Here is a 115,343-nt window from a genome sequence, read left to right on the forward strand (position 1 = left end):
AACGTCTTCGAGCATCGCCCAAAACCGCTAAACCTACTTAGTTTTCAATGATCGCAAACTCAAACTCAATGCCTTAACTCAAGGCGTCTCATCGTTTGTGGACGGGAATTATAGGGGAAAATGTAATAGATGTCAAGAGCAAACGTAAAGAAATTTTAACAAATTCCAAAAGAGATTTCAAAACGTATCAAAGTGTTCATTATATATAGGGATTCGGGATAGTTTAGTCTCGAGAAACGTCTACCATTACCCCTAGATGACTGGTTCCGCTTCCAAAAACAACTCCTTGCATCGGAGCAATATCCGTATAATCCCGTCCGTATCCTAATAAAATATGTTGATGTGCGGGAACAACATTATTCGTAGGATCAAAATCAAACCAACCAAACCCCGGAATAAATATCGAAAACCACGCGTGCGAAGCGTCACTTCCAAATAATTTTACTTCCCCCTCCGGTGGAGTTGTCTCAATGTATCCGCTAACATAGCGTACAGGTAGCCCTAAAGAACGTAATGCTGTAATTGCCAGATGGGCAAAATCTTGACACACCCCTTTTTTTGCTTCAAATACGTCTTGAACCGGTGTATTGACATCACTGAACCCGCTTACGAAAGAAAAATTTTCATAGATTCTCCCCATAAATTCATACACACCCTCATAGAGTGAGCGTTCCAAATGGATAGACTCTTTGACATAGGCGATCAGCGGCTCGCTCGCACCTCGGATCAAAGGGCTGTGCAATGTATATTGCCGTGCATCCAGTGTCGGCAGTGTAAGAAAGTTCATCCGTTCCATCGCTTCGGCAGTACTGAGAACTTTCGCTTTTTCTTGGCGCCCCTGTTGTGATTCGATTGCATCCTGATCAATGCTGACCGTTGATTTGGCAACCACCTTTAATAGGTGATGCGGCTCTCGGATCAAAAGATGGTGCAAACGGTTACCAAAGAAATCTTCATACGGCTCAATCTCGGTTGCAATCGGATCGATATTCAGTGAAAAGTGAAGCAGTTTTTGAATGTTCGTATCACGAGGTTTGAGTCGGATGAGATTATGACTGAAGCTAACCTGATGCTGATAGGCAAACCGGGTACTGTGATAAATGTGATACGTCATGGGTCTACTCGTCATAATGGGCAAAATAAGTTTGAGACAGCTCATTGGCAGCACGTATCAATTTATCGGTAATACCCGAAAGAAGAAGATCAAGATCGCTTCGGACATACCCTTCGGCATCGACTCGGCAGAGTTGATCGATTTTACTCAACCGCAGCATCGAAAATACTTCGAATATCGGCTCTTCGTATCGTGTTAGATAGGTAGCATTTCGAAATTTCGGCAATTTCGGCAATGCACGCATCAATCGATCAATTTCACTGATCAATGATTTAGGAAATTTGATATCTAACAACAAAAACTCGGTCACATTACGCAATTCAAAGGAAGCGCGGTAGTGGGCACGATAGGCGTTCAAGCTCTCACATGTACCCAATAGTGTTTCTAGTATCTCATATTCGCTGACCGATTCGTTGGTAACGACTAAAAGAGATCTGGCTTTGGCAATTAATAAAAGCGAACGCTCAATCCCCGCACCAATCTCATAAAGAACCAACCCCTGTTCGTCAAACAAGCTCTCTTCAATGAGTTCTTTGTAAGCCATTAATTGCATTAATGTTTTATCCAATGTACTGATAATTATTCGAGCAGAAGGTTGCTCCCCTTTACCGAATAGATTGTATTCGCGGATCATCCGATCAAAAATTCTCCATGCTTCCAAAGGAAGGAGATTTTTAGTGTCCATATTGGCACCAAAGAGCATCGTAATCGTATGTCCTAATGTACCGACCCTCTGAGTATCAACGCACACAGACCAAATTTCACGAAGCGGGTCACGAATGAGAGCATCCTCTTGACCTAAAAATCCCGGATAGGTCATTGTCAAATGGGTCAATGCCTTGGTCAATGTCTCTTGGACATGAATATTGGACCTGTGATCATAACGGTATGCATTAGCCAGATATTTGACGGTAGTGCGAATCATTCGGGCCGTGATAATGGAACGCATCAGATAGCGCCCTAACCAAAAAAGATTTTCGGCACGAAGACTTGGAATACTCTCTAAAGAGCTTTCAGCAGTCGTTTTAGCCTTAAACAGGGTTACCGGAGGCTCATCACCGGGTTCTCCGATCACCCACAAATCTTTACTGCTGCCACCGCTTTGCCCCGAAACCATTAAGGAATCATTGCTGGCTCCGACACGTACCAATGCACCGGGCATAACCTCAAATCCCTCATCGGTTGCAATAGTGTAGGCTCGGATCACCGCTTTACGAGGTTCGATCGTCTCTTTAATCAGTGCAGGAGACGTTGCAAATTGTACCTCTTCTTGGCCGACGTAGCGATAGGGTTGATCCATAATTCTTTTACGCAGATCTTTGAGCTCTGGTTTCGTCAAATTTTTTCCGACGTACGTGTGATATTCATCACTTCGATCAATACTTTTGACAATCAGTTTCTCTAAATTTTCCAACACAAAATCACGTTCAGCTTCTTGTCCGCACCACCACGTTGCGATTTGCGGAAGGATTAACTCTTCATCTAAATAATAACGGGCCAAGTGGGGCATGAAAGGGTTCAACCCCAAATTTTCTAATACACCGCACCCTAAGGGGTTGAGCATCGAAACACCGTTTTGGCGAAGAGCTTGTACAAGGCCAGCAACCCCAAGCTGCGAATCACTGCGAAGTTCCAAAGGATCGCAGTAGGTTTCATCAACCCGCCGGATTATGGCATCGACCCGTCGGAGTCCCTTGAGGCTCTTGAGCCATACGGCACCGCTTTTGGCCAATAAATCTTGCCCCTGAACCAGCGTTAATCCCAGAAAAGAACTCAAATAGGCATGTTCAAAATAGGTCTCATTGTGTGCTCCGGGAGAGAGCAGGACATTCAGCGGTTCACTTTTGGAATCGGAATTTAATCCGGCAAGAGTCGATTTGAATGTTTCAAAAAAGGGATAAAGACGGCGGATGGAGAGATCATGATACAAATCGGACATCGCGCTGTTCATGGTAAGCCGATTTTCAATCGCATATCCTAAACCGGAAGGGGCTTGGGTACGGTCATTGATAATCCACATTTTCCCGTCCGGACCACGCGCCATATCAGCACCGTATATCCTTAAAGGCTGAGAGGCAAAGCCATGTACTTCACGCATAAAACCGCTATGCGCATAGATCACCTCCATCGGAATAATCCCCTCCTGGATTAGCCGCTGTTCACCGTAAATATCGCGCAGCACTTTATCAAGAAGGGTTGCACGCTGTTTTAACCCCGCTTGAACCATTTTCCATTGCTCCTCCTCAATGAGTAACGGGATGGGATCAAGATGCCATGGGCGGTTCATTCCGCTGGGATCATTGTATACGTTATAGGTAACACCGTTATCTTCAAGACGCCAATCGATCTCTTTTTGTTTAGCAATCAACTGATCCATCCCAAGATGTTCAAGATTGTCGCCTAATGCTCTCCAATGGGGACGAATGTTTTTTTCATCGTCAAACATCTCATCGTACGATGATTCTAAAATATAGTGCTCAAACATCGACTTCAATCAATCATCCCTTGATCTCATTTGGACTCCACTTACGGCGCAAATCGAGAGTATGCGGATACTCCAAAGATCCGGGGAGTTCCTGATAATAAAATGTTTTTTTCTTCGGATGGTTCAATACTACACGCGAAAAACCCTCTTCATGTGAGACGTTTTGTCCTTTAATCAACGGTTCATGCACCTCTTCGATCTCCCCTTGAGTATGACCGAATCCCCAAAAACGGCTGATACGGCGGGATTGAGCTTCGAGCGTATTAATCGGGAACGTATCATATGAGCGGCCCCCAGGATGCGAGACATAATAGGTGAAGCCCCCCATTGAGCGACGGTTCCAGGTATCCACAATATCGAACACCAAGGGCGTGTCTACTCCGATTGTAGGGTGGAGCGCCGACCATGGCTGCCATGCACGAAAACGGACACCGGAGACGTACTCTCCCTCCACTCCGCTAGAGACGAGAGGGACGCGAACCCCGTTGCAGGTAAGAACATACCGTTCATCTACAAAGTTTGAAACTTTTACCTGTACTCGTTCAAGTGATGAGTCAACATAGCGGGCAGTCCCTTGGGAACTTGACTCTTCTCCCAATACATTCCACGGTTCGATTCCGCCTCGGAGTTCACAATGAATCCCCTCAACCGTACTCATACCCAATAAGGGGAAACGGAACTCGAAAAATGGGTTAAACCAATCATTTTCAAATGCGTACCCCTCGGAACGCAAAAATTCGACAATATCGCGAATATCTTCACGTACATAATGTTCGAGCAAAAATTTATCGTGCAGCTGTGTGCTCCAGCGTACCAGCTTGTGTTTATACGGTTTACGCCAAAACAATGCAACAAGCGTACGGACCAGCAACATCTGCATGAGCGACATCTGCGCATGTGGCGGCATTTCAAATCCGCGAAGCTCCAAAATACCCAATCGTCCGGTTGAAGAATCGGGAGAGTAAAGCTTATCGATACAAAACTCACTGCGATGGGTATTTCCCGTCAAGTCCGTCAGCATATGCCGGAATAATCGATCCGTCAGCCAAAACGGAACCTCTCCCCCCTCAGGAATCTGATTGAATGCAATTTCGAGTTCATACAGATTTTCAAGCCGCCCCTCATCCACACGCGGAGCCTGTGATGTCGGTCCGATAAACTGCCCGGAGAAGAGATAGGAAAGGCTGGGATGGTGCTGCCAAAACGTAATTAATGAACGTAAAAGCTCAGGGTTCCGAAGTAGAGGACTGTCACTCGGAGTAATCCCTCCGATAGTGACATGATTTCCCCCTCCCGTTCCGGTCTGTTTGCCGTCTTGCATGAATTTAAGGGTTCCAAGACGCGATTGATGGGCTTCTTCATATAAAGTATTAATAACACCCGTAAGTTCTTTCCAACTCGACGTCGGATGGATATTGACCTCAATGACCCCCGGATCAGGGGTGACCCGCATTCTCTCGATCCGCAAATCGTGCGGAGGCTCATACCCCTCGATCATCACCGCCATCTTCAGCGATGCTGCCGTCTCTTCGATCGAAGCGATCAGATCCAAAAAGGCTTCGGTATCCATGATCGGCGGAAGAAAAATAAAAAGTTTCCCCTCTCGTATCTCGACACTGATTGCCGTACGAACGAACAGATCATAATCGGTTGACGGTTTAGTCGTTTTTGTCACTTTGGCGGCGCGCGCTTTTACGGCACTGTGATACTCACCCAACGAAGGAAAGGCCCCGAACAAATCCGGTTCAAAACTCTGTTCCAATTCGACATGAGGTTTGTGAGTCAACGAGTCTAATGGCAGACGCAATCCCACCGGTGATGTCCCCGGTGCAAGAAATAGCTGTGCTCGTCGAAATTTCCATCGGCATGTAATCCAGCGTGTAGTCCCCCAGCCAAGCGGGAGGACAAACCCGACCGGTTTATCAATCCCTTGAGAAAGATTTTCCGCCAATGCACGACGCTCTAACGAATCTTTCAAACTCGTCTTCATCGGATCAACATCCACCGGCAATAGCGCTTCTTGCAACAATGCTACGAGCGGATCATTATAGGCATCATGGATATTTTGATCACTGATTCCCAAATTCAAGCACAGTTGTGACAAAAATTTACGGGCATCCTCACTGGTGTAATCAAATGTCTGATCCAAGCTTGCCAATAAATCGGGGTTCTTCCAAATCGGTTGGCCGTCTTTACGCCAGATAATGGTAGACATCCATCGCGGCAGCGGCTCACCGGGATACCATTTTCCTTGCGCATGGTGCAGCATCCCCCCTTTACCGAACGTGTTGAGCAATCGGCGCGAAAGGACATTTGCCAGTTCACGCTTATGGGGACCGTCTGCTTCGGTATTCCATTCCGGGGATTCCATATCATCAATAGAGACAAACGTCGGTTCTCCCCCCATCGTGAGACGGACGTCGTTGTCAAAGAGCTCTTTATCCACCTGATAACCCAGCTGATCGATTGCTTCCCATTGCTCTTCACGGTAAGGCTTGGTGACACGCGGCGACTCGAATACTCTTGTTACCGTGTTAGAGTAGGTAAACTCTACCTCGCACTTGTCCATTCCCCCCTCAACAGGAGCGGCACTCTCAGGATTCGGAGTACACGCCAGCGGTATATGCCCCTCTGCGGCAAACAATCCGCTCGTTGCATCCAGACCGATCCATCCGGCACCCGGAATATAGACCTCTGCCCATGCGTGCAAATCGGTAAAATCTTCCGCCGGACCGCTGGGACCGTCGAGCGATTTAACATCGGCAGCTAGCTGAACAAGATACCCCGATACAAAACGTGCGGCTAGCCCGATATGGCGAAGTACCTGAACAAAAAGCCATGCAAAATCTCGGCATGAACCCGTTTTCCCTTTGAGCGTCACCGCACAGGTTTGGACTCCCGGCTCCATTCTGAGGGTATAGCTTAAATACTGATGGATCTTCATATTCAATTCGACCAAAAAATCATTGATAGGGCGCGGTGTTAAATCGATTGACTTGATAAACGCATCGAGCCGCTTCCCTTTTTCACTAATTTTTAAATAGGGTGAGAGCTCTTTTTTTAACGTCTTGCTGTAAGAAAAAGGGAACTTTTCCGCACTCTCTTCCACAAAAAAGTCAAACGGGTTGATACTCACCAATTCGGCCAAAACCTCTACCTCAATAGAGAGTTCCGTTGTTTTCTCCGGAAAAACGATACGAGCGAGATAATTGCCAAACGGATCTTGCTGCCAATTGATAAAATGACTATCAGGCTTGATGTTGAGCGAATACGCTTCAATAGGAGTGCGGCTATGGGGTGCGGGACGAAGACGGATCACATGCGCAGAAAGATTGATCGGTTTATCGAATGCATAATGTGTCTTATGAGAGAGGACAACTTTAAGTGACATCATAATCCCTTTGCGATGTAGCGTATTAAATTAGAGTAAGAATAACACAACTTGCTCCAAAGTAACGACCGCTTTGTGTACATAAAACAACCACGCATCGCCAAAACGCAAATTCACGTTTTTTGTACTATAATTTATCTCCACGGTAAGGGTACATAATGGATTATATTGAATTTTTAGGAACCGGCGGGACACGAACACCCACACAAGGGACGACCTGTGTCAAAGTTTCTCCCCACTGCGTCATCGATGCCGGTAACCTCATCAATACCTTCGGAGACGATGTTTTTACGATTGAACATATTTTTCTCACCCATTCACACCTCGATCATATTATCGACATCCCGTTCCTAGCCGATCTCTTTGTCACCCAAAAAGCAATTTCTCTGAAAATTTATGGACTCAAATCAACCTTGGACGATCTGCGCCAATTTATCTTTAATCAGCGAGTATGGCCCAATTTTGAAGAGATCTCCCTTATAGGTCACGCCGAAAAAACCATTGAGCTGATTGAGATTGAGGTTGAGAAGCCTTACTATATAGATGACGTCACCCTAACCGCGTTTAAAACGAACCATACGGAAGGAAGCTGCGGCTATTGTATTGAAAAAGAGGGCTCAGGGATATTGTTCACGGCTGACACCTATCGATGCGACCGTATTTGGGAACTGTTGGATGCCAACCCTCATATCCACTCCTTGGTTATAGAAACTTCCTTTCCGTCCAGTTTTGAAAAACTGGCCTATGATAGCAAGCACCTCACCCCCGCTTTGCTAGAGGATGAACTCTCCCACGCCAAACGCCGCGATTTTAGCGTCTATGTCATGCATCTAAAAACCCTCTTCGCACCACAAATCATCCAGGAGCTTGAAACGCTCCAACTGCTCAGAAACGGCGGCCGTGTCCTCATCGACGGTGACAAAATCGATTTTAAAGTATAATACGCTTCCAAAAAAGTATTAAGGTCAAAAATGAGCATAGAACAAACATTAGTTGAACGTAGCGGCAATATCTGTGAATTGTGCGGTGCTACGGAAGGGTTGAGCGTTGTTGAAGTAACACCGAGCGACGCTTCAGCGGAACAATCCATCTACATCTGCGAGACGTGTAAAAGCCAAATTGCCAATCCCCAAACGCTTGATGCCGACCACTGGCGCTGTCTTGGAGACAGTATGTGGAGCCAAGTCCCTGCGGTACAAGTAATGGCCTATCGACTCCTCTCCGCGTTAGGAGATCAAGATCAATTGGATATGATGTACCTCGAAGACGATGTCAAAGCATGGGCACAAGCCGGTATGCTGGACACTGCGGCAAATGATGATAACGGTGCAGTCGTCCATCGCGACAGCAACGGTACGATCCTCGCAGAAGGGGATACTGTAACCCTCATCAAAGACCTTGAAGTCAAAGGGGCAGGATTTACCGCTAAGAGGGGAACCATCGTCAAAAATATTCACCTTACCGATGATGCGAAATTCATCGAAGGAAAAATTAACGGCACCCAGATCGTACTCGTCGCCGCATTTATGAAAAAATCAAACTAAATCATTCCACTCTCTTTAATCGCGCGGCGTATCGCCCCCGCGATTGACTCCCCCGTCCGCTCTACATACACATCAAGCTTCTCTTTTTCAGCTTTAGTGAGGGTTAAAAACACTTTTTCGCTCTGTTTACTCTCATCCGATTTTTTCGGTCGTCCACCCGGATGTTTAGCCGTTTGAATCGCAACATGGGTTGATCGTTCACGCTGTGTAACCCGTGACGCAAACTTATTCTCTTTGAGTATTTCTTCCATTTTAAACCCCCTTTTAAACTGTAGATAACTGTTTAATTACTCTGATACTCTCGAATTTTAGCGTGCAAGTCACGGATAATATTGGCACTTTTTTTATACGCGTACCCTTTTATCCCCCCTTGCTGCGTCAACTCAATGATCGACTTGTTCTCATTGATCGCCGTTTGGAGTGCGACGCTCATCGGGATAGGAAACAATTCCACCTCAAAACCCAACGTCTCTTCATAGACAAATTTTGCATCGTTAATATCATTCTCTTTTTGGCTCATATTCGGCACCATCAGAATCGGTTTGTTCATCTGCGCAACGCGTACCAACGTATCCACCGTCCCTTGTATCGTCTCCAGCGTCGGAATAAACGGAATGATTATCAAATCAGAATAGCTAATTGCCTGATCGAGTTTGATATCATCAAACCCTCCGAAATCAAAAATCGTCTCTTCGCCCGGTTCGGATAAATATTTTTCCTGAATTTCGATCCGACTCACTAAATCCGGCAAGCGATCCGAAAGTGAGCCGTACGGATCAATCTCACATCCGCGAAATCCGAATCCTGTTATGAGCTGATGAGCAATCATCGATTTGCCTACTCCCCCTTTAAAATTGACGATGGTAATATTCATATATTTCCTTATAGTAGTTAACTGTTAATTACAGTATTTTACCTATATTTAATTGTTTATGTCAAGTTTTATACAGTAAAAAACTATTGTTAAAATATATAAAAAGAATTAAAAAAGTGGATGGATTAGGATATATACGATAAACAAGAAGTGTACGATTTATTGATTTTCATGGTATCATATCCCAATAAAAAAACACAAAAAGAGATAATTCAGATTCAAAAAAAAGGTATTATATAAGGTGAAGCAGCTTCATTGTACATTATTTGATACTTCTATATTTGCTGTAAACAAAATCTCAATCTCAATCATCCGCGTCTGTATACTCACTTTCGTTCTTGTTACATTGCCTGTTTCCGCACAGCCAGCTCCTATACCGCAAAATACACATCCACTTTCTATCGATGAATCAACTCAATTGCACCTCACTGAAAATGAAAAAAAATGGCTCACAGAGCATCATCTCATAAAAGTAGGAATGGACCCTGACTATGCCCCTTATGAGTGGATTGACAAAGATGGCAACCATGTTGGTATGGTGGTTGATTATATGCACAGGCTTGAAAAAAAACTTGGTCTTCATTTTGAAATAGTAAAAAACAAACCATGGACTGAGCTGCTTAAAATGGCAAAAAATGGTGAGTTGGATATGATAACCAGCATTGTAAAAACACCGGAACGCTCCGAATATCTCACTTTTAGTGAACCCTATAGAGACACACCGACAATTATTATTGATAATGGCGAAGGGTCTTTCATCGGCAGTTTGAAACAACTTTCAAACAAACGGGTATCTGTCGAAAAAGGGTATTTTATGGAAGAGTTTATGAAAAACAACTATCCTAAAATTCACCTTATTACCGCACCTAGCACCATAGAGGCTCTAAAAATGGTAGTGGATGGCGTGGCAGACGCCTATGTCGGGGATGCCAATGTCGCAGACTATACAATCAAGTCAAACAATTATAATACCCTTCGTTTTTCCGGTCAAACGGAGTATATAAGCCATCAAAGTTTTGGTCTCATAAAAGCGAATGAGCCATTGGCTCTCATTTTAACGAAAGCAATGGCGACTATTCCAAAAGAGGAAACTGATGCGATGTTCAACCGTTGGTTAAATATCGAGCAAGGGATAAAGAGTGAAACACTCATAAAATATGGCTCAGCAATTGGACTCATTTTCCTTGTTATAGGCTATTGGGTTTTTAGGTTACGACGTGAAATCAGCTATCGTAAAATTGCAGAAGAGAAACTTCGAAACAGCGAGACTCTTTATCGTCAACTGACAGAGGACGTAACCGATGTAATCTGGAAAACAGACCAGAATCTTTTTATCACCTACATCAGCCCATCAGATGAACGATTACGGGGCTTCAGTGCCGACGAGGTAATCGGCCATCACGTTTTTGAAATGTTCACCGATGAAGGAATAGCCACCATTACTGAAAAAATTCGAGAACGGCAAGAGACAGAGAAGCAGGGCTTCACAACTGGCTCCATAATCTTCGAGGCACACCATCGATGCAAAGATGGTAGTTTAATATGGGGAGAAGTTCTCTCCAAGCCTGAGCGGGATAAGAGTGGAACCATTATCGGTTATCACGGTATCACCCGAGAGATTACAGAACGTAAACAGATGCAAGATGAGATACAAGCACTGGCGTTCTATGATCCCCTTACTAAACTGCCGAATCGTCGTCTTCTTCATGACCGACTAAAGCAGTCCATGTCAAATAGTAAACGGAGCCAAAAGTACTGTGCATTAATCTTTCTTGATTTGGATAACTTCAAGCCACTGAATGATATTCATGGTCATTCGGTAGGTGATTTACTGCTGATTCAGGCAGCCGAGAGAGTAAAAAGCTGTGTACGCGAGATAGACACCGTAGCGCGCTTCGGCGGGGATGAGTTTATCGTGATGCTCAACGAATTGGATGAAAGCAAGGCAGAATCGATAACACAGGCCGAACGTATAGCGGAAAAGATCCGTTCTGTATTATCTGTTTCTTACCAGCTAACCCACGAATCCGTTACAGTGGAACATCACTGTACCGCCAGCATCGGTGTATTGATCTTCAAAGGGCAAGAGAAAAGCGAAGACGAATTATTTAATCAAGCAGATGCAGCAATGTATCAAGCTAAAGAAGCGGGACGAAATAACATTCGATTTTATGATTTAGACGATTAATGAATAGGTATAAATAAGATATTATAAAAAACAAACTACATTAAAAACTACATTAATGCTATTCTCATAATATATATTTATGAGAATCAAATACTAAACATGAAGCTTTTAAGTGGCTCATAGTTGCCTTGATCCGCTTCTTTTAATGACGCGATATAAGCGAATCGTGCATCACTCACTTCGGTAATGTTCCCACCCCATGAAAGAGCTTGATATCCCATCTTTAAAAGCCATAATTCAGTAGCAAGTCGCGCCCATCTCCCGTTTCCGTTTGGAAAGGGATGAATTTTTACTAACGTATGGTGCAGACGTACCGCTTATGGAGTTTACGGAAAAAACTCAAATCAAACGTTACTTTTTTGAGAGCCGACGGGTTAAGAGTATATTTAACATAGGCTTTTAGAATATTTTGCGCTTCAGCATCGTCCAGTTCTGCACGGGTGATAATCTTTTTGAGTTTCAGTCCTGATATATCATCGAGGGGAGTTTCCCCCTCTTTATCAAATGTAATCATGCCCATACTTGCGATTTCGGCATTTTAGAAATCATCGCTTTGGCTTGGGAAAACATTTTGTTTTGCGCTTCACTTCTCGGTGATTGGTTTTCGAGGGCAGAAGTTTGAATTACTCGGTTCACAATCTCATGCGCTTTTTTCTCGATTTGCGCTTGATAGAGTGCTTTCGCCGATTGTTTCGGTTTTATTGCAATCTCACATCCCAAAGCTATCGCTATTTTGTCGAGCGTATCAAGTGATATATCATGTCCCGAAAATGCACGCTTTACTGTAGCAATACCTAATCCTGAGCGTGAAGCAATAGCCTCATAAGGGATTGACAGTGCCTCTTTTTGTTTTTTGAGTTCAGAAAGAATCAATGATTTAAACATGCTGGCTTCTTTTAGTATCAAATTTGATACTTTTAATTTTACTAAATGTATCATAAGTGATACTATTTGTCAAGTGAAAAAAAGTGAAGATTGAATACCTGAGCCTTCTTTATTTAACTGACCCCCCGTATGCTTGTATGCTAAAATACTAGCTAGGCTTATTTACACTGCTATACATCCAGTCTGGCAGGATTAAGCCCGTCTCTTTTAATTTTAGCCTCAAGCTGATTGTTGCCTCCGCATCTGGTTTCTTATTTTGTTCATCATAAACTAGTATTTTAGTATTGTCATCCGTTTTTGTTTTGTTATTAAACAGCATTCCTTCGATATAAGCATTGGTAAAATCTGCATCTCTAAGATCAGCATTGTTGAAATTACCTATGCCTCTTCCAAGATTTACATGTTTCCAGTTCTCGCAGGTCGCGTTCAGATTAGCGTAACTAAAATTGGCTCCACGAAGATCAGCATCATTGAAACCTACACCGGCGAGATTAGCATAACTAAAATTGGCTTTTCGTGATAAAGCTCGCAAAAAACTTGCGCCAGCAAGATTGGAGTAACTAAAATTGGCTTTTTGTAAATTTGCTTTTGAAAATAGTGCTCCATCAAGAGCAGCGCCATGAAAATTAGTCGTAACTAAGCTTGCTCTTGAAAAATTAACCTCAATAAGTCCTGAAAAACTTAAATCTAACCCATTAAGATTAATATCTTCTAATCGCATAAGTGCCAATATTATGTGTTGCAGATCATCTTTACATTCTCTTAATATATAACCTTTATTTGATGCCACTACTGCCGTTATAGCGTTTGCAAGCGGAGAATTCACTATTTTAGTTTTAATAGATTCCCTTTCTCTAAAAAATATGCTCATATCACCTTCAAACGGTATGCGGTATTTGTCAAGATATTCTTCAACTAAAAGTTGCCAAGTAGATTTCAATAAATGAAAAGCTGGACGCTTAAAGTGTTTCCCATAATCTCCCAATATATGGCTCTAATTGATAGATTGCGGCGATTTGCAAAGCGATTGAACCATCTCTTTTGCTTATTGTATGGAATTTTGAGTTGCTGTCAGACTTGCTTTTTTCAATAGTTTCGCTTTTTTCAACTGTAATCTTATTATCTTTATCTATTATGGTTTTTTCATTTATTGATATTTTATCTTCAACTATATTTACACCAGAAACCCATTCTGCAAGCTTCTGAAAATCTTTTAGATTTATATCTTTTCGTTGATTTTCTAATTGTTCAATATTATTCTTATCTCTATAAAGCCAGATAACAAAAGCTACAGGGGAACCCAATATGATTATTAGAAAATTCCAAAATCCCACATTTTTAATAACGTCAGGATTTAAGATTGGCGTATGTACATATATAAATAAAAAGAATATTATGCCTACAATTGCAGACAACAAAACCCAAATCCATCTCTTATTGACGGCTTTAATCCAATTATAAATTGCAGACATCTTTTTATTCATTCCACTCTCGCAGTATTTTGGTTTAGGATTTATTATATCGAATCTATGATTGTTGTCGACAAAATAAAAATAGTGGTCAGATATTCCATCTTCACTTCATTACATTTTGCATCTATTCCTATCTATGATAAAATACATAAATAATCAGTGTCACCAAAAAAGGACAGTTGTATGAGCAAACCTCCCTTTTCAGCACAAAAAGCACTTAAAGCAGTAAACGTCTCTCAAATGATTGAGGGGTACAAACCTGTAGATAAAAAAGAAGTGAAGGATCAAGTCAAAAAAATCCTTTCTCATAAATGAAATATTACCCTCCTTCTGAGCATATTTACTACAAAGACAGCAACATCCCCATCAACAAACTCGACATTCACGACTCTCAACTGATTCACGAGTTAGAGCGAGAGCTTCTTTTGCGAAGTTATGAATTTTTCCATACTACTTTAGAAGAAACCACACTCTTTGATAAAAACTATCTCACCTCTATACATCACCATTTATTTCAAAAACTCTACACGTGGGCAGGTGAGTATCGTACCGTCAATATTTCTAAGGGGACAAGTATGTTTTGCCCTTACATGAATTTGGAAAGCTTCTCACATGATATTTTCAAACAGCTTGAAGCAGAAAATTATCTGCGAGATTTTGAGTCCCTAACACTGCGTGAAGAGTTTGCAAAACGTTTGGCGTATTATATGTGTGAGCTTATCGTTCTGCACCCCTTTAATGAGGGTAACGGTCGAACATTACGGTTATTTTTTGACATGATTGTAACCTACAACGGGTACGAATACATCGATTATGCAGATACGTTAAACGATGATGCTTTTATTTCCGCATCTATTGATTGCATGGAAACGAACTGCTCTAAAATGGAAGAGATCATTTTGGCTGGATTAGCAAAATCTTAAAAATAGTTTGATAGAGAGAAAGAAAAGAGAGTTTGGTGGAGGCGTCCGGGATTGAACCGGAGTCCTAAACCAAGATTGTAAAGGCGTCTACATGCTTAGTATCGTTGTTTATGTTTCAAACGCTCTCGCACAACCGAGCAAAGCTACTGCGTCCAATTCTCTAAATTCATTCAAGTCCGAGACATTCCAAGAATATAGCTATCACAGGGGTTATACGCCAAGCCCTTCCAGTTATAGCATAGGAAGGTAGCGCAGTCCTAAATTAAATTAAACTTACGCTACAGCGTAAGCAGGACGGTAATTAGTGTTGTTTGCGTTTAAGCAAGTGTGAGCCGTATAACGGAGCTGCTCAGTCCGGCAATGCAACCTAAACCTTCTTGATCCAGTCGAAGCCATGTCGCCCCCACGTAGATAACCGAAGTTAGGATCGAATTATAGCACTATTAACTGTTAATCAGCGATTTAATCGTGCGGGTAATCTCGCAGCATTTGGTAATTTTTTGGGTGTTGTTTAAAGAGTCATCAAGAAGGACATTCACGATCGCAGAACCTACGATAACACCGTCCGCCCCCTGCACTTTTTCACGCGCGCTCTGTTCGTTAACGCCGAATCCTACATACACCGGAGTCTTCGTGTGACGTTTGATCATTTCGAGTACCGGAGCCAAATCTTCGGCTTTTCCGCTGCCGGTAATACCGGCATAAGCAACGAGATAGATAAACTTTCGCGCTTCAGCTGTGATCAAAGCAATCCGTTCTTCACCGTCCGTCGGAGCAACGAAAGTGATATTTGCCAATCCCCGGCTCTCAAACAGTGGATGATACGCTTTTGCCTCTTCGTACGGAACATCGGGGATAATCAAACCGTTCACACCGATGCTTGCAGCCTTATCAAGCAAGCTTTCCATTCCGTATTGGTAAAACGGGTTGAAATATCCCATCCACAGTGTATCAATTTTGGGTGCAATCGCCTCGGAAATCTCTAAAAGATCGGAGAAACGAAACCCCGCTTCGAGAGCGCGCTGATTTGCCGCTTCTATAACCGGTCCATCGGCTACGGGATCAGAAAACGGAACTCCAAGTTCTAAAGTATCTACACCGTTTTGTCCCAGTGCCAATGCTAAATCAATAGTAAACTGTTTGTCAGGCAATCCTGCTGTAATGTAAGCTACGAGGTGCTTCACGCTTTCTCCATATCGGGTAAAATTAAAAGGGAAAAGTGGATTTTAGAGAGCTCATTGTCCATCTTAAAATCTTCCTGCCATTGCATAAACATATCGGCGACGCTAATCAACCATGTCACGGTTTCATCATTTACTATTGCATCACGCGTTCTGAGTTGTTCCAGTGCATCTTCGACAAACGTCGCTAAACGCACCATCGGCTCCATTTGCAAATAGCCCGAAGCGGATTTTATATTATGAAAGATACGAAACAATTCTTCAATGCTCCGATGATATCGTTCAGCTATCCCAAGGTCGATAATTAGCGGTTCCATGATTTCAACCATCATTGCATAATGGTCTAAAAATTCATCGATAATTTCGAAGTCAAAATTGGCCTCTAAATCACTTCGTATGCCCATGACACTCATCTCCTGTATGTCAAGATTATAGCGCGTTTAATCTGACAAAATGACCACAAAAGAGATGCAGACGCAAATTTAGGGTAATATACCAATACTAAAATTACGGAGATTCTCACACGATGAAAAAACTCACGATTGGTACCATCAAACAGCGCAAAAATGATAAAGCGATCGTCATGATCACCGCGTATGATGCCCTCTTTGCCCGCTTGTTTCAAGAGAGTGCCGATATTTTACTCGTCGGAGACAGTCTCAATATGAGCTTCGGCGGAAATCTTGATACGCTCAGCACTACGATGGATCAAATGATCTACCATGCCAATGCCGTGTGCAAAGGGGCTCCCGATACTTTTGTTATTTGCGATATGCCCTTTGGAACCTACAACGATCAAAGCTCTGCCCTTGCCAATGCCATCCGTGTTTACCGCGAAACCCCTGCCGACGCGGTCAAAATCGAGGGAGGAGCCGATAAAGCTCTTTTAGTAAAACATCTGGTAAACAACGGGATTGCCGTATGTGGACACATCGGATTACTCCCCCAAAGTGTTCGTGCCGAGGGAGGATACAAAGTCAAAGGCAAATCCGAAGAAGAAGCTCTCTCTCTGATCGCCGACGCTCAAGCCATCGAGAATGCCGGAGCGTTTATCCTCGTCATCGAAGGGGTCAAAGCCGATGTCGCATCTCGCGTAGCGGCAAGTGTCCGTATTCCGGTAATCGGAATCGGCGCGGGCAACGGCGTGGACGGGCAGGTACTTGTCTTTTCCGATATGCTGGGATTGTATGAGCCGTTTGTCCCCAAATTTGTCAAACAATATATGAACGGTGCGGCGGCAGTCAAACACGCGGTTGCTGAGTATAAGAGCGAAGTACAAAGCAAAGTATTCCCTGATGAACATTACACTTATTAAGAAAGTCTGACGTGGAACGCATTGTCGAAATAGAGAAATTTAATGCCGAAGAGGTGGTCGAGACCTCTTTACGCCCGAGTAATTGGGATGGCTATATCGGACAAGAGCAGATCAAAAAAAATCTGGGTGTTTTTATAGAGGCGAGCAGTAAGCGGGGCGAAGCCCTCGATCACGTTCTCTTTTACGGCCCTCCCGGTCTGGGAAAAACGACTCTCGCCCTTATCATCGCCAACGAGATGGGGAGCAATATCAAAGTTACCGCCGCCCCCATGATCGAAAAAAGCGGTGATCTTGCCGCTATCCTCACCAATCTCGAAGAGGGGGATATCCTCTTTATCGATGAGATCCACCGCCTCTCCCCTGCCGTCGAGGAGATACTCTATCCCTCTATGGAAGATTTTCGTCTCGACATCATCATAGGCTCTGGCCCTGCGGCGCAAACGGTCAAAATCGATCTTCCCCGTTTTACCCTCATTGGGGCAACAACCCGTGCGGGAATGCTCTCCAATCCCCTTCGCGACCGTTTCGGGATGAATTTTCGGCTCCAGTTTTATACCCCCGAAGAGCTATGCAGCATTGTTACACAGGCGTCCCTTAAACTCGGAACGTCTATCGACAAAGAAGCCGCCGCAGAAATTGCCAAACGTTCCCGCGGCACCCCCCGTATCGCATTGCGCCTTCTAAAGCGGGTACGAGACTTTGCCGAAGTGGCCAATGAGAGCAGTATTTTGCATGAACGCTCCCGATATGCGCTCGATCAGCTAGGGATCAATGCACACGGTTTTGATGAGATGGATATCCGTCTCCTCAAACTCCTTATGGAAGCAAAAGGGAGAGCCATGGGTCTTAGCACTATAGCCGCCGCCTTGAGCGAAGATGAGGGAACCATCGAAGACGTATTGGAGCCCTATCTGCTCGCCAACGGCTATTTGGAGCGGACGGCTCGCGGACGGCTCGCAACACCGAAAACCTATGAGCTGCTCAAGTTCGGAATACCGCAGCAGGCTTTGTTTGAATAATTTTCACTAAGGATACATACTGTGAAACGTGAACATTTTACGATTGTTTTATTGTTGGTCGTCTCGTATGGGATGTATCGGCTCTATGAGCCGTTTTGGATGAGTATTATCGTCGCATCCCTCCTTGCGATCTCAACGCACCATATCCAAATGGGTTTTTTCAATCTTACCCGAAGCCGTTTTTGGGCATCAATGCTCTCTACCTTGATTCTCTCGCTCCTCTTTTTTGCCCCGCTTGGGTATTTTTTATTCCATTTTTCTGTGTTACTTCAACACCTGGATCCTGCCCTCTTAGAGAAAATCGACATAAATATGCGAGATAAAATTGCGCATCTTCCCCCTATGCTTTCCAATATCGAAGCTAAAATAGAGCTCTCTCTCAACCGCTTTAATGCAACTACTTTTGCTCAGCACTCCCTCGATTATGCATCCCAACTCGGCGGCTTTGCGGTGTCGTTCCTCTCTCATACCGTTTTTATTTTGGCCTTTTACTTTGTAGCTCTCTATTATGGGAAAGATATTCTCGAATTTTTCAAACGTTCTGCCCATTTTCCCCAACAAGAAAGTACCCTCATCATGTTCGAAATGCGCGCATCCATGAGTGTCGTTTTTTATTCAATCCTAGCTACGGCGGTGTTTGAGGGGGCATTGTTCGGCCTTGCGGTAGAGTATATGGGATATAACGGGCTACTTTTTGGAATTATGTTCGGGTTTGCCTCTCTCATCCCGATCATCGGGGGAGCTATTATGTGGCTACCGTTTGCACTGTTTGAGTTTTCTATGGGCCACACGGACAATGCTCTCTTCATCGCTTCCTATACTATTGTCGTCATCTCAATCATCGCCGATACCTTCGTAAAACCTGTTATTATTAAGATCATCAACCAAAAGTTAATACGACCTCAAGACAAGATCAACGAGCTTATTATCTTTTTTGCCATTATTGCAGGACTGGCGACATTCGGATTTTGGGGGATGATAATCGGTCCGGCGATTACGGTACTCTTTCTGACCATGCTACGCATTACCGAAGCTGCTCCCCAAGAAGAGACAACCCGTTAATACTGTTAATAGATTATTGATATGTTGTTATCTAAATTAGTTTATGATGCTAAAGTAAAATAAACGTATGGAGAAAAACATGAAAAAGATTCTAAGTATCGCACTGATTCTCGGTGCAACGGCGTTAATGGCATGTCCGATGAAAGACGGCGGAATGATGATGAGAAAATGTGAGTGTGATACCTCCAAACTTCCTAAACCTTTTGAAAAATTGGGATTGAATGATGATCAAAAAGCTCAAATCCAAAAGCTTCGTGAAGAGGGAAAAGAATTCCATAATCAACAACACGAAAAAATGATGGCGGTACTTACCCCGGAACAACGTAAAACATTCGAAGCCAATGCCCCTAAAATGTGTTCAAAAAAAGGGATGAATATGCCTAATAATAAAATGGGCGGCATGGGCTGTAAAGATTGCGACAAAAAATAAGTTATGATTAAAATCCTCCTCATTGAAGATGATCTTGAAATTTCCGATCTGCTCGGGCAATATCTCGGTCGTTATCAAATGGAGGTTATTGCATACGCTCATCCCAAAGCGGCATTGGCCTCTTTGGGAATCGAATCATATGATCTCGTCTTGCTTGATCTCACCCTTCCCGATATGGACGGTTTGGATGTATGCAAAGAGCTGCGAAATCGCAGCGATATTCCTATCATTATCTCCTCGGCTCGGAGTGATTTGGGAGACAAAGTGATCGCACTCGAACTCGGTGCCGATGACTACCTCCCAAAGCCCTATGAGCCGCGTGAACTCGTCGCCCGAATCCAAAGTCTCTTACGCCGTATTAACGGTAAAACCATTCAAGTGAGCAGTGAAATGTTTCGTGTCGATGAAACCGGTATTTACAAAGAAGGGGAACTGCTCCCTCTGACTCGTGCCGAATTTGAGTTGTTAGCACTACTAATAAAACATCGTCGGCAGATTATATCTCGTGATTTTATCGCCAATAATGTCGAATCCATCGGATGGGAAAGCTCAGAGCGGAGCATTGATGTTCTTATCAGCCGAATCCGCCAAAAAGTTGAATCCAATCCCAAGCACCCTACCCTTATTCGCTCGATTCGCGGTATGGGTTACCAATTTACTTTATGATTGCGCGTCGTCACTCCGTTTTTTTCAAGCTCCATTTCTTCTTTTTTCTCGCTTCAATAATACTCGTATTGCTCTTTTTTTCTGCATTGCATGAACAAGAACGGCAAAAATTTCATCTCCTCGTCCATCGTTCCATGGAACTGTCACAAATTGTCGAAGAAAACAAAGCCAAAAGCTGCATGGAACAAAATACAGAGCTGGAAGCGGCAGGATTCAAAATAATAGAGGGAAAATCTCCCCAATGTGAAGCGATCAATCTTCCACTCCCTTTGCAATCCAAACTCCACTCCCGTCATGTTCGCGTTACGATCTATAAAGACAATCAGGGATTTATGTATGAACTTTCCGGCGAGCATTGCACGATGTATTATCGTGATACCGTAGAGGGAAAAAGTTACTATTTTGTATGGTTTTTATTTTTTGCCTTGTTGGGTGGACTGGTCAGTATGTATATCCTTCTTTGGAAAAATCTTCGTCCTCTTAAAACCCTTGTTGAAGAGATCCGCCGTTACGGCGAAGGGGAAAATAACATCAAAATCCAAAATGATGGAAAAGATGAAATCGCCCTTATCTCGAATGAATTTCAAGCAGCCCTCGAAAAACAATCCAAACTCAAAGCTTCACGGGAACTTTTTTTACGCAATATGATGCACGAACTCAAAACACCGATCACCAAAGGGAAGCTTATTGTCGAACTCGAAGAGCCCAGCCCCAATATCACCCTTCTGGGAAAACTCTTTTCACGGATGGAGAATCTGATCACTCAGATGGCGGAAATCGAAAAAATGCACGCCTTTACCTTGGAAAAACACGCGGTACAACTGGAGAAGATGATCGATACGGCACTTAGAAATCTTTTACTTTCGGATGATGCCGTTAGGGTGCGCGGATGCGTCAGGACAATTGATGCAGATGAAGCCCTCTTTACCAGCGCTTTGCAAAACCTCATCGATAATGCTCACCGACATGCGACCAAGATACCGATAGAGATTGAATGCACCGAAGAGGGAATTTGTATCCGTAATCAAGGCGAACCTCTCAAACGTCCGATCGAAGAGGCGTTGGAAGCCTTTGTAACCGAACAAAGCACCGGAGGGCTTGGACTAGGCCTCTATATTTCCCAATCCGTATGCGATTTGCACCGCTATACCCTTACCTATCGTTACGAAGAGGGAACTCACAATTTTTGTATTGTGTTCCGTGAGCGAAAATAAACCCAAACTGTTGCCGAAACGGCTGCCATTCCTAAACTAAGCGCCATTCCAAGGGTCATCCATTGACCGATGATATAGCCGATTTGCGCATCGGGAGCACGGTAAAATTCGACAATAGCACGACATAATCCGTACGCTACCCCATACAATAAAATCAATTCACCCTCAAATGCTTTACGCTTGCGGTAAAGATAAATGATCGCAAACACCACAATCCCTTCGACAAACGCTTCATACAACTGTGAAGGGTGACGCAGAGTGTCATAGACATATATCCCCCACGGAACATCGGTGGCGCGTCCTACGAGCTCTTGGTTAAGGAAATTACCGATCCGTCCAAATACATACCCAAGCGGCACCGATACCGCTACCAAATCCATCAACCGCCCGAACGGTATTCCGTGACGACGATTATAAAGATACGATCCAATCAAAAATCCAAGTATCGCCCCGTGAAAACTCATCCCCCGAATTCCGACAAACTGCCCGTCAATAAACGGGTTGAAAATCTGCCACGGATTGGTGAGATAATACATTGTGTGGGTATCATAGAAAAGGACATATCCTAAACGTGCTCCAAGGATAACACCTATCTCTGCGTAGATAAAATAATCATCCAATTGTTCTTTTGTGATTGCTATAGCGTCTTTTTTCACGATCCATTTGGCAATCATAAGCGCTGATAAAAGGGCAAGAACGTACATGAGTCCATACCAATGAACAGGTATAGAGAAGATGTTGAAAGCTACGGGATTAAAATGTTCGTAGATATGATTCCAGTATTCCATTATTGTTCAATTCCTTTAATATCTTTTTGAAGTTCACTTAATTCATCTTCAATAAATTCCTCTATCGATTCCAAAGAAGGGAGATTAATTTTGTATTTAGAAACAAAAAGCTGATTACTAAGCCCTGCTGTAGCATACTCTACTTTGGTATGATTTTTCGTCGTACACAGTATTAAACCAATAGGTAGATTATCGCTTTCTGCAATAATTTCGTTTTTGTAGTAATTGAGATAAAAATTCATCTGCCCGACATCAGCATGAGAAAACTCTCTGATTTTCAAATCAACCAATATATGACATTTTAGCACTCGATGGTAAAAAACCAGATCGATTCGGTCGTGCTCGTTATCTATCGAAATACGCTTTTGACGTGCTTCGAAACAAAACCCATTTCCAAGTTCTAGTAAAAAATCTTGTAAATGGTTTAACAATGCCGTCTCTAAATCGTTTTCACTGTATTTCGCTTTGGTCTCCAACCCAGTAAATTCCAAGATATAGGGGTCTTTGATAATCTGTTCGGGCAGTAGTTTTTCGGCTGTAAACGTGATCGATGCAATCAGCTCTTTTTTATCGTGCGATAATCCAATACGTTCATAGGTTTGACTATTTACTTGTCGCTGGAGTTCTCGAACACTCCAATTCCCTTTAATTGTTTCTACTTCATAAAATAATCTTTTTAAAGAATCATCAATTTTGATTAGTTCAACAAAATGTGTAAAAGTACAAGAATTAAGAAGCTTAAAAATATCTATTTGATGTATTGTAGATTGGCCAGTCACTGACTGGCTTTTTGTGTAATCTAAACTGAATTGGTCAGGCACTGACTGGCTTATCTGAGGATATGTTATATAAAAAAGTCGAAAAGACTTCAAATTACTTCGAGACATCCCTTTGATATGACTAAGCTTAGTGACCAAATTCTGAATGATCTTATCCCCATAATTGGCTCTATCCGAACCATTTTGCTCATATTCGACGATGTAATATCCGATCAACCAATTACGGATCGTTAAACTTTTGCTAATGCTTCGAATCGCTTCGGTTTGAATAGTAGTGTGGACGGTAGTGATCTGAGTAATTAAGTGTTCAAAGGTATCATCTTGCATACATCTTCCTCTGCTATCGTTTCGTATTTCTACGCAAAGCGATGATGAAATGGTAGATTAAAAAGCCAGAAATCATCTTATGAAGTAACGTAATATATGCTTTGTCATCACATTTCAAATCAAGCCTAAAAGGATTTGCAAACTTAGCTAAATCATTCCAAAATTCGTGACTATTAAAAGAATAATTAGCATAATTTGTTAGTACATCTATATTGAGTTTATATCCTTGATGCCAACAAAACATAAATAAGCTAAAAAACAAAATCCAACCCAGAGCCAATAACCAATTTTGACCGTGATTAGAAACACCTTTTCCAACTAAAAATAAAAAATATTCTGCCCTTTCGTGCCAATTTTTATTCTTTTTATATTTAAGCTCTTTGGAATACGATTGCATTTCACGAGCATAAAATTGATTTGCTTCAATGTAATTAGCTTGTTTATCATAAACATTTTTTATCTGTCGAAATGTATCTCTATCACATTGAAAATTAGGTCTGTCACCCCATTTTACATTTTCAAAAAATGTATCACCTAAAACCGATGATTCAATCGATATTATTTCACAATTTACTGCATTGATATTTGCGAAAACAACTTTTCCAAAATTCATCAAATGATTTATTCCAAAATAATTTTGAATTTTACATTGCTCAAAGACGAACAAGCCACTATTATGATTATTTATTACAACTTGATCAATTAGAGAATTAGCAAACAAAAATTTACAGAAAATTTTATCACTCATTTCCCCATTAAAATCAAATGATTTAATAAATGTTTTCCCTTTGGGCAAATGCTCTTTATAACCAAAGTGTTTTAATTTTCTAGGCCAAAAATTATTAATTTCAAAAGTAAAATTTTTTGCTATTTTTATGTTAAGCATGTTCATAGAAATTTTATTTGAGAGAACTACCTTAAAAAAAGTTTTTCCTTCAAAATCAACATTTATCATTTCTAAATCGTTTGTTAAAAGGACATTATAAGCTTCTATATCACTAAATGAACAATTATAAAATTTCACTTGTCCAATAAATTTTGCATTATCGAAATCAGCCCTGCTAGTAAACTTACATGAATCGAAAATTGCTGTATCAAGAAAAACAGCATTGTTAAAAGAAATAGTAGTAAAAATTTTAGATTGATAAGAACTGAAGTAATTTTGTTCAATAAATTTTGGAAATATATATTTTGATAAATTAGGGAAATTTGGTACATTTTTCTGCTTTAGCAGTTCCCAAAATTTATCAACTTTTAATTCAGATTTCGACCAATCTTTGTTGTCCTCTTTAATGTCAAACCAATCATCTTTTGGACAGTGAAAAATACATAAATCATTTTCATAAACAGTATCAGGACAATCTGGAATATGACATTTCATATTCAATGCCTATAAAAGGTCACTAAGACTTAGCTTATTACCTGCTAATCTTTTTGTTCGATTTTTTGTTTGGTTCTTGTTAAATTCTTCTACACGTTTTTGATTTTTTTTTAAAAAAGCTTCGCGAATATATTTTTCGTTTTCAGGTTTGAGAATGATCGGTTCTATAAAAGCTCTTGTCATTACTCTTCCCTTTTTACTTTAAGTTATAACGATTATAGCCAACTATAGACTAAAACGTCACCACTTTCCAGTCATTTTTAAGTGCCTGCGTCAAAAACTCTCCCGTATGGGTCGGCTCAATCCCTAAAGAACGAAGCTGTTCGGTCACTCCGTAATCGTCACTGCATACGACACACACGGAGGCTTTTACACCTGATTCAATCACTTTAGCGACCATTGTCTGAAGTTCGGCATTTTCAGCCAAAAGCTTCGCCGAAGGGCCCCACACCATCAGATGAGCTTCATCCCAATACCCACGCTCTAATATGACACTACCATAAAGTAATACCAGTTTTTTAGCGACTTCGATTTCGCCACTGCTCCATACGATAAGAAGTTTATCCATTCCCATGACCTCTTTGATGTTGACCCATGATCTGTGTCACCACCTCTAAAGCGTGATCCAAACGGTACGCTTTCCCGAATCCCATCACCACACTGCCACTTTTAGGAGAGAGTTTAAAAAGATGAAAATCTCCCATATTAGAAAGTGAATTCACCAATTCGATATCAAAATGGGCTTTAAAGCGTTCGATTACACGTGTAAAGTGTTCATCTTCACGACTAATCTCCGATGCAATTGCTTCAATCGTCACCCGTTTACGGGCAAATGGTTGCACGCATTGAGACTCATCTTCGACAAAGAGCAATGATATCTTAGGATTAATCAGCAAATTACGCCCGTGCTGGGCTACCGTACTGATAAGGATATAAAAATCGTTATCCACACGAACATAAGGGGCAGTACTGGCATACGGTTCCCCATCAGGAGTTATGGAAGCCATAACGAGGGTTTGGAACGTTTCTAAAAACGACTCAACTTCCATCGTAGTCATTGTCTCAATGCCTCAGCAATCAATTCGATCGGATTTTTAAAGACAACATCCACATTCGCCTCGTTCATGGAATTATTAATCTGCATTCGGCATGCACTGCATTCGGCGGTTACCACTTGCGCTCCTGTTTTAGCAATCATGGCCGCTTTAGGTTTTCCGGCAGCTTGAGCAAAATGGAAATTTTCCGTCTGCATCGTCACCCCGCCAAATCCACAGCAGGCATTCGGGTCGCTCATCTCGGTGATCGTATAGTTTTGTCCGACCAATGTTCGCGGTTCTTTATAAATCCCTTGCATTTTACGGGCATGGCACGGATCGTGATAGGTGACGACAATATCACTTCGCCCTTTGGATGCCAATAAGGCACTCAACTCGGTTTTCTGCTCCAGCCACTCTGTTGCCATAAATATTTTATTTTTGAGTTTTTTGGCACGTTCCAACCATTCAGGCTGATCATGAAAAAAGTGTTCATAATCGACTTTTATCATCGCGCTGCACGTCGCTTCCGGGATAATAATCGCTTCGACCTCATCCATAAAGCTCTCAAAGTAAACGATGTTCTTTTTAGCATTATGATCAACTGTAGCGAAATCACCCGTAAAGTAGGCGGGTGCTCCGCAGCAGAGCTGCTTTTTGGGGATAAAGGCATCGATATGTAACGCTTCCAAAATTTCCAAAAGCCCTTTTCCTATTTCGGTATAGTTGTAGTTTGCCAAACACCCGATGAAAATAGCGACACGACGTTTCCCGCCATTAGAAATATTTTCAGGATGGCTGTTCATAAAAGAGGTTTTCCCCATCGACGGCAACAGTCGATCTTTTTTGATGATCGGAAGATTAAATCTCGGCTGCATCGAATTAATTTCTGCTTTGATCTTGAATCCGCAGGTCTGAAAAACGTATCCAAGTTTAAAGAGGATATCCATCGTACTGCGATGGCGCAATAGATAGAAAAAGGCTCGCTTAAACCATGCTATCCCGTATTTATCGGCAATATCCGCACGTACCTGTTCGATAATCATATCGGTCGGAAGAGCCTTGGGACACACATCGACACAGTTGGTACATAAAAAACAGCTCTCAAAAATCGCTTTAGCATTATAATCGAGTTCCAGCTGCCCTCGTTGATAAGCACCTAATAAATCAATAAATCCACGCGGCGAGGTGACTTCATCGGCATTGACATTGTGGATCGTACAGACAGGGATACATTTTCCGCATTTGATACAGGCATCAGACGTTTCGCTAAAATTAAACATTTCTCCCATCGTTACACCGTCTTACTAAACGCTTTATCGCTCGCGGCATGACGTTTCATATAGGCATCAAACGGCATTGCAATATTTCGGATAAGCAATGTCCCCGTCGGTGAACACTCAATAGAAGTCGGCGTAATGGTTAACAAATCATCGGCTTCGAACGGTTTCAAAGCATCTATCGCATCGCTAAAATAGTCGTTAAATTTCACTCCGTATAACCGTTCAAACCGTGGAATATCGAGTTTGAAATTAGACATCAGTTCCATAATGACGTATTGACGGATACGATCATCCTCATTTAGCGCCACACCCCGTTCGTACGGTAATTTGCCCGCATCGATAGCTGCCTCGTAACGTTCCATCTCTTTGAAGTTTTGTGCGTAATAGTCCGCTCCCTCACCGATAGAGGTCAACCCGATACCGATCAAATCAGCACCCCCCTTGGTGGTATACCCTTGGAAGTTACGGTGCAACTCCCCTTTGTCGATCGCCTTAAACAATTCATCCTCAGGTTTGGCGAAATGGTCCATCCCGATCATCCGGTACCCTTGTGCCGACATGTAATCGACCGTGTAACGCATAATGGCAAGTTTTTCGGCAGGATGAGGCAATGTGGTTTCATCAATTTTACGCATCGTTTTTTTAAGCCACGGTACATGGGCATAGTTAAACACGGCAAAACGGTCCGGATTTAATGAGATTGATTGTTCCAACGTCTTTTTAAACGTCTCAAGGCTCTGATACGGCAACCCATAGATAAGATCAACATTGACACTCACCATGTTGTATTTGCGCGCCAAATCCATCGCCGCTTTGGTAATATCGTACGGTTGTACACGATGAACGGCGATTTGCACCTTCTCATCAAAATCCTGTATTCCAAAACTGACCCGATTAAACCCGGCATCACTCATCACTTTCATCTGCGCATCGTTAATGTGACGCGGATCGATCTCACAACTGATTTCGGCACCTTGTACAAAATTCTTAAAATGACTTTTGATGGTATTGATAATCCGGTAAAGTTGCTCGTTATCGAAAAAAGTAGGGGTACCGCCTCCGAAATGGAGCTGAATCACAGGACGATTGACATCAATGTGTGTACTTAAAATTTGTAGCTCACGTGTCAAATAATCGATATAACGCTCTTTTTTATCTTCTTTCGAGGTAAATACCACGTTACAACCGCAAAAGTAACAGGCATTTTTGCAAAACGGCAAGTGGAAATAAAGGGATAAAGGACGCGACGAATCTTGTGCATGAAGTTTTTCAAGATATGCATCATACGTAAATGCATCACTAAATTCAAGTGCTGTCGGGTAGCTCGTATACCGAGGTCCCGGCTTGGAATATTTGGTAAATTTGTCAAAATCAAGCATTTAGTATATCCATTGCATGGTCTATTTACCGCGATTATACACTGTTGGTTTGAATATCCCCTAAAATTCTTCTGTTACGAAGAGAAATAGAGGCGTAGAAATAGTATGGATTTATCGTCAATTTATTGTTTTTAAACTCCGATGTGATAAAATAATCACAATATCATCGGAAGAAGAGGATTTTTATGGCCGTTATCAAGGTATTAGTGGTAGAAGACGATGAAGTGACTGCAATGAATTTGAAAATGTCTTTAGAAAAGCAAGGATACGAAGTCATCTCACTTGCCGATAATGCCATCACAGCCCGAAACAAAATCAAAATTTATAATCCGGATATCGCTCTGATCGATATTGGCTTGCAAAAAAGCAGCGATGGAATAGAACTCGCTCAATACATTCGAGAGAAAGGTGTTCTCCCCTTTATCTATCTAACCGCCCATTCGGACAATGATATTCTCGCAAAAGCAAAGAAAACCGAGCCTTATGGTTATATTGTCAAGCCCTTCGATCCTATCAATCTCCATACGACGATTCAAATGGCTTTGTACCGTTTTAAAGAAGAGAAAAAGCGAAATAACAATATTGATGAGCTGAAATCGGATCGGGAACATCTCGAAAAACTGGTTTACGCAAAAAAACTCTCCGACAAACCCATTGTTGAATTCGGCGATGGATACCGTCACGACATCGGACTAAGTGAAACCTACTACCAAAACCAAAAAATAAAACTCACTAAAAAAGAGAATGCCTTTATCCGTCTTCTGGTCGCCCAACTGGGGAGTGTTGTCGATTTCGAACAGGCAATCAATTACGTTTGGGAAACGAAAGGGGCGACCGATAACAGTGTCCGCACCTTAGTATGGAGATTACGAAACAAACTTCCAACCGATGTGATCAAAAATGCTTCCGGTGTCGGCTACTATCTCGAAGAGTAATTCCTCACATACAGCCTAAGCGAATTTGTGCAAAAATTCGCTTCTCATGACGGTAAATGCATCCTCAAAATCAAACTCTGCATCGCGTTGTGTTGCCGATTCTTCAATCAAAGATGCAAGTCGAAAAAGCTCCTCAAACCGAAAATTTGCACTCGATCCCTTAATGGAATGGGCAATACGTTGAATCACTTCATAATCATTTTGCTCTACCGCTGATTTTAACTCATCCAAAGAGTGTTCCATTTTCGATTTATACATCTCCAACAGTTTTTCCACCTGAGCGGTATCCAACATCAATGCCCCTTTTAAATGTTCCATATCAATATTAGAATAAGGAAAGGCATAGGTTTGCACTTGAGGTCGTAAAATCACGGTTGATTCCAAATAGCGTTCAAACAGTTGCTCAATCTCTTTTAGAATAATAGGCTTTCCCAAAAAAGCGTCATAACCGTTTTGAATAGCCCGTTCGCGTGACCCTTTGATCACATTGGCGGTTAGCGCAATAATAGGGGTAAAAATACCGTGCTCTTGCTCATAAGAACGTATTGCAGCTGTCGCACCATTACCGTTTAATCGAGGCATTTGTTCATCCATAAAGACCAAATCAAAAGGTACTGATTTATAATACGCCAGAGCTTCTAATCCATCACTCGCTATAGTACACGAAAGTCCATAACGCTCTAAAATCATTTTAATAAGCTCTTGGTTGGCCGGATTATCCTCGGCAACCAAAATAGCACCCTCAAAGCCGCGCTGTTGATTATAGGAAGATTCTATCGAAGAAGTAGCCTCTTCACGCATTCCCAAAACATCACTCAATGCCCGCTGAAGTTTTGTACAATAAATCGGGAACGTCAATGAAATAACATTCGGAGTCGTGTCATACCGGTCATCTAAAAAATCCATGATAGCAACCGAAGGAATTTTTCGTCGAATAATCATCTCTCGGCTAGCGTCATCAATTGAACTTTCTAAAAAGATAATCAAATCACAATCTTCTTCAACTCTCTCAATCTGTCGGATATTTAAATCAAAATAATCCCAATATCGATGTAAAGACTCCAATTTATAGCTCTCTTTTTCATCGTATGCAAGCAATCCAAAAGCAATATTCTGAAAAATAGAGGTATCAAATTTTGAAAAGACACACTCTTCATTCGCTTCCACCGGGATTTTAAGAGTAAAGGTGCTGCCTCCGCCCATGGTTGATGAGAGCTCAATACTTCCGTTCATATGCTCGGCCAACTGCTTGCAAATGGAAAGTCCCAGACCGCTCCCCTCGTTTATTTTATGATTTCCCTCATGCGCTTGAGAAAAAGCATCAAATATCCGTTCCAAATCGGCCTCTGCGATTCCAATCCCGCTGTCGCATACGGAAATAATTAACACACCCTCAACCCATCGCGCTTCAACATGAATGGCTCCATCAGGATGACTAAACTTAATTGCATTGCTCAAAAAATTCCCTACGATTTGCTTGATACGCAACGCATCGGTCACAATTTCATAGGGGATGGAGGGATCGATAAAACTGGTGAGGGTAATGCTTTTTGAATTGGCACTCGGAACAAACAGCTCCATCGTATGCGATATCTCGTCATGGATATTAAAAGGCTGAGGATCAATCGTAAATTCACCGCTGCGCAATTTTGAAAAGTCCAAGATATCATTGATAATATGAAGCAGATTTTCACCGCTGTTAGCAATGATGTCAAGATAGTTTTGGTGACGCGGATTGATGGCTTCGTCTTTTAACAAAGCAACAAATCCTAAAATGGCGTTCAGAGGAGTTCGTATTTCATGCGACATATTAGAGAGAAAATACTCTTTTGCTTTTCCTGCATTAATCGCTTCTTGCTCTTTTTGATAAATGGTATCGGTATAAAGTTTCAATACCCCGGCGAAATTACGGTCAAAAAGATAGCTGATAGCCGCAAATATCTCTGGATTATTAATTCCCAGACGATACGTAGCATTAATAACAGAGCGTTTAAAATGGGTACAGAGGACAAAAAGCTCATCAGCACGTAACTCTTTATCTTTCAAATAATCAATCAGGTCACCGATAACAGGGCACTCGCCCAATGTTACATACCCCGATACAACCCCCATGAAATAATCAAACACACTCCCCGCGTATTGTTCAACAAATACTTCGGTATCAATCTCATGACGCTTTAAAATCTCTTCGCACAATTCTGCTTCTACCCACTCATGAAGAATCGAATCTTTCGAGGCTACGAGTACCTCTTGTCCTCTGGATAACGGGCTAAAATCGTATTCGCTCATGTCAAGGTGCTACCCAACCGAAAACACCGGCACAGACAATCAGAAATTGCCCTCCCAAAATAGCCGTAGTCCCAATGATATTACCGGTTTGACAGCTGGTACACTGTTTGTATTTACGCGATTCGTACTGCGCATATAAAAAATACCCTATCATGAGTAACGGAACCAGAATTAAGGCATATTTATCGATCGAATAGACCAATGCGCGCACGGATTCTGAAGCAAAAAACGGTACAGCAAATGTCGCTACTATCAATCCCATCACATATCTTGCTCCGCGTCTAAAATAGTCACGATAAAAAATAACAGGACAGCTTCCGCCGCCATCTTTCACCAGTCCGAATTCGAGATAATCATGAATGCGCTGCTTCATCTCTTTGTCGACACGATCGACAAAAGTACTTCCGAAGCAATAATCGAGCTGCTGTTGAAATACTCTGGCTCTCTCCCCTTCCAAATCTCGATGGTGAGGATTTCCATGCTCATCTTCATAAATCACGGTCACCGTTTCGTAGCGATCAACATCGGCGCTGATCCCCTCATAATAGATACTCCGCTCGGTTTTCGTACTCATCCCGGCATGTTTTATGAGGCGGGCATTAATATAGGGAGTGTAGGTATCCCCTTCTTTCATAACGATCACACTGTATTGGATTCCGATCAAGATCGCACTCAGAGCGTCAAGGTTATGCTCTTTCATGGTATCGGTCATATCGGTTATCCACTGCACTAATTCGTCATTAAAGAAACGGACATTAGCAGAGATGTGGCGCACCATCGGATCAGGGTATTTTAGAAGATTTTTAATCATGATTAAACTTTGAGGAAAAAATTAAAAGGAAGAATATGACGGTCATAGACCGTCATACAAAAAGTTTTTAGTGACTTTTGCCCACTACAATGATCATTTTGATGTTGATGATCACAAAACGGATAAACTGCCAAATTTTGCATGTGCGCATAGCACGAGCAAATTTCCCTGGAATCATTGCGTTATTGAATTTATCGTTTTTAGCGAAATTAAATTCTTCCGGTTTTACTGCCATATTATTTCTCCTCTTTCTTATTCTGGAATCATTGTCCAGCCCGGGTTGAGCTTGGCTTTGTAGATAAATAGATGATGTAGGATATGCTTAATCCAGTGCCCGGCTAAACCAATCTCACCAAACGTATAGTCGGTATCACGACCCGTTCCAGGATACTTATCAAAGTCAGGAACGACAGGATATACCGTCATAGCCGCAGCTTGACCGTCTAACCAACCTTTACCGGCTGAAGCAACACACGCCGCACCCATTTCCGCCATAGAAGCCTCATGCAAATGAGCACTTGGCCCTTTTTTGATTAAGTCACAAACGCTGTGAGCAACCGCTTTTCCGATGATACCACTTGGCATACCGGTACGTGGAGGCGTTGGATTAATCATTGTGCCGTTTGGCGATTTCATCGGTTTAGAGATAATGTGCGGAGGTGCAAAAGCGATTCCTGCTGCAAAAAGATTTTTAAACGTCGGATTTTGGTATGTACGAGGCCAATCCGATGCTTTCCATTCTTGATACGGTTTAGGAGTGTAGTCTGCATCGACTTTCATAAAGCCGTTTGGTGCAAATACGGTATCCGTAATGTCTTCACCGGCTTTATTATACGCTTTAAGACCTACACCGGCAAACGGTGGAATCAACATTGAAAAGTCAAATGTCTCTTCACCCATTGAACCATCCAAAAGCTCGTAAGAAACTTTCCCTTTTTCTACTTTATTGACATGTGCACCGGTAATATAGTCTACTCCGCGTTCCGCAAAAAGAGATTCGGTAAAGATACGTGAACTGACGACATAACCGCCCACTTTCATGTGTAATCCGCCCATACCGAAATCGCCTAGGAATGACTCATTAGAGATCCATTTGATTTCAGCCATATCGCGAACGCCCGCTTTACGAAGTTCGTGCTCGATATTGAAAATGTACTCAAACGCCGCACCTTGACAGGTACACATACCGTGACCTGTCCCGATAAGGAATTTTTGGTGTTCACCTTTTTTCATTTTTTCGATGCATTTAGCCAGTTCATGCGATGCATGATCTGCGTGATCTGCTGTACAAACGGAAACGGTAAACTCACCCAAACCGTTAGCATCACCAAGACCAGGAGTTGCAGCGAAATTAAGTTTAGGCCCGGTTGCATTGATAAGGTAATCGTATGTTACGTTTTCACTTTGTCCCGCTTTACCTTGACCGGTGTATTCGATAGTGACAAACGATTTATCGCCGTTTACATCCCCTTCAGGGTTAAGACTTACCGCTTTGGCTTGTTTGTATGTAATGCCGGCTTTTGCATATACAGGAGCAAGGTCGAAAGTAACCTCTTCTTTGGACATTTGACCGACACCGACCCAAATATTTGAGGGGATCCAGTTCCATTTTGAGTTAGGGGTAACAACCACTACCTCGTGATCTTTTCCGAGCCAATCTGCTGCGAACGTCGCAGCGGTATGTCCGGCGACACCGCCACCGAGAACGACTACTCTTGCCATTGCTTCTCCTTAAAAATTAATTCCATAAAGGATGATTATAATACCATTACATCACAATTATATCACATCCTTAAAATAACCCTTGTATATCAGACTAAATTATTTGTAAAAGCGACCAATGTTACTTTTTTTCTCACCCCTGATTGACCTGTAAAATCTTTGCAATTATCTCATACACATTATTGGATAAATTTGGATGATTTTTGATTTTTTCCAATTCCGTTTGCATCATTCTTTTAGCATTGGGCGAGAGTTTTCCGTAATTTTTAAAAGCACCTGCGAGTCCTGAAGCGATTTGAGGATTAATAACATCCAGTTCGATAATCTTATCTGCAACGAATCGATACCCCGCCCCTGACACATCATAAAAGGCAGCAGGATTTCGGGCAAAACTTCCAATCAATGCACGGACAAGATTGGGGACCTTCATGTCAAATACAGGGTCTTCCTGAAGAAGACGTACTCTCTCTAATGTCCCTGATCGACGGGATGAAGCACAAATCGCAAAGTATTTATTCATCAATAACGGCTCATCCCTATGACGTGTATAAAAATCTTGTAACGCTTCCGAGGCTAGTGTCGGAGCATAATTCTCAAGCAGTTCAAGGGCACTAAGCCGATCGCTCATGGAGAGCGATGAGTCGTAATATTGTTTACACAGTTGTCCGATATTCTCCTCTTCCAAACTCATCAGAAGTGCCAATAAACGATTTTTTAAAGCCCGTTTTCCCATGCTTTCCGCATCAATCGAACAATTTGAGGGGTCATACAGAACTTCAACTTGAGAGATACATTCATCCCGATACGCCATAGCAAGTCTCTGTTTGAGTCTCTCAATCGCCGAAATAATTTTTACAACATCGATCTCTTCTTGACGCTGCATCAAAGCTCCAACACTCGGAAGCTCCAATAACTGTGCTTTAACCATTTTGTCCAGTGAGAGGTCACGGATAATTACTCCGAAACTTTCAATAAATTGAGAGGAGGGTTCTTCCCCCTCCATCATCGCTTCAAGGGTCTCCATACCAAAACGCTGAGACGCCTCGTATCGGACGTATCCATCCCTCTCATATGCCATTAAAAACGGATAATCTATCTCAGTGCATTCAATCTGTATCGGGGCACTGAAATGACGATTGAGTGATAAACGGGGAGCTGATTTAATCGATTCAAATACAATGTCACTCACCTCTTGGTCAATCCATAAAATATCATTATGCAAAAGGGTGATATCCGATGTTTCTAATGGATATTCCGATCCGTCTTGCGCTAAAAGGGCAATTTTCAAAGGCATAGCGTAAGGTAATTGCTCTTGATTTGCACTATTTTTAGGTATTTTTTGGACAATCTTCATCCGCAATTGATCTTTGCTTGCATCATAGTGCGTAGAGACTTCCAGCGTCGGTGTACGTTCCTGAGAGTACCATCGTTTAAACTGTGTCAGATCAATCGGACTCTGAGATTGCATTGATTCTAAGAACTCTTCCGTCCCAACCGCTTGTCCATCAAATTTCTCAAAATAATAATCCATTGCGGAACGAAATTTTTCACGCCCCAATAGGGTATGCATCATCCGAATTACCTCAGCCCCTTTTTCGTAGACGGTTGCTGTGTAAAAATTATTGATCTCTATATAATGATCCGGCTTTATCGGGTGGGCTGTCGGCCCTGCATCTTCGACGAATTGACGCTCCCGAAGTGCTCTGACATCATCAATGCGCTGGGTGAGTTCTGAGTTCATATCGGCACTGAAGCACTGATCTCTAAAAACCGTCAATCCCTCTTTCAAGGTGAGTTCAAACCAATTTCGGCAGGTAATACGATTGCCCGTCCAGTTATGAAAATACTCATGGGCGATAACACTCTCGATTCCCATGAAATCACCGTCTGTTGCACTTTGCTCATCGGCCAGAACATAGTGGGAGTTAAAGATATTGAGCCCTTTATTCTCCATCGCCCCCATATTAAAACTGTCCACCGCGACAATATTGTACACTTCCAGATCGTACTCTCTCCCGTACGTTTGCTCATCCCATTCCATCGACTTTTTCAGTGACCGCATCGCATGGTGGCACTTCTCTTCATTTCCGATATCGCAATAGATAGCCAAATCGACTTTTTTGCCGCTGACCGTCGTATAGGTATCGTGTATGCTTCCTAAATCACCTGCTACCAAAGCAAAGAGATAACACGGTTTTGGAAACGGATCATCCCACACAGCAATATGCTTTCCGTTTTCCAACGTAGCCGTTCCGCGAAGATTACCGTTACTGAGCAATACCGGGCACGTTGCTTTATCGGCAATAATTTTGGTGGTAAAGCGGGTCATGACATCGGGGCGATCAATAAAATAGGTGATACGGCGAAACCCTTCCGGTTCGTTTTGGGTGCACCAAATACCACCGGAGCGATAAAGCCCCTCTAATGCTGTATTTTCATCCGGATAAATCCGATTTATAACCCGTATTCGTGCACTGTCTTGATCTAAGGGGAGTATCAACGCATCGTCTGTTTTAACATACATCCCCTCATCCCACACGATATCATCAACCCATAACAGTTCTAAATCGAGAAGCTCTCCATCGAGTCGTAACTCTTTGGCATCGGGATTTGAGCGGGTTATCTCCATCACATTATCGACACGTGTTGAACTGTTTTCTATAATAAATTCGAGGGTACAGCTCTTAATGGTATAATCACTGGGTAGATAATCTTTAAAAAAGATCGTTTTAGGTTCATTATTCATTGCATTCTCTTTAATTATTTTATTTTGAAATAATACTCAAATTACGCTACACTTAAACTATTAAAACACAAAGTCACATATATGCACAATACGCTTACCCTCGCTCGTCAACCGATCATGGATCGTACTGAGCATATTATCGGATATGAATTTTTTTACCGTGATGCGAATGGTCAGTGCAGCATTGATGACCCGAGACAAGCAACCGCTTCGGTTTTGGTCAATCTTCTCAATCAACTCGGTTCGACATCGGCTTTCGGGGATTTAATCGCATTTATCAATACCGATGGGCCATTGTTGTTAACTGACATCCTCCGTACCCTTCCAAAAGAAAAATTTATTTTTGAACTCTCCGAAACGATGAAGGTAAACACCCGTATTTATGAATCCATACGCTATTTTCATGCTCAAGGCTACCGGTTTGCCCTGGACAATGCCTCTTTCCATCCGGATTATCTTGAACATTTTGGAATCCTTTTCCCCTATATCGAATACGCCAAATTTGACGTTACTCAAACCGACATAGAACAATTCAATCTCTATCCCAATCCCTATGGTCAGATGAAGCTAATCGCCCAAAAAATAGAATTTCATGAAATGGCAGAAGCATATGAAGAGATTGGATTTGAGTTTTTTCAAGGATTTTATTTTGCGAAAGCACATCTTATCACGCAACGAAGGATTGATCCGCAATACATGGATGTCATGAGACTTTTTTCACTGCTACAGCACGATGCTCCGATCGATGAAGTGTGCGACTCTTTTAAGCACCAGGATATCCTTTCACTCCAACTCATTCAATTTTTGCACTCCGTCTATCCGGAACATCTGCATGGAGTCCTTTCGGTACGCGAGATAATAGAGCGATTCGGAACCAATGCATTAATGCAGTGGCTGTTATTGATTATCTATTCCAAATCAGGGACCAAGGCAATGGATGAAAAAAATCCCCATGCCGTATTTGCCCAAGAACGGATCAATATGATGCTCTCCTTGCTGCAAAAAACAACCCCATCCCCCAATGAAAAGCTCATGGAACATGTCAGACTGATCGCTTTGCTCTCTTTACTGGAGGGGATAATGAATGTTCCGATTCAAAATATTATTGAAACACTCCATCCTGATAACGTCATAGAAGATGCGCTAATTACCCATACCGGTGTTTTAGGAAGGATTTATGCAACGGTTTTGAAGATGGAGAGCGGGGACACACACGGAGCGGCAATACTCTTAAAGTCCTTCGGGATTACTCCCGAAGAGCTTAACTCATTGCATCCATAGATAAGAGTAAGTCATCCATTTTTTGATCGACGGTTCCCACATATTGGGTTAAATCCATCATTTCATCCATATTTTTATTGAGCGATTCACTGTTATCATTAATTGCTTGGATAAGAATATTAATGGTTGCAGAGATCTCAGCAAGGCTTTTCTGTGTCCGTTCGGCCAGCTTGCGTACCTCATCGGCAACAACGGCAAATCCGCGACCGTGTTCACCGGCACGTGCCGCTTCGATCGCTGCATTGAGTGCCAGAAGATTCGTTTGATCAGCAATATCCCCGATAGTCACCAAAATGGCTTTGGTCTCTTGGGCATTACCGACAAGGGCTTGAAGATTCCCGGAAAGTTCATGCTCTTTACCGGCAACACTTTGAATCCGCTCAACCGTAGAGTTAATCATCCTATTTAGTTCTACAAATTTGGTAGAACGGAGTTCCTCTATAGTCGATTTAAGGTGTTTTGTATTGTTATCCAACACCTCTTTGGCTTCATTATTTTGATGCTCAAGTGACTGAAGGGCTAATCCAAGATCATTAATCTTTTCAAGCATTAGCCCCATCTTCCCCTCAACCTTGATATCGGCGCGGGTTGCAAATTTTCCCTCACTCAACGCTTCTAACACATGAATGGCATTATCGAGATTGGCTTCCGTTTGATCCAGCATATTGTTCATTGTTTTACGGAGCAAATGAACATGCGGAGTTTTTGAATCACTGTCTACTCGGCACTTATAATGGCCTGTTCGAACTTTATCGGCAAGCAGTACCATCTCTCCTGCGACCAAGGTATCTTGCAATAACATATCCTGGTATGCTTTTACTAAGGTATTAAGTTTCCCTTCCATACTTTCTGGAGTTGCCTCCAAAAGGGGTAAGCGATTTCGCTTAAACTGCATCAATTGCAAAAACAAGTCCAACTGCTTGTTGATCTCAGTTTCCCCTGCCGGCGTGCTTGATACCAACCCTATCGATACCAATACCATAACAATTAATACCCCAACCGATGCACCTACACTCTGCGTTAGTATGCCGATTAGAGCACCAGCCAATGCCACTAGAATCAAAATTATTATTTTTGTCGTATTATTCATCATGCCCCCTTATCTCATCGTCTTGTAGAGTTGCTCTGCTTCGGCAATCTCTTCACGGGATGGCTTTCGGCGACATGACAAAAATCCGCATTTCCCACTCTCACATGCAATATTGGGGTAGACCGTTGCATAAACCCAATAAAATCCGCCGTCTTTCGTCGCATTTTTAACATAGCCAGTCCAAATCTTACCGCTTTGTACGGTATCCCATAAATCTTTGAAGGCTGCTTTAGGCATATCAGGATGGCGAACGATACTGTGCGGTTTACCGATCAACTCATTGATGGTGTAACCGGCAACTTTACAAAAATCTTCATTTGCGAAAAGGATCTTTCCCTTTTCATCTGTTTGTGAAACCAAAAAATCACTCTCTTGTAGAATGTACTCTCCCGCCATTACTATCCCTTATTAAAGTTTTGTGACTATTTTGTGATTTAGTGCAACTATTATACTAGGCTTCTTGTATATTAACCGAGCGTATTATAATTAGTTTTAATATCCGTTCATACAATTTTTATGTCGATTAATAACCATTGTCAAATTTTACACGTCGTATGCATCTTATACTTTCCTAATTCTCGCCCTTTAGCATCGATCACATGCACCGCACACGCCAAACACGGATCAAAGGAATGAATGACTCGTAGCACTTCAAGCGGTGATGTAGGATCAGAAAGAGTGATTCCTATTAATGCCTCCTCATACGCTCCTCGTACATTTTTGGCATCTTTGGGTGAAGCATTCCATGTTGTCGGAACAACAGCTTGATAATTTGCTATTTTTGCATCTTCTATACGGATGAAATGTCCCAATACTCCGCGAGGCACTTCAAATAGCCCTCTGCCTCTCCCCTCTTTTGGAAGATCTTCAAAAATATACTTTGTCCATGTTGTTTCATCGTAATATTTAATATTTTCGATCAAATCACTCATCGTATCAAAAAGATAATCGCAACAAATTTGTGCCTCTATGGCACGTGCCGCATTTCGTCCGATAGCAGTGGAAAAATCGATCAGTTTCATCCTTGTTTTATCCATAAATCGTTGCATATAGGGGTAAATTATAGGAGACTTCTTGGCATACCCGATACTCATCCGGGCCAAAGGCCCTACTTCCATCACCTCGCCATCATATCGAGGGGCTTTGACCCAACTGTATTTCCCCTCGGATTTCAGAGTTCCATCATCATTAAGATCGGTATAAAAGGGGGTTGTCTCCCCTATATACGGGGAGAGAGGAGCATCATTCTCATACCACGATCGGGATGCCTCTTCGGTGATTTTCGATTCATCAAACGGCTCAACCGTTTCAAAATCATGTCCTCGAACCACACCGCTCTCGAATAACTGCTGTTGCGTACTGAAACGGTATCCGCCGCAACACATAAAATTGCCGCTGGCGCGCCCTTCACCTGCATCTATCGATTCTCGGTATCCTTCAATTACCATTGCCATATCCGGGATATATGCTCTCTCGATAAACTCCCGAACCTCTTTGATAATAAAAAGAAAATCATTTAATCGTTGAGGGTTAAGCATATCGGCAACGCTTGTCACCCCTCCGACCACCAAATTTTGAGGATGAGGCGTTTTCCCCGCAAATATTGCCACCGCTTTGGAAATTTCGCGTTGAAGATTTAACGCTTCGAGATAATGGTTCATATGCACCAAGTTTTGCTCAGGACTCAAACGATACGCACTGTGCCCCCAATAGCCATTGGCAAAGAGCCCTAATCGTCCCGCTTTGATGAAACTGCTCAGCTTTTCTTGCACACTCTCCAAATGCCCTACCGAATTACGATAGGGGTGAATGCTCCATTGTTCAGCTTCCCGTGCGGCTTGGGTACAATCCGCTTCTAATGCCCTTGTAATATCCACGAAATCGAGCGAATGGAGATGGTAATAATGGACGATATGGTCTTGAACAAACAATGAGAGGGTAACCAGGTTGCGAATGATCTCCGCATTAGGGGGAATCGTAATGCCATAAGCATCTTCCACGGCACTGATCGAAGCACGATAGTGGACATTCGTACACACTCCGCAGATTCGCTGAGCAATCAATCCCGCATCGCGCGGGTCACGCCCTTTTAGAATTGTCTCAATTCCCCGAAAAAGCTGCCCCGATGCCCAGGCTTCTTGAATAACATGATTTTCATCAATTTCCACCTCGATGCGCAAATGCCCCTCGATACGAGTGATGGGATCAATGACTATTTTCTTATTCATGCGGTTTTTCCTCTAATTTTCGGTGGTTCGCGTAGCTGTCAAACGCGATTTTACCCTGACCGCACGCAAAACATCCATGTCCCGCCTGTACCGGCCAACTGGTCCCTTCGTTAAACTTCACCAGCGAGCAGTTGAGATCGGCATACGGCCCTTTGCACCCCATTTGAAAAAGACACCACCCTTTTTTCGCCCCTTCATCTCCCCATTCAAGGACAAATTCATCCATATCATAATGGCCGCGACGTTCGCAATTATCATGCACCCGAAATCCGTACGCCCATTCAGGGCGGTTTTTCGCGTCCAGTTTCGGAAATTCGTCGAACATAATGTAGTGTAGCAGGGTCCCCACGATATTGATCGGATTGACGGGGCACCCTGGGAGGTTGATGATGTCAGTTCGTCCCAGCGCTTCGCTCACCCCTACTGCTCCGGTCGGATTCGGCTGGGCCGCCACGACACCGCCGTCATACGCACACGATCCCACCGCCATCACGGCTACGGCATTTTTGGCGACACGGCGCAGCAAATCTGCACCCGTTTCCCCCTTAGGGCCGATCCGTAAAAACTTTCCGTCCAGTCCCAAAGGGACTGCCCCCTCAACGATAAGCAAATATTTTCCCGCATCGTTAGCGATAATGGCATCCAATGCCTTCTCCGATTGATCTCCCGATGCCGCCATCAGCAGTTCATGGTAATCGAGGGAAATATATTTGAGGATCAGGTCATCCACGCTCGGATGGGCTGATTTGATAAACCCTTCGGAATTTCCCGTACAGTCGGCGAGTTCGAGCCAAATAATCGGTATCTTGTTAAGCTGAGCCACCCCCTCTTTGACCGTCTCTTCAAAACTCGGATGCAGATGCATCGATGCGGTTATCATTGAGACCCAGCGGTTAAACTCGCGGCTCATCTCAAACGATTCGATCGCTTCTTTAAAATTTTCCGAACTGAACTGATTTTTGGGGTGAAGCCTATTGTATTTTTCGATTCGAGCACGCACCTTAAAGAGTTCGGCTTCTTGTACAGCGGATTCGCGCGCCTGTTTTAGCCGTGCCGCTTCTGCAGGGTCGATCGAAGTGGCCTCTATAATCGCACATACATCCTGCTTACATCGCCCGCACGTACGCCCTGCTTTGGAGTATGCTTTCAAATCGGCAAATGACGTTACCGCATTGTCTCGAATCAGTTCGATCAATTCTTGTTCATGTACCCCTTCGCAACTGCATACCAATCGCCCTTTTTCAGACATCAGACGGTTTGAATAAAGATACGCCGCATCAATAGCTGCACCATTTTCAATCAACCGTCTCAATGCCAGCAAATCGATATTGGTATTGATCCCGATAAACCGCTTCAAGCGATCATGATTGACGATATACTGATCGATCCGATTTTCATGCGAAATGAGAATCGTTTCATTATCGGTATCTTTTGGACTAAAATCGGTCGCTGTGACATCAGCAAACAAAAAAGACCCCACTTTAAGCCCGTCGATCGAAACGGCTTCTCGAAACTCTAAAGTGTCGTTTCCAAGTAGATTGCCAATCGCGACATCGGCTTGCAAGGTGCATTCCTTGACCCGTCCGGCGATAAATCCCCCATCACGAAGCTGTGCCGCTTCACCGACACAATAGATATCAGGATTTGACGTACGCATTGTGTTATCAACCAAAATCCCCTTATCGCATTCAAGAGCCTCTCTGGCAAATCCAATATTCGGATCGATCCCAACCCCGAAAATAACAAATGGGTTAGTGATCTCTCCATGCTTCGTGATAATTTTGGTGATCCGATTTTCTTCCATCTCTTTATCTACAATCTGATCGTTGAAACGGATTTGAATACGGGGATCTTGCTCGAAAATATGACGAATCAACGATAGCCCCTCTTGAGAGAGAGAAGGTGAATAGAGGTACTCCCCGCGTACCAGCAACTTGATTGTTTTAGCACTATCATGGCGCATAAGGGTATCAAGCAGTTCCAAAGCAATCGGACCGGCTCCTACAATTACTACGTTTTTCTCAACAATCCCCTTCGCAATTGTTTCGCAATCATGAAGACTGCGAAACGTCGCAGCGTTCTCAATAGCTGAAATATCAAAAAGCGTTTTTGGGAGAGATCCGGTAGCAATGATGAGTTTGTCATAGTGGTACAAAGCATGTTCACTCAAAATATGTTTTGACACGGTATCAATCGCGGTGATCTTTTGATGTAATTCAAGACGGACATTCGGATGAAGCTCCAGTGAAATCGTATCGACACACTTTGAGTTCTCAACTAAAGAGCACAGATGAATACGATCATACGGAGGATGTGCCTCTTCAGAGACAATAACAACTTCAGACGCAGGAGATTGGTTAAGGAGGGAATTGGCTAAATAAACGGCAGAGATTCCACCACCGACGATTACGATACGCATGAATTGGCATCCTTACATGGTTGCGATAATGCAGTATTATGACGTAGTTATAGGAAAAACAAGATGATAGAATAAAGGATTCGGATTAGAAGTTACAAGATGGTGGCGGGGGGGGAATTACCATACTCTAAATATTTACTACGCTCTTTTTTAATCCTCTTTAGGTTTCCATTCGTTTTGATTGAAGATACCCAAAATAATGATATTATCCTTATCAATAAAATAAGGTACAGTGTAGCCTTTATGTATTAACTCTCGGCTTCCATCCTCGGTTGCTCGCCCTTTGCGTGGATGATCAACTAAACTATCTAAATGCTCCATTAGAGAATAGTAAAATCTTTCAGCATTTTTCGGATTCGATTGACCGATAAATTTTACAATCTGTTTTATCTCACTTTTGAAACGGTCGGACTTCTTAACTTGCAACGGAGTTGATCTCTCTTAGATAATCCTCTATTTCTTCCATTCCCTCATGCAACGGCGTGGTTTCCAGCTTCCCGCTTTTGTACTCTTCAATCCGGCTTTTAACCTCATCGGCATACCACGGGCGAGTTTGCTCAACCGTAATGGTGTCTTGAGGAAGTGAGTTTAAAAAAGCCATTACTTTATCGGCAACACTATCATTAACGGTGATCGTCATAGTCATGGCTTCTCCTTTATTTTGTTGAGAAAATTATAGCACTTTTTGAAATCAACAAAAATGAGGCGTTAGCGGAGAACTAATATGTCTATAAAATAGGAGTCATTCCACCCTGCTCTTATCGTCAGAAATAGAATGAGTTTAAGAAAGTATGATATCATCAACGAATAACGATAAGATTAATTACACTTTGGACATACAATGCACAGCTTTACCGATCTCGTAGATAGATGCACAACTTTTACCCTTGAAACTTTAAGGGAAGCAAACGAGCGAACAATTGAGGCACTGCAAACGAGTAGCGCCACTTCCCTAGTAAAAACTCTTCAGATGATACAGCTCCAAAAAGCGATCTTAGCGATTGGTATGTTTTCCATTTTTGAAGCCAAACTACAAGATTGTCTAAATTGTTACAATGGATTTAGTGAGGCTAAAAACATTTTAGCTGATCAAGGAGAGCTACACATGAAAGAGCGTTTTAATGATCTTTATCTAGCCGTCAATGTACTCAAGCATGGGCGCGGAGGCAGTTACGATGCTCTCGTTACGAAGGCTGAATCTCTACCTTTTAGAATTAAACTACCCGATGAATCGTTCTTCTTAGAAGGTGACGCATCAGAAGTATTTACATTAATCAAGGTAGACGATGCTTTCGTACAGCATTGCAGCAGTGTAATTAGCGATGTGTCTGGAGTAATACGTCGAGTACGTCCCGAGTTCGCCTAGGATATTGATCATTTGGATGCTAATGACAGGATCAAATTGCGCAATAATACAAATACTGGTAACGTTTACTGGTAATGATGTAGTTGAAAGTAGGTAATATAGGAAGTTTAAGATGGTGGCGGGGGGGGGACTCGAACCCCCGACCTCCGGCTTATGAGACCAGCGCTCTAACCAGCTGAGCTACCCAGCCATCTTAGGTAGAATTGGATAAGGCCGGAATTATAGTGAACCATTGCTTATTAAAAACTAAAAGATGAATTAATTTTGCAGAAAGAGATAAGAAAGTTTCTATCATATATCATCAAGCTCATAACTATTGAGCCATATAGACTAAGAGATTGACAATTAATCCAAACTCGTGTACAATCCCGAGCATAATAAATCACAATAAAAGGAAATGCTATGAATTTTCAACCGCTTGGAAAACGTGTATTGGTTCAACGTCTCGAAGAGGCGACCAAAACCGCATCAGGGATTATCATCCCCGACAACGCTAAAGAGAAACCTTCACAAGGTACTGTCCTTGCCGTGAGCACCGAAGTAGAGGATGTTGCGACTGGAGATACTGTCGTATTTGGCAAATATGCCGGCAGCGAATTAACTCTTGATGGAAAAGCGTACTTGGTCATTGCAACTGAAGACCTACTCGGAATTATCAAATAATCAACTCATTTAAACTATAAACGGAGAATACTATGGCAAGAGAAATTCACTTTTCAGACGACGCACGCAACAAGTTAGCCGCAGGGGTACAAAAACTCACTGACGCGGTAAAAGTCACCATGGGACCACGCGGACGTAATGTCCTCATCCAAAAAAGCTACGGCGCACCCAGCATCACAAAAGACGGTGTATCGGTTGCCAAAGAGGTAGAACTTAAAGATCCTCTTGAGAACATGGGGGCACAGCTCGTAAAAGAAGTTGCTTCCAACACAGCGGACGAAGCGGGAGACGGTACCACTACGGCAACCATTCTTGCTAACGCGATTTTCAAAGAAGGTCTTCGCAACATCACTGCTGGAGCTAACCCGATCGAAATGAAACGCGGTATGGATAAAGCGACCGAAGCAATTTTGGCAGAATTAAAATCCGCTTCACGTATCATCAATGACAAAAAAGAGATCGCGCAAGTCGCAACCATCTCTGCAAACTCCGATGAGCGTATCGGTGCTATGATCGCTGAAGCAATGGATAAAGTAGGCCGTGACGGTGTTATTACGGTTGAAGAAGCTAAGGGGATCAATGATGAACTCGACGTTGTCGAGGGGATGCAATTCGATCGCGGGTACCTCAGTCCGTATTTCATCACCAACAGCGAAAAAATGACCGTTGAATTGGATCATCCGTTTATCCTCCTCTTCGATCAAAAAATCTCTAACCTCAAAGACCTTCTTCCGGTGCTAGAGCAAGTTCAAAAAAGCTCACGCCCTCTTCTTATCATCGCGGAAGATGTCGAAGGTGAAGCGTTGGCAACTCTCGTTGTGAATAAATTACGCGGTGTATTGAATATCACAGCCGTTAAAGCTCCGGGATTCGGTGATCGCCGTAAAGCAATGCTCCAAGATATCGCCGTATTAACTCGTGCGCAAGTGATCAGCGAAGAGATCGGCCGTACATTGGATAGCGCAACCGTTGCAGACCTCGGTCAAGCGGCGCGCGTCGTAATCAGCAAAGACAACACCACCATCGTAGACGGTGCAGGTGAGAAAGAAGCGGTTAATTCACGTATCAAAGAGATCCGTACCCAAATCGAAGCAACCACCAGCGAATACGACAAAGAGAAACTCCAAGAGCGTCTTGCGAAACTCTCCGGCGGTGTTGCGGTTATCAAAGTCGGTGCAGCTACCGAAACCGAAATGAAAGAGAAAAAAGACCGTGTTGACGATGCACTCTCAGCGACCAAAGCGGCAGTTGAAGAGGGGATCGTTATCGGCGGCGGAGCGGCATTGATCCGTGCAGCGGCAAAAGTAAAGCATGATCTTACCGGCGATCAAAAAATCGGATGGGAGATCATCCTTCGCGCGATCTCTGCACCGGTCAAACAAATCGCTGAAAATGCGGGATACGATGCGGGTGTTGTCGTCAACACTATCGTCTCTGCAACCAACGAAAATATCGGATTCAACGCCGCTACGGGCGAATATGTCGATATGTACGAAGCAGGGATCATCGATCCTCTCAAGGTTGAGCGTGTAGCATTGACCAACGCAACATCCGTTTCAAGTATGCTTCTAACGACTGAAGCAACAATCCATGAGATCAAAGATGACAAAGCCGGCGGAATGCCGGATATGGGTGGAATGGGCGGAATGCCAGGTATGATGTAACTCTAGGACAATCGTTCTAGTTTTACATAGATAAACCCCAATAAGACTCCCTTTAATAAGGATTTTTATTGGGGTATCTTTCCTCAATAAATCTTCAATGATCTTCTCTTTGATAACTCATTTATAACCTAAAATTAAATTATTATAGAAATAAAAACTAAAATAATTATAATATTTAGTACTTAATAAGGGTAACTATGGAACCATAACAACTATATTTAAAAATAGGAGTTCCATTGAACACAGTAAAATTATTATCCCTAAGTGTACTCAGTGCATCTGTAGCTACTTTCTTTACAGCTTGTGCCCCAGCAAATATTCAAGCTCAAATTAGAAATTCAGATGTCAATTCAAATATGATGACACGTTGTGAAGAAGTAGATATGAGAAGCAATGCTGAAATGGACAAATTATTTAAAAAATACGATGGGTGGAGAATGGTTTATATTTCTGAGTATACAACAGACCATAAAATTGGAACAAGCGCTAGTGTTTGTTTTGAAAAACCAAAAAACTAATTTTTTCCAATTAGAAAGGAGATTATCCTCCTCTCTAATTAGTTCTTAAACAGACAAATTCTCTTTTTAACTCTTCTTCGATACACTGCTTCTCTAATACCAATAACGGAATATCCTAATGCAATTATCTCTAAGCGATCTCATCGGTATTCTCGGTGTTATTATCATTATCATCGGTTATATGCTTTTACAACTTGACAAAATGGATGCGAAAGATTTAGGCTTCTCCGTCTTGAATACCCTCGGAGCATTACTGATCATCCTATCTTTACTCTATGCCTGGAATCTTCCTTCCTTTATCATGGAGTTTACATGGATGATGATAAGCATGTATGGAATATTTAAATATTATTCGAAAAAAAGAAAAGAGGAGAATGCCGTCCAAGAGGGCGAAGCAGACTAAGCCTGATTCCCTTGTCTGTTTTCCCAAATGGAGTGTAAGAAAGCGATGGATATCAGTCCGATACCGATTGTCCCCGTCACGGCTTCACTCACATGTGTGGTAATTTTGATCAACATGATGATTGCTAAAATTCCGATCGCGTAGTGGGCACCGTGTTCGAGGTAGCGAAATTCGGAGAGAGTTTTGTGCTCAACGAAATAGAGGGTAATACTCCGCACAAACATCGCACCTACTCCAAGCCCGATCATAATGATGAAAATATTGCTCGTCAAGGCAAAGGCTCCAATCACACCGTCAAAACTGAAACTTGCATCCAATACTTCAAGATAAATAAATCCGGCTATCCCGCTTTTGACTGTATCGGAAGAGAGAAAATGGTCCAGCATATTGAGAAGAGAGTGGAGCAAAACCCCGTACATAAAGGCCAATACAACTCCGAAATCCTGCGTGATATGTCCCAAGCCGATTCCGACCATAATAGCGGTAATCAGCTCGATATTCGCTACTCCGGAAAACTGCTCCATCATTTTGGAACCTTCTACAAAGGTGACCCATTTGACATCGTGTTCCTGAAAAAAGAAATCCAAAAAGACCATCAATAAAAATGCTCCCCCAAAAGCAAAAATTGTCGTTTCAGTCGTTTTGAGGATCGCTTCATAGCGATGCGGTTCATTCATTGCTACTTGAAGGGTCTCTAATAGTCCCATCCCTGTCACGATCGAGACAATCGCCAACGGAAATAAAAGTCTCATTCCAAATACGGCTATCGGCATACCGAAAAGGATAAAACGCTGCTGCCAAACTGGCTCCATCGTCTCCAAAATTTTGGCATTAACAACCGCATTATCAAAGGAAAGGGAGATTTCCAATACGACCAATAATGCAGCAATATATACCCCCTCAAGTCCCCCTAAAAAATATCCGGCAATCAGCCCGATAATGAGAATAAAAAAAGAGGTATAAAAATAACGCATTAATGCCCTTGAAAAAAAGATAGGAAATTATAGCCTAACTGTGTGCATTATGCCATTGAACGAGGCTGAGGCGGTAACCTGATTTTACAGGAAGTACTTCGTGAGAGAAATAGGGATTGCTTAAAAATACGACCATATCACCCGCTTCCGGGCGCAGCGTGATGGTATTGCCATGCTCATCACAAAGGTAGTTAAAAAGAAGCTCTCCCCCGTTGAAATGATCCGAATCGGTCGGATGGGGAGTGTATGAAGTGGTAAATAAAACCGTCGTCACTTTACGCTCTGGGGCTACGGTGTGAAATCCTACCGTTTTCCCCTCACGGTCTCGCAGTTCGCTTGAATCGTCACTGTGCTTGACGTAAAATGACCCGCTCTCATACCCCAAGACCTGTATGTCGGTAGAAGTGCTGAGAGACAGAGCAAAAAAATCCTCGATCTCAGAACGAACTGCGGCAAATCGGCTCTCATAAATCGCACGATACTCAGAAGAGAGGGTATGAATATCGGTACGCCGTATTGCCGTATCAAGCTTCTTGCCTCGAAGCTCCGCTTTCACAACACCGTTATCTTCCAGCGTATACGCGGTAATAGCACGGCACTCTGCAGGAGTTAGTACCCCTTCAATCACCATATAGGGAAAATCAAGATACGGATTGGGAAGCCGTTTAGTCGGAATATCCCAATCCAGCAACTCATCGCGAGCGTAAACATAGTTGCTGATTTGGTGCACGACTATTTCTGCTTATCGGTTACAATATACAGTTGTTCATGTCCAAGGCGCTTAAGAACATCCATAACACCGACAAAATTTTGAAATGCAGCATCCTTATCGCTGTAAAGAACAACCGTCATCTCTTTGCCACCCTCTGTGACTTTTTGCTCAAACTGATCAAGGCTCACTTGTGTTTTCTCATCAATCCATAGGGTACCGTCTTTTTTAATCGTCAGTTTCATCTCACTGGGTTTATGCTCGGTTGCAGTCCCTTTAGCATTGGGAAGGTCGACGGGAATAACCCCCGTTTTGATAAACGTTGCCGTTGTCAAAACCATCACCAGCAATACGAGCATAATATCGATAAAGGGGATGACATTGATCGTATCGATCCGTTTCATCTTCATAGTTTAGCCTTGTTTTTTGTGAGCATCAATTTCCCACAACGTAAGGATACGTTCCATTTTACGGAGCAAAATATTGTAAAACACGATAGCAGGAATCGCGACAATAAGACCCATTGCGGTTGCTTTGAGAGCAAGGGCTAATCCGGTCATAATCTTTTTAGGATCAACCGCACCGACATCTCCGAGAGAATAAAACGTGATCATAATGCCCAAAACGGTCCCTAGCAGACCGACGTAGGGGGCATTAGAACCGATGGTTGCAATAATCGAAACATTATTACCAAGATCCAGCTCAAGCTCCTCTTTTGTACTGTAATCACTTCCTCGAACAGCACCGAAAAACATCAATCGCTCAATAAACATCCACAATGAGATCACACTCATCAAAACCAAAATACCGATAATCCCATAATCGACTGCGCCTTGCGCCCATCCTAACCATCCGCTTACTTCCATTGAATTTACCCTTTATGTTAATTTTTTTAATTCCAATTTTACGCATGTCCCTTTTCCCACTTGGGAAGAGACATGCAATCCGATATGATGCCGATCACAATATCGCTTGACCAATCCAAGACCGATTCCATACCCCGGTATTGTAGTATCATTTTGGAAATAGCTATCATATATTCGCATCAAAGTTATCTCATCCATACCGATCCCCTGATCGCAGATATTCAATGTATCCTCATGTAACGTGATTTTAATATGAGCCGGTGAAAGGGAATATTTCACCCCGTTTTCGACCAAATTATCGATCACTTTTCCCATTCCGATACGATCTAAACTCACCATCCGTGAAGAAAGTGCTATTTCCCATATCACATTCGAATACAACCCACGCAAAAAAACAAGTCGCTCTTGAAGTAAATCGACTAAATCAAATGACTCTATATTCTCACGTGCCATCTGCTTTTTGATCAAATAATCGAGCTCATTATACCGTTCTTTTAACATCCCGACAGCTTGTCCGATCCGATCCAAACGCTTGAAACTTTTTTCATCTGTATGGGTTTTACGTAACATCTCCACATTAGCAGTGATCGTATTAATCGGTAAATTCAGTTCATGAAGCGTCTCTTTGGAAAAAACTTCTAAATGATCAAAATGTTCTTTAAGCGGTTTGATCGCAATTTTAGCCAAAATCCATCCGGCAATAAGGGCAAAAATTAATGAAATAAGAAAAATTACTCCCCATTGTTCTATCCCTAATACGTGATGTGCAATATAAATACCGCTCACCAATACCGCCGTTGTAACGACATACAACGATGCCAACGCAATTTCAACACTACGAAACAAGGCGATATCCTAAAGCACGAACATTGAGTATCCGATCACTTCCGATCTCTTGTTTGAGACGGTTAATATACACCCGTATCGCACCGTCACTGATATTTTCAGATGCACTCCACAACTCATCCATAATCATCTCTTTGGTAACAATTTCCCCGGCATTTCGGATAAAAAGGGCCATTAGTTGATACTCTTTTAGGGAAAAATGGACCTCATTTCCCCCTAAAAAAATACACTTGTGTATCTCATCCAAACATAAATCCCCGGCACATCTGCGGGTTTTGCCTTTACTGCGCCGCAGCAATGCCTGAATACGTATCAGCAGCTCCTTCGTATCAAACGGTTTTTTCAGATAATCATCTCCACCGTATTCAAACGCCTTAGATAATACTTCCGTTTCACGATGCGACGTCAAAAAAATCGCAGGGGTATCATCCGCAGAATCTCTTAGCTCGTGCAATAAAGAAAGGCCATCAATCAAAGGGACATTAATATCCAAAAGATACAAATCAAACCGGTGTTTGTACGTAGCATCAAGGGCCTCTTGTCCGTTTCGGCACAAGGTCAGAAGATACCCCTCCTCTTCGAGTAAATCTTGAATCGACTCACCAAATAGGAGATCATCTTCCAAGAGGAGAACATTAATCGACACGATCAATAGACCATTTCAACGTTTCACCCGCACGCATCGGGACAACACTGCCGTACATATCCGGAACAACAAAATCATGTTTCACAAGGACAACCTCTTTATACTCAGCGCAAATCCCATAAATTCGCTGGGCATTATCACTCACAAAGGATTGAAGGTTATCGAGTTTATCATGCGCTTCAAAAACCTCACATAACAGCTGAAGAGCGATCGGTGCGGTAAAGACCCCTGCTCCGCATCCGCATGACTCCTTGGTATGTTTCGGGTGGGGTGCCGAATCCGAACCAAACATCACTTTCGGATGCGCTTCAAGGGCAACGCTCAGCAATGCATCACGATCATGCGGACGTTTGGCTATCGGTTTGCAAAACAGATGAGGACGAAGCATCCCTCCCGCCACATCATCGAGGGTAATCATTAGATGATGTACCGTAATGGTGGCATACAAATTCTCATAACGATCCAACATCTCTACCGCTTCGGCAGTCGTTATGTGTTCCATGACGATCTTGAGTTTCGGAAAATTGATTGCGAGCATCTCATAGACGCTCATAAATTCCGCTTCACGATCCATTACAAAACCGTTCGTCTCACCGTGAACAGACAAAACAATCCCTAAATCAGACATTGCCTCTAACGTTTCGCGCATTGATTCGATATCAAAACTTTCAACTCCCCCTTCCGAGTTCGTCGTTACCCCGCTTGGATAGAGTTTGATTGCACTAATATGATCTTGTACATTTTCCAAAAACACTCGGCTGTAATTTTGGTAAAAGAGGGTCATATAGGGTTCAAAATCATCCGCTTCCATCGCTACCTTGATACGATGACGATACTCTTTGACCGCATCAAGAGTGGTAATCGGAGGGACAAGATTAGGCATAACAAGTGCTCCGCTAAAACTGTATGACGTCAGCGGGGCAACCGTTGAGAGCATCTCACCGTCACGCAAATGGACATGCATATCCAGCGGCATGGTTAATGTTATTGTTTTCATACTTATCCCTTTAACTGGTTTTGGGCCGTTTGAATCAGCGCATTAAGAGATTCTTCGTATCGCAGAGCTTCTTTAGCATCGGTCGATTCAAAACGGGTAACCAGTACCGGAGTCGTATTACTCGCACGCACTAAGCCCCACCCTTTATCAAAAATAACCCGAACGCCGTCCACTTCGATAATCTCACGGATAGCAGGAAAATCGGATGGAGGGTTTTGCAGAAGTTCTTTGAGCTTGGCCATAAGGAGAAACTTTTCTTTCTCGGTCGTTTTGACCTTAATCTCTTCGGTGGAAAATACCTGAGGAAGTTTTGCAATCTCTGCATCCAAATCAACCCCTTCATGCACCAATTCAAGCATCCGAAGGGTGGCATAGATTGCATCATCGTATCCGAAATAACGATCCGCAAAGAAAACATGCCCGCTCACTTCACATGCCAAATCAGCGTGAAGCTCTTTCATTTTGACTTTGAGATTCGAGTGCCCCGTTTTATACATCACGGCGGTCGCTCCCCGTTCCCGAAGCGTGTCGTACATCACCTGCGAGCATTTCACCTCGCCGATAACGATCGGATTTTTCATTTTAAGGGCAAACAAAATGGCCATCATGTCCCCTTTGATATTATTCTTAGGCGTCAATACAGCAATACGATCGGCATCGCCATCGTAGGCAAATGCAATATCTCCCTCCTCTGTGAGAAGTTTTTTAATATCTTCGAGATTATGCTCTTCACTCGGATCAGGATGGTGATTAGGAAACGTACCGTCCGGATCAACATAAATCCCTTTGGTTGTCAATTCCAATGCATTAAAAATATCTTCGATCGCTAATCCCGCAACCCCGTTACCGCAGTCATAAACGATGCGCTGTTTCATTCCACGCAAATGGCCAAACGATTCGACCATAAAGCGTTTGTAACGACTCAATGCATCGATCTCTACCACTTGTCGTTCCACTTTAGGGGGAAAAGGTAATGATTCTATTTTATCCCCAAGGGCATAGATCGCTTCACCGAAAAAAGGGGCTTTATTAATGGTAATTTTAAATCCGTTGTATTCGCTCGGATTATGCGAACCGGTAATCATCACCGATGCACACGGAGTGATTCCATCGAAATCCTGATAATTGCAAAAATAGTTTACCGGAGTGGGAACCATCCCCATCCCCAATACTTTCATCCCACCGGCATTGAGTCCGGCCGTGAGATATTCAAATAAAATGGGTGAATGAGAACGTGCATCGTATCCGACCGCAACAACATCGCCATATCCTCGCATCTCTTCGGCCAATGCATATCCCAATCGAGTAATGGTCGCTTCATTGAGCTCTTTTTCAAAAATCCCTCGAATATCATATTCGCGATAAATAGACATAAAATCCCTTTCTCTTTAAAACAATGACAAATTATACAACGCAGTAGGTAAAAGAGTTTTTATGGGGCAAAAAGCCCCACAGAAGAGTATCGAAGAAGTGTTACAAGAGTGTTAAGTTAAATCGCCCTTTTGAACTCGGGGTATGCTTCCAGACCGCATTCACTGACATCAAGCCCTTGAAGCTGATCTTCATCGGAGGCGCGGAACGGAACCAACTTATTGATTAAATAAATAGCCGCAAACGATACCGTAAAAACAAATACGGCGATTTCGCCAACCCCTTTGAGCTGATTCAAAAAAGTTATCCCTTTCGCAGCATCCGAAGCAAATATACCTACCGCAAGCGTTCCCCAAATACCGTTGACCAAATGAACCGACAATGCTCCGACCGGATCATCAATACGAAAACGGTCGAAAATAGGGATTGCCAAAACAACCAATACTCCACCGATCAAACCAACAGCAAGCGAATCGTAAAGGGTATATAAATGGGGTCCTGCCGTAATCGCAACAAGGCCACCCAACGCACCGTTTAGAATCATCGTAATATCAAAGAGTTTATACCGTGCATAAATGATGATACCCGCAGAAATGGCTCCGGCAAGTCCCGCTACGTTAGTGTTAAAGATAGTCAATGCGACACTGTCCGCCAACTCTTTGGTCGAAATACCGCCCACCGAACCGCCGTTAAAACCAAACCATCCGATCCACAGTAACATCGCCCCCAAAACAACAAGAGGGATATTAGAGGCAGGAATAACACGAATTTGATCGTGAACATAACGCCCTTTTCGCGGACCGATAATCAAAATAGCCGCCAATAATGCCCACCCGCCTGTAGAATGAATGACGGTAGAACCCGCTAAATCGACGAAATTCAAATCAAACAGGGTATCTTTGATCCAATCGCTTCCCCAGCTGATATTCACGGCCGTCGGATAGATCAGAGCCCCCATAATAAGGGTAAACAGAGTCAACGGCAACAATTTAGCCCGCTCACCGACCCCTCCGCTCATAATGTTAATCGCCTTACCGACAAATGCCATTTGAAACATAAAAAATGCCCACTTACTCATAGTGGTACTCGCTACATCGCCAAAAGCAAAATGAAAACCGACCAGAATAAACGCCATAGAGGCTACCGCATAAATCATCACATTGACCGTCAAAACGCTGGAAACGTTTTTAGTACGGACTAAACCCGCTTCGAGCATTGCGAAACCGGGAACCATTAAGATGATCAAAGTGATTGAAAAGAGGGCAAAGAGGGTATCGATAACGTACGCAGTATCCATGCAACACCTTTAATTTAAGATAAAGGTGTGCATTATATAACCAATCACAGAGATTGTAGAAGTAAAATTGATTAAAAATTAATCAATTGATAGAATTGCACGTTTACGTGCTTGGGCATACTGCCGAAGTAAACCCAGTGTTAACGTAGTAAAGAGGGACTATGTTCCTCTTTACGTTAATTTAAATGGCCTCGATATCGGTCTCACCCGTACGGATACGGACGATTTTACTGATATCGCTGATAAAAATTTTCCCGTCACCGATTTTCCCGGTACGAGCCGCTTCTACGACCGTGTTAACGACTTGATCTACCATCGCGTCATCCACTACCATCTCCATTTTGATCTTAGGAAGAAAGTCAACCACATACTCAGCACCACGATATAACTCACTGTGCCCTTTTTGTCGTCCGTACCCTTTTACTTCGCTTACCGTCATACCCGTAATGCCAATCTCGGCAAGGGCGTCTTTCACATCTTCGAGTTTAAATGGTTTGATAACCGCTTCAATTTTTTTCATTGTTCATTCCTTCTTATAGGTTAAATCCACGTTCACCGTGTACTGATTCATCCAAACCTTGGCTCTCTTGTTCTTCGTTAACACGTGAACCGCCGGTCAATGCCATTGCGATATAGTACACTACGATCGTACCGACCAATGTAAACAATCCGACCAATAAAGCGGATTCCGCTTGAACCATGATTTGTCCCATGCGATCGCCTGAATCTTTCAACGGTCCTGCCCATAGAAGCCCTTTGTCATCTACAGCAAAGATACCGGTTGCAATCGCACCCCATAGACCTGCCAGAAAGTGAACCCCAAATGCATCCAATGAATCGTCGTAACCCAATTTTTTCTTAAGTGCCGTTACACCGAAGAATGCGATCAATGCACCCGTCATACCAACAATTAATGCACCACTGACACTGACAAAACCAGCTGCCGGAGTAATTGCAACCAAACCAGCGATTGCACCGGACGCTGCACCCAGAAGAGTCGGTTTTTTGAAGACTGCGTACTCAATTACAATCCATGTCACTGCTGCAACAGAAGCTGCGATAGTCGTTGTTAGGAAAGCGACACCGGCGATAGCGTTTGCACCAAAAGCTGAACCGGCATTAAATCCGTACCAACCGAACCAAAGCATACCTGCACCGACAGCAGTTAAAATAACACTTACCGGTTTCATCGCTACTTTTGGATACCCTGCACGTTTACCGATCAACACAGCCAATACAAGACCAGCCAAACCGCCGTTCATATGAACAACCGTACCACCCGCGAAGTCAAGGGCACCTTCATTAAAGAGGTAACCGCCACCCCATACCATGTGAGCAATCGGTGCATAAACCACGATAGTCCAGACGAAAGCAAATACCATCCAGGTAGAAAATTTCATACGCTCAATGACTGAACCCGCAACGATCGCTACGGTAATAGCTGCAAATGTCCCTTGGAATGCTACGAAAACAAATTTAGGGAATAGCAGACCCAATTTTGGATCTTGTAGATCGTCCCATTTAATACCGTTTAGCATCACATTGCCAAATCCGCCGATAACTTGGTTCATTGAACCATCCGCTGTTCCGAAAGCGATCGAGAAACCTGCGATTACCCATGCCAACATTGCTACTACAAATGCACCAAAAATCATTGCATAGGTATTAAGAACGTTTTTAGAACGGGTCATCCCGCCGTAAAACAATGCCAAACCGATCGGTGTCATCAACATAACCAATGCGGTTGACATCATCATCCATGCAGTATCACCTGAATTAAGTACAGGTGCCGCCGCTTCTACAACAGCCGTTGCGTTAGCATCATCAGCAAATGCCGATACGCCGAGTAGCAATAAAGCTAAAAGCCACTTTTTCATTTTTTCTCCTTATAACTTGAATGTCGGATACCATTGTACAAAGTAATCAAATGTGAAGAGTGCAATCTATTGATTAATTTTTAATCAATGTGCAGTATAAATATAAAAAAGAGAGATTTTTCTAAATACGAGAAGATATTTAAAGAGGAGTCCAAAGCCGAAGCTTTGAAGCTAAGAAAGTGGAATTATATTGCGTCGCTATCCGTTTCGCCCGTACGAATACGGATGATTTGATTGATATCGCTGATAAAAATTTTCCCGTCACCGATTTTCCCGGTACGAGCCGCTTCTACGACCGTGTTAACGACTTGATCTACCATCGCGTCATCCACTACCATCTCCATCTTGATTTTAGGAAGAAAGTCAACCACATACTCAGCACCGCGATATAACTCGCTGTGCCCTTTTTGGCGACCGTAGCCTTTTACTTCGCTTACCGTCATACCCGTAATACCAATCTCGGCTAGGGCGTCTTTCACATCTTCGAGTTTAAATGGTTTGATAACCGCTTCAATTTTTTTCATAAATACTAAACTCCATAACACTAATGTTTAGGATAATTGTAACCGTATTTAATTAATTAAGCAAATTAAAGCTAAAAAAACAGGTTTTAAGAATTTAAGCCTCATTCGGCTATAATCAGCCATATTATCTTCACTTTTGGGGACCGCATGAACGATCTGCTAGACAACAGCGAAATAAATGACATTAATATAGAAGACACACTCAAGAGCAGTTATCTTGATTACTCGATGAGCGTTATCATCGGGCGTGCCCTTCCAGACGTCCGAGACGGTCTTAAACCGGTACACAGACGTATTCTTTATGCCATGGACAAACTTAGCCTCTCAGCCGGTGCTAAGTACAAAAAATCGGCTCGTATCGTCGGTGACGTTATCGGGCAATACCATCCGCACGGTGATACTTCCGTTTACGATGCTTTGGTTCGTATGGCACAACCTTTCTCGATGCGTGCACCGCTCGTAGACGGTCAAGGGAACTTCGGTTCGGTTGATGGCGACAATGCGGCAGCTATGCGTTATACGGAAGCCCGTATGACCCGCTACGCCGGAGAATTACTCAAAGATCTTGAAAAAGATACCGTCGATATGGTCGATAACTATGACGGTACTACCCAAGAGCCGGAAGTTCTTCCGACACGTGTTCCGAATCTCCTTATTAATGGTTCAAGCGGTATCGCCGTCGGTATGGCAACCAATATCCCGCCGCATAATCCCAATGAAGTGCTCCAATCTCTTGTCTATCTAATGGACAATCCGAATGCAACATTACCGGAGATCATGCAATTCATCAAGGCTCCCGATTTCCCAACCGGTGGAACCATCTACGGTAAAAAAGGGATTTTGGATGCGTATGAAACAGGGCGCGGCCGTATCCGTGTCCGTGCTAAAACCCACATCGAAAAGAAATCCAACAAAGATGTTATCGTTATTGATGAACTTCCGTATCAAGTCAATAAAGCCCGTTTGATCGAAACCATTGCCGATCTGGTCAAAGACAAGTTTATCGAAGGGATTTCTGAAATCCGAGACGAATCCGACCGTGAAGGGATTCGTGTCGTTATCGAGCTTAAACGTGATGCGATGAGTGAAATCGTTCTCAATAATCTGTATAAATCAACCAATATGGAGACTACGTTCGGGATCATCATGCTCTCAGTCTATAACCAAGAGCCTCGTGTTTTCCCTCTCCTTGATATGTTGGAACATTTTATCAATCACCGCAAGACCGTCATTATTCGCCGTACGATTTTCGATCTTGAAAAAGCAAAAGCACGTGCCCATATCTTAGAAGGTTTGAAAAAAGCGCTCGATCATATCGAAGCAATCATCAAGCTAATCCGTGCAAGCAATGACGGCGAAGCGGCTAAAAATGGCCTTATTACTGAGTTTGGCTTTTCGCCGATCCAAGCCCAAGCAATTCTCGACATGCGTCTCCAACGTCTTACTGGATTAGAGCGTGATAAAATCGAAAATGAACTCAAAGAAATTTTGGCACACATCGAATATCTCGAAAGCATCCTTCGCAGTGAAGAGGTTCTCAAAGGGATTATCAAAGGCGAATTCGTCGAACTCGTTGAACAATACAATATCCCGCGTGTCACCGATATCGAAGACAACTACGATGATATCAATATCGAAGATTTGATTCCGAATGAGCCGATGATTGTTACTATCAGCCACCGCGGATATATCAAACGGGTACCTTCCGCTTCGTATGAGAAACAACGTCGCGGCGGAAAAGGCAAAATTGCCGTAACGACTTACGATGATGACTTCATCGAAAAATTCTATACCTGTAATACACATGACACCTTGATGTTTGTCACCGATCGCGGACAGCTCCACTGGCTCAAAGTGTATAAAATTCCGGAAGGGTCGCGTACGGCTAAAGGTAAAGCCGTTGTTAATCTTATCAATCTCGAAGCCGATGAGAAGATCCGCGCAATTATCCCGACAACCGATTTTGATGAGAATAAATCACTGGTTTTCTTCACTCAAAACGGAGTGGTCAAACGTACGGCCCTCAGTGAATTTTCAAATGTTCGCAGCAACGGTGTCCGAGCTATTGTTCTTGACGATGATGATGCACTTATCACAGCCCATATTGCGACGGAAGAGACAAAATACCTCTTTATCGTCACCAAATTTGCACAATGTATTAAATTTGAAATCGAAAAAACCCGGGATCAGGGACGAAGTACCCGTGGTGTTCGCGGTATTAAGTTCAAAATCGAAGGTGATGTTGTCGTCGATGCCAATATCATTAAAAACGATGAAGAAGAGATCTTGATGGTGAGTGAAAAAGGGATCGGTAAACGTACCACTGCCGAAGAGTACCGCCTCACCAATCGCGCCGGATCAGGTGTTATCGCAATGAAACTTAATGCGAAGACCGGAACAACCGTCGTCGGATGTGTTATGGTGGATGAAACCATGGATCTTATGGCACTCACCAAAGCGGGTAAAATGATCCGTGTCGATATGCAAAGTATCGCTAAATCGGGACGTAATACCAGCGGTGTCTATATCATTAAAGGGGATGATGTGAAGAGTATTTCACGCTGTCCTAAGAATGATGAAGAAGAAGATGAACTCGAAAATGACGAAGGGTCATTAGAACTGGAATAGTATTTGCTGTAATTAGCTATTATTCCACATTTCAAGGAAACCGAATGAGAATCTCTGCTGCTCTCACTCTCGTACTCAGCGTTACTGCGCTTCATGCGGGATTTTTTTCAAGCGATGAGTCTAAACGATCCGATGTCCGTTGTGTTTACAGCGGTACAGACGGTAACTGCGTTGAACCTATTGTAAAATCAGGTAAAGAATTGGTCATTACGGTCATGGGACAAGGAGTTGCCCCCTCCGTTACCGCTTCTCCTGCCCAAGCGTATGCACTTGCTAAACGAGCCGCAATTGCGGATGGTTATCGCCAAATCGCCGAGCGAGTTCGCGGAGTTCAAGTTGAAGGTCAAGATACGATCAAAAACATGATGCTTACCCAATCAAGCACACGAACTTCCGTCGAAGCGATTGTTCGTGGAGCCAATGTCATGAACACCACATTCAAAGAGGGCTTGTGCGAAGTAGAAATGGAAATTGCCCTATCCTATACGCAATTTGCTCAATAACTTTTAGCCTCTCCCTTTTAGCCGATGATTACCTAATCGGGTATCGGCTAACCACTCGCAATGCGCAGAGTGTCCAAGAATCCCTAACCGTCTCAAAAGCGATGATGCCCTGCCCTATTCACAAAGCTTCTTCCCTTATTTTAATGCGTGAAAATAATGAATCTCTAAACACCCTTTTGACTCACGAAGAGACCGCTTTTTTAGAATATGCAGCCAAACAACCCCTTCACTTAAAAGGGAATGATGCTCTGAGTAATAATACAATTAAAAGTCTCGAAACCCTTACCCTGCCAACACAATGTTATGCAGTCGAATTTAATGATCGCTCTGTTACAATCACCCTATTACAAGAGTAAGGGTTAGGATGAAAATTGCGATAGTCGAAGATGATATCAATATGCGCAAATCGCTTGAGATAGCGATGGCAGAATTCAAAGCGTATGAAGTTCATACCTTTAAAAATGCCCGTGACGCTCTTAAAAAACTCGATGCTACATTTGATCTTGTCATCAGCGATATCAACATGCCCGGTATGGACGGCATTGAGTTTGTCAAAACGCTCGACGGTGCTTATGAGGTCATTATTATCACCGGCAATGCTACCCTTACCCGCGCTATCGAATCGATTCAACTGGGGGTTAAAGATTTTCTCCTCAAACCTTTCGAGATCGAAACCCTCATCGCAGCCATTGAACGAAGTGGCAAAATTCGTCAAAAAACACCTAAAAACATCTCTCCCGTATCTCGTGAAAACTCGATTTTCAAAGCCACGTCCGAACCGTTAGAAAAACTGCTAGCCCATATTGCAAAAGCGGCTATTACCGATGCGAGTATTATGCTCTTAGGGGAAAGCGGCGTAGGCAAAGAGGTATTTGCCCGTCACATCCATGAGCATTCCCTTCGATCATCCAAACCTTTTGTTGCCATCAATATGGCAGCTATTCCGGATAATTTGATAGAGAGTGAACTTTTCGGTTTTGAAAAAGGGGCATTTACCGATGCGACCGAAGCTAAAACAGGACAGTTTGAACTTGCCGAAGGGGGGACATTATTTCTTGATGAGATTGCCGAAATGCCCTATCCTCTGCAAGCCAAGCTTCTTCGGGTACTGCAAGAGAGAGAGATTCGCCGTCTAGGAGCATCCAAAAGCACCAAAATAGATGTACGGATCATTTGTGCCACCAATGCCGATCTTCATAAAAAAATCATCGAGGGAAGTTTTCGAGAAGATCTCTACTATCGACTTAATACCATCCCCCTCTCTATCCCGCCGCTGCGTGAACGACGTTCGGAAATACTCCCGATCGCCGAAGCGGTATTAGCCCAAAATTGCACCCAATACCATTTCGAACCGAAACATTTTGACGAAGAGGCACGAGAAGCTCTCCTTCACTACGCATGGCCGGGAAATATACGTGAGCTCATCTCCGTGGTAGAGCGTTCCGCCATTTTAAGTGACGGTGAACAAATCGGTATCGATGATTTATTTTTAGAAGCACGCGGGTTTGGAAGAATTTAAACAGTTTTTTATTAGTCCTCTTTGGCTATAATCGCGGAAAAATATTCACGGGTGATTCCATTCATCCCCAAGGAAAGCTTCCTATGAAACGTTATAACGTTGCGATCGTCGGTGCCAGCGGTGCCGTTGGAGAAGAAATTTTACGTATTTTCGAGGAGATCGATTTTCCTCTTGCCAAACTTGTACCCCTTGCAAGCGCTCGAAGTACCGGCAATACGGTAACCTTTAACGACTCTGATTTGGTTATCCAAGAACTCACACCCACTATTTTTGATGAAGAACACATCGAAATTGCCCTCTTTAGTGCCGGCGGCAGTGTATCCGCTGAATTTGCTCCTTACGCAGCAGCGGCAGGTGCCGTGGTGATCGATAACACCAGCCATTTTCGTATGTATGAGGACGTTCCGCTTGTAGTCCCTGAAGTAAACCCTGAAGACATTGCGCAGTGGCGCAATCGCGGTATCATCGCCAACCCGAACTGCTCCACCATTCAAATGGTACAAGCGCTCAAACCGCTGGATGATGCCTACGATCTGCAGCGCATCGATGTCAGCACCTATCAAGCGACTTCCGGTGCCGGAAAATCGGCAATGGAAGAGCTCGTTGAGCAGATGCAGGCATTCTTTTCATTTAAACTCGATGATGTAGAACCGAAAAAATTCCCTCACCGAATTGCTCTTAATGCTATCCCTCAAATCGACTCATTTACCGACAGCGGCTACACCAAAGAAGAGCTCAAAATGGTAAATGAGACCCAAAAGATCATGCACAAAGATATCGAAGTAAGTGCAACCTGTGTCCGGATTCCAACATTACGCGGTCATGCCGAAACCCTCACCCTCACTTTTGACGGTGCCGTAAATGCGGATGAAGCACGAGAAATTTTACGTAAAGCTCCGAACATTATCGTTATGGATGTACCTGAAGAGAGTATTTATCCGATGCCCTCACTGTGTATGGACCAAAACGAAACATTCGTAGGACGTATCCGCAATGACCTTTATCGTGAAAATGTCCTCCATCTGTGGGTTGTTGCGGATAACCTCCGTGTAGGTGCCGCAACCAATGCCGTACGAATTGCCCAAAAATGGGTAGAAATGCAAGGAAATTAAGATGAACTTCATCGAAAATCTCTTTGAACACGGGCTTTGGAGTTCACGTTTTATTATCGTTTTAGCGGTTGTCTTTGGTTTACTGGGGGCAATATTGCTCTTTACCATTGCCAGCTTCGATGTCTACCATACAGCCGCTTATGTTATTAATTCCTACGTCACGCAAGGACATCCGGAACACTTCCACGAAGATGTTATCGGAGGGATCATCGGTGCCGTTGATTTATACCTTATCGGCGTCGTTATGATTATCTTCTCCTTCGGTCTGTATGAACTTTTTATCTCGGATATCGACCCGGCCAAAGATGAGCACGGAAAAGAGAACCAACTTTTAGCGGTCCATTCGCTTGACCAGCTCAAAGACAAAATATCGAAAGTCATCGTCATGGTTCTCGTTGTAGGCTTTTTTCAAAAAGTCGGACGAACCGAGTTTAACGGAGCGTTAGAGCTGTTCTATCTTGCTCTATCGATCACGGCGGTTTCCGTCGGTCTTTATTTTCTTAGCAAAGTAGGTCATCATGAGTAAGATTTTCGTCGATGCGTGTTTCGGAAAAGAAACCCCTTATACCCCTGTTTGGATGATGCGTCAAGCAGGTCGTTACCTTCCGGAATATATGGAAGTGCGCAAACGTGCCGGAAACTTTCTAAATCTGTGTCACGCCCCGGATATGGCAGCAGAAGTCACTCTCCAACCGGTGGATATCGTCGGTGTTGATGCGGCAATCCTTTTCAGCGATATTTTGGTCGTTCCCAATGAGATGGGGATGCAACTTGACTTCATCAAAGGGGAAGGTCCCGTTTTTGAAAAGCCTATCGCAACGAAAGAGGATTTGGACGCGCTTGTCGGCGGAGATGAAGCGGCGTCTAAACTCACCTATGTTTATGAGACGATCAAGCTTTTAAGAGCGCAGCTTGATGCACGGGATGATAACAAAGCCCTTATCGGATTTACCGGTGCCCCGTGGACCCTCGCTACCTATATGATCGAGGGACAAGGGACAAAGACCTACAATGTTTGTAAAAAAATGATGTACTCAAATCCTGAACTTCTTCATAAAATCCTCGCTAAAGTGACCGAAGTGGTCAAACTTTACATGGAAAAACAGATCCAATCGGGGATCGATGTCGTTCAAATCTTCGACAGCTGGGCAGCAGCGATTGAACCGAGTAAATACGATGAGTTTTCATGGAAATATATGGTGGAGATTGCAGAGTATTTAAAAGACAAATACCCTCATGTCCCGATCATTATGTTCCCAAAAGGGATTCCGGCCTTTTTAGATAAAGTGTATGGGAACTTCGATGTTTTCGGAGTCGATTGGAGCACCCCGATGGCTCTTGCCAAAGAAAAATTAGGCGATCGCTATGTCCTTCAGGGAAATATGGAACCGTGCCGTCTCTATTCTAAAGAAGAGACGACAGCCTGTGTCGAAGCCATTCAACAGATTATGGGCGGAAAACGCCATATCTTCAACCTAGGGCATGGTATTCTCCCCGATGTCCCTGTTGAAAATGCACAACATTTTGTCCGAGAATGCCAACGTGTGAGTAAAAAGCACTAACATGTCCACAATATTTGGTCCCGTCCATTCTCGCCGTTTCGGTGTATCGCTCGGGATCGATCTCTCTGCTTCCACTAAACAATGCAATTTTGATTGTCTTTACTGTGAACTCTCTCCGGCGTTAGCTATTACTACGCAACATAGTATCACTCCGATAGATACGATTATTGATGATCTCACCGCCGCGCTGCAGACTCATCCTAAGATAGATGTTATCACCCTCACCGCCAACGGTGAACCGACTATGTATCCCTATTTAGATGAGCTCGTCACACGCATCAATGAACTCAAAGGCAACTGTGAGCTTCTCATCCTCTCCAACAGTGCCTGCTTGAGCGATGAAAAGGTTTTTAATACCCTGCTGCAGCTCGATCAAGTCAAACTTTCACTGGATGCAGCGATCCCCAAAACCTTTAAAAAGATAGATCGTCCTGCCGAGGGGATCGATATTCATTCAATCATCGATGCAATTCGACGATTTTCTCTGATATTTACCGGAAAACTCTTTATTGAGATTCTTTTTGTACGCGGTGTGAATGATTCGCTAGAAGATATCGCGGCACTCAACAAGGCGCTATTAGATATCCATTGCGATCGAATCGACATCGGAACCGTCGATCGCCCTCCGGCTTACGCCGTAGAGGGGCTTGAATTTAATGAGCTTTACACACTTTCACAGCTTTTTGATCCCACCTTACCGATCCATATCGTCTCACGCACTCATGCGTCTGCACACCCCAATTCTTACAGTGCAGAAGAGATTCTCACAACGCTTGATAAACGTCCACTGACGCAAGATGATATTGAAGCCCTCTTCGATACCAAATCTCAACACTGCTTTAAAAAGCTCCTAAGCGAAGGTAAAATCACCCCGATTGAACGCTCCAATGTCATTTTTTATCTTCCAACGCAAAACATTCATCGAAAAGCACCAAAAAGAGGCTCTTTTTCTTGACATTTACGCCTTCATTACGTATAATTACGCCCTCATAAACATTCCGGATTAGCTCAGCGGTAGAGTAGGTGACTGTTAATCACTTGGTCACTGGTTCGAATCCAGTATCCGGAGCCACCACTTATGATTTCTTCCTTTTTTATTCCGAATTAGCTCAGCGGTAGAGTAGGTGACTGTTAATCACTTGGTCGCTGGTTCGAATCCAGCATTCGGAGCCACCCTTTATAATCCCCATAAATAGCCACTTTTCGAAGATAAATCTCCAAAAATGTGACCACTATACCCATTTTAAATCTCAATCATAAAGTTAAAATCTATAAGTTTTATATATAAAAGCAAATCTACTCTTTTGATAGAAAATAGGTCTTAAAATCTCACTGTGCCCAAATTGTGCCCAAAAGTGTCAAAACGGCTCTTGTAGAAAAGTAGCCCTCTTCTTCTGATCTTGTTTTCGATACTTCGCATACATTTGTAATGTCATAGAAGTATCCGTATGTCCAAGCATGTGAGACACCCATAAAATATCTTCTCCATGTTCGATCATCACCGTAGCAAATGTATGACGCATTTGATAAATCGTTCGATATTCGATTTCTAATTTTTTTAGAAGATTTTTCCAATGAGTATTGCGAATTCGTTTAATGTCATAGTAATGTGTAAGTTCACTATTTAAAAAAACATAACTGTCATATTGCCCTGTACTTTTGTACTGATCTTCTAAATATGGAAATAATTGATCGAGTATATCTATCGTTCGAACACTGCTTTGTGTTTTAGGAGTAGAAATTTTTCCCATCTTGATCGTCCGCTTAATAGATATCTCACGACGATTAAAATCAATGTCTTTCCACTGCAAACCAATCATTTCTCCACTACGCATACCCGTAAAGAATCCAAGGGCTACAAAAGCCTGTATGTCACCCTCCGCACCATGTATTATCTCCATCATTTCTTTCAAGGTAAAGGGCTTAACCTCTACCTTTTCGATTTTAGGGACTTTTACCATGGTAAGCGGATTTTTCTCAATAATGCCGTCACGTATCGCATCTTGAAAAAACATATTCAAAACAGCTCTTATATTTCGAACTCGCCTAGGTGATAATTTATCCAAAAGACTATTTTGCCAGAGTGCAACGTCTGATGGCTTAATACGGTCAATTCGTTTATCAGCAAAATGCGGATTAATATGTAATCTTAGAGATGATTCATAATCGTATGTAGTCGTTATCTTACGGTGATGACTATGAAGCTCAAAACTAATTTTTGCATACTCTCCCACAGTGGGTATATCTAATCTTTCATTTTCAAAGAACGTTCCATAATTCAATTTGTATTGAATCTCAGGAATGATGACATTTTCAGCCAGCTTTCTATTGGCTTTCGTATCATCAAGATTAAGGCTTTTACGATGCCTTTTGGATTGATAGTAGAATGTTATCCACAACTTGCCGTTGTTTGATATGAGTTTCATCGGTTTCCTTTCCGACCACCCAAGAATCAATTGCAACTCTATCAAAAAGAATTTTACCAGTTTGATTATGGAAGTGAATTCCCTCAACTAAGTATTGATCTTTGATTTTGTAGATTCGATCTTTTGAGTAACCTAAATATTCCGCAACCTCTTTGACGTTCAGCCAACGTTTTGCATTTGTTTCATTCAGCGATTTTTTGAGTAGTGCTATATCTTCCGCAATCTGTTTGATCAGATTGATATTTTCCATTTCGATCATTTCATATCCTTTTACCTGTTATACTGATTCATATCCGAAAAAGCGTTTCATGTTATGCCGCCGTTCCTCTGAAGTTACCATACAGCCGTAAATTGCGTTCGATTGTTTGCATGGTGTACAGAGTAATGTTTTCCGATCTCATAAACAAGAGTTCTTCATCGTCCCATATTTCCATAATCTTGTCATTGTCTAGACGGGCTAAAACTTTGAGGCTGTTACCTTTGCGTACTTGTGTTAAACCGTAGAGGCTAAAGCGGTTACTTAGTAATCGGTAGAGGTACATTGGAGCCATTGAACGACTGGAGCAAAAACGATTTACACGATGTTTGACATACCATGCGTTAATGTATTGATCGGATTCGCTGATCTGCTCTTTAGACATTGGCAAAGTCTTGTTAATGTACTTCATGATGTAGCTAGAGGCACTTTTGATATTCTTCTCGAACTTATTGCCGACTTGGAGGAATAAGCGTTTAAAAGCGGTCTCTACACGATCTATAAGCTCTTTTGGGATGAATAAGAGAATATGCGTATGCGGTGTTCCGTCTTTGTGTGGTTCATTGACACGATAATACATTCTCTGAGCCTTTGTAAGCTCTTTGAGTGATCTATCTTGACGGAGCTTAGCGAATTGCTTTGTGAGGATTTTAACCGACTCTTTTGGCGTAGTCCCGTTGTATTTCGGATTCGGTACGAGTTTGCCATCATGTGTTTTCATTTCGTGAAACTCACTAGGGAGTGTCATAGTTAAAAAGACGGGGGTTAAATTTGCATTTGTAGCTTCACGCTCTAAGGTGTTAATACGGTTTTGAATTTCACCGTAGTACCTATTAGGATTATGATTGGATGAAACGATACAATCTTTAAGACAGAATGTTTGTCCTGTCTGATCGTTCGATACATAACTGAATTCCAAGAAGTTTCTTTGACGTTGCAGTTTCTTACGAACTGTCTCTAAATCATTCTCGTTTAGACCGTATGTTTTGACAATGTCCACAACTTTTTTATAAGTAGTCAAGGAGAGAGAGCCGAACACGTCGGCAGAACCACTGATGGGGCATAGCCCCATGCTAGTTCTTTCCGCCTGATCGGCAATGGTATTTACAGACATTTTTAGGGATAATTTAGTATCATCCATTTTGTTTCCTTTCTAGTAAACTGGAGACGCCGTAGGGGGTTCTTATCTTGCCGGATTGACCCTCTATGCGCTCAAATAAATTTCTAACAGTTCAACACTTCATTATGACCCCGTTACGTTCTTCGCTTTGCTCAGACTTTCGCAACGTGGCTTTATTTTACGTAGAAACTTACCTGACTTTTTGATACAACATCACATTTGACTTGTACTTTTTGACCGATTTGCGTTTCATATTCTTTCACCCGTGTATCAGGTATCGAAATATCTTGCATATCATTCTTGACAGAACCGTTTTGTAACTCACTCTCAACGAGCAACTGTAATTTATGTTTACCGTGGGATACTTCTCCCGTCTCTTTGTCTTTAAAATCGTTGCTTTTGTATATTGACAACAATTGACCTTCGATAATTACTTTCATTCTGATCTCCGTTTTAGTTCTTTTTGCAACGCACTAATGGCACTTTCCAATGGCTCAACTTGTTTTTTATTGGCGAAATTTTTAGGAGTATTAACAAATGCCCCATTTTCATCATATTCAAGTTGCATTTCAATGTGATCTAACTTATCACTCAACTCTTCTATCTTTTCACTCAACTGGAAAGTGCTTTCAGCATAGAATTTATTTCGTGTTATCTCCTCCATGGCAGCTTGAAGCAACCCATTAATAAATGCAGTCATGCTCACACTATTATGTTTGCAAAATGCTTCTACTTCTTCTTTACGTGAAGATGGTATTTGTAGATTGAATCCAACTTTTTTTTCTTCAGTTCCTTTAGCTATAGCTAAAGCTCTAAACACATCCATTGTATTTCCTTTATGTATTTATATAAGGCACGCTGTGATTGTACATATTTTATGTATATCTTGTCAATAGCATTTATTTGTTTCTCAATAAAAACAGCAAATATTATTTTTTAAACTATAATATTTTTACTTTTTGTGTCAGGTAAATAAATGGGTATATACGATCGTGACCATAGACAAAAATATTCAAGGCAACATTTCAAATAAAACAAAATTGGAACATTTATAACTTAACAGGTTTGAACGAAAGATTCAAAGGGAGTTTTAATATCTATAAATAGTACAAAAATGTACTGTATCCAAAAATAATAGAGGAGTTTAGGGAATGAAAATAATAGTAGGGGATACCTATGATGAAATGCTCAAAAGGCGTTATTTTGTAATGATCATATTACCCTTTTTATGGGTGTTTGGTTTAGGGGTATCGGATTATGCGTTTGATGATAATAGTGTATTGCCATTTTTATTGTTTTTGTTAACAATGGGACTTTTTTGGCTATTTATCTTCTTTATATTAATAACTTTGGTGCAAAGGAAAATATTAGTCGCAATGTTTTTAAGTACCGTAGACATAATGCTGTTTTTTGCAGCTCATATGTATACATCTCTAAATATGCCATATCATTTAAGAGAAGCAAACTTCTATATCCATCAAAATTCTTACGAACAGCAAGCAAAGATACATCCATCCCAAGCCCGTGACAATGGAAAAAAACTGGTAGAGTTCCCTCTGCCAAATAACTATGGTGCTGGCATGATATCTTCAATCGTATATGATGAAAGTGACATACTTGCAATGCCCTATCAATATAGGACTCTAAACGAAACATGGGATAAAAACAATACTGTTGTAGGACGCACGCATTTGGATGTAGAGCACCTACAGGGACATTTTTATCTTGTAGTTTATGATAATTCAAACTATACAGCAACTCAATCTAATTTAAAAGGAAACACAAATGGCACAAATTCTTATTGAGAAACAAGTTAATGAAAACTTTCACACAAACAATATTGGACGTAATGCGGTCATAGAAGATTGAATTTAATGTGCCCAAATCGTGTCCAAAGATGACTATTTTTACCTAGTTTTTGAAAGCCGATAGAGTTGTAAAAGCCCAAGAAATGGTCGTTTGTAGTTATTTAACTTAATCTAAATTGAATCCAGTATCCGGAGCCACATTCAAAAATCTATATATTTGTTTCGTTATCATAATGATCGCATCTATAATTCCGAAATCCTTCCAACATTCTTGTAATGTTTTTAATCGGTGTCGGATTAAACAAACGGCGTATATCATGTTGCTGAACACAATCCTCACATCGGTTTATAACACAATGGATAGCATCGCTCACCACTAAAATCGGCTGTTTTGGATCCGTATTCAATATATATTCTACACACATTTGTCCATTTTCTATCCCGTGATCAATCATCACTACGCTGTAGGTATCTTTTTGAAATGCAATAAATACCTCACCTAATGTTGAAACCGTATCAATAACGCAGTCCAAAGCTTCTTCAAGTAACATTCTTCGAGTTTGAAGCTGAAAGCCGACTCGGTCAATAATTAATATTTTCATACCACAATTATTGCGTATACTCCTTTAAAAAAAGGTTCTTTTTTATCTACTGTTGTTATAATTTTGAAAAATAAATAAGTTGTTTTTACATGATTTTAAAAAACATAAAACGAGTATTAGTCATTCGATGCGGTGCGTTGGGTGAAACGATTTTTGCTTTACCGGTGATTGAAGCTTTGCGTCAGCAATACGGTGAGAATATAGAAATTGACTGGGTAGGTACACCGGCCGCCTCTGCACTCTTCAAACTCGATCATCGTATTAATCATATTTTTCATCTCAAACATCGCCGTTTTCCGATTATATTAAGTAAAGAAAAAAGAATAATTATCGAATACTCTAAAAAACATCCATACGATATTCTTATAAATTTGGAATCAGGGCACATCTTTTATCCTTTAGTTGAAAAAATAGTAGCAACGCATAAATATGGAATGCCCTACAATCAAATCCGAGCATTACCGAATCCTCATGCTATCGACAGCCTAAAAACCATGTATGAAGGGATCATTGACCCCGCTATCATGGAAAGTTCTTACCCGGTTTTATATGGAGCAGAGTCTGCTTTAGTTCAGCAAAAGTTCAACCTCCCGCCCCACTATATCGTTATCAATCCGAGTACCAGTCATCATCGCAAATTTACACACCGTGCATGGCCAAGTGATTATTGGAAAGAGCTTATTAACCTTCTTGCCCCACTCTATCAACTTGTTATCATCGGGGGAAAAGGGGAAGAGAAGTTTTTTGAATCACTCCTCCCTTATCCACCGTCGGTCATTGATTTAGTCGGAAAATCAACCCTTCCTGAACTCATTACCATTATCCGTGAAGCAGAAGCCATTATCACGGCAGATACAGGGCCTTCACACATAGCCTCAGCCGTCAATACTCGTACATTCGCGTTATTCGGACCCTCTAATCCAAAAGGGACAGGGCCTTATCCTACTCCTTTCAACCATATTCATATTATCTCTAAAAATCTCGACTGCAGCCCGTGTAATGCAACAGAGAGAATCAAAACATGCACGGATAACCAATGCATGAAACAAATTTTACCCTCTGAAGTGATCGATGTTATTCTCCCGTATGTTACACCCAAAAATCAAGCCGCTTTTAGTAACGACTAGAAGTTGGTTATAATATCATTATGACTAAACCCGATAAAATAACATTAATTATTGCTGTGTATAAAAATACGGCTGCTTTAAAAATTCTGTTAGATGCGATTCGGCACCAAAGTATTTTGCCCGATGAAATCATCATCGCCGAAGATGGTGAATACGATCAAATGCGCATACTTGTTGAAGCTGAATCCATGCCGAACTTGGTGCATTTAACGCAGGAAGATCTAGGCTGGCGCAAAGCTCGTGCACTGAATAATGCGATCCGTAAAGCAACCGGTGATTATCTCATTATAATTGACGGTGATTGTGTCCCCCATCCCCGTTTCATTGAAGGGCATCTTGCGTGCAGTGAACCGCGAAAAGTATGTTGCGGAAAACGTTCAGAGCTGGGTGAAACGTATACAAAAAAAATTTATGACGGTACGCTCTCCATCGCCAATCTCACAAAAAATTACCTTTTTAACGCCCTCTCACTCCATCAAGACGGTATTCGCCACTATGAAGAAGGGGTCTATATCCCTTATACCGGGTGGATGTACCGTCTCTTCAAAGATCGTCATGTTCGATACATCATCGGGTGCAACTACTCGTGCTACAAAACCGATATACTGGCGATAAACGGATTGGATGAAGATTACACCAAACCTTCTGTCGGTGAAGATATTGATCTGGGTTGGCGATTTAGAGGTTTGGGAATTGAGCTTAAATCATGTCGAAATGCTGCCAATATCTATCATCTTTATCACAAAAAGAACTTTAATCGCGATACTTTACGTGAAAATGATGCTATTTTAAAATTAAACTTTGATGCTCACCGCTATGTCTGCCGTAACGGAATCGAAAAATTACAATAGAAGGATGAAAAATGAAAGGGATTATATTAGCCGGAGGGAGTGGCACACGCCTCTACCCAATCACAAAAGGGGTGAGTAAACAACTCGTCCCCATTTATGATAAACCGATGGTCTATTATCCCCTATCAGTCCTCATGCTCGCCGGAATCACCGAAGTGCTCATCATCTCTACCCCGACCGATCTTCCCCGTTTCGAAGAACTTTTAGGCGATGGTAATGATATCGGAATGCGCTTTGAATATTGCGTGCAACCCAGCCCCGACGGATTGGCTCAAGCCTTCATCCTCGGAGCTGATTTTATCGGGGATGATGATGTGTGTTTAGTACTGGGGGATAATATTTTCCATGGTCATGGTCTCACCAAAATGCTCGCGCAATCCGTCAAAAATGTTACGGAAGAGAAAAAAGCAACCGTATTCGGTTATTGGGTCAAAGATCCTGAACGTTACGGTGTCGCTGAATTTGACAAGGAGGGAAATGTCCTCTCTATTGAAGAAAAACCTGCTCAACCGAAAAGCTCGTATGCGGTTGTCGGACTCTATTTTTATCCCAATAACGTCGTTGAAATTGCTAAAAATATTAAACCCTCTGATCGCGGAGAACTTGAAATCACTACCGTCAACCAAGAGTATCTCGCGCAAAACGCTCTCAAGGTAGAACTCATGGGGCGCGGTTATGCATGGCTTGATACGGGGACGCATGAGAGTTTGTTGGAAGCGAGTATGTTCATCCAAACGATTGAAAATCGCCAAGGGCTCAAAGTGGCCTGTCTTGAAGAGATAGCTTTCGAGATGGGGTATATAACCAAAGAAAAACTGTTAGAACTGGCACAGCCTTTGAGTAAAAATCAATACGGTCAATACCTGATTCGAAGAGCCAGTGAAGGGAAAATCGGCGAATGACTTTTACACGTTGCGCCATTTCGGATGTCGTCATTATCGATCCAAAAGTACACGGTGATGCACGCGGGTATTTCGTCGAGACCTTTCGTGCCGATAAGCTCGAAGCGTTTTTAGGATTCAAGGTTCCTTTCTGTCAGGATAATGAATCTTCCAGCACGTATGGCGTATTACGAGGATTGCACTATCAGCTTCCTCCCCATGCTCAAAGCAAACTGGTTCGGGTTATCGAGGGAGAAGTTCTCGATGTCGCCGTCGATATTCGCGAAGGGTCTCCTACGTTCGGACAATACGTTGCCGTACGTCTAAGCGGAGAGAATAAACGCCAGCTCTTTATCCCGCGCGGATTTGCCCATGGGTTTGTCGTCCTCTCGGAGAGCTGTACTTTTGCGTACAAAGTGGATAACTATTACAGCCCTGAGTGTGATCGGGGAATCGCCTTTAACGATCCTGCTTTAGATATCGATTGGATTGTTGAAACCGCACACATGCAGCTTTCCGCTAAGGATACTGCACAGCCTAGCTTTGCGGATGCCGATCATTTTAATGTTAGCGAAAACCTCTATGTCTAAAATCCTGGTAACTGGAGCTAATGGACAAGTGGGAAGTGAGCTCAAAGAACTGAGCACCTCTTATCCTCACGATACTTTTACCTTTTTGGATCGCAGTGTTATTGATCTAAGTGATCTCCCTGCGCTTCAAAACTTTTTTTCCGATAAAGCATTTGATGCAATCATCAACTGCGCTGCGTATACGGCTGTCGATCGTGCCGAATCGGAATCGGAATTATCCGATGCCATCAACCATCGCGCCCTCGAAATACTCGCCCAAATTGCAAAAGAAAAAGAGATGAAACTTATCCACATCTCAACGGATTATGTCTTTAACGGACAAAACTACCGTCCCTATGTCGAAAGTGATCCTACCGATCCGCAAGGGGTCTACGGACGTACCAAACGCGACGGTGAAAATGCTATTCTTAAAATAGCACCTGCAAACACGCTCATTATCCGCACTTCATGGGTCTATTCCTCGTTTGGCACTAACTTTGTCAAAACCATGCTCCGTCTTGGACGTGAGCGTGAGAGTCTTGGCGTTATCTTTGATCAAGTCGGAACACCGACCTATGCACGCGATTTGGCGAAAGCGATTCTTGACATCCTCCCCAATGTTAACACTTCAGCCCCTGAAGTTTATCATTACAGCAATGAAGGTGCTGCCAGCTGGTATGACTTTGCACAATCGATATTTGAACTCTCCCATATAATGTGTCACGTAAACCCTATTACAACCGATCAGTATCCGACTCCCGCAAAGCGACCCCATTACAGCTTGCTGAATAAATCAAAGATCAAAAACGACTTTGGAATCACCATCCCCTATTGGAGAGATTCCCTCAAAACCTGTTTGAAAATTTTAGGAGAAAACCCATGAAAACCCTTTTAGTCACCGGATGTGCCGGATTTATCGGAAGCAACTTTGTCCCTTATTTTTTAGAAAAATACCCTGACACACGTCTCATAAATCTCGATCTTCTGACCTATGCAGGAGATATGGCCAATCTTTCCGACGCACCGCAAAGTGATCGTCATATCTTTGTCAAAGGGGATATTTGCGATAGAACGTTAGTTGAATCTCTCTTTAAAGAGTACGACATTCGCGGCGTAATCCATTTCGCTGCCGAAAGCCATGTGGATAACAGTATCAAAAATCCGGGAGTGTTTGTCCAAACAAACGTCAATGGTACCTTTACCCTCATCGATGTTGCGTATAAAAGCTGGATGGAAAAACCGTTCGTCTATAAAACAGGGTACGAGGGGTGTCGATTCCATCACATCAGCACCGATGAAGTGTATGGAACTCTCGGTGAGAGCGGATTGTTTACCGAAGAGACCTCGTATGCGCCAAACAGTCCCTACAGTGCTTCCAAGGCCGGAAGCGATATGATCGTACGATCCTATCACCATACGTACGGGATGAATACGGTCATTACGAATTGTTCCAACAATTACGGTCCTAAACAGCATGATGAAAAACTGATTCCTACTATTATTCGTAAAGCACTCTTTGGAGAAAACATCCCTATTTACGGTGATGGCAAGAATATCCGCGACTGGCTCTATGTCTTAGACCACTGCAAAGGGATCGATCTCGTCTACCATATCGGGCGTTCCGGCGAAGTGTATAACATCGGCGGACGCAATGAGCGGAACAATAACCAAATCGCTGAACGCATTTGCACCCTCCTCGATACCATGAAGCCTAAAGAGGATGGAAAAAGCTACAAAGAGCTCATTACGTACGTCGAAGACCGCGCCGGGCATGATCGCCGCTACGCTATCGATGCAACCAAACTCGAAAACGAGCTAGGCTGGAAAGCGGATGAAAACTTCGATACTGGTATCGTTAAAACCATTCTATGGTATCTGGAAAAATACACACGATGAGTGCACTCGAAATCGATTCTATCAACGATGAAAAATTATTTTCCGTCTGTACTTTAGTCACCAACCTTGAGGAATACTCTCAAATGAGAGATTCTTTTTATGCGGCAGGATTTAATGAAAAAAATTCTGAATTCATATACATTGACAACTCTGCGCATAATAAATACGATGGGTACAGCGGGGTAAATCGTTTTTTAGAGGTTGCCCAAGGGAAATACATTATCATCTGCCATCAGGATGTTTTACTGAAATTTGACGGTATCGATATCTTAAATCAACGCATAAACGAAATCGAAAAGCTTGATCCGTCTTGGGGTCTTTTAGGCAATGCCGGGTACAAAGATTTTAATCGAGTAGCGTTAAGAATTACCGATCCCTACGGAGATAGTCGCAACTACGGCCCCTTTCCATCCAAAGTTGTTAGTCTGGATGAAAATTTCATTATTGCCAAAAAAAGTGCTAACCTCGCTATCTCTCACGACATGAGCGGTTTTCACCTCTACGGGACAGATATGTGCATACTGGCCTCCATATTGGGATACAGTGCCTATGTCATCGATTTTCACTTGTACCACAAAAGCGGCGGTACATGCGGAAGCAACTTCTACGGTGTTAAAAAAAACTTGATTGAGAAATACCGACGGGCGCTTTCGGCAAAATACGTCCGTACCCCTTGTACCAATCTTTTTTTATCCAATTGCCGCTTTTTAAATTATCTATTAAACAAAAAAATTATGTACAGTCTAAAAAAGCGTTATGACTATCTCTATGCCAAATTCTTCTAATTCAATTTCGGTTGTTATCGCGACCTATAACGGGGCGCAATACCTAAGAGAACAGTTAGATTCAATACTTGCGCAGACCCATCAACCCTATGAGCTTATTATCCAAGATGATTGTTCAACCGATGAGACAGTCGCAATAATTCAGGAGTATTTACCGCACCTCCCGATCCAATTCGAAATCAATCCTGTCAATATAGGCTATATCCATAATTTTGAATTGGCTCTATCCAAGGCACGCGGTGAGTTTATAGCCCTCTGTGATCAGGATGATGTATGGGAGTCAAACAAACTCGAGCTGTTGCTGTCCCATATCGGGGATAACTCTCTCATATACAGCAACTCTCTGCTTATCGATTCAGATGGCGACTCACTCAAAAAAACACTTGCAGAAAAGCTCAACAATCGTTTTATCTCAACCCACTCACCGATTGCATTCGTTTATGACAATTGTGTTTCAGCCCATGCATTGATGTTTCGACGATCACTGTTGCAACAACTTTTTCCTTTTCCCGGCACCCTTTATTTCGATGCTTGGATAGCAGCCAATGCCGCATCGGCGCATGGTATCACGTATATGGATCAACCCCTTGTACGCTATCGTCAACACTCGACCAATACACTTGCTCAAACAGCCAAACCTAGAAGTTCCCTCTTCAAAAAAATAGCATTAAAAGCTGAGAAAAAATCATTGGAGCACCGCAACAGTGCTCAAATGATTTCAGATCTACTCCATATATCAACACTATCAAGCACTGAACGCGATACGTTAGAATCTCTCAAAAAGGCTCACTTATCTTTTGAAACAAGCTGGTTTAATCTCACCCTTTTTCGCCTGCTCAATCGACACAAAAAATATTTATTTGCTATTACCCGACGAAATCCATGGATAGTGGCCCTCAAAAAAGCTATCGGCTTAAAACTCTATCGCTTTTTTCCATTTTTATAAAGGTCAAAGATGCATATCTCAATCATAACGGTAAACTACAACTCTTCTCACCACACAATCAATATGGTCGAATCAATCCGAAAAATGACCGCTTCAAGTTTAACGTATGAGATTATTATTGTTGATAATGCTTCTGAGCCCGAACAATATGATCTCTTATTGTCCTTGCAATCTTTTTCGGATATTACCATCATCCGTAGCCGTATAAACGGCGGATTTGCTTGGGGCAATATGCTGGGAGTTCAACATGCAATGGGGGATTACTACCTTTTTCTTAACAATGACACCCTCTTTCAAAATGATGTTTTAACCCTTTTTTATAACTACGCTCAGACAAACAAAGATGTCGGATTACTCGGCGGACATCTCTCCAATAAAGATGGAAGCCGAACGTCATCGTATAAAAAATTCCCCTCTCTCCTGAGTAATCTACTCGGTAATTCTCTTGCCAGATTACTGACTCCCCAAGATTTTCCAAGCAACAAAACAGTATTGAACGTTCCTACAGAAGTCAGTGTAGTAAGTGGCTCATGCATGTTTTTTCGCCGGGACTGTTTTGATAAAATCGGAGGATTTGATACGGTATTTTTCTTGTATTGTGAAGAAGAAGATATTTCAAAACGGGTTTGGGATAGCGGTCTAAAGGTTATGTATCTACCGGACGCACATATCCTTCATCTTGAAGGGGCAAGTACAACTCGAAATTTAGCGATAGAAAAAGAGTTTTATATTTCCTATATACTCTTGTTAAACAAACATTTTCCTCTCTGGAAAGTGGCCATGTTAAAAAGCTTACAACTCATTAAACTGCTACGTCGTTCCTTTCGATCTACACACTATTTTTGCCTCTTTTTATTTGTGCTCCGAGGAGCCCCTATCAAAGAGAGCCTACGCTATAAGCAAAGTATAAAAATATGACTTTAATTACATCGATCAATCCTATGCAATGGGTTCGTACTTTTCTAATATTCTCTTTCCTGTGGATTGGAACGGTTTTTACAGTTAATTATATCGTTGATCCATTTGGAAACCGAGAATGGATTGTGGAAAAAAAATACAAGCCAATCGTTCATGAACGAAGCGAAAAATACAATACTATTTTTAATGAAAACACTATTCACCAATATAACTGCGTTATCCTTGGAAGTTCGCGCGTAATGTCCATGGTACCCTCAGCCAATGATACGACAAAAGAGTGTTATAACTTTGGCGTTCATGTTGCTAATAATCCCGAAAAACTCTTTATTCTACAGGAGTGGCTAAAACATGCCCCACTGAAAACGGTTTATATTGGTAATGAGCTCTATAATATGCATCCATGGCTACATCCATTGGATTTAAATCCAAATCACTTTACTCATGGTTCTGAGGGAAATTATTTATCTTTTTCAACACTACTAATGAGTTATAAAGTATTAAAAAACTTACTTAAAGATCAACCTCAAGTCTATTTTGAAACAGACGGGTCTATTCGCTTTTATCCAGAGGAACAGTTAATTAGAAAAGGGACATTCGATCATTCTTACAAACATTTTAAACAAATATCTCAAGAAGCTGTAGAAGGAAACTTCATACAACATCCTTTTACTTATGAGGCGAAAGCACTTGAACCTCTAAAAAAAATGAAAATGCTGTGTGACCAACATCATGTACGGCTAGTCGCATTTATAACGCCTACATATTATGAAGCACAGATAAAAATGCAATCGCATCCATCACTGAATGCCGCATCGCAAAAATTCCGAAAAGACTTAGTCAATATTTTTGGCAACGTATACGATTTTGATGTCAATACATCCGAGAACCGAGAACCTGCTAACTTTTATGATCCGGTACACTATCGACCAGAAATCGGTAACTTAATGATTAATCGAGCAGAAGACAAAAATAGCTATGGGATATTATTCTCCGCACAAAAAAGGCCAAATTCTTTTTAACAACAATAAGATACAATACCACTTCTAATTTTTTTTTAGGGTCTCCTGCATGTTATTTAACAGTTACGAGTTTATATTTTTCTTTTTGCCGATAACCTTCGGGATCTATTTTTGGCTCAATAAAAAGCGTCTTACCCAAGCATCGAAAGGGTGGATGGTTTTTGCCTCTTTGTTTTTTTATTCGTGGTGGAACATTATTTATTTGCCGCTTATTTTGGGCTCTATTCTTTTCAACTTTACGATCGGATCTACTATCTCTCGAATCAATGCTTCGCCTGCTTCTGCTAAAAAAGGGGTATCGAGCAAAGCTATTTTAGCGTTTGGAATTATCTCAAATGTTCTGTTACTCGGTTATTTCAAGTATATGGACTTTTTTATTGCTAATGCCAATACGGTATTGGGATCTCATTGGGATCTGATGCATATTGTTCTCCCTTTGGGGATCAGTTTCTTTACCTTTACGCAAATCGCCTATTTGGTCGATGCTTATCGTGATGAAGTCAAAGAGATGGATTATCTCAACTATACTCTCTTTGTCACGTTCTTTCCTCATTTGCTTGCCGGTCCGATTCTCCATCACAAGGAGATGATGCCTCAGTTTGATGCTCTTCGAAACAAAGCACTTAATTATAAAAACATTGCCACCGGACTCTTCCTTTTTTCGATCGGTATGTTTAAAAAAGTGGTGATTGCCGATACGTTTGCCGAGTGGGCGAATGCAGGCTTTGTAACGGAACATGCACTTAACTTTTTTGAAGCGTGGGCTACGAGTCTGAGTTATACGTTTCAGCTTTATTTTGACTTTAGCGGTTATACCGATATGGCGTTAGCGGTTGCTTTGTTGTTTAATATCAAACTCCCTATTAACTTTAACTCTCCGTATAAAGCGCTCAACATCCAAGATTTTTGGAGACGTTGGCACATGACCCTCTCGCGCTTTTTGAGAGATTATATTTACATCCCTCTTGGCGGAAACCGTAATGGGGAAACTCGTACTTATGCCAATCTCTTTACCGTTTTTTTAGTCGGCGGTTTATGGCATGGGGCCAGTTGGATGTTTGTCATCTGGGGAGCTCTTCACGGTATAGCTATCGTTCTTCATCGTGCTTGGCAGCAGATGGGTCAGAAAATGAATACTCTGCTTGCTTGGTTCATCACCTTTAACTTTATCAATTTCACCTGGATCTTTTTCCGTGCTAAAGATTGGGATGATGCTCTTAAGGTTATCCAAGGCATGCTCGGATTCAGTGGAATCATGCTACCGGAAAAGTATACAAAAGGGCTTATGTTTCTTCAGCAATACGGAATTGAGTTTGGAGGAGTTTTCGGAGATATTCAAGGAAAAGCTCAAACTATCGTTTACATTGTCGTGGCCACTATTATTACCCTTAAACTCAAAAATGCGATGGAGATGGTCAAAGAATTCCAACCAACACGATTGAATTTACTGTATACCATGGCACTGTTTTTTACAGCCCTTTCCATGATGTCACGCGTATCCGAATTTTTATATTTTAATTTTTAAAGCGGTATTGTATGCACTCGCGTTCTTGGATTCATATCTATCTTTCAGCCGTTATCATCGTTATCATGGTTATAGGTATCGTAAACTACCTCGTTAACCCCTATAATGTTTTTAAACCGAATCATCATACACATTACAATCGGCTCAAAAAAGACATTATCTCTGAACGGATGACCTATTTTTATGAGATGCGCTATATACGTCCTCAAACATTGATGGTGGGAACCTCTCGTATAGGCTATTTCAAATCCAATACGCTCAAGCCGTATGCACGCTCTCCTATTTTTAACCTTACCCTTGCTGGTTCTTCTGTATATGAACAACGCCGCTATATCGAATATGCAATCAATCACCTTCCGATTAAAACAGTGGTATGGTCATTGGACTTTTTCTCTTTCAATCCCATCAAAGAGCCCTATCCTGCTTTTTCTGAAGACCGGTTAAATCATCCTCTTTACCTAAACGATTATACGACTGCATTACTTAGTTACCGTACTTTTGAAAGAAGCCTTAAAACACTTAAAATCAATCGTATAAACAATCCGTTAGATGATAATGTATCGGAATATTACGAGCAGCATCATTACATGGACGTGCAAGGCCAAACCCTTTCACACGACGAAGTCCGAAAAAATGCCAACTGGACTCTCAATGAATATGCCCACAATGATAGCTTTTTGCATGCAAAAGAATTTCGTAATCCACATGCGATAGATATAAAGCTTGCCGAGGTCGCTTATATACTGCATCGCTGTAAAGAAAAACATATTAGATGCTTGATCTATACCAGTCCGGTATACCGCGAACACCTTGATATGATTTATAAAATCGGATTAGGAGACACCTATGAATACTGGAAAAGAGGACTTGCACATATCACGAATTATTGGGATTTTAATACCTACAATTCACTGACAGAAAATCTTATGAATTTTCGTGATAGTTCCCATATGGTGAGCGATAACGGAAGATTTATTTTTACCAAATTATTTAACGCGGCTCCCTATTTAGGGCCCGATGATTTTGGCTACTATGCTACGCAAGAAAATATTGAAGCCCATATCAAAGAGCAACGGAGATTTGTCCGCCCCTTTGTCTTTCATAAGGAATATCCCGATTCTATGAAATCTGCGGAGTAGAGATCAAAGACCTTTCATTCGCTTCTGATGCTGCACAATTGTATCACATGGGTACTGCCCGAGCGTGTGTATGATTTCACAAAAAGAGTCTACTTCTTTGTTTCCGAAAGCATTGTGTGACAATACGGCCACTTTCAAAAAAGGGATCCGATGATGCCGAATAAGAACATCCCAAAATAAGAGTGACGTATTGCACGCAAAATGACCTCCGTCTCGACATCGCTTATAAATATTCCGCGCTTTTTTATACTCTCCCCGCAGTAAAAAGGAGAACATTTTTTTTCGGGCTTCCTTTCTCTCATCTTCAATCCGGACTGCTACCCCCTGAACCAACCCCGCATTCTGAAATTGGGTAGAGAGACCGATCTCGTATTCCAAAATAAGATCTGCCTTTGATTCAATCACTTTCACATCACTCCAAAAACTTCTGAATGCAGCAGAGTCTAGTGCTTTTTTCTTAAAAACAATAAAATAGCTTTGAAGATGATGTGAAAATTGAAAACTCTCCGTTATCCCCCAATAGTCGCACGATTCATACGACATTCGATCCATTAATTCCGCTATGGGGTATAAAGGACCGTATACACTGTCATTGCAAACAAGGACTTCATCATAAAGAGATAAATCACATGACAATAGCCCTATCTTGTAACTCATAAAATCGTAGCCGACATTCTCTCTACTTATCATGCGATTAGAAAGATTTTCTGCTATTCTGAGGTTTTCCTCATCTAAATCACTCGTCGTTACAAAAAGAATATCCTCCGTAACGTCTTGCAATTGCCGCAGATAAAACTGTACATACGGGTCCACTCTTCCATGCTTATCAAAATGGACAAAAATAGCCAAGCGCTTCATTATTGATGATTATCTTTTGCAATAAGATGATCAAACGGAATACTCTGAACGACCTGTTCCGATGCTCTATAGGTCCAATGTGAGTCATCGGCATGAAACACATCTTTTACTTTATGATCTACAAGTTTTTGTAATTCTGCTTTTGTATTCACAAAATAATATCGTTTCGGTAATGGAGCCAATATGTCAAAAAATCGATTTCTCTCGGTCGGTTTTTTTACAAGATGATCATAATATAAATCATATTTATCCACAACAGGCATAAAAATCAGTCGAATCCCTTTCTTTGCCAACATATCGGCAAGACGGTTCAAATTAGTATTCATCTTTTGCACATTTTCCTCATTGACAAGTCCGAGGCTGGTAATATCTTGATCATACGATAAAAGTGTATGATTCGCTTTTGCAGTAAATAACGCTTCATCCAATTTAAATCGATATACAGTTGAATAATTCAATGCATTATGAGAAAATTTGTACATCAGGTTATAGATAAAATATTTATAATTGGCGGTATTGATCATCAAGATAACTTGACTACCTGTTCGATCCTGTTGTCTCATAGCATCGTATATTAAAGGAAGGGAGACATTCTGTTCCCAATTCATCTCATGAGAATAACGATCAAGTGCCGATCGCTCTATCGTCTCCAGAATAATAACTTTAGGCTTTATAACATCCAACAATCCACTATTATTCCACACAATAATATTTTCCATATAATCGTCAAGCTGTGGTAAGCGATCGAGATTCATCACACTAAGATTATAATTTGTCGCAATATAATCTTGGTAAAAAGGGTTTAATCCACCGCCGCCGCCTATGGAAAATGAGTCTCCAATAGTCAGAACATCGACTTTTTCATTATCCCATGTAGGAGCTTGTATGTGCAGCTTTGGTAAGGTCACTTCTGTTTTTCGTATTTGAAGAGAATCAAGCTGATACCCTATTCGAGCCAAATCACCGACATAAAGGGGTTCTTTCGTCGCTAAAAGCTGTTTTGTAAACACTTCCCAAACCAAAAAATGTAAAAATGTAAAAAAAATGAAAATAATGATAAACCACCGAACAAAGCGATAACTGCTCATAACATTATGCAAATTAACCCCACTTATTTATCCTCTTTTAAATTCAATTGTCAAAATATTATATATTAAAACAATAGCTATTTTATCTATGATTCCATTCTCGATCGCAGATTATAAAATTTTTCCTCTATAAACTTGTAGGTAAAGGTTGCACTGACTATCATCACCATGCCTAAGACCGCAATGATTAACCAATAAGCTTCAAGACCTAATGTTTTAAAATCAATATATCTTTTTAGAATATTTAGAACCGTATAAAGCCATATTCCGTGAAGCAGATATACACTGTAGCTGATCGATCCTAAAAATACTGTCGTTCGTAAATGTAATAAACCGAAGAAATCAACATAACCGCTCACAATCAGTAAAAATAATAGAAAACCGAGTGCATACCATAAAAGGTTAAAACCATCATGAAAGTCAGATAAAATAAAAACTAAAAAAGGGATAGAGAAAAGATTAAAAAAGAGTTTTTGCATCCGCGTAGGAATAATGTTTTTTTCTTCCAATGCATGCTTAATACTGGCCGCCAACATTCCAAACGGAAAAATAATCCAAATATTGGATTGACCCAAAACAATTTTTATAATAACGAGTAAAAGCAACGGGAACCATATCCAATGACGTAAAACAGTACGGTACAAAAAGGCCAACACCAAAATAATCAAATAGAATTTCCACTCATACTCGAGTGTCCAATAGACACTTGCATTAATTAAAAGTTTATTCGGTATCTCTGTGATGTCCAAAGAGATGCCGTCAAAATGGAGTATATGAACTAAATATTCTCCGCTTCTTCCTGCAAGCGTGTATAAAGAGTATTCGGAAAAATAGATCGCAACAAGCTGTATGAGAATGAAACTAAAAATAAACATCGGTGCAAGACGCAAAAAACGATGCTGCACAAAGACCCAAGGGTTAAGTACCCCTCGATAGCGTATAATCATATTCCAGAATAAAAAGCCGGTAATCATAAAGAAAAAGAGGACTGATCCTTCCCCTATCATCGTATAGAAATTTTCTATTGGCAGTTGCCACGGAATTCCCTGATAATAACGGTACGAAATCGCTGCATGGGCAACAAAAACTCCCAATGCCAATAAACCTCTCAACCCATCTATCTCAAGACTTTTTGCGGGTGAAATATCGGTTCGGTAAAAAAATTTAACAATCAAATGCCCCCACACCAGCATTATAAATATGATCATCACACCATAATAAAAATTCATTAACCCGCTTTATTTATTTGATATAGTACTCATTTAATTATACCTTTTTATATCTTGAGTGCCATTAATCCAAAAAAGCATATCTTTACATCTAATCCGCTAAAATTTCTCATCCCTATTTCAGGAAAACGTCAATGTCAAAGCCACTGATAAGTGTCATTATCCCCTATTACAATCACAACCATTTTGTGAAACAGACGCTTGACAGTATTCTTGCTGATCCCTATCCTGCTAAAGAAATCATTCTCATAAACGACGGCTCAACGGATCCTGATGATACACAAATCACCCAATGGATTGCCGCCCATCAAAATGAAATTAATATTACTTATCACAAACGTGAAAATCGAGGAATCACTAAAACGTTAAATGAAATGCTCAAACTGGCGAAAGGGCAATACATAGCACACATTGCAAGTGATGATTTTTTTATCAACAATACCTTTACACAGCGGGTAGAGCTTCTGCAATCCCATCCAGATAAGCTTATGCTCCTCTCTGATGCCATCACCGTTGATGATGACGGAAATCAATTATATGAAAGCGCATTATTTGAGCAGCGCGGAGGAAAAAAAGAGTTTTACTTCACCGATAAAGGGCTCAAACGAGAGCTTATTAAACGGTGGTGTGTCGTCGGGCCGACAACATTTATCGACAAGCGACTATTTGAACAAATCGGTGGTTACGATGAAAATCTGTTTTATGAAGACTGGGATCTATTTTTACGTGCCGTGTCGCAAGATTTAATTCTTTTCCACGATCAAAAAGTAGCCGCCCATCGATGGCACAAGAACAATGCCAGTGCCAATCCGAAAACCGAGTATATGCGAGCCATTGATCTTGCGCAAACCGCTAAACAAAATCTAAAACGCTTTTCACTTCCCTATAAAATAATGCTTTGGAAACGGTATAGAAGCTGGAAAAAAGTGATAAATAAATTAGAAAAAGCGATTTAAATGCATCATTCCTTATCGCTTATCTACGCAAGGATTCAAAAAAATACCAATCTTATAGCAAATCATATTTTAGTTATTATCGCCTTTTTTTTACCGATAAATGTAGGTGCTGTCAAATCAGGTTTTTTTATCCTTATTATTTTATTGTTGTTTAAAAAAGATTTATGGAAAGTATTCAAAGAGACGTTATCCAATCCTGTCATTATCTCTTTTTTACTGATTTGGTTATTGCATAAAATCGGTATTTTATACTCATTTGATCCTATAGGATCTGCCAAATATGCATCAGAAATGATTTTTTTTCTTTATCCCATTCTCATTCTTATCTTTGCTGAACATCGCTATGTTTACCGTATATTTACTGGTTTTATTCTAGGTGTTTTTTTAAGTGAACTCCTCTCTTACAGTTTCTTTTTTGAATTACTTACTTCACCGATTCCTGAAAAATTTGGAGGATTTGCTCTCGCCAGTAAGAATGAGCCTTCACCCTTTACGTACCATATTGAATATGGTTTTATTCTCGCCATCACCTCCGCTTTGCTGCTTCAACGATTTATCATAAGCGCTCATCGCTCCGAAAAACTAGCACTTATCCTTTTTTTCACCACGATCTCTCTCAATGTTTTTTTAAACAGCGCTCGAACCGGTTATATTATTTTCTTTATTGCTAATCTGGCAGTACTTATATCGATTTATAAAACCCAATTTATTAAACGATTTTTATTTTTATTACCCATTGGACTTTTCGTTATTTTCATTGCTTGGAATTTTTCCACTAACTTAAAACGAGAATTTTACGAAACAACAGATTCACTCCAAAGACTCTTTATGCATAATGATATGTCTTCTAGTATTGGCAATCGTGTTAGTATGGCAACAACCGGTTTTACAGCTCTTAAAGACCACTATTGGATTGGCTTTGGAACAGGAACTCAAGGGCATGTGGTATACGACGAAGCCGTAAAAGAGAACAACACCCAGTTAATTCAATGGATGCCTGAGCCCCATTTTTATATGGGTTATAAAATGCATCTTGATTGCAATTATGTCGATGTCTTGATACAATTTGGCATCATTGGTCTATTTATTTTTTTAAATCTATTTGTTCAAATGGCTCGATTTCATAATCAGGATTCTTCTCTTAATTATATTAGGTCCGCTGTTCTTTGGTCTGGGTTATTCTACGCTTCAATCTCATCCCTTCTTTTTGGCTTTTTACTGCCTGTTTTATATGTCGTGTTAACCACATTCACCCTCGTTCAACCTAATAGTTCTTTACCGTCATTGCCAAAAGAAACTTTTCGGCATATTAGCCTCTATGCCCTTTTAGCCATCGGCCTTTTCTTTATCTCAAAAGTCACTTAAAAAATCAAGGAATCTAGTTTATGTTAATGAGTTTTTACCATGTTATTTAACAGTTACGAGTTTATATTTTTCTTTTTGCCGATAACCTTCGGGATCTATTTTTGGCTCAATAAAAAGCGTCTTACCCAAGCATCGAAAGGGTGGATGGTTTTTGCCTCTTTGTTTTTTTATTCGTGGTGGAACATTATTTATTTGCCGCTTATTTTGGGCTCTATTCTTTTCAACTTTACGATCGGATCTACTATCTCTCGAATCAATGCTTCGCCTGCTTCTGCTAAAAAAGGGGTATCGAGCAAAGCTATTTTAGCGTTTGGAATTATCTCAAATGTTCTGTTACTCGGTTATTTCAAGTATATGGACTTTTTTATTGCTAATGCCAATACGGTATTGGGATCTCATTGGGATCTGATGCATATTGTTCTCCCTTTGGGGATCAGTTTCTTTACCTTTACGCAAATCGCCTATTTGGTCGATGCTTATCGTGATGAAGTCAAAGAGATGGATTATCTCAACTATACTCTCTTTGTCACGTTCTTTCCTCATTTGCTTGCCGGTCCGATTCTCCATCACAAGGAGATGATGCCTCAGTTTGATGCTCTTCGAAACAAAGCACTTAATTATAAAAACATTGCCACCGGACTCTTCCTTTTTTCGATCGGTATGTTTAAAAAAGTGGTGATTGCCGATACGTTTGCCGAGTGGGCGAATGCAGGCTTTGTAACGGAACATGCACTTAACTTTTTTGAAGCGTGGGCTACGAGTCTGAGTTATACGTTTCAGCTTTATTTTGACTTTAGCGGTTATACCGATATGGCGTTAGCGGTTGCTTTGTTGTTTAATATCAAACTCCCTATTAACTTTAACTCTCCGTATAAAGCGCTCAACATCCAAGATTTTTGGAGACGTTGGCACATGACCCTCTCGCGCTTTTTGAGAGATTATATTTACATCCCTCTTGGCGGAAACCGTAATGGGGAAACTCGTACTTATGCCAATCTCTTTACCGTTTTTTTAGTCGGCGGTTTATGGCATGGGGCCAGTTGGATGTTTGTCATCTGGGGAGCTCTTCACGGTATAGCTATCGTTCTTCATCGTGCTTGGCAGCAGATGGGTCAGAAAATGAATACTCTGCTTGCTTGGTTCATCACCTTTAACTTTATCAATTTCACCTGGATCTTTTTCCGTGCTAAAGATTGGGATGATGCTCTTAAAGTTATACAAGGCATGCTCGGGCTCAGTGGAATCATCCCACAAAATGCTTTTATAGAATCACAAAAATTTTACCAAGAACACGGTCGGCTTAATTTAGATATTTTCTTACCTACTTTTGATGGATCAAATACTACCGTGGTAGCAATTTTTGTGGTATTTATCCTTGTTCTAAAGTTTCAAAACAGTACTTCTTATCTGAGAAATATTTCTTTTGGATACAAACAAATGTTTATTTTTACGGTAATAATGACCTATGCATTATTAAATCTAAACAACATGACCGAATTTCTCTACTTTAATTTCTGAGGCATATTATGAAACCAAAAAAATGGGTACTCATCTCACTGTTGATTATCATTCTCCTATTAATACTCAACACACTTTTGATGGTCTGGATCGATTCATATTCCATTGCCCATCCGAAGCAAGATCACTATTATTGTGAACCCAATCGAAATTTTTTAAAAACTGAATATATACGCTCAAATCCGGCCCTATATGACTCATTTATTTTCGGTTCTTCTAAAGTGGGGGCGATTAACCCCTACAGTATTCAAGAAGGGCATTTTTACAATATGACTTACTCAGCGGGGATCCCGCATGAACACCTGATCAACATCAAATTATTCCTTCGATCGGGTGTCAAAATTAAACATCTGCTTATCGGTTTTGAAGAGATATCGTATCTAGAACCGTTTGCTAAGCGTCAACATCAAGGGATTACAAAAGCCCACCCTTTGGCAACCGGAAATTCATGGCTAAGCCAGTATCTCTACTATTTTTTCCGATTTCCTGCGAAAGTGGATCGTACCAATCTTATGACAAAACTTTTTCATCCCGATAGAACCGTTACCATGGATGTATTTCACCAAAAATCCTATTATGCTCAATTAACACAGCAATTTCAAAACCGCGATATTAACGAAACCGAATATGTTCAACAACCAAAATTTTCCATCCCAGCCGGCTACCACGGGGATGAATTACAAGATACCCTTAACGATATCAAAGAGATCATACAGGTTTGTCGTGAAAATCATATTGACGTCAAGTTTTTTATTAATCCGATTCACAATGTCACCTATGAAGCTACCGACAAAGCACTCCTAACCAAATTCAAATATTCATTGGCACAACTAACGGATTATTACGACTTCAGTGGACCGAATAGTATTACAAGTAATAACTTGTATTGGTCAGATACAACCCATTATGATATTCGGGTAGGGGAATATATTCTAGAATCCCTTTATCATTACGGTAAACCGCCTAAAGATTTTGGGATTTACGTCCACAAAACAACTCTTTGATAGGTTAATGGGTATTAAGCCCCAAGGTACAGACATACTCTTGGCTGCGTTCCCGCTCTCGCATCTGTGCTACCTGTAAACTTGCATCACCCCTATCGTGTGCTTTATGATGGAGATGAAAAACGTTTGCCGCATTTTTGCACGATTTGAGTTTCAAGCCGTACGCACGAAAACGCCAATCCAAATCCATATCATCACTGACGGCACTCTCTCCATAACTCTCATCAAATCCATTGATCGCGATCATATCAGAGCGAAAACAGGCAAAATTGCATCCTAGAATTGCACTGCTCCGTTTTTGACGTTCAATAAATATCCGATAAATCCACCCTTTCGGATTGAGATAAATCCCTTGTTTGAAGCGGGAATCCCTGTCCATTAACAGTTTCGGGACGTATTTCCAAAATGATTTTTCAAATTCCCATGAAACCGATTTTCCTTCTCGCATCTTATGCGAATAATCGGCAGGGAGATTAAGCCTTCGACCCGATCGGACAATACCGCGTTGCGCCAAGGCAACATGAGCTTCCACAAACGTCGTATAAGGGATACAATCGCCGTCGATAAAAATGAGTAACTCTCCCTCTGCAGCCAATACACCGTTATTCTGAGAGCGTGCTTTGCGAACTCCGATGTCCTCTTGAAAAGTGTGTTTTATGGCAATCGTTTTAACCGATTCAATGTAGTTCCGCATAGCTTCGGCATTATTATCTTCAGCAACCACCAATTCAAAATTTTTATACGTTTGCTGTTCCAGCGCTTTAACAATAAGATCCAGCGCTTGTATATCTTTGTAGACAGCAACAATGACGCTCACTTTCATACTTGCTCCAATAGAAGGCGTAATTGTTCAAATTGTTTTTGACTTTCAAACATCTCTAACACTTTATTTTTTCCGGCATTCGCGTATTGTTCCCGCAAACTATTATCTCGATACAACCGGATCAATTTATCGGCCAATGCCTCTGCATCAAACGTTTTAAAGAGCAACCCGTTTATTCCGTTGTCAATAATCTCCAACGGACCTCCGCTATCGCTTGCTACGGAACACACGCCGCACATCATCGCCTCGATCAAAACCAGTCCAAATGTTTCATTTTCCGTAGCAAGGACCATAACATCGAATAACTGCATCATCACTTGCGCTTCACGAGTGAATCCGGTGAATAGGATACGCTCACTCAACCCCCGTGCAGCGACATCGCTTTGAAGCTCCGCTAGGTATTCTTCATTCATCGGGTGACCGACAATCAGTGCTCGTGCATCAATCCCCTGTAGGATCAGTTTCTCAATCGCATCGATAACAAGATATTGCCCCTTTTGCGGTTCAATTCGGCCGACAATTCCTACTGTAAAGGAATCGGATAATCCTAATTGCTCTCGTCTTCTTTTTTTCTCTTCCTCAGTAATAATAACCGGTTGATCGGCACCAATATAAAGCACTTCTATTTTTGGACGGATCTTCTCCGGGATAAATTTCTCAATTTGTCCCTTTACCTGATGAGTTACAGCAAGTATCATCTCCATGTTTTTATAGAGAAACCGGTGATAAATGTCATCTTTAAACCGAGTCATCGTCATATGGCGCGACTGCACAACACGCGGTTTACGTTTGGAAATCAGCTTTGCCATAATGGCTACGGGTAGATCTTTTGTCCAATGCAAATGCACGATATCAACCGCTTCATCATCGATAATACGGGCAAGATGACGGGCACTAAGCCATGATAAAAATACTTTTCGTCGCTTGAGGGTAAAATAGCGGTACACACTGTTTTCATAATAGCTTTTTAGCTTCCCCTGCCCATTAATAACGCTGATACACTCACCATGATCGCTCAAATAACGTGAAGCTCTCATCATATAAAGCTCTAATCCCCCCAAATCGGGCGAAAGACACAGCTCCAGAATTTTTTTAGCCACGCTTTCCCTTTTGCTCCAAATTCATCTCATAGAGTTTGATATATTTGTAAAAGTTGGTTGCCATATGAGAAAATGCAATAATCAGCCCTGCATATCCGTCCAAAAATCCCCGTTTCAGAATATAAGTTCTGAAAAATGAGTAAAGCCCGTTGAAAAATGCCTTGGCGGGGGATGAGGATTTTTTTCCGGCGTTATCGATTGCAAAGAGAGTTGAATAACGATCCAGCTTGATGATAAAATCGGAGATACTCATGTAGCTGTAGTGCTTCATATTCCCCTCTATCGGCTCTTTTTTCATCCCTTCATCCATAATATTTTCATGAACGGCGTTATCGTTAAACCGTGTAACCGATTTATTGTACAAACGACGGATCTTTTGATTATTCCAACCGCTGTGGCGTATTTGTATCTCTTTATAATAGGCTAAAAAGTTGAGAATATAAATCGTATGCGGATCAAGCACTTTGGTTTGAAGCGCATGCAACAGTTCTTCATCTACCACCTCATCACTATCGATAATCAATACCCAATCGCGCTGGGCAAAAGCAGCCGCCCGATTTTTAGTTAGTCCGAATCCGTCAAAGTTCCCTTCGATCAAATGGACATTCGGATATTCCCGGGCTATCTCCAATGTCCCGTCGGTTGAACCGTTGTCATATACCACGACATCATCAAATTCACGCAAACTCTCCAAGGTTTTACGGATCGTCCGCGCTCCGTTTTTAACAATCATTACTGCCGATACGTTCATCTTAACTCTTTACTATTTTAACAAATGTTTTAAACCAAAATCCAAGCTGTCTTGAGGGTTTAAATAACTCATCGGGAGCTTTAAGAGCATCCCCTTTAATCCGGTATAGAAGTCCGCCGATTCCCTCCCACGAAGGATTAAAAGCATTACCGATTCGGAAGACATACGGATAATGCTCACGGGCTAATGCAACCGCAGCATCATTGTATTTTCCATATGGCAGAACAAACGATTCAATCCGGTATCCGAGCTTCTCTTCAAGCACTGCTTTAGAGCCAAAGATTTCCCTCTCCAAATCAATTCCTCCCTCCGTCAAATTAACATGATTCACAGAGTGTGAAGCAATCTCTACTAAGCCGCTCTGCACCATTTCACGCAACTCTGCATAGGTACAAAACGGTACATAGGTTTTATAATTTTCTCCTTCGTAAATTTCATGATGTTTTAGCGATAAACGGGTTAGCGAATCAACCGTAGTATCATCAAGAATGTAGGCAGTAGGGACGGCGAGGAGCGCTTTTAAATGGTATTTTTTCAATAAAGGGAAAACGTAATGGTAAAAATCGTAATACGCATCGTCAAACGTCAGACAGATAGAACGGTTAGCCGATTCTTCGCCGGGAAAAAGGGTCGTATACCGCTCGCTAATGAGACGAAGATGCGACTCCATCATTGAATCGGAATTGGAGAGTGGAAGATCATCACTGTTAATATGATGGTACATCACTATAGGCAGCATGCGTCCCCTTTCTCGCCTTTCAGGAATTATAAAGTATCATATCATACCCTCACTTAAGGACTTTTCTAAACATTATGAGTATCCGATACGAATATAAAAGTGACTACACTTCTCTAATAGCCTCATTTGAATCGATCCGAGAGTTATTCTCACACGATAATCACTCCATTCATAAAGCACGCAATGAACTCAAGATCATCTCTTTAGGGGATATTAAAACGGTTGTCAAATCATTCAAAGTTCCCCATTTACTCAATCGTATCGTCTACAGCTTCTTTCGACAAAGCAAAGCGTATAAGTCGTATCACAATGCGCTCCGTCTTGAAGAACTTGGAATCTCTACTCCCTCTCCAATAGCTAAAATCGAATTTTTTGAATCCGGTCTTCTTTCGGAGAGTTTTTTTATCAGCGAATATTTTGAATATGATTTTACCATCCGTACTCCACTGCTCGAACCGCTCGAAGATCGTGACGCCATTTTCACTGCCTTTGCCGCCTATACGTATGACCTGCACCAAAAAGGGGTATGGCACCTCGATTACTCTCCTGGTAATATCCTGATCAAACGGATGGAAGAGGGCTATCAGTTCAGTATTGTCGACATCAATCGGATGGAGTTTCGTTCAATCACACCGGTAGAGGGATGTGAAAATTTTAATAAGCTTTGGGCCACTAATGAAGAGCTTGACGTTATGGGGCGGGAATACGCCCGGCTTAGCGGCTTGGACGAACAGGTCACGATTGCTGAAATGAAACGGCACAACGATAGTAATAAACGGACAAAAAACTTTAAAAAGAGGCTTAAAAACCTGATGAAAGGCGATTTTTCAACGCCAGCTTAACGCTCTCGAACATTGCTGCACGTCCCTCAGGCTCAAGCGGAATCATAAAATGGTGCTGTTTGCTCTCTTCACCGATGCTTTTCCAACGCAACGCGGAAGCAAAACGGGAATCTCCAAAAAAAGTAAACGTCTCGCACCCTACTGCACTCGCCAAATGATACGTCCCTGTCGAGGTACTAATAAACAGTTTAAAACAGCTCAAAAGTGTGGCAAAATCGACCACACTCCCCGCAGAACGGTACAAAACTACCCGGCTCTCAGCTAAATAGCCTTTCGCTTCATTATACAATTTTTCCTCATCGGGCCCGAACGTCATAACCACATCAACAGTCTGATCTACTTCGGCAATTTTCACCAATTCAATGTATTCCTTCAATGTCCAGTTAGCATCCGAAGAGCCGCCAAATCCCGGATGAAAAGCAACAACGGGTTTCGTAATACGCTGTGCTGCACAAAAGGATTCATAAACCTCAGCAGCTCCCTCAAATGCTAAAAGCGGTTTCGGAAAATCCAAAGATATCTCAGGAAAAAGAGCTTTCGCGAGCTGCAGATTGTATTCAAACTCTCCCATTTTCACTTCGCTTCGACGTTGGGTGATGCGGCGATTGTAAAACAGCTGAGCGATCTTGGTCGCGGGGGCAATACGAATAGGGATACGGGCGATCCACTGTGCCAAGGCAACGCGGGTATTCGAAAAGAGGGTTATAGAAGCATCGATATTCGCTTGTTTAATCTTATAGGCCAATTCGAGAATATCTTCGCCACTATCAACAATCACCTCATCGATAAAATCACAGGATTCTGCCAATGTGCGATTCATTGGAGCGACAAGAGCAATAATGCGATTAGCCCTATTATGGTGTTTAAGAACATACAATGTCGGCAATGCGGTAATAAAATCACCCAGTTTATCGTTACGCACTACTAAAATGTTCATTCACTTTCCTCTTGTTCTGATGCTATATTCTACCTAATTCATCGTAAAGAAAACGCTATAATATGGCCATGAAACAACCGTTTGCCTGGGATCACTATTCGGATCAACCCGCCATCATCAAAGATAAAGCATTAAAACGTGCAATGCGTCGTAGCGCCCTCCCCTCCCTTATCAAAACATTCGCTATCGCGCTACTGACCCTTCCGATTGCATTGTTGCTTATCCCTTTTACTGGGCGGCGTAGCGTTAGGGGTGAGCACTTTTTCGGTATAGGGGTCAATCTCGATAAAGAACCCAATACAACTCCCTATTTGATCAATGAGCTTGGTAGTCAAAGACTTCTTATCCGTATCCCTCTGTGGGAGATGGAACGGCTCAATGAGTATGTCGCTTTTATTCATACCTTTAAAGGTAAAGAGATCACCGTAGCCTTGCTGCAAGACCGTGAACATATCACCTCTCCTACCCTGTGTCGCGATCACTTCACCCAAATTTTCGAAGCATTGGACGATGTTTGCCATACCTATGTTATCGGTTCTACCATCAACCGTGCCAAATGGGGATTTTTCAGTGTCAACGAGTATCTTGATTTTTATGCACTCGCATATGAGCTGAAACAAAGCCGTTTCCCCCACCTCAAACTCATCGGTTCAAACGTTATCGATTTTGAATTCCATTTCACGGCCCACACCCTTTTCAATCTGGCACGTATACGATTTGATGCACTTGGGAGCCTCCTTTATGTCGATCGTCGCGGGGCACCCGAAAATACCCAAATGGGCTTTAACCTCCTAGGCAAAATCAACCTCCTCAACGCCCTGATCTCCTTTAGCCCAAAAACCGCCAATGAGCTTGTTATCACCGAAGCTAACTGGCCGATTAAAAATACGGCTCCCTACGCGCCTACCAGTGAGCATGAGTGTGTCAGTGAAGCCGATTATGCCGATTTCATGGTACGCTATCATCTCCTCGCTTTTGCATCCCAAAAAGTGGATTCACTCTATTGGCACCAGCTGATCGCACCGGGATACGGACTGATCGATAATCGTGAAGGGATTCGAAAACGAAGTGCTTTCGATGCCTATGCTACGATGCTTTCGCATTTAAGCGATGCGAATTTTTTACGCTACCGTCACAGAGGGGAGGAATACCTTTTGATCTGTTCTACCCCACGAGGAGAGTTGCACATTACATGGACTCCCACCACTTCACCCATTTACACCTATAAGGCTTCACTGTGAAAATTCTCATCATTCTCCCCAACTGGCTTGGCGATGCTGTAATGGCGACTCCTGCCATCGAAGCGTTGTGTGAAGTTTACCCTGAGGCGGAACTGACATTGGTAGGCTCCTATGTGAGCATTGAAGCACTCAAACATCACCCGAAGTGTGTCAACTCCTATGTAGACGAGACAAAAAAAGGGGGGAACCGATTTGCCAACACCTATAAATTCGCTATAAAGATAGGAAAGCATGATGTGGCCATTACCTTTCGAAATCAGCTCCACTCTTCGCTCTTATTGTTTTGGAGCGGTACCCCGATCACAACAGGTCGTAGAAGCTGGCATTCGCGTTTACTTTTATCCCACAGTATCAAACCCAGCCACCCTTCTCATCTGGTAGAACAATATCGCGATATAGCCCAAAGCCTTAGCCCTGCACCGCTCAGTATCAAAAAGTTGCAACTTCATCTCCCTCCACACCGATATTCTCGCCCCACCCTCGGAATCAATCCGGGAGCAACCTACGGGAGTGCCAAACGGTGGTATCCTGAAAAGTTTGCCGAAGTGGCTCGTGCATATAGCGATCGATATGACATTGTTTTATTTGGAGGGCCTAATGAAGTGGGGATGGCAAAGGAGATCGAATCTCGTTTAGAAAACATCAAAGTGACAAATTTGGCCGGGAAAACATCGATTCAGGAATTATGTTCGATGGTTGGCGGGTTGGATCTGTTTATTACCAATGATAGCGGACCGATGCACGTTGCGGCAGCGTATCAAGTACCCACGGTTGCAATCTTTGGTCCTACCCGCTATCTGGAAACATCCCAGTGGATGAATGAAAAAAGTATAATCGTCCGACATGAAATAAAATGTTCGCCCTGTATGAAAAGAGAGTGCCCGCTGGGACATCATGAGTGTATGAAAAGTATCACCTCTGAGGAGGTGATAGTGGCGGTTAAAACTCTAATTTAAGCCCAAAATACCATGAATCGTTATAGGTAATGGTTTGAGTTTTAATATCTGTATTAATTTTGCGATACCCGACTTCAACGCGTGCATGGTCGATCGGTTCAGCATCGAGATGAATGCGGCTCTCTAAATATTTATCACCCTCTTTAAACGATAAAACCGAAGGGGCATAATACAAAGCCCCTCCGAGATAAAAGGGAAACGGAGTATTGAGCGGCAATTGAAGCTCCGCTTCAGCTCCTAATGGAATGGCGGCATAGCTGTGTCCGTCAAATTTCGTATATTCCGCTTTAATCCCAAATCCCAGCTTTAATCCTTGCACTCCGCGCACCGGACGCATCACCATAAAAGAGACCTCCATCAGCGGATCGGAATGGGTAATCCCTTGAGAGTTATTATTATCTCCGTTTAAAAAACGGGCTCCGATATAGGTATTTTCCATAGCATTACCCATTCGTCCCATATCAAGACGAATTTGTCCTTCAACATCTTTATCATTGACATTCGCTTCGATTTGATGTGCCGCATAGGCTCCAGTGCTGATTAAAGCAGCTAAAATAAGTTTTTTCAACATGTTGTCCCTTCATTAATTCGTGCAATCGTGGCAGTAGTACTCTTGCCATCCACAAACTGCACCAGTCGTAATTCCTTAGCAAATTCCGCTCCAACAACGGCTTTCCCCTCATAGTCTCCCCCTTTGACAAGGATATCAGGAGCTATATTTTTGATCAGTTGATACGGCGTTTCATCGCTGAACATCACGACATAATCGACCGATTCGAGTGCAGCTAAAATATACGCGCGATCCGATTCAAGATTGACAGGACGGGTTGGCCCCTTCAATGCACGTACCGAGCTGTCCGAGTTAAGTCCGACAATCAATACATCACCATAGCTTTTAGCCTCTTGAAGGTATTTAACATGTCCCACATGAAGAATATCGAAACATCCATTGGTAAAGACAACGGATTTACCTTCCGCTTTAAGTCTTTGAACGATAGATGCAATTTCATTATGCGATTTAATATGAGCGTCGGAACTGCTTTGATGAAGACTCGATTCATACATATCAATTTCATCCAGGGTAACCGTTGCCGAACCGATCTTGCCGACAACAACTGCCGCTGCATGATTGGCGAACGGTGCCGCTTCATCAATGCTGAGTCCACTGGAAAGTGCATAGGAGAGGGAAGCTATGACGGTATCGCCTGCTCCCGTGACATCATAAACCTCTTTCGCTACCGTTGGAAAACGGCGCATAGACTCATCATAAATAGCGATTCCGTCTTCAGAGAGGGTAATCATAGAACATTCCAAATCGCAGCTCTTTTTCAAAGAGAGAAGTGCCTGACGCAAAGAGGAATCATCGTTAATGACAATTCCCGTTGCTTCGGAGGCCTCTTTTTTATTGGGGGTCAGAAGATAAGCGCCGCGATATTTACGATAATCTTTCCCCTTAGGATCAACCAACACTTTTTTACCGGCCAGTTTGGCCGCAGCAATTACCCCACCGGCTACTGCCTCGGTAATCACCCCTTTTCCGTAATCCGAGAGGATAACAATATCACAGCTGTCGATCACATCAATCATATGGGAAACAATTTTTCGTTCACTCACTGTTGCAATAGCCTCTTTAGACTCTTTGTCGTAACGCAAAATCTGTTGATTCGAAGCGATAATACGGCTTTTCTTCGATGTTTTACGTCCCTCTTGAATGACCAATCCTGCAGCATCAACACCGATAGATTTAAGCATTTCGCGGAGTTCTTCACCGTTTTCATCGTCTCCGATAACTCCTCCGACACAAACATCTGCTCCCAATGAGATGAGATTATTAATCACATTTCCTGCACCGCCCAAAACCGTCGTTTCACGTGTAATATCGACCACCTGCACCGGAGCTTCCGGAGATATCCGTTCACACCCTCCCCACAAATAATGGTCTATCATCAAATCCCCGATCACAAGAATACGAGGATGGGCATTTTGGAACCGTTTCATGAAAGCTCCTCCTCAAAAAGACGTTTAATCTCAGGAACATACGCAGCAATACCCTCCTCAAATTCAAAACGTGGTTCATAATCCAACGCTGCTTTTGTCGATTCAATATCCGCTTCGGTATGAAATTGATACCGACCCACGTACGGATTCGGGATATATTCACACTCAAACGATGTTCCCAGTTCACGTTGGAGAATATCAACCATCGATTGAAAGGAGCGGGCTTTTCCCGTACCGACATTAAATACCCCCGATTCCTTGGGATGCATTGCCAAAACATTGGCCTGAATGATGTCTTCAATATAAATGAAATCACGAACGATTTTATCCGAATTTTCAAAGAGCTTCGGAGTTTTCCCTGACAATAGCTGATGACCAAACTGCACCACCATCGATGCCGTTTTGTTTTTGAAAAATTCTCTAGGTCCGTACACATTAAAATAACGTAAACCGACAATACTGATGTGATTATGCTGAAGGCTGTACTGCCGTGCTAAATGATCCATCATCAGCTTAGAGAAGCCGTATACGTTTTGGGGGGCTTCCCGACCTACACGTTGCGGTGAAGGGGCATCACCGTAGGTTGCACCGGAAGAGGCATAAATCATATTCGCACCATGTTCTACTGCTATATCTAAAAGATCTTTGAACGCGTTTAGATTGGTCTGAATCATCAAATCTTGTTCCAATGCCGTCGTATCCGAAATCGCCGCTTCATGGAAAATATAATCAAATTTATACTGAGCGGTAAGTTTGGCAAGAAGGAGAGAATCGTTAATATCGCCGCTGATCACTTCACCGCGAAATCCGATCAAATTTTTAAAGTGCCCGAAACTTTTGAGATTACCGTTGGAAAGCGTTTGCGTTGAGCGAAATAGATCCAAAACAACAATACGCGCATACGGATAATGCTCCTGAAAATAAAACGCAAGATTCGAACCGATAAACCCTGCTCCTCCCGTAATAAGGATAGTTTTATGATTAAAATCAACATCGCTGTAGCGCATAGAATTTCCTTGGCTTTTTTAGTGCATTATTGTAACAGAGGATTGATTAAGCCAAAGATTGTTAGAGTCATTTAAGATTGCTAAGACTATAATGGTGCCGAAATTTTTTACGGAGAAAACAAATGAAAAAAATTGCTCTTGCAATGTTATTTGCTGGTGTATCAATGATGGCTGCCGATGGTAAAGCCCTAACTGCTAAATGTGCTGCTTGCCATGGTGCTTCTTTCGAAAAATCGGCTCTTGGTAAATCAGGAATCGTAAAAGGTCAATCAGCTGCTGCTATCGAAGCTTCTTTGAAAGCATACAAAGCTGGTACACAAAACAAAGCTGGTATGGGCGCATTGATGAAAGGTCAAGTGGCTACTATGTCTGACGCTGACATCAAAGCTGCTGCTGCTTACGCTGCAGGAATCAAGTAATTCCTCTCTCACCGCGTAAGCGGTGAGTCTTTACATCCTTTTATTCCGGTCGATACTCTTCTTTTTTATTCACTGATTTTTGTTTTCGCTGTTGGTTTGCTGCATCGTTCAGTTCACTTTCATCATCGTACAATACCTGATTCATCATTTTCTTCTCATCATCAAACTGACCGTTTTTGATCCCCCACAAAAATGCACTCAATGCAATAGCACCTAAAAAAAGCGATGCACCCAGCATCATTGCTATTACCCAAGAATCCATAATACCTACCTTTTTATTTATAAAGCCAACGCACTCGCATCGAATTACCGACCACGAGAAGTGAGCTGAATGACATCGAAATCGCTGCTATGAGCGGAATCACATATCCCATCATTGCCAATGGTATCGTGATCGAGTTGTATACCAATGAAATGAAAAGATTTTGTTTAATCAGACCATACGTTTTACGGCTGATAACAAACGCTTCAGAGAGCGAAACAAGCGAATCATTCATCAATACGACGTCACTCACCTCAATAGCAATATCACTCCCATTCCCCATCGCGATAGCAATATCAGCCGTAGCAAGCGCCAAAAGATCATTAACCCCATCTCCTGCCATCACGACGATATGCCCCTGCGTGTGTGCCGATGCAATAAATTCCGCCTTACCTTCCGGTGTCAATTGGGCATACACCTCTTCGATACCAACCTCTTTGGCCACTCTTTGCGCCGCAGCTTCATGATCGCCGGTAAGCATTACCACACGAAGATTAGCACGTTTGAGTGCCGCTATCGACTCATAGGCTCTCTCTTTTGGAAGATCTCGCAATTCGTAAACCGCAACCAATGTATGATCGACGGCATAGTAAAAAAGACTTTTATCACTCGAAATATCAACATCCATACCGAGCTCGTGCATTAAAAATGCATTCCCTCCTGCAATCATCACACCCTTATGTCGACCGACCATTCCGCGAGCGGGAATTTCCCGTGCCTCTTCGATGGTACTTGCATCTATGCTCTCTTCCGTCCGATCCAGATATTCCCTAACTCCGCGACTGATTGGATGCTTTGAGGAGGAAACCAGAGTATGCAATGCCCCGACATCAAAATTAGAATGGACCGTCGCATAAATCACTTCAGGACGTCCTTGGGTAATCGTCCCCGTTTTATCTAGAACCACCATCGTCACTTTTGCCATGGTCTCAATCTGTGCCGCCGATTTGAAGAGGATACCTCTTTTAGCCCCCAATGCCAACCCGACCAAGGTTGCCACCGGAGTCGCTAAAGCAAGGGCACACGGACAAGCGATAATAATGACAGAAATTCCCACCATCAGCGAACGATCAAAGCTGTGTGGCCAAAAATACCATGCCCAAAACGTTGCAATAGCTAAAAACAAAATTGTGGAAGAAAAATGTTGTGACAGACGATTCGCCAACTGTTCAATGGAGGGTTTCTGAGCCATCGCATTTTCAAGCAGATTGACAAGATTCGAGAGGGTGGAATGGGCAAAATCTTTCGTCGCTCGATAATGGATCAGGGCATCGATACTGGTCGTCCCGCTGATGATTCGATCTCCTAAACGTTTAAAAATAGGTTCGGATTCACCGGTGAGATTGGATTCATCAAAGCTCCCCTCCCCTGAGATCACTTCACCGTCGATTGCTGAGCGTTCACCGCTGCGGATTACAATCTCATCTCCGACTTTCACTTCATTGACATCGACGGATCGGATGGATTCCCCTTCCACAATACTCACTTCACGGGGAATATGTTTCCCGATAATATCGAGGGTATCGGCGGCATTTTTACGGCTAAGCACTTCAAGAAATTTCCCGAAAAGGACAAAAGTGATAATCATTGCCACTGAATCGAAGTAGGCTTCCCCTTTTCCCAATACCGTGATATAGATAGAATAGAGATATGCCAAACTTGATCCGGTAACGACAAGTAAATCCATCGTAATGGCTTGGTTTCTGAGCCCATAATAAGCACCACGGTAAAAAATCCATCCGCTGTAAAACAGAACCGGAGTGGCCAATACCCATTCAGCAATATTAAGAATCGTCTTTACCTCTTGCGTAATTCCGGTGAAATATCCCGCGTATTGTGCAACGGCGATCCACATCATATTCATGGTGGCAAACGTCGCTACCGCCATCCGCAAATAATAATCTTTACGCTCTTTGTTGGCTCGCACTTCTTGCAGCGATGCATCGTAGGGAAAGGCATCATAACCGATGGCCCGAATCATATCGATGATAGCGGAAAGCTTAAGTACTTCAGAATTCCATGTAATTCGGGCTTTATTATTGGTGTAGTTAATGTGTGCTTCGATCACACCCTCCATTTTATGAAGGGCCTTTTCATTCAGCCATACACACGCCGCACAGTGTATCCCCTCAATAACTAATGAAATTTGAGATAAGTTTTCCTCTGTCGTTGTAACAAATCGCTCATGAAAGGCAGGAGTATCAAAATTGGAACTTGCTTCAAACTGCTCTGTTGGGGGAGCGAGGGTAGTATCTCCCATTTTCGAATAAAAACTCTCTAGCCCCTCATCCTTAAGGAGATGAAAAATCCCACGACATCCGTTACAGCAAAAACGATACTCTCCGTCGTGGATCATCACCTCATCGTTGAATTCAAGATGGCAGTGATCACATTTGACTTTAGACATATTCGAACTTCCCTGCAAACTTATTTTTTTTCACCTGTTTAAAACTGCCCATAACCCCTTGCATCACAATATGGACGCCCGCTTGAACATTGTTCGCATAGCCGATTGCGATGGAAAGATTTGCCGTAGCCTCGATGGGATTAATGCTAAAAGGGACCATTGCTCCCGTAAACACAATCACTTTCTCCAGTGCTAAACTCTCTATATAGGCAGCACTTATATCCATCGTATCGGTGCCGTGAACAACAATAATAATGTTTTCCTTTGAATGTGCGATCATTTCTCCCAAGACGAATCGGTCATGACTGTCCATTTCCAAAGAGTCTTTATAAATGACCCCTTGAAGAGGGATATCAACCACGAATGAAGAGATAATTGCTTCAACTGCTGCATTATCCTTCGGCACAAAGAGTTCCCCTTTAAGGGGATCGTACCGCTTATTAAACGTGCCACCCGTATTAATGATACGCATTAAAACAACTCCCGCAATGAAGGTATAATCCGATTAGCATTGGACATAACCGCATCCGTAGAGAGGAGAATATTTATCCCGACTCCCGCTTTAAGTGACGCTTCAATATCACGCTCATTATCGCCGATCATAACGGAAGACGACATATCTAAATCGTACTCTTTTTGTGCCTGAATAAACATTCCCGGTTCAGGCTTTCGGCATTCACAGAGACCATCAATACTCTCATGATGGGGGCAATGATAGATATGGGTGATGGTAATTCCCAACTCGTGAAAATGCTCCACCATCCATTCACTCAAACAGTCAAAATCGTCCTCCGTATAATAGCCCCGAGAAATCCCCGACTGATTGGTGACGATAATAATTAAATAGCCCTGTTCTTGATAGGCACGGCACACCTCAACAATGCCGTCCATGAGTTCAAAATCTTCGATCTTATGGAGATAGTTTTTCTCAACATTAACAACACCGTCACGGTCAAGAAAAAGGGCTTTATGTGACACTTACGCTACTCCGCCGCCGAAAAGCTCTTTTTCGATAATGTCACACAGAATATGCCCGATCAAAATATGAGACTCTTGGATACGAGGAGTTGCATTAGAGGGGATAATAATCGCATAATCTGCCATTGCCGCCATTTTGCCGCCATCACGCCCGACAAGCGCCACCGTCGTAACCCCTCGCTCTTTTGCCGATTCAAATGCATTAATGATGTTTTGGGAATTACCCGATGTTGAGATTCCGATGAACAAATCCCCCTCCTGTGCCATCCCCTCTAACTGACGGGAAAACACTTTGTCATACCCATAGTCATTTCCGATAGCGGTCAAATTGGAGGTATCGGTTGTCAAGGCAAGAGAGGGGATAGAGGGGCGGTCAAATCCGTAACGCCCTACCAACTCAGCCGCAATGTGCTGCGCATCGGCAGCCGAACCGCCGTTTCCGGCTAAAAGGGTCTTCTTACCCTTACGATATACCTTTACACACGCTTTTGCTACGTCAACAATGACATCCAGCAAAGGCTGATTCTCTAAAATTGCTTGTTTGGTTGCCGCCGAATCGGCAATTTGTTTTTGAATATAATTTTTCATTTAAATGCTCCTAATATGTAATTCCCGTAACCGAACGTACTTTTTCAATAATCGGTTGAGCGACTGCACGTGCCTTGTCTGCTCCGCTTTTTAAAATATCGCGTACCTCATCCGGATGCGATTCATAATAAGCGCGTCGTTCTCTAAAGGGGCGAAAATACTCCCACAATACATCGGCGAGATAAAGCTTGAAATGACCATGCCCCTCTCCGCCTCGTGTGTAACGCTCCTGCAGTGCCACCCGTTCATTCTCATCCAAAAACAATTTGACAATATTATACACATTGCAGTTAGCGTACTCTTTAGGCTCTTCCATCCCAACGAGTTCTGTAACAATTTTTTTGATTGTCTTGAGCTGCGCTTTCTCTTCCCCGAAAATGGTGATGGTATTCCCATAGCTTTTGGACATTTTCTGCCCATCCGTCCCAGGAACCGTTGCAACGTTTTCATCAACTCTGAATTCCGGCAATGTCAAAATATCGCCGTATCGGTTATTAAATTTAAGTGCAATATCGCGGGCAATCTCTACATGTTGAATCTGATCTTTCCCGACAGGGATGATTTGCGATCCAAACAATACAATATCGGCCGCCATCAGAACCGGATACGAAAAGAGGTTGTGGTTAGAGGCAATCCCTTTAGCCACTTTATCTTTATAGCTGTGTGCACGCTCCAACAATCCCATCGGAGTAAAACTGGAGAGTACCCAGTAAAGTTCCAATACCTCTTTTACATCCGATTGCACCCAAAAAGTACTTTTAGCCGGGTTCATCCCCAACGCCAAGAAATCGGTAGCTGCCTGCATCGTGAGATGAGAAAGACGCCCACCATCATCCAAAGAGGTCATGGCATGATAATTGGCAATAAATGCAAATACCTCATGCTCCTCTTGTGATTCGATCATTGGTTTGATCGAACCGAAATAGTTTCCAATATGTAAATCGCCTGATGGTTGAATACCCGTTAAAACTCGCACAATAACTCCTTGAACATAAAGTAATTTTACCGCAGAGTCTCTTAAGCTTCCTCTTAAGAAAAGATATGCTATATTTTTCGACAGTTCAACTATCAAAGGATCTATTATGACTGTCCAAATTCGCTCCAAAGAGATCAAACTCACTCAGCATCTAAACGATCATATTGCTACTGCTATTGAAAACTTTAAACGCTACCATCTTGATATTACCACCGTAAATGTAATGATTACCAAAGAGAAAAAAGGGGTCGGGGTCGAATTTGATATGCACATTGCTCACGCACAGCCCGTTGTTATTTCGGATGTCGATGAAGATATTGATACCGCTATCGATATGGCGATTGAACGCGCCAACAAAGCCCTTCGCCGTCTCCATGACAAAGTAAAAGATCACCATGCTACCTCACTGCGTGAGATTGAGCTTGCAGAAGAGGCAGCAGAGTAACGCGATGACTAAAATCAATGTCGTTTGTCCCCACTGCGGGGGCGTAAATGCTATCCCTGTAAAAGAGTCTTACGTAAAAGCCGCATGCGGTCATTGCAAAGCTTCCCTTCTTGATACCAAACCCTTATCGGTAAATGCAGAAAGCTTTGATCGGCTCGTCCTTAACGATGAACGGCTTATCATCGTCGATTTTTGGGCACCGTGGTGCGGACCGTGTCGCTCAATGGCACCCTCATTTGAAGAAGCGGCCCGAAACTTTCCCCTCAAAGCTCAATTTGTCAAAATTAATACCGAAGAACAACAACAGCTCGGCGCACGTTTTGGTATCCGCTCTATCCCCACCGTCATCGCATTTAGAAATAATCGCATCGTCGACCAATTCAGCGGCGCACTCCCTACCCCACAAATTATTGCATGGGTAAAAAAGCACCTTTAATTTTTAGCTTCTTTTGGTTACTCTTCCCTACTTCATAATCAGGAAAGTAACATGTACAGTTGGGTGCTTTGGTTTCATATTATCTCTATGGTGTCGTGGTTTGCGGTACTTTTCTACCTTCCGCGCCTCTTTGTTTACCATGTCGAAAACGGAACCAATCAGGGGTTTATCGACGTAGTGGAAATTATGGAAATGAAAATTTATAAATATATAGGTGTCCCCGCTTTTTGGGCAACGTTACTCTCGGGTACAGCGTTAATCATCTTATCAACACAGCACTATAACGGGGTAAATGTATTTCAGATGGGGGGATGGATGCACGCCAAACTGACTTTGGTAGCCATTTTGACCGCTTATTTTTTCTCACTCGGGCACTATCGTCTCAAACTCAAAGAAAACACAGCGTATAAAAGCGGGAAGTTTTTTCGGATGTATAATGAAATACCCACCCTTTTATTGATGGGTATTGTTGCGCTAGTAGTCGTAAAACCGTTTTAACGATCTTATTTTTTTACCACATCGCTCTTGTTTTGTGCGGCTGTGGTCGACGGTTCGTATTTTTGCTTTTTGCTTTAAAGAGTACCGGAGTCCCTTCAAAATCAAACTGCTCCCGCAACTGATTCGTCAAATATCGGCGATAACTGAAGTGAAGCCCTTGCGGTTTGTTCATAATCAGTGCGATACGCGGCGGACGGATATCATACTGCGTTGCGAAATACAAACGGATATTCATCCCGTTGATACTCGGCAAGATATGTTTACGCATTGCGGCTTGGATAACTTCATTGAGTTTACCCGTCGAAATACGCTGTGAATAGTTTTGATTGATTTTGAGCAACATATCAAAAATTCTATGGACGCGCTGTTTACTTTGTGCTGAAATCGTAACAATCGGAGCATAGCTCAAAAACTTAAATCGGTCGCGAACTTCAGCGATGATTTTGTCATAATCTTCTTTCGGTGCCATATCCCATTTGTTCAAAACAATGAGACACGCGAGACGGTTTTTATCGACAAATCCGGCGATTTTTTCATCCAGGTCCATAAAGGGCTGCGATGCATCCAAAACAAGGAGTGCGATATCGGCCGTTTCAAGCATCTCTTCGGTACGCATAAGGGCATATTTTTCGATTCCGAGAATTTTCCCCCGTTTACGAATTCCCGCTGTATCGATAAAGGTGATCTTTTTATCTTGGTACTCAACGGTCTCATCGATCGGATCAATCGTTGTCCCGGCGACGGAACTCACCACCGAGCGATCTTCGCCCAATAATGCATTAAGAAGTGAACTTTTCCCGACGTTGACACGACCGATAATTGCCACTTTCATTTGATTGATATCACCAGCTTCATACTCTTTAACAATTCCGCGATATGCTTCTTCGAGGGCTTCAATGGATTCTTCATCTATATCTTCGTCCGAATCATCCTCTGAATCGTCATCCTCATCATCAAACTCTTCATCATCCGAAGAAGCTTTCAACGCAGCAGCAAAACCGTCCATCTCATCATCTTCTTCTGCCGTTTCGGCTTCAGGCTTAACGATAGAGGATTCAGGAAGTTCTGAAGCGATCCAATTCAAAAGCGGCAAAACCGATCGATTATGGGCGACCGAAATACCGAAAATACGATCGGTTCCGAATTCGTAATATTCCCACAGTTTTTCTTGCATTTTATCGTTATCGATTTTGTTAACGACCAAAGCGATCGCTTTTCCCATCGATTCAAGCTCATAAAAGAGCTTTTTATCATCATCCTCGGGGAGGCTTTTACCGTCCACCATAAAGAGAATAATATCGGCTTCATGCGCCGCTTTCAGCGATTTTTCTTTGATCCGGTCGAACAGCTCGCACCCTTCGTCCAAACCGCCGGTATCGAGAATTTCGACCTCTTTATCCACTACTACGGCAACCCGTTTTTTGACATCTCGTGTCGTACCTGCCTGTTCGGAGGTAATTGCATCGCGTTGCTTTAAAAGACGGTTGAATAATGAGCTCTTGCCGACATTCGGACGGCCTATGATGGCTAATTTTTTCATAATGACCTTTTTAAAACTAAGTTTTTCATTATAGCGTATATGCCCTTATGATATGATTTCAAAATGATACACTATGAATATAACCAGTTTAAAAACGACGTACTCTCACTGGCCGCCATCTGTGAGCCTTTTCAGCCGGATACCCTTGTCGCTGTAGCACGCGGCGGTATGACACTTGCCCATGCCCTCTCGACGGCCCTTGATATCCGTAACCTCCAAAGTATACGGATTGAGAGCTACGACGGAGAACGTCAACGTGATACCCTCACCATTCGAGGAGAGTGCGATCTGTCTCTCTCAAAAAAAGTTCTGATCATCGATGATATCGTCGATAGCGGACAAACACTCGAGGCATTGTTACAATACCTTCGTATCCGTTATCCGGATATAGAGTTTAAAAGTGCCGCCATTTACACGAAACCCTCTGCATCTATTCAGCCTGAGTATTCTTTACATGAAGCCACGGATTGGATCGATTTCTTTTGGGAAAGAGATTTTTTAAAATAGGGTTTGCTATAATCGCATCAATTTATAACCTCGAATCAAATAGTAATTAAGGACTTTCATGCCTAAAGAGTATATTTTCACCTCCGAATCGGTCACTGAGGGGCATCCCGATAAAATGGCCGATCAAATCAGTGATGCCATTTTGGACTATATTATCGAACACGATCCTAAGGCTCGTGTAGCTTGTGAAACGCTCGTATCTAACGGGTTTTGTGTCATCGCCGGTGAACTTAAAACCACTTCTTACGCTCCAATGCAAGAGATTGCCCGTCAGGTTGTCCGTGAAATCGGTTATACCGATGCAACGTACGGATTTGATTACCGCTCATGCGCGGTTCTTAACGGAATTGGAGAGCAATCTCCCGATATCAACCAAGGGGTTGACCAAGAAGACGGTGAGATCGGTGCCGGTGACCAAGGGTTGATGTTCGGTTACGCGTGCCGTGAAACCGATGTGCTAATGCCTTTACCTATCTACCTCTCGCACCGCCTTGCCGAGCGTTTAGCCCAAGTACGCAAAGAGGGGATAATCCCCTATTTACGTCCGGATGGAAAAACTCAGGTTAGTATCCGTTATGTCGATGACAAACCGGTCTCTGTCGAGACGGTTGTTGTCTCTACCCAGCATGCCCCTGATATTTCTCAGGAAAAACTCCATGCGGATGTTATTGCGGAAGTGATCAAGTATGTTATTCCGGCAGAGCTTATGAGCCCAAACATTGTTTACCACATCAATCCAACCGGTAAATTTGTCATCGGAGGTCCTCAAGGGGATGCAGGACTAACAGGACGCAAGATCATCGTTGATACCTACGGCGGTGCCTGCCCACACGGAGGCGGTGCATTCAGCGGAAAAGATCCGACCAAAGTAGACCGCTCAGCCGCCTATGCCGCACGCTATGTGGCCAAAAATCTTGTCGCTTCCGGTGCATGCGAAAAAGCAACCATTCAAGTCTCCTATGCGATCGGTGTTGTAAAGCCCATATCCATTATGGTAAATGCACACGGAACCGCTATCGTCCCTGAAGAAAAACTCGAAGCGTGTGTCAAAGAGCTCTTTAACCTTACTCCAAAAGGGATTATTGAATCCCTTGATTTATTGCGACCTATTTATCGTAAAACTGCTGCTTATGGCCATTTCGGTCGTGAACTTCCTGAATTTACATGGGAAAAAACCGATAAAGTAGATGCAATCAAAGCCTATCTCGGTCTTTAAATCTATTTCCGTAACACTCCTTCTATAATCTTCATTACCCCTGCCTATTTTTTAGGTGGGTTTAAAATTCTTCTGTTATAGTTACCCCATATTTATATAAACCAAGGAGAATCCTATGGCAGTAGTCATTAATGATACCTGTATTAATTGCGGTGCTTGCATCGATGAGTGTCCGGTAGAAGCGATTGTAGACGAGGACGATAACCCGACAGGTGAAGAGATCTATTACGTTTACGCTGACAAATGTGTCGAGTGTGTAGGTCACCATGATGAGCCAGCTTGTGCAACTGCATGTCCGACTGAGGGTTGTATCACTTGGGATGAAATCGGTGCTAGTCCATCTCACCGTGATGATGTTACCGCTGATATGCGTTCTAACAAAGCAAACGTAGTTAATTAATTTTACTTGGAGGGTTTTCCCTCCAAACTCCACTCTTTCCGCAAATCCCATCATCTTTAATATTACTTAAATGATTCATCCGCTATAATCCCGTTCTATTTTTTACACATAAAACAGGAGCATTGATGGAACAAACCTTGTCAATCATCAAGCCTGACGCCGTAGCAAAAGGTGTCATTGGAAAAATTTTGGATCGTTTTGAGACAGATGGTCTTAAAATCGCAGCTACCAAAAAAGTTCAGCTTAGCCGCCAAGACGCGGAAGCATTTTACGCGGTACACGCTGCTCGCCCTTTCTTCAACGACCTCGTTGATTTCATGGTAAGCGGACCGGTTGTTATTACTGTTCTTGAGGGCGAAAACGCTGTTCAAAGAAACCGTGATTTGATGGGTGCAACAAACCCTAAAGAAGCAGAAGCAGGAACTATCCGTGCTGATTTCGCTGAAAATATTGATGCGAATGCTGTTCACGGAAGTGACTCGGTTGAGAACGCTAAAAATGAAATCGCTTTTTTCTTTTCAGGTCGCGAGATCTCTTAAGTGACAAAAATATCGTTTAAACGCTTGAATGCGGTGCCTCTAGACTTTGAGGTAAAATGTGAAGATGCCCATTTTTCAGGAGATATAATCCTGAAAAAGCGCAATCTTGCACAATTAAACGGTACAATAACAGGAAGTATTTCACTTCCTTGCGATTTATGCGCGGAAACGGTAAAAAAAGAGCTTAATGAAGAGATCGTTTTTTATCTATCCGATGGAATTGCACACGGCAATGACAATGAGTTAGATGTCGTCGAAATCGAAAACTCTACCATCGATATGGATGAATTATTGGCTTCGGAACTCGAACTGATCAGAAGCGATTATTTTTGTTGCTCAAACTGTGAAGGTACTTCGCTAGAACGCGAGTTCTAATATTACTTTTGAAATACAATTTCAAAGGCACTCTAAATTTAAATAGAAAGGGATAAATACTATGGCAGTACCTAAAAGAAGAGTGAGTCATACTCGCGCCGCAAAACGCAGAACTCACTATAAAATTACACTTGCTCGCCCCGTAAAAGATAAAGACGGGACTTACAAATTGTCACACTACGTCAATCCGACAACCGGTGAGTACAAATAATCGATGATTAGAATTGCAATTGATGCAATGGGTGGGGACTTTGGTCCCGAACCAATTGTTAAAGGGACACTTGAAGCGCTCAAAGAAGCAAAGTTTCAACCAATTCTAGTTGGTAAAAAAGATGAGATTTTATCTTTATTACCCAAGGGCTATAAAGATAAGATTTTAATTGTCGAAGCGGATGATGTCATCGATATGGGTGATGCCGCAACTGATGCACTTAAGCGTCAAGAAAGTTCAATCTATAAAGCGATAGAGCTGGTTCGCAACGGTGAGGCTGACGGTGTTGTCAGTGCAGGGCACAGCGGTGCAACGATGACCTTGGCAACACTTCGGCTTGGACGGCTCAAGCATGTTCTACGCCCTGCCTTGGTCACATCCATGCCCACAAAAAGCGGTAAACGAAGCATACTTATGGATGCCGGGGCCAATGTTGACTGCAAAGCGGAGCATCTTTTCCAATTCGGGATTATGGGATACTACTACGCTCAGGATATGTATAAAATAAGCAATCCACGTGTTGGTTTACTTGCCAACGGTGAGGAAGATTCCAAAGGGAACGAAGTCACCAAAGAGACATTCAAATTGCTTGAAGGGCAAAAAGGGTTTATCGGAAACGTCGAGGGTAACAATATTTTTGACGGAAGCTGTGATGTTATCGTATGTGACGGATTCATTGGAAACCTTGTACTTAAAGCCTCTGAGGGGGTAGCATCAACGATCAGTTTTTTCATCAAAGAGTACATCCGAAAATCACCGATCGCGATTACCGGTGCACTCTTGATGCGCAAAGTATTTAAATTGCTCAAAAAGCAAATCGATTACGCTGAAATCGGGGGAGCACCTCTGGTTGGTATCAAAGGATGCGCAATTGTCAGTCACGGCAAAAGTAATCCAAAAGCAATTAAAAATGCTATTTTCCAAGCGATTCGTTATGTTGATACCGGAGTTAACGTCCATATCGAA

At 42.2% G+C, this 115,343-nt stretch carries 124 protein-coding genes, 3 tRNA genes and 1 other RNA gene (1 of these 128 running past the window's edge); 59 read left to right on the forward strand and 69 right to left on the reverse strand.

Annotation, left to right across the window (positions count from 1 at the left end; all coding sequences use genetic code 11):
- Window positions 1–223: 223 nt before the first annotated feature.
- The 3 genes from WC407_RS07880 to WC407_RS07890 are packed head-to-tail and all read right to left on the reverse strand — an operon-like array spanning window position 224 to window position 6,990.
- On the reverse strand, window positions 224–1,129 hold the full coding sequence (locus tag WC407_RS07880; RefSeq protein WP_373022067.1) for a transglutaminase N-terminal domain-containing protein: 906 nt from the start codon (window positions 1,127–1,129) through the stop codon (window positions 224–226).
- Window positions 1,119–3,599 carry a circularly permuted type 2 ATP-grasp protein gene (locus WC407_RS07885; protein WP_373022531.1) on the reverse strand — a complete coding sequence of 827 codons (2,481 nt, stop codon included), beginning with the start codon at window positions 3,597–3,599 and terminating at the stop codon, window positions 1,119–1,121. Before WC407_RS07885 ends, WC407_RS07880 begins: the two co-directional genes overlap by 11 nt.
- 13 nt (window positions 3,600–3,612) lie before the next feature.
- Entirely contained in the window at window positions 3,613–6,990 is a 3,378-nt protein-coding gene (locus WC407_RS07890; RefSeq protein ID WP_373022068.1) for a DUF2126 domain-containing protein, read from the reverse strand.
- 158 nt (window positions 6,991–7,148) lie between these two features.
- On the opposite strand from WC407_RS07890, the gene WC407_RS07895 reads away from it, so the two are divergent.
- Both WC407_RS07895 and WC407_RS07900 read left to right on the forward strand, forming a co-directional pair.
- Complete coding sequence (locus tag WC407_RS07895) at window positions 7,149–7,931, forward strand: MBL fold metallo-hydrolase (protein ID WP_373022069.1); 783 nt, start codon at window positions 7,149–7,151, stop codon at window positions 7,929–7,931.
- 30 nt (window positions 7,932–7,961) lie between these two features.
- Entirely contained in the window at window positions 7,962–8,534 is a 573-nt protein-coding gene (locus tag WC407_RS07900) for a PhnA domain-containing protein (RefSeq protein ID WP_373022070.1), read from the forward strand.
- Here WC407_RS07900 and WC407_RS07905 read toward each other — a convergent pair.
- Window positions 8,531–8,785: a hypothetical protein gene (locus WC407_RS07905; RefSeq protein ID WP_373022071.1), complete on the reverse strand. Its 255-nt coding sequence runs from the start codon at window positions 8,783–8,785 to the stop codon at window positions 8,531–8,533. The genes WC407_RS07900 and WC407_RS07905 overlap by 4 nt on opposite strands.
- A gap of 32 nt (window positions 8,786–8,817) precedes the next feature.
- On the reverse strand, window positions 8,818–9,408 hold the full coding sequence (locus WC407_RS07910) for a ParA family protein (RefSeq protein ID WP_373022072.1): 591 nt from the start codon (window positions 9,406–9,408) through the stop codon (window positions 8,818–8,820).
- Between the two features lie 241 nt (window positions 9,409–9,649).
- On the opposite strand from WC407_RS07910, the gene WC407_RS07915 reads away from it, so the two are divergent.
- Window positions 9,650–11,596: a diguanylate cyclase domain-containing protein gene (locus WC407_RS07915; RefSeq protein ID WP_373022073.1), complete on the forward strand. Its 1,947-nt coding sequence runs from the start codon at window positions 9,650–9,652 to the stop codon at window positions 11,594–11,596.
- Between the two features lie 86 nt (window positions 11,597–11,682).
- Here WC407_RS07915 and WC407_RS07920 read toward each other — a convergent pair whose 3' ends face one another.
- The 5 genes from WC407_RS07920 to WC407_RS07940 all read right to left on the reverse strand — a co-directional run bounded on the left by WC407_RS07920 (window position 11,683) and on the right by WC407_RS07940 (window position 13,953).
- A complete protein-coding gene (locus tag WC407_RS07920) occupies window positions 11,683–11,817 on the reverse strand; it encodes a hypothetical protein (RefSeq protein ID WP_373022074.1) in 135 nt (44 codons plus the stop codon).
- Window positions 11,818–11,888: 71 nt separating this feature from the next.
- Window positions 11,889–12,116: a hypothetical protein gene (locus WC407_RS07925; protein WP_373022075.1), complete on the reverse strand. Its 228-nt coding sequence runs from the start codon at window positions 12,114–12,116 to the stop codon at window positions 11,889–11,891.
- Window positions 12,107–12,481, reverse strand: coding sequence for a helix-turn-helix domain-containing protein (locus WC407_RS07930; RefSeq protein WP_373022076.1), 375 nt, complete (start codon window positions 12,479–12,481; stop codon window positions 12,107–12,109). The genes WC407_RS07925 and WC407_RS07930 overlap by 10 nt, the downstream gene beginning before the upstream one ends.
- Window positions 12,482–12,629: 148 nt before the next feature.
- Complete coding sequence (locus WC407_RS07935; RefSeq protein WP_373022077.1) at window positions 12,630–13,466, reverse strand: pentapeptide repeat-containing protein; 837 nt, start codon at window positions 13,464–13,466, stop codon at window positions 12,630–12,632.
- Window positions 13,441–13,953, reverse strand: coding sequence for a hypothetical protein (locus tag WC407_RS07940; protein WP_373022078.1), 513 nt, complete (start codon window positions 13,951–13,953; stop codon window positions 13,441–13,443). The genes WC407_RS07935 and WC407_RS07940 overlap by 26 nt, the downstream gene beginning before the upstream one ends.
- 183 nt (window positions 13,954–14,136) lie before the next feature.
- On the opposite strand from WC407_RS07940, the gene WC407_RS07945 reads away from it, so the two are divergent.
- Window positions 14,137–14,268, forward strand: a complete 132-nt coding sequence (locus WC407_RS07945; protein WP_291750889.1) for a hypothetical protein — start codon at window positions 14,137–14,139, stop codon at window positions 14,266–14,268.
- On the forward strand, window positions 14,265–14,876 hold the full coding sequence (locus WC407_RS07950) for a Fic/DOC family protein (RefSeq protein ID WP_373022079.1): 612 nt from the start codon (window positions 14,265–14,267) through the stop codon (window positions 14,874–14,876). The genes WC407_RS07945 and WC407_RS07950 overlap by 4 nt, the downstream gene beginning before the upstream one ends.
- 33 nt (window positions 14,877–14,909) lie before the next feature.
- Here WC407_RS07950 and ssrA read toward each other — a convergent pair.
- From ssrA to WC407_RS07965, 3 genes are all read right to left on the reverse strand, one after another.
- Window positions 14,910–15,281, reverse strand: a transfer-messenger RNA (tmRNA) gene (ssrA, locus tag WC407_RS07955).
- 38 nt (window positions 15,282–15,319) lie between these two features.
- The gene (trpA, locus tag WC407_RS07960) at window positions 15,320–16,060 is read right to left on the reverse strand and encodes a tryptophan synthase subunit alpha (RefSeq protein WP_373022080.1); all 741 of its coding nucleotides are present in this window, start codon (window positions 16,058–16,060) and stop codon (window positions 15,320–15,322) included.
- Window positions 16,057–16,461: an Hpt domain-containing protein gene (locus tag WC407_RS07965; protein ID WP_373022082.1), complete on the reverse strand. Its 405-nt coding sequence runs from the start codon at window positions 16,459–16,461 to the stop codon at window positions 16,057–16,059. Before WC407_RS07965 ends, trpA begins: the two co-directional genes overlap by 4 nt.
- A gap of 122 nt (window positions 16,462–16,583) precedes the next feature.
- On the opposite strand from WC407_RS07965, the gene panB reads away from it, so the two are divergent.
- From panB to WC407_RS07995, 6 genes are all read left to right on the forward strand, one after another.
- Window positions 16,584–17,372, forward strand: coding sequence for a 3-methyl-2-oxobutanoate hydroxymethyltransferase (gene panB, locus WC407_RS07970; protein WP_373022083.1), 789 nt, complete (start codon window positions 16,584–16,586; stop codon window positions 17,370–17,372).
- An 11-nt stretch (window positions 17,373–17,383) separates the two neighbouring features.
- Window positions 17,384–18,391, forward strand: coding sequence for a Holliday junction branch migration DNA helicase RuvB (ruvB, locus tag WC407_RS07975; RefSeq protein ID WP_373022084.1), 1,008 nt, complete (start codon window positions 17,384–17,386; stop codon window positions 18,389–18,391).
- A gap of 21 nt (window positions 18,392–18,412) precedes the next feature.
- The gene (locus WC407_RS07980) at window positions 18,413–19,453 is read left to right on the forward strand and encodes an AI-2E family transporter (protein ID WP_373022085.1); all 1,041 of its coding nucleotides are present in this window, start codon (window positions 18,413–18,415) and stop codon (window positions 19,451–19,453) included.
- 79 nt (window positions 19,454–19,532) lie between these two features.
- Complete coding sequence (locus WC407_RS07985; RefSeq protein ID WP_373022086.1) at window positions 19,533–19,883, forward strand: hypothetical protein; 351 nt, start codon at window positions 19,533–19,535, stop codon at window positions 19,881–19,883.
- 3 nt (window positions 19,884–19,886) lie between these two features.
- Window positions 19,887–20,549, forward strand: a complete 663-nt coding sequence (locus WC407_RS07990) for a response regulator transcription factor (protein WP_373022087.1) — start codon at window positions 19,887–19,889, stop codon at window positions 20,547–20,549.
- A complete protein-coding gene (locus tag WC407_RS07995) occupies window positions 20,546–21,763 on the forward strand; it encodes an ArsS family sensor histidine kinase (protein ID WP_373022088.1) in 1,218 nt (405 codons plus the stop codon). Before WC407_RS07990 ends, WC407_RS07995 begins: the two co-directional genes overlap by 4 nt.
- Here the strand turns inward: WC407_RS07995 and lgt are convergent.
- From lgt to hemN, 8 genes are read right to left on the reverse strand one after another with little or no spacing between them, the layout of a single operon-like run.
- Window positions 21,727–22,551: a prolipoprotein diacylglyceryl transferase gene (lgt, locus tag WC407_RS08000; protein WP_373022089.1), complete on the reverse strand. Its 825-nt coding sequence runs from the start codon at window positions 22,549–22,551 to the stop codon at window positions 21,727–21,729. The genes WC407_RS07995 and lgt overlap by 37 nt on opposite strands.
- Window positions 22,551–23,657 (reverse strand): YhcG family protein, encoded by a 1,107-nt coding sequence (locus tag WC407_RS08005; RefSeq protein ID WP_373022090.1) that lies wholly within the window; start codon window positions 23,655–23,657, stop codon window positions 22,551–22,553. The genes lgt and WC407_RS08005 overlap by 1 nt, the downstream gene beginning before the upstream one ends.
- Window positions 23,658–23,670: 13 nt before the next feature.
- Window positions 23,671–25,038 (reverse strand): pentapeptide repeat-containing protein, encoded by a 1,368-nt coding sequence (locus WC407_RS08010; protein ID WP_373022091.1) that lies wholly within the window; start codon window positions 25,036–25,038, stop codon window positions 23,671–23,673.
- Between the two features lie 9 nt (window positions 25,039–25,047).
- On the reverse strand, window positions 25,048–25,221 hold the full coding sequence (locus WC407_RS08015) for a hypothetical protein (protein WP_373022092.1): 174 nt from the start codon (window positions 25,219–25,221) through the stop codon (window positions 25,048–25,050).
- 49 nt (window positions 25,222–25,270) lie between these two features.
- Window positions 25,271–25,606 carry a DsrE family protein gene (locus WC407_RS08020; protein ID WP_373022093.1) on the reverse strand — a complete coding sequence of 112 codons (336 nt, stop codon included), beginning with the start codon at window positions 25,604–25,606 and terminating at the stop codon, window positions 25,271–25,273.
- On the reverse strand, window positions 25,599–26,096 hold the full coding sequence (locus WC407_RS08025) for a HugZ family protein (protein ID WP_373022094.1): 498 nt from the start codon (window positions 26,094–26,096) through the stop codon (window positions 25,599–25,601). Before WC407_RS08025 ends, WC407_RS08020 begins: the two co-directional genes overlap by 8 nt.
- On the reverse strand, window positions 26,093–27,355 hold the full coding sequence (locus WC407_RS08030) for a (Fe-S)-binding protein (RefSeq protein WP_373022532.1): 1,263 nt from the start codon (window positions 27,353–27,355) through the stop codon (window positions 26,093–26,095). The genes WC407_RS08025 and WC407_RS08030 overlap by 4 nt, the downstream gene beginning before the upstream one ends.
- Window positions 27,356–27,366: 11 nt before the next feature.
- Window positions 27,367–28,734: an oxygen-independent coproporphyrinogen III oxidase gene (gene hemN, locus WC407_RS08035; protein ID WP_373022095.1), complete on the reverse strand. Its 1,368-nt coding sequence runs from the start codon at window positions 28,732–28,734 to the stop codon at window positions 27,367–27,369.
- Between the two features lie 185 nt (window positions 28,735–28,919).
- Between hemN and WC407_RS08040 the strand changes: the two genes are divergently transcribed.
- Window positions 28,920–29,669: a response regulator gene (locus WC407_RS08040; protein WP_373022096.1), complete on the forward strand. Its 750-nt coding sequence runs from the start codon at window positions 28,920–28,922 to the stop codon at window positions 29,667–29,669.
- A gap of 15 nt (window positions 29,670–29,684) precedes the next feature.
- Here WC407_RS08040 and WC407_RS08045 read toward each other — a convergent pair whose 3' ends face one another.
- From WC407_RS08045 to pepN, 5 genes are all read right to left on the reverse strand, one after another.
- The gene (locus tag WC407_RS08045; RefSeq protein WP_373022097.1) at window positions 29,685–31,958 is read right to left on the reverse strand and encodes an ATP-binding protein; all 2,274 of its coding nucleotides are present in this window, start codon (window positions 31,956–31,958) and stop codon (window positions 29,685–29,687) included.
- Window position 31,959: 1 nt separating this feature from the next.
- Complete coding sequence (locus WC407_RS08050; protein WP_373022098.1) at window positions 31,960–32,769, reverse strand: peptide deformylase; 810 nt, start codon at window positions 32,767–32,769, stop codon at window positions 31,960–31,962.
- A gap of 67 nt (window positions 32,770–32,836) precedes the next feature.
- On the reverse strand, window positions 32,837–33,004 hold the full coding sequence (locus WC407_RS08055; RefSeq protein ID WP_373022099.1) for a hypothetical protein: 168 nt from the start codon (window positions 33,002–33,004) through the stop codon (window positions 32,837–32,839).
- A 17-nt stretch (window positions 33,005–33,021) separates the two neighbouring features.
- Window positions 33,022–34,491: an NAD(P)/FAD-dependent oxidoreductase gene (locus WC407_RS08060; protein WP_373022100.1), complete on the reverse strand. Its 1,470-nt coding sequence runs from the start codon at window positions 34,489–34,491 to the stop codon at window positions 33,022–33,024.
- A 133-nt stretch (window positions 34,492–34,624) separates the two neighbouring features.
- A complete protein-coding gene (gene pepN / locus WC407_RS08065) occupies window positions 34,625–37,237 on the reverse strand; it encodes an aminopeptidase N (protein ID WP_373022101.1) in 2,613 nt (870 codons plus the stop codon).
- A gap of 81 nt (window positions 37,238–37,318) precedes the next feature.
- Between pepN and WC407_RS08070 the strand changes: the two genes are divergently transcribed.
- Window positions 37,319–38,518 carry an EAL and HDOD domain-containing protein gene (locus WC407_RS08070; protein WP_373022102.1) on the forward strand — a complete coding sequence of 400 codons (1,200 nt, stop codon included), beginning with the start codon at window positions 37,319–37,321 and terminating at the stop codon, window positions 38,516–38,518.
- On the opposite strand, the gene WC407_RS08075 is transcribed toward WC407_RS08070, so the two are convergent.
- From WC407_RS08075 to WC407_RS08100, 6 genes are all read right to left on the reverse strand, one after another.
- Complete coding sequence (locus tag WC407_RS08075) at window positions 38,499–39,611, reverse strand: methyl-accepting chemotaxis protein (RefSeq protein WP_373022103.1); 1,113 nt, start codon at window positions 39,609–39,611, stop codon at window positions 38,499–38,501. The two genes, WC407_RS08070 and WC407_RS08075, sit on opposite strands and share 20 nt — an antisense overlap.
- A gap of 6 nt (window positions 39,612–39,617) precedes the next feature.
- Complete coding sequence (locus tag WC407_RS08080) at window positions 39,618–40,004, reverse strand: PAS domain-containing protein (protein WP_373022104.1); 387 nt, start codon at window positions 40,002–40,004, stop codon at window positions 39,618–39,620.
- A gap of 140 nt (window positions 40,005–40,144) precedes the next feature.
- Window positions 40,145–41,836 carry a nickel-dependent hydrogenase large subunit gene (locus WC407_RS08085; RefSeq protein ID WP_373022105.1) on the reverse strand — a complete coding sequence of 564 codons (1,692 nt, stop codon included), beginning with the start codon at window positions 41,834–41,836 and terminating at the stop codon, window positions 40,145–40,147.
- Window positions 41,829–44,255 carry a hydrogenase small subunit gene (locus WC407_RS08090; protein ID WP_373022106.1) on the reverse strand — a complete coding sequence of 809 codons (2,427 nt, stop codon included), beginning with the start codon at window positions 44,253–44,255 and terminating at the stop codon, window positions 41,829–41,831. The genes WC407_RS08085 and WC407_RS08090 overlap by 8 nt, the downstream gene beginning before the upstream one ends.
- 150 nt (window positions 44,256–44,405) lie before the next feature.
- The gene (locus WC407_RS08095) at window positions 44,406–44,681 is read right to left on the reverse strand and encodes a type II toxin-antitoxin system RelE/ParE family toxin (RefSeq protein WP_373022107.1); all 276 of its coding nucleotides are present in this window, start codon (window positions 44,679–44,681) and stop codon (window positions 44,406–44,408) included.
- Complete coding sequence (locus tag WC407_RS08100) at window positions 44,671–44,901, reverse strand: hypothetical protein (protein WP_373022108.1); 231 nt, start codon at window positions 44,899–44,901, stop codon at window positions 44,671–44,673. Before WC407_RS08100 ends, WC407_RS08095 begins: the two co-directional genes overlap by 11 nt.
- Before the next feature lie 195 nt (window positions 44,902–45,096).
- On the opposite strand from WC407_RS08100, the gene WC407_RS08105 reads away from it, so the two are divergent.
- Window positions 45,097–45,621 (forward strand): hypothetical protein, encoded by a 525-nt coding sequence (locus WC407_RS08105; RefSeq protein WP_373022109.1) that lies wholly within the window; start codon window positions 45,097–45,099, stop codon window positions 45,619–45,621.
- A gap of 113 nt (window positions 45,622–45,734) precedes the next feature.
- Here WC407_RS08105 and WC407_RS08110 read toward each other — a convergent pair.
- Window positions 45,735–45,811, reverse strand: a tRNA-Met gene (locus WC407_RS08110).
- Between the two features lie 212 nt (window positions 45,812–46,023).
- Between WC407_RS08110 and groES the strand changes: the two genes are divergently transcribed.
- The 4 genes from groES to WC407_RS08130 all read left to right on the forward strand — a co-directional run bounded on the left by groES (window position 46,024) and on the right by WC407_RS08130 (window position 48,869).
- Window positions 46,024–46,284, forward strand: coding sequence for a co-chaperone GroES (groES, locus tag WC407_RS08115; protein WP_373022110.1), 261 nt, complete (start codon window positions 46,024–46,026; stop codon window positions 46,282–46,284).
- Window positions 46,285–46,316: 32 nt separating this feature from the next.
- A complete protein-coding gene (gene groL / locus WC407_RS08120; protein WP_373022111.1) occupies window positions 46,317–47,948 on the forward strand; it encodes a chaperonin GroEL in 1,632 nt (543 codons plus the stop codon).
- Between the two features lie 236 nt (window positions 47,949–48,184).
- Window positions 48,185–48,466 carry a hypothetical protein gene (locus WC407_RS08125; RefSeq protein ID WP_373022112.1) on the forward strand — a complete coding sequence of 94 codons (282 nt, stop codon included), beginning with the start codon at window positions 48,185–48,187 and terminating at the stop codon, window positions 48,464–48,466.
- 118 nt (window positions 48,467–48,584) lie between these two features.
- Window positions 48,585–48,869: a hypothetical protein gene (locus WC407_RS08130; RefSeq protein WP_373022113.1), complete on the forward strand. Its 285-nt coding sequence runs from the start codon at window positions 48,585–48,587 to the stop codon at window positions 48,867–48,869.
- On the opposite strand, the gene WC407_RS08135 is transcribed toward WC407_RS08130, so the two are convergent.
- The 12 genes from WC407_RS08135 to WC407_RS08190 form a co-directional block, all read right to left on the reverse strand.
- Window positions 48,866–49,843, reverse strand: coding sequence for a DUF475 domain-containing protein (locus tag WC407_RS08135; RefSeq protein ID WP_373022114.1), 978 nt, complete (start codon window positions 49,841–49,843; stop codon window positions 48,866–48,868). The genes WC407_RS08130 and WC407_RS08135 overlap by 4 nt on opposite strands.
- A 34-nt stretch (window positions 49,844–49,877) precedes the next feature.
- Window positions 49,878–50,573, reverse strand: coding sequence for a 2OG-Fe(II) oxygenase (locus WC407_RS08140; protein ID WP_373022115.1), 696 nt, complete (start codon window positions 50,571–50,573; stop codon window positions 49,878–49,880).
- A gap of 2 nt (window positions 50,574–50,575) precedes the next feature.
- Window positions 50,576–50,962: an ExbD/TolR family protein gene (locus tag WC407_RS08145; RefSeq protein ID WP_373022116.1), complete on the reverse strand. Its 387-nt coding sequence runs from the start codon at window positions 50,960–50,962 to the stop codon at window positions 50,576–50,578.
- 3 nt (window positions 50,963–50,965) lie between these two features.
- Window positions 50,966–51,418 carry a TonB-system energizer ExbB gene (gene exbB, locus WC407_RS08150; protein ID WP_373022117.1) on the reverse strand — a complete coding sequence of 151 codons (453 nt, stop codon included), beginning with the start codon at window positions 51,416–51,418 and terminating at the stop codon, window positions 50,966–50,968.
- A gap of 12 nt (window positions 51,419–51,430) precedes the next feature.
- Entirely contained in the window at window positions 51,431–52,264 is an 834-nt protein-coding gene (locus WC407_RS08155; protein ID WP_373022118.1) for a sensor histidine kinase, read from the reverse strand.
- A complete protein-coding gene (locus WC407_RS08160) occupies window positions 52,254–52,910 on the reverse strand; it encodes a response regulator transcription factor (protein WP_373022119.1) in 657 nt (218 codons plus the stop codon). Before WC407_RS08160 ends, WC407_RS08155 begins: the two co-directional genes overlap by 11 nt.
- Window positions 52,900–53,907 carry a dihydroorotase gene (pyrC, locus tag WC407_RS08165; protein ID WP_373022120.1) on the reverse strand — a complete coding sequence of 336 codons (1,008 nt, stop codon included), beginning with the start codon at window positions 53,905–53,907 and terminating at the stop codon, window positions 52,900–52,902. The genes WC407_RS08160 and pyrC overlap by 11 nt, the downstream gene beginning before the upstream one ends.
- Window positions 53,908–53,909: 2 nt before the next feature.
- Entirely contained in the window at window positions 53,910–55,280 is a 1,371-nt protein-coding gene (locus tag WC407_RS08170; protein WP_373022121.1) for a phosphomannomutase/phosphoglucomutase, read from the reverse strand.
- Between the two features lie 116 nt (window positions 55,281–55,396).
- Window positions 55,397–56,575, reverse strand: a complete 1,179-nt coding sequence (locus WC407_RS08175) for an ammonium transporter (RefSeq protein ID WP_373022122.1) — start codon at window positions 56,573–56,575, stop codon at window positions 55,397–55,399.
- A gap of 181 nt (window positions 56,576–56,756) precedes the next feature.
- The gene (locus WC407_RS08180; protein ID WP_373022123.1) at window positions 56,757–57,095 is read right to left on the reverse strand and encodes a P-II family nitrogen regulator; all 339 of its coding nucleotides are present in this window, start codon (window positions 57,093–57,095) and stop codon (window positions 56,757–56,759) included.
- 13 nt (window positions 57,096–57,108) lie between these two features.
- Window positions 57,109–58,452 carry an ammonium transporter gene (locus WC407_RS08185; protein WP_373022125.1) on the reverse strand — a complete coding sequence of 448 codons (1,344 nt, stop codon included), beginning with the start codon at window positions 58,450–58,452 and terminating at the stop codon, window positions 57,109–57,111.
- A 185-nt stretch (window positions 58,453–58,637) separates the two neighbouring features.
- A complete protein-coding gene (locus tag WC407_RS08190) occupies window positions 58,638–58,976 on the reverse strand; it encodes a P-II family nitrogen regulator (RefSeq protein WP_294916536.1) in 339 nt (112 codons plus the stop codon).
- Window positions 58,977–59,123: 147 nt separating this feature from the next.
- On the opposite strand from WC407_RS08190, the gene gyrA reads away from it, so the two are divergent.
- The 10 genes from gyrA (at window position 59,124) to WC407_RS08240 (ending at window position 67,473) form a co-directional block, all read left to right on the forward strand.
- Entirely contained in the window at window positions 59,124–61,604 is a 2,481-nt protein-coding gene (gene gyrA / locus WC407_RS08195) for a DNA gyrase subunit A (protein WP_373022126.1), read from the forward strand.
- Window positions 61,605–61,648: 44 nt separating this feature from the next.
- Window positions 61,649–62,107: an LPP20 family lipoprotein gene (locus tag WC407_RS08200; RefSeq protein ID WP_373022127.1), complete on the forward strand. Its 459-nt coding sequence runs from the start codon at window positions 61,649–61,651 to the stop codon at window positions 62,105–62,107.
- Entirely contained in the window at window positions 62,056–62,463 is a 408-nt protein-coding gene (locus WC407_RS08205) for a hypothetical protein (protein ID WP_373022129.1), read from the forward strand. Before WC407_RS08200 ends, WC407_RS08205 begins: the two co-directional genes overlap by 52 nt.
- An 8-nt stretch (window positions 62,464–62,471) precedes the next feature.
- The gene (locus tag WC407_RS08210) at window positions 62,472–63,626 is read left to right on the forward strand and encodes a sigma-54-dependent transcriptional regulator (RefSeq protein ID WP_373022130.1); all 1,155 of its coding nucleotides are present in this window, start codon (window positions 62,472–62,474) and stop codon (window positions 63,624–63,626) included.
- 83 nt (window positions 63,627–63,709) lie between these two features.
- Complete coding sequence (locus WC407_RS08215) at window positions 63,710–64,738, forward strand: aspartate-semialdehyde dehydrogenase (RefSeq protein WP_373022131.1); 1,029 nt, start codon at window positions 63,710–63,712, stop codon at window positions 64,736–64,738.
- A gap of 1 nt (window position 64,739) precedes the next feature.
- A complete protein-coding gene (locus WC407_RS08220) occupies window positions 64,740–65,264 on the forward strand; it encodes a YqhA family protein (RefSeq protein ID WP_373022132.1) in 525 nt (174 codons plus the stop codon).
- A complete protein-coding gene (hemE, locus tag WC407_RS08225) occupies window positions 65,257–66,300 on the forward strand; it encodes a uroporphyrinogen decarboxylase (protein ID WP_373022133.1) in 1,044 nt (347 codons plus the stop codon). Before WC407_RS08220 ends, hemE begins: the two co-directional genes overlap by 8 nt.
- Before the next feature lies 1 nt (window position 66,301).
- A complete protein-coding gene (locus tag WC407_RS08230) occupies window positions 66,302–67,255 on the forward strand; it encodes a radical SAM protein (protein WP_373022134.1) in 954 nt (317 codons plus the stop codon).
- Between the two features lie 42 nt (window positions 67,256–67,297).
- Window positions 67,298–67,372: transfer RNA gene (locus tag WC407_RS08235), tRNA-Asn, on the forward strand.
- 26 nt (window positions 67,373–67,398) lie between these two features.
- Window positions 67,399–67,473: transfer RNA gene (locus tag WC407_RS08240), tRNA-Asn, on the forward strand.
- Between the two features lie 185 nt (window positions 67,474–67,658).
- Here WC407_RS08240 and WC407_RS08245 read toward each other — a convergent pair.
- The 5 genes from WC407_RS08245 to WC407_RS08265 all read right to left on the reverse strand — a co-directional run bounded on the left by WC407_RS08245 (window position 67,659) and on the right by WC407_RS08265 (window position 70,928).
- A complete protein-coding gene (locus tag WC407_RS08245; RefSeq protein WP_373022135.1) occupies window positions 67,659–68,726 on the reverse strand; it encodes a tyrosine-type recombinase/integrase in 1,068 nt (355 codons plus the stop codon).
- The gene (locus tag WC407_RS08250; RefSeq protein WP_373022136.1) at window positions 68,659–68,985 is read right to left on the reverse strand and encodes a helix-turn-helix transcriptional regulator; all 327 of its coding nucleotides are present in this window, start codon (window positions 68,983–68,985) and stop codon (window positions 68,659–68,661) included. Before WC407_RS08250 ends, WC407_RS08245 begins: the two co-directional genes overlap by 68 nt.
- Before the next feature lie 52 nt (window positions 68,986–69,037).
- The gene (locus WC407_RS08255; RefSeq protein ID WP_373022137.1) at window positions 69,038–70,123 is read right to left on the reverse strand and encodes a replication endonuclease; all 1,086 of its coding nucleotides are present in this window, start codon (window positions 70,121–70,123) and stop codon (window positions 69,038–69,040) included.
- 152 nt (window positions 70,124–70,275) lie between these two features.
- Window positions 70,276–70,542 (reverse strand): hypothetical protein, encoded by a 267-nt coding sequence (locus WC407_RS08260; protein ID WP_373022138.1) that lies wholly within the window; start codon window positions 70,540–70,542, stop codon window positions 70,276–70,278.
- Window positions 70,539–70,928 (reverse strand): hypothetical protein, encoded by a 390-nt coding sequence (locus tag WC407_RS08265; RefSeq protein WP_373022139.1) that lies wholly within the window; start codon window positions 70,926–70,928, stop codon window positions 70,539–70,541. The genes WC407_RS08260 and WC407_RS08265 overlap by 4 nt, the downstream gene beginning before the upstream one ends.
- A gap of 325 nt (window positions 70,929–71,253) precedes the next feature.
- On the opposite strand from WC407_RS08265, the gene WC407_RS08270 reads away from it, so the two are divergent.
- Entirely contained in the window at window positions 71,254–71,907 is a 654-nt protein-coding gene (locus WC407_RS08270) for a hypothetical protein (RefSeq protein WP_373022140.1), read from the forward strand.
- Window positions 71,908–72,119: 212 nt separating this feature from the next.
- Here the strand turns inward: WC407_RS08270 and WC407_RS08275 are convergent, their stop codons facing one another.
- On the reverse strand, window positions 72,120–72,461 hold the full coding sequence (locus tag WC407_RS08275) for a hypothetical protein (protein WP_373022141.1): 342 nt from the start codon (window positions 72,459–72,461) through the stop codon (window positions 72,120–72,122).
- A 140-nt stretch (window positions 72,462–72,601) separates the two neighbouring features.
- Between WC407_RS08275 and WC407_RS08280 the strand changes: the two genes are divergently transcribed.
- From WC407_RS08280 to WC407_RS08335, 12 genes are read left to right on the forward strand one after another with little or no spacing between them, the layout of a single operon-like run.
- Window positions 72,602–73,639: a glycosyltransferase family 9 protein gene (locus tag WC407_RS08280; RefSeq protein WP_373022142.1), complete on the forward strand. Its 1,038-nt coding sequence runs from the start codon at window positions 72,602–72,604 to the stop codon at window positions 73,637–73,639.
- Between the two features lie 20 nt (window positions 73,640–73,659).
- A complete protein-coding gene (locus WC407_RS08285; protein ID WP_373022143.1) occupies window positions 73,660–74,490 on the forward strand; it encodes a glycosyltransferase in 831 nt (276 codons plus the stop codon).
- Window positions 74,491–74,501: 11 nt separating this feature from the next.
- Window positions 74,502–75,392, forward strand: a complete 891-nt coding sequence (gene rfbA, locus WC407_RS08290) for a glucose-1-phosphate thymidylyltransferase RfbA (RefSeq protein WP_373022144.1) — start codon at window positions 74,502–74,504, stop codon at window positions 75,390–75,392.
- Window positions 75,389–75,961, forward strand: a complete 573-nt coding sequence (gene rfbC / locus WC407_RS08295; protein ID WP_373022145.1) for a dTDP-4-dehydrorhamnose 3,5-epimerase — start codon at window positions 75,389–75,391, stop codon at window positions 75,959–75,961. Before rfbA ends, rfbC begins: the two co-directional genes overlap by 4 nt.
- Window positions 75,954–76,823 (forward strand): dTDP-4-dehydrorhamnose reductase, encoded by an 870-nt coding sequence (gene rfbD / locus WC407_RS08300; RefSeq protein WP_373022146.1) that lies wholly within the window; start codon window positions 75,954–75,956, stop codon window positions 76,821–76,823. The genes rfbC and rfbD overlap by 8 nt, the downstream gene beginning before the upstream one ends.
- Window positions 76,820–77,836: a dTDP-glucose 4,6-dehydratase gene (gene rfbB / locus WC407_RS08305; protein ID WP_373022147.1), complete on the forward strand. Its 1,017-nt coding sequence runs from the start codon at window positions 76,820–76,822 to the stop codon at window positions 77,834–77,836. The genes rfbD and rfbB overlap by 4 nt, the downstream gene beginning before the upstream one ends.
- Entirely contained in the window at window positions 77,833–78,621 is a 789-nt protein-coding gene (locus WC407_RS08310) for a hypothetical protein (RefSeq protein ID WP_373022148.1), read from the forward strand. Before rfbB ends, WC407_RS08310 begins: the two co-directional genes overlap by 4 nt.
- Window positions 78,593–79,567 (forward strand): glycosyltransferase, encoded by a 975-nt coding sequence (locus tag WC407_RS08315; protein WP_373022149.1) that lies wholly within the window; start codon window positions 78,593–78,595, stop codon window positions 79,565–79,567. Before WC407_RS08310 ends, WC407_RS08315 begins: the two co-directional genes overlap by 29 nt.
- Window positions 79,568–79,576: 9 nt before the next feature.
- Complete coding sequence (locus tag WC407_RS08320) at window positions 79,577–80,485, forward strand: glycosyltransferase family 2 protein (protein ID WP_373022150.1); 909 nt, start codon at window positions 79,577–79,579, stop codon at window positions 80,483–80,485.
- The gene (locus WC407_RS08325; RefSeq protein ID WP_373022151.1) at window positions 80,482–81,504 is read left to right on the forward strand and encodes a hypothetical protein; all 1,023 of its coding nucleotides are present in this window, start codon (window positions 80,482–80,484) and stop codon (window positions 81,502–81,504) included. Before WC407_RS08320 ends, WC407_RS08325 begins: the two co-directional genes overlap by 4 nt.
- A 49-nt stretch (window positions 81,505–81,553) precedes the next feature.
- Window positions 81,554–83,029 (forward strand): MBOAT family protein, encoded by a 1,476-nt coding sequence (locus tag WC407_RS08330; RefSeq protein ID WP_373022152.1) that lies wholly within the window; start codon window positions 81,554–81,556, stop codon window positions 83,027–83,029.
- 11 nt (window positions 83,030–83,040) lie between these two features.
- On the forward strand, window positions 83,041–84,168 hold the full coding sequence (locus tag WC407_RS08335; RefSeq protein WP_373022153.1) for a hypothetical protein: 1,128 nt from the start codon (window positions 83,041–83,043) through the stop codon (window positions 84,166–84,168).
- A 3-nt stretch (window positions 84,169–84,171) separates the two neighbouring features.
- Here WC407_RS08335 and WC407_RS08340 read toward each other — a convergent pair whose 3' ends face one another.
- The 3 genes from WC407_RS08340 to WC407_RS08350 all read right to left on the reverse strand — a co-directional run bounded on the left by WC407_RS08340 (window position 84,172) and on the right by WC407_RS08350 (window position 87,343).
- Complete coding sequence (locus tag WC407_RS08340) at window positions 84,172–85,026, reverse strand: rhamnan synthesis F family protein (RefSeq protein ID WP_373022154.1); 855 nt, start codon at window positions 85,024–85,026, stop codon at window positions 84,172–84,174.
- On the reverse strand, window positions 85,026–86,036 hold the full coding sequence (locus tag WC407_RS08345; RefSeq protein WP_373022155.1) for a hypothetical protein: 1,011 nt from the start codon (window positions 86,034–86,036) through the stop codon (window positions 85,026–85,028). The genes WC407_RS08340 and WC407_RS08345 overlap by 1 nt, the downstream gene beginning before the upstream one ends.
- 164 nt (window positions 86,037–86,200) lie before the next feature.
- Window positions 86,201–87,343 carry an acyltransferase family protein gene (locus tag WC407_RS08350; RefSeq protein ID WP_373022156.1) on the reverse strand — a complete coding sequence of 381 codons (1,143 nt, stop codon included), beginning with the start codon at window positions 87,341–87,343 and terminating at the stop codon, window positions 86,201–86,203.
- A 134-nt stretch (window positions 87,344–87,477) separates the two neighbouring features.
- Here WC407_RS08350 and WC407_RS08355 point away from each other — a divergent pair, with 134 nt between their 5' ends.
- The 4 genes from WC407_RS08355 to WC407_RS08370 are packed head-to-tail and all read left to right on the forward strand — an operon-like array spanning window position 87,478 to window position 92,186.
- Window positions 87,478–88,299, forward strand: a complete 822-nt coding sequence (locus WC407_RS08355) for a glycosyltransferase (RefSeq protein WP_373022157.1) — start codon at window positions 87,478–87,480, stop codon at window positions 88,297–88,299.
- The gene (locus tag WC407_RS08360; protein WP_373022158.1) at window positions 88,300–89,664 is read left to right on the forward strand and encodes an O-antigen ligase family protein; all 1,365 of its coding nucleotides are present in this window, start codon (window positions 88,300–88,302) and stop codon (window positions 89,662–89,664) included.
- Window positions 89,665–89,703: 39 nt separating this feature from the next.
- Window positions 89,704–91,182, forward strand: coding sequence for an MBOAT family protein (locus WC407_RS08365; RefSeq protein ID WP_373022159.1), 1,479 nt, complete (start codon window positions 89,704–89,706; stop codon window positions 91,180–91,182).
- Between the two features lie 8 nt (window positions 91,183–91,190).
- Window positions 91,191–92,186 carry a hypothetical protein gene (locus WC407_RS08370; protein WP_373022160.1) on the forward strand — a complete coding sequence of 332 codons (996 nt, stop codon included), beginning with the start codon at window positions 91,191–91,193 and terminating at the stop codon, window positions 92,184–92,186.
- Window positions 92,187–92,190: 4 nt separating this feature from the next.
- Here WC407_RS08370 and WC407_RS08375 read toward each other — a convergent pair whose 3' ends face one another.
- From WC407_RS08375 to WC407_RS08390, 4 genes are read right to left on the reverse strand one after another with little or no spacing between them, the layout of a single operon-like run.
- The gene (locus WC407_RS08375; protein ID WP_373022161.1) at window positions 92,191–93,009 is read right to left on the reverse strand and encodes a glycosyltransferase; all 819 of its coding nucleotides are present in this window, start codon (window positions 93,007–93,009) and stop codon (window positions 92,191–92,193) included.
- A complete protein-coding gene (locus WC407_RS08380) occupies window positions 93,006–94,109 on the reverse strand; it encodes a glycosyltransferase family 4 protein (protein WP_373022162.1) in 1,104 nt (367 codons plus the stop codon). Before WC407_RS08380 ends, WC407_RS08375 begins: the two co-directional genes overlap by 4 nt.
- Window positions 94,102–94,860, reverse strand: coding sequence for a glycosyltransferase family 2 protein (locus WC407_RS08385; protein WP_373022163.1), 759 nt, complete (start codon window positions 94,858–94,860; stop codon window positions 94,102–94,104). The genes WC407_RS08380 and WC407_RS08385 overlap by 8 nt, the downstream gene beginning before the upstream one ends.
- A gap of 1 nt (window position 94,861) precedes the next feature.
- A complete protein-coding gene (locus WC407_RS08390) occupies window positions 94,862–95,599 on the reverse strand; it encodes a polysaccharide deacetylase family protein (protein WP_373022164.1) in 738 nt (245 codons plus the stop codon).
- A gap of 74 nt (window positions 95,600–95,673) precedes the next feature.
- Between WC407_RS08390 and WC407_RS08395 the strand changes: the two genes are divergently transcribed.
- Complete coding sequence (locus WC407_RS08395) at window positions 95,674–96,441, forward strand: lipopolysaccharide kinase InaA family protein (RefSeq protein ID WP_373022165.1); 768 nt, start codon at window positions 95,674–95,676, stop codon at window positions 96,439–96,441.
- Here WC407_RS08395 and WC407_RS08400 read toward each other — a convergent pair.
- Window positions 96,401–97,378: a glycosyltransferase family 9 protein gene (locus WC407_RS08400; RefSeq protein ID WP_373022166.1), complete on the reverse strand. Its 978-nt coding sequence runs from the start codon at window positions 97,376–97,378 to the stop codon at window positions 96,401–96,403. The two genes, WC407_RS08395 and WC407_RS08400, sit on opposite strands and share 41 nt — an antisense overlap.
- 68 nt (window positions 97,379–97,446) lie before the next feature.
- Between WC407_RS08400 and WC407_RS08405 the strand changes: the two genes are divergently transcribed.
- Both WC407_RS08405 and waaF read left to right on the forward strand, forming a co-directional pair.
- A complete protein-coding gene (locus WC407_RS08405; protein ID WP_373022167.1) occupies window positions 97,447–98,619 on the forward strand; it encodes a glycosyl hydrolase in 1,173 nt (390 codons plus the stop codon).
- Window positions 98,616–99,575 carry a lipopolysaccharide heptosyltransferase II gene (waaF, locus tag WC407_RS08410; protein ID WP_373022168.1) on the forward strand — a complete coding sequence of 320 codons (960 nt, stop codon included), beginning with the start codon at window positions 98,616–98,618 and terminating at the stop codon, window positions 99,573–99,575. Before WC407_RS08405 ends, waaF begins: the two co-directional genes overlap by 4 nt.
- Here waaF and WC407_RS08415 read toward each other — a convergent pair.
- From WC407_RS08415 to rfaD, 3 genes are read right to left on the reverse strand one after another with little or no spacing between them, the layout of a single operon-like run.
- Complete coding sequence (locus WC407_RS08415) at window positions 99,559–100,146, reverse strand: YfaZ family outer membrane protein (protein WP_373022169.1); 588 nt, start codon at window positions 100,144–100,146, stop codon at window positions 99,559–99,561. The two genes, waaF and WC407_RS08415, sit on opposite strands and share 17 nt — an antisense overlap.
- On the reverse strand, window positions 100,140–101,573 hold the full coding sequence (rfaE1, locus tag WC407_RS08420; protein WP_373022170.1) for a D-glycero-beta-D-manno-heptose-7-phosphate kinase: 1,434 nt from the start codon (window positions 101,571–101,573) through the stop codon (window positions 100,140–100,142). The genes WC407_RS08415 and rfaE1 overlap by 7 nt, the downstream gene beginning before the upstream one ends.
- The gene (rfaD, locus tag WC407_RS08425) at window positions 101,570–102,580 is read right to left on the reverse strand and encodes an ADP-glyceromanno-heptose 6-epimerase (protein ID WP_373022171.1); all 1,011 of its coding nucleotides are present in this window, start codon (window positions 102,578–102,580) and stop codon (window positions 101,570–101,572) included. The genes rfaE1 and rfaD overlap by 4 nt, the downstream gene beginning before the upstream one ends.
- A 122-nt stretch (window positions 102,581–102,702) precedes the next feature.
- On the opposite strand from rfaD, the gene WC407_RS08430 reads away from it, so the two are divergent.
- On the forward strand, window positions 102,703–102,999 hold the full coding sequence (locus WC407_RS08430; protein ID WP_373022172.1) for a cytochrome c: 297 nt from the start codon (window positions 102,703–102,705) through the stop codon (window positions 102,997–102,999).
- Between the two features lie 40 nt (window positions 103,000–103,039).
- On the opposite strand, the gene ccoS is transcribed toward WC407_RS08430, so the two are convergent.
- Genes ccoS through trpS form a run of 6 tightly spaced genes read right to left on the reverse strand, consistent with a single transcriptional unit; the run spans window position 103,040 to window position 108,210 of the window.
- Window positions 103,040–103,261, reverse strand: a complete 222-nt coding sequence (gene ccoS / locus WC407_RS08435) for a cbb3-type cytochrome oxidase assembly protein CcoS (RefSeq protein WP_373022173.1) — start codon at window positions 103,259–103,261, stop codon at window positions 103,040–103,042.
- A 13-nt stretch (window positions 103,262–103,274) separates the two neighbouring features.
- Complete coding sequence (locus tag WC407_RS08440; protein WP_373022174.1) at window positions 103,275–105,668, reverse strand: heavy metal translocating P-type ATPase; 2,394 nt, start codon at window positions 105,666–105,668, stop codon at window positions 103,275–103,277.
- Window positions 105,661–106,140, reverse strand: coding sequence for an asparaginase domain-containing protein (locus tag WC407_RS08445; protein WP_373022175.1), 480 nt, complete (start codon window positions 106,138–106,140; stop codon window positions 105,661–105,663). The genes WC407_RS08440 and WC407_RS08445 overlap by 8 nt, the downstream gene beginning before the upstream one ends.
- Window positions 106,140–106,646 (reverse strand): D-glycero-beta-D-manno-heptose 1,7-bisphosphate 7-phosphatase, encoded by a 507-nt coding sequence (gmhB, locus tag WC407_RS08450; RefSeq protein WP_373022176.1) that lies wholly within the window; start codon window positions 106,644–106,646, stop codon window positions 106,140–106,142. Before gmhB ends, WC407_RS08445 begins: the two co-directional genes overlap by 1 nt.
- Window positions 106,647–107,234, reverse strand: a complete 588-nt coding sequence (locus WC407_RS08455) for an SIS domain-containing protein (protein ID WP_373022177.1) — start codon at window positions 107,232–107,234, stop codon at window positions 106,647–106,649.
- Window positions 107,235–107,244: 10 nt separating this feature from the next.
- The gene (gene trpS, locus WC407_RS08460) at window positions 107,245–108,210 is read right to left on the reverse strand and encodes a tryptophan--tRNA ligase (RefSeq protein ID WP_373022178.1); all 966 of its coding nucleotides are present in this window, start codon (window positions 108,208–108,210) and stop codon (window positions 107,245–107,247) included.
- A 106-nt stretch (window positions 108,211–108,316) separates the two neighbouring features.
- Between trpS and hpf the strand changes: the two genes are divergently transcribed.
- From hpf to WC407_RS08475, 3 genes are read left to right on the forward strand one after another with little or no spacing between them, the layout of a single operon-like run.
- Window positions 108,317–108,655: a ribosome hibernation-promoting factor, HPF/YfiA family gene (hpf, locus tag WC407_RS08465; RefSeq protein WP_373022179.1), complete on the forward strand. Its 339-nt coding sequence runs from the start codon at window positions 108,317–108,319 to the stop codon at window positions 108,653–108,655.
- A gap of 4 nt (window positions 108,656–108,659) precedes the next feature.
- Entirely contained in the window at window positions 108,660–109,091 is a 432-nt protein-coding gene (gene trxC / locus WC407_RS08470) for a thioredoxin TrxC (protein WP_373022180.1), read from the forward strand.
- 51 nt (window positions 109,092–109,142) lie between these two features.
- Window positions 109,143–109,589: a CopD family protein gene (locus tag WC407_RS08475; protein ID WP_373022181.1), complete on the forward strand. Its 447-nt coding sequence runs from the start codon at window positions 109,143–109,145 to the stop codon at window positions 109,587–109,589.
- Between the two features lie 13 nt (window positions 109,590–109,602).
- On the opposite strand, the gene der is transcribed toward WC407_RS08475, so the two are convergent.
- Window positions 109,603–111,129: a ribosome biogenesis GTPase Der gene (gene der, locus WC407_RS08480; protein ID WP_373022182.1), complete on the reverse strand. Its 1,527-nt coding sequence runs from the start codon at window positions 111,127–111,129 to the stop codon at window positions 109,603–109,605.
- A 63-nt stretch (window positions 111,130–111,192) separates the two neighbouring features.
- Here der and WC407_RS08485 point away from each other — a divergent pair, with 63 nt between their 5' ends.
- From WC407_RS08485 to plsX, 7 genes are all read left to right on the forward strand, one after another.
- Window positions 111,193–111,636, forward strand: coding sequence for a phosphoribosyltransferase (locus tag WC407_RS08485; RefSeq protein WP_373022183.1), 444 nt, complete (start codon window positions 111,193–111,195; stop codon window positions 111,634–111,636).
- A 58-nt stretch (window positions 111,637–111,694) separates the two neighbouring features.
- On the forward strand, window positions 111,695–112,852 hold the full coding sequence (gene metK, locus WC407_RS08490) for a methionine adenosyltransferase (RefSeq protein ID WP_373022184.1): 1,158 nt from the start codon (window positions 111,695–111,697) through the stop codon (window positions 112,850–112,852).
- 115 nt (window positions 112,853–112,967) lie between these two features.
- Window positions 112,968–113,252: a 4Fe-4S dicluster domain-containing protein gene (locus WC407_RS08495; protein ID WP_373022185.1), complete on the forward strand. Its 285-nt coding sequence runs from the start codon at window positions 112,968–112,970 to the stop codon at window positions 113,250–113,252.
- Window positions 113,253–113,377: 125 nt separating this feature from the next.
- Window positions 113,378–113,791 carry a nucleoside-diphosphate kinase gene (ndk, locus tag WC407_RS08500; RefSeq protein WP_373022187.1) on the forward strand — a complete coding sequence of 138 codons (414 nt, stop codon included), beginning with the start codon at window positions 113,378–113,380 and terminating at the stop codon, window positions 113,789–113,791.
- Between the two features lie 33 nt (window positions 113,792–113,824).
- Window positions 113,825–114,166: a YceD family protein gene (locus tag WC407_RS08505; RefSeq protein WP_373022533.1), complete on the forward strand. Its 342-nt coding sequence runs from the start codon at window positions 113,825–113,827 to the stop codon at window positions 114,164–114,166.
- 61 nt (window positions 114,167–114,227) lie between these two features.
- The gene (gene rpmF / locus WC407_RS08510) at window positions 114,228–114,377 is read left to right on the forward strand and encodes a 50S ribosomal protein L32 (protein ID WP_373022188.1); all 150 of its coding nucleotides are present in this window, start codon (window positions 114,228–114,230) and stop codon (window positions 114,375–114,377) included.
- Window positions 114,378–114,380: 3 nt separating this feature from the next.
- On the forward strand, window positions 114,381–115,343 hold the 5' portion of the coding sequence (gene plsX / locus WC407_RS08515) for a phosphate acyltransferase PlsX (protein ID WP_373022190.1). The gene runs 27 nt beyond the window's last position; 963 of the gene's 990 nt are visible here — the first part of the coding sequence; it begins with the start codon at window positions 114,381–114,383; its stop codon lies beyond the right edge, outside the window.

The sequence above is a fragment of the Sulfuricurvum sp. genome (assembly GCF_041651515.1).
In the GTDB taxonomy this organism is placed as follows: Bacteria; Campylobacterota; Campylobacteria; order Campylobacterales; family Sulfurimonadaceae; genus Sulfuricurvum.

Bases quoted from the DNA above. Each gene is read 5' to 3' on its own strand.
- WC407_RS07880 (WP_373022067.1), bottom strand. From the start codon at position 1,129: ATGACGAGTAGACCCATGACGTATCACATTTATCACAGTACCCGGTTT.
- WC407_RS07885 (WP_373022531.1), bottom strand. From the start codon at position 3,599: ATGTTTGAGCACTATATTTTAGAATCATCGTACGATGAGATGTTTGAC.
- WC407_RS07890 (WP_373022068.1), bottom strand. From the start codon at position 6,990: ATGTCACTTAAAGTTGTCCTCTCTCATAAGACACATTATGCATTCGAT.
- WC407_RS07895 (WP_373022069.1), top strand. From the start codon at position 7,149: ATGGATTATATTGAATTTTTAGGAACCGGCGGGACACGAACACCCACA.
- WC407_RS07900 (WP_373022070.1), top strand. From the start codon at position 7,962: ATGAGCATAGAACAAACATTAGTTGAACGTAGCGGCAATATCTGTGAA.
- WC407_RS07905 (WP_373022071.1), bottom strand. From the start codon at position 8,785: ATGGAAGAAATACTCAAAGAGAATAAGTTTGCGTCACGGGTTACACAG.
- WC407_RS07910 (WP_373022072.1), bottom strand. From the start codon at position 9,408: ATGAATATTACCATCGTCAATTTTAAAGGGGGAGTAGGCAAATCGATG.
- WC407_RS07920 (WP_373022074.1), bottom strand. From the start codon at position 11,817: ATGGGATATCAAGCTCTTTCATGGGGTGGGAACATTACCGAAGTGAGT.
- WC407_RS07925 (WP_373022075.1), bottom strand. From the start codon at position 12,116: ATGGGCATGATTACATTTGATAAAGAGGGGGAAACTCCCCTCGATGAT.
- WC407_RS07930 (WP_373022076.1), bottom strand. From the start codon at position 12,481: ATGTTTAAATCATTGATTCTTTCTGAACTCAAAAAACAAAAAGAGGCA.
- WC407_RS07940 (WP_373022078.1), bottom strand. From the start codon at position 13,953: ATGTCTGCAATTTATAATTGGATTAAAGCCGTCAATAAGAGATGGATT.
- WC407_RS07945 (WP_291750889.1), top strand. From the start codon at position 14,137: ATGAGCAAACCTCCCTTTTCAGCACAAAAAGCACTTAAAGCAGTAAAC.
- WC407_RS07950 (WP_373022079.1), top strand. From the start codon at position 14,265: ATGAAATATTACCCTCCTTCTGAGCATATTTACTACAAAGACAGCAAC.
- WC407_RS07965 (WP_373022082.1), bottom strand. From the start codon at position 16,461: ATGGGCATACGAAGTGATTTAGAGGCCAATTTTGACTTCGAAATTATC.
- panB (WP_373022083.1), top strand. From the start codon at position 16,584: ATGAAAAAACTCACGATTGGTACCATCAAACAGCGCAAAAATGATAAA.
- WC407_RS07985 (WP_373022086.1), top strand. From the start codon at position 19,533: ATGAAAAAGATTCTAAGTATCGCACTGATTCTCGGTGCAACGGCGTTA.
- WC407_RS07990 (WP_373022087.1), top strand. From the start codon at position 19,887: ATGATTAAAATCCTCCTCATTGAAGATGATCTTGAAATTTCCGATCTG.
- WC407_RS07995 (WP_373022088.1), top strand. From the start codon at position 20,546: ATGATTGCGCGTCGTCACTCCGTTTTTTTCAAGCTCCATTTCTTCTTT.
- lgt (WP_373022089.1), bottom strand. From the start codon at position 22,551: ATGGAATACTGGAATCATATCTACGAACATTTTAATCCCGTAGCTTTC.
- WC407_RS08005 (WP_373022090.1), bottom strand. From the start codon at position 23,657: ATGCAAGATGATACCTTTGAACACTTAATTACTCAGATCACTACCGTC.
- WC407_RS08010 (WP_373022091.1), bottom strand. From the start codon at position 25,038: ATGAAATGTCATATTCCAGATTGTCCTGATACTGTTTATGAAAATGAT.
- WC407_RS08015 (WP_373022092.1), bottom strand. From the start codon at position 25,221: ATGACAAGAGCTTTTATAGAACCGATCATTCTCAAACCTGAAAACGAA.
- WC407_RS08020 (WP_373022093.1), bottom strand. From the start codon at position 25,606: ATGGATAAACTTCTTATCGTATGGAGCAGTGGCGAAATCGAAGTCGCT.
- WC407_RS08025 (WP_373022094.1), bottom strand. From the start codon at position 26,096: ATGACTACGATGGAAGTTGAGTCGTTTTTAGAAACGTTCCAAACCCTC.
- WC407_RS08030 (WP_373022532.1), bottom strand. From the start codon at position 27,355: ATGTTTAATTTTAGCGAAACGTCTGATGCCTGTATCAAATGCGGAAAA.
- hemN (WP_373022095.1), bottom strand. From the start codon at position 28,734: ATGCTTGATTTTGACAAATTTACCAAATATTCCAAGCCGGGACCTCGG.
- WC407_RS08040 (WP_373022096.1), top strand. From the start codon at position 28,920: ATGGCCGTTATCAAGGTATTAGTGGTAGAAGACGATGAAGTGACTGCA.
- WC407_RS08045 (WP_373022097.1), bottom strand. From the start codon at position 31,958: ATGAGCGAATACGATTTTAGCCCGTTATCCAGAGGACAAGAGGTACTC.
- WC407_RS08050 (WP_373022098.1), bottom strand. From the start codon at position 32,769: ATGATTAAAAATCTTCTAAAATACCCTGATCCGATGGTGCGCCACATC.
- WC407_RS08055 (WP_373022099.1), bottom strand. From the start codon at position 33,004: ATGGCAGTAAAACCGGAAGAATTTAATTTCGCTAAAAACGATAAATTC.
- WC407_RS08060 (WP_373022100.1), bottom strand. From the start codon at position 34,491: ATGGCAAGAGTAGTCGTTCTCGGTGGCGGTGTCGCCGGACATACCGCT.
- pepN (WP_373022101.1), bottom strand. From the start codon at position 37,237: ATGAATAATGAACCTAAAACGATCTTTTTTAAAGATTATCTACCCAGT.
- WC407_RS08070 (WP_373022102.1), top strand. From the start codon at position 37,319: ATGCACAATACGCTTACCCTCGCTCGTCAACCGATCATGGATCGTACT.
- WC407_RS08075 (WP_373022103.1), bottom strand. From the start codon at position 39,611: ATGATGAATAATACGACAAAAATAATAATTTTGATTCTAGTGGCATTG.
- WC407_RS08080 (WP_373022104.1), bottom strand. From the start codon at position 40,004: ATGGCGGGAGAGTACATTCTACAAGAGAGTGATTTTTTGGTTTCACAA.
- WC407_RS08085 (WP_373022105.1), bottom strand. From the start codon at position 41,836: ATGAATAAGAAAATAGTCATTGATCCCATCACTCGTATCGAGGGGCAT.
- WC407_RS08090 (WP_373022106.1), bottom strand. From the start codon at position 44,255: ATGCGTATCGTAATCGTCGGTGGTGGAATCTCTGCCGTTTATTTAGCC.
- WC407_RS08100 (WP_373022108.1), bottom strand. From the start codon at position 44,901: ATGACTATGACGATCACCGTTAATGATAGTGTTGCCGATAAAGTAATG.
- WC407_RS08105 (WP_373022109.1), top strand. From the start codon at position 45,097: ATGCACAGCTTTACCGATCTCGTAGATAGATGCACAACTTTTACCCTT.
- groES (WP_373022110.1), top strand. From the start codon at position 46,024: ATGAATTTTCAACCGCTTGGAAAACGTGTATTGGTTCAACGTCTCGAA.
- groL (WP_373022111.1), top strand. From the start codon at position 46,317: ATGGCAAGAGAAATTCACTTTTCAGACGACGCACGCAACAAGTTAGCC.
- WC407_RS08130 (WP_373022113.1), top strand. From the start codon at position 48,585: ATGCAATTATCTCTAAGCGATCTCATCGGTATTCTCGGTGTTATTATC.
- WC407_RS08135 (WP_373022114.1), bottom strand. From the start codon at position 49,843: ATGCGTTATTTTTATACCTCTTTTTTTATTCTCATTATCGGGCTGATT.
- WC407_RS08145 (WP_373022116.1), bottom strand. From the start codon at position 50,962: ATGAAGATGAAACGGATCGATACGATCAATGTCATCCCCTTTATCGAT.
- exbB (WP_373022117.1), bottom strand. From the start codon at position 51,418: ATGGAAGTAAGCGGATGGTTAGGATGGGCGCAAGGCGCAGTCGATTAT.
- pyrC (WP_373022120.1), bottom strand. From the start codon at position 53,907: ATGAAAACAATAACATTAACCATGCCGCTGGATATGCATGTCCATTTG.
- WC407_RS08170 (WP_373022121.1), bottom strand. From the start codon at position 55,280: ATGTCTATTTATCGCGAATATGATATTCGAGGGATTTTTGAAAAAGAG.
- WC407_RS08175 (WP_373022122.1), bottom strand. From the start codon at position 56,575: ATGGATACTGCGTACGTTATCGATACCCTCTTTGCCCTCTTTTCAATC.
- WC407_RS08180 (WP_373022123.1), bottom strand. From the start codon at position 57,095: ATGAAAAAAATTGAAGCGGTTATCAAACCATTTAAACTCGAAGATGTG.
- WC407_RS08185 (WP_373022125.1), bottom strand. From the start codon at position 58,452: ATGAAAAAGTGGCTTTTAGCTTTATTGCTACTCGGCGTATCGGCATTT.
- WC407_RS08190 (WP_294916536.1), bottom strand. From the start codon at position 58,976: ATGAAAAAAATTGAAGCGGTTATCAAACCATTTAAACTCGAAGATGTG.
- gyrA (WP_373022126.1), top strand. From the start codon at position 59,124: ATGAACGATCTGCTAGACAACAGCGAAATAAATGACATTAATATAGAA.
- WC407_RS08200 (WP_373022127.1), top strand. From the start codon at position 61,649: ATGAGAATCTCTGCTGCTCTCACTCTCGTACTCAGCGTTACTGCGCTT.
- WC407_RS08210 (WP_373022130.1), top strand. From the start codon at position 62,472: ATGAAAATTGCGATAGTCGAAGATGATATCAATATGCGCAAATCGCTT.
- WC407_RS08215 (WP_373022131.1), top strand. From the start codon at position 63,710: ATGAAACGTTATAACGTTGCGATCGTCGGTGCCAGCGGTGCCGTTGGA.
- WC407_RS08220 (WP_373022132.1), top strand. From the start codon at position 64,740: ATGAACTTCATCGAAAATCTCTTTGAACACGGGCTTTGGAGTTCACGT.
- hemE (WP_373022133.1), top strand. From the start codon at position 65,257: ATGAGTAAGATTTTCGTCGATGCGTGTTTCGGAAAAGAAACCCCTTAT.
- WC407_RS08230 (WP_373022134.1), top strand. From the start codon at position 66,302: ATGTCCACAATATTTGGTCCCGTCCATTCTCGCCGTTTCGGTGTATCG.
- WC407_RS08245 (WP_373022135.1), bottom strand. From the start codon at position 68,726: ATGAAACTCATATCAAACAACGGCAAGTTGTGGATAACATTCTACTAT.
- WC407_RS08250 (WP_373022136.1), bottom strand. From the start codon at position 68,985: ATGATCGAAATGGAAAATATCAATCTGATCAAACAGATTGCGGAAGAT.
- WC407_RS08255 (WP_373022137.1), bottom strand. From the start codon at position 70,123: ATGGATGATACTAAATTATCCCTAAAAATGTCTGTAAATACCATTGCC.
- WC407_RS08260 (WP_373022138.1), bottom strand. From the start codon at position 70,542: ATGAAAGTAATTATCGAAGGTCAATTGTTGTCAATATACAAAAGCAAC.
- WC407_RS08265 (WP_373022139.1), bottom strand. From the start codon at position 70,928: ATGGATGTGTTTAGAGCTTTAGCTATAGCTAAAGGAACTGAAGAAAAA.
- WC407_RS08270 (WP_373022140.1), top strand. From the start codon at position 71,254: ATGAAAATAATAGTAGGGGATACCTATGATGAAATGCTCAAAAGGCGT.
- WC407_RS08275 (WP_373022141.1), bottom strand. From the start codon at position 72,461: ATGTTACTTGAAGAAGCTTTGGACTGCGTTATTGATACGGTTTCAACA.
- WC407_RS08280 (WP_373022142.1), top strand. From the start codon at position 72,602: ATGATTTTAAAAAACATAAAACGAGTATTAGTCATTCGATGCGGTGCG.
- WC407_RS08285 (WP_373022143.1), top strand. From the start codon at position 73,660: ATGACTAAACCCGATAAAATAACATTAATTATTGCTGTGTATAAAAAT.
- rfbA (WP_373022144.1), top strand. From the start codon at position 74,502: ATGAAAGGGATTATATTAGCCGGAGGGAGTGGCACACGCCTCTACCCA.
- rfbC (WP_373022145.1), top strand. From the start codon at position 75,389: ATGACTTTTACACGTTGCGCCATTTCGGATGTCGTCATTATCGATCCA.
- rfbD (WP_373022146.1), top strand. From the start codon at position 75,954: ATGTCTAAAATCCTGGTAACTGGAGCTAATGGACAAGTGGGAAGTGAG.
- rfbB (WP_373022147.1), top strand. From the start codon at position 76,820: ATGAAAACCCTTTTAGTCACCGGATGTGCCGGATTTATCGGAAGCAAC.
- WC407_RS08310 (WP_373022148.1), top strand. From the start codon at position 77,833: ATGAGTGCACTCGAAATCGATTCTATCAACGATGAAAAATTATTTTCC.
- WC407_RS08315 (WP_373022149.1), top strand. From the start codon at position 78,593: ATGACTATCTCTATGCCAAATTCTTCTAATTCAATTTCGGTTGTTATC.
- WC407_RS08320 (WP_373022150.1), top strand. From the start codon at position 79,577: ATGCATATCTCAATCATAACGGTAAACTACAACTCTTCTCACCACACA.
- WC407_RS08325 (WP_373022151.1), top strand. From the start codon at position 80,482: ATGACTTTAATTACATCGATCAATCCTATGCAATGGGTTCGTACTTTT.
- WC407_RS08330 (WP_373022152.1), top strand. From the start codon at position 81,554: ATGTTATTTAACAGTTACGAGTTTATATTTTTCTTTTTGCCGATAACC.
- WC407_RS08335 (WP_373022153.1), top strand. From the start codon at position 83,041: ATGCACTCGCGTTCTTGGATTCATATCTATCTTTCAGCCGTTATCATC.
- WC407_RS08340 (WP_373022154.1), bottom strand. From the start codon at position 85,026: ATGAAGCGCTTGGCTATTTTTGTCCATTTTGATAAGCATGGAAGAGTG.
- WC407_RS08350 (WP_373022156.1), bottom strand. From the start codon at position 87,343: ATGAATTTTTATTATGGTGTGATGATCATATTTATAATGCTGGTGTGG.
- WC407_RS08355 (WP_373022157.1), top strand. From the start codon at position 87,478: ATGTCAAAGCCACTGATAAGTGTCATTATCCCCTATTACAATCACAAC.
- WC407_RS08360 (WP_373022158.1), top strand. From the start codon at position 88,300: ATGCATCATTCCTTATCGCTTATCTACGCAAGGATTCAAAAAAATACC.
- WC407_RS08365 (WP_373022159.1), top strand. From the start codon at position 89,704: ATGTTATTTAACAGTTACGAGTTTATATTTTTCTTTTTGCCGATAACC.
- WC407_RS08370 (WP_373022160.1), top strand. From the start codon at position 91,191: ATGAAACCAAAAAAATGGGTACTCATCTCACTGTTGATTATCATTCTC.
- WC407_RS08375 (WP_373022161.1), bottom strand. From the start codon at position 93,009: ATGAAAGTGAGCGTCATTGTTGCTGTCTACAAAGATATACAAGCGCTG.
- WC407_RS08385 (WP_373022163.1), bottom strand. From the start codon at position 94,860: ATGAACGTATCGGCAGTAATGATTGTTAAAAACGGAGCGCGGACGATC.
- WC407_RS08390 (WP_373022164.1), bottom strand. From the start codon at position 95,599: ATGCTGCCTATAGTGATGTACCATCATATTAACAGTGATGATCTTCCA.
- WC407_RS08395 (WP_373022165.1), top strand. From the start codon at position 95,674: ATGAGTATCCGATACGAATATAAAAGTGACTACACTTCTCTAATAGCC.
- WC407_RS08400 (WP_373022166.1), bottom strand. From the start codon at position 97,378: ATGAACATTTTAGTAGTGCGTAACGATAAACTGGGTGATTTTATTACC.
- WC407_RS08405 (WP_373022167.1), top strand. From the start codon at position 97,447: ATGAAACAACCGTTTGCCTGGGATCACTATTCGGATCAACCCGCCATC.
- WC407_RS08415 (WP_373022169.1), bottom strand. From the start codon at position 100,146: ATGTTGAAAAAACTTATTTTAGCTGCTTTAATCAGCACTGGAGCCTAT.
- rfaE1 (WP_373022170.1), bottom strand. From the start codon at position 101,573: ATGAAACGGTTCCAAAATGCCCATCCTCGTATTCTTGTGATCGGGGAT.
- rfaD (WP_373022171.1), bottom strand. From the start codon at position 102,580: ATGCGCTACAGCGATGTTGATTTTAATCATAAAACTATCCTTATTACG.
- WC407_RS08430 (WP_373022172.1), top strand. From the start codon at position 102,703: ATGAAAAAAATTGCTCTTGCAATGTTATTTGCTGGTGTATCAATGATG.
- ccoS (WP_373022173.1), bottom strand. From the start codon at position 103,261: ATGGATTCTTGGGTAATAGCAATGATGCTGGGTGCATCGCTTTTTTTA.
- WC407_RS08440 (WP_373022174.1), bottom strand. From the start codon at position 105,668: ATGTCTAAAGTCAAATGTGATCACTGCCATCTTGAATTCAACGATGAG.
- WC407_RS08445 (WP_373022175.1), bottom strand. From the start codon at position 106,140: ATGCGTATCATTAATACGGGTGGCACGTTTAATAAGCGGTACGATCCC.
- WC407_RS08455 (WP_373022177.1), bottom strand. From the start codon at position 107,234: ATGAAAAATTATATTCAAAAACAAATTGCCGATTCGGCGGCAACCAAA.
- hpf (WP_373022179.1), top strand. From the start codon at position 108,317: ATGACTGTCCAAATTCGCTCCAAAGAGATCAAACTCACTCAGCATCTA.
- trxC (WP_373022180.1), top strand. From the start codon at position 108,660: ATGACTAAAATCAATGTCGTTTGTCCCCACTGCGGGGGCGTAAATGCT.
- WC407_RS08475 (WP_373022181.1), top strand. From the start codon at position 109,143: ATGTACAGTTGGGTGCTTTGGTTTCATATTATCTCTATGGTGTCGTGG.
- der (WP_373022182.1), bottom strand. From the start codon at position 111,129: ATGAAAAAATTAGCCATCATAGGCCGTCCGAATGTCGGCAAGAGCTCA.
- WC407_RS08485 (WP_373022183.1), top strand. From the start codon at position 111,193: ATGATACACTATGAATATAACCAGTTTAAAAACGACGTACTCTCACTG.
- metK (WP_373022184.1), top strand. From the start codon at position 111,695: ATGCCTAAAGAGTATATTTTCACCTCCGAATCGGTCACTGAGGGGCAT.
- WC407_RS08495 (WP_373022185.1), top strand. From the start codon at position 112,968: ATGGCAGTAGTCATTAATGATACCTGTATTAATTGCGGTGCTTGCATC.
- ndk (WP_373022187.1), top strand. From the start codon at position 113,378: ATGGAACAAACCTTGTCAATCATCAAGCCTGACGCCGTAGCAAAAGGT.
- rpmF (WP_373022188.1), top strand. From the start codon at position 114,228: ATGGCAGTACCTAAAAGAAGAGTGAGTCATACTCGCGCCGCAAAACGC.